The sequence below is a fragment of the Amycolatopsis sp. 2-15 genome, from assembly GCF_030285625.1.
In the GTDB taxonomy this organism is placed as follows: domain Bacteria; phylum Actinomycetota; class Actinomycetes; order Mycobacteriales; family Pseudonocardiaceae; genus Amycolatopsis; species Amycolatopsis carbonis.
The window spans coordinates 3591071-3702790 of record NZ_CP127294.1 but is presented as its reverse complement, the minus strand read 5'-3'; the positions used below and the strand labels follow the sequence as shown (position 1 = coordinate 3702790).

Genomic DNA, 111720 nt, shown 5'->3' with positions numbered 1-111720 from the left:
CCGGCAGCACCTCGTGATGCGCGGGATCGCCGAACGCATCACATGGAAAGCCGAATACGACCGGGCACTACTTGCCGCTCAGGGGCCGCCCGAAACTTCGGCAACTCTGCAAGCGGCCTGACGAAGGGAGGTTCTATGAGCGCACAAGTCACGGTGGTGAGTGTGGAAGGCCTGTGGTCGCCGGACGAATTGGCCGCCTTCCTCGGGATTCCGCCGAAGACGTTGCGGGACTGGCGTTTCAAGGGCTACGGCCCGTCCTGGATGAAGATCGGGAAACACGTTCGGTACAGCCCGGAGACGGTGCGCCGATGGCTCGAAACCCGGCACGGAACAACAGAAGCCGCGTAACTGCCGCGTGCGACGGCTCCTCCCCGCGTCTCGACCGTGAGGCGTGGGGAGGAGCCGTGTTCAGCCAACAACTGAGGAGGTGGCATGAAAGGTCACGTACAGGACCGCTGGTGGCGGCCGAAGACGGACGGGAACGGCAAGCCGGTCTTGAACGCCAAAGGGCACGTGGTCCGCGAGAAGACTGAACGTTTCGGCAAAGGAGATCGCTACAAGGTCCGGTACTTCGATGCCGAGGGCAACGAACGTTCCAAGTCCTTTCCGGACAAGGAGTTGACGCGGGCCCGCGCTTTCCTGACCAAGATGCAGCACGACGTGCTGACCGGAGAGTACATCGCACCGGAGTCCGGCGACGAGAAGTTCCGCGAGTACACCGCGCAATGGCAGAAGGGACAGTCTGCGGACGCCGGTACTCGCCAGACGGTCAACAGCCACCTGAAGACCGGGATATTCCCGTTCCTCGGCGACAAGCCGCTGAAGTTGGTCGAGAAGACCGACACGATCCGCGATTGGCTCGACTGGCTGGAGCGACCGAAGAAGGAGGGCGGCCGGGGCCTCATGGCGTCTTACCGCGCGATCCTCTTCGACACGGTCTCGGCGATACTCCAGGCTGCGGCCGACGATAAGAAGATCCGGTCGAACCCCTGTCGCGCCAAGAGCATCAAGCGGCCGAAACCGGCACAGCGCAAGGTGATCCCCTGGCCTGAGTCACGTGTGCACGCGGTTCAGCTCGCCCTGCCGCCGGAGTACACCGTGGTCGTTCCGCTCGGCGCCGGCCTCGGCCTTCGGCAGATGGAGATCTTCGGCTTCAGCCCGGACGACATCGACCGTGACGAGATGATCGTCAACGTTCAGCGGCAGATCCGGTGGATCGGCGGCGTGCCGGTGTTCTCCCCGCCCAAGGGAGGCAAGACGCGTGTGGTCCCGCTCGGGGCGGGCGTACTCGACGGCATCGACGGCCACCTGGCGATGTACGAGCCGGTCCCGCTCACGCTCCCCTGGCTCGAACCCGGCGGGCGTCCTGAGACGGTGCGGCTGCTGATCAGTCGGGTTCTGCGGCGTTCACGCCAGTACCGGAACAAGCCGGTATGGCACATCATCAAGGGCTCGAACTTCACCAAGACCGAGTGGAAGTCCGCGTTCTCTGCGGCCGGGCTGGACTACGTGGACCGGCGCGACGGGATGCACGCGATGCGGCACTTCTACGCCTCGTCGCTGCTCGCACAGGGCGTCTCGATCAAGGAAGTCGCGGAGTACCTCGGCCACCACGACCCCGGCTACACCCTCCGCATCTACACCCACCTCGTGCCGTCGAGCCACAAGCGCGCTCGGGCCGCCGCCGACAAGGTGTTCGCGCCGCGTCGGGCCGCCACCGAATCCGTGACGGCCCAGCGACGGCCCGAGGGCGCCTGACAAGGCAAAACCGCAGGTCAGAGGCGTATAGATTTCTTGTTCATGAACTCCTCAATCCCCAACGGACCCAGCTCCCGGCCCATCCCCGAGCGCTTGATCCCGCCGAACGGCAGATCCGCCTGCGAGCCGCCCGACTTGTTGAAATACACCATCCCCGACTCGATCCGGTCCGCGACCGCGCGCATGCGGGCGGGGTCCGTGCCGAAGACGCTGGCGCCCAGGCCGAACGGGGAGTCGTTGGCGATGGAGATGGCCTCCTCATCGGAAGCGGCCGGGAACAGCAGGAACACCGGCCCGAAGATCTCGTCGCGGTAGGCGTCCATTTCCGGAGTCACGTCCGTGAGCACCGTGGCCGAAAGGTACGCACCCGGGCCTTCCACGCGGCGGCCGCCCGTTCGCAGGACCGCGCCCTGGCGGACGGCGGTCTCCACCTGTTCGAAGACCTCGTCGGCGGCGGACACGGAGGCCAGGGGCGGGAGCTTCGTCGACGGGTCGGAAGGGTCGCCGGGCAGATAAAAAGATGCCACGCGCGCGGTCAGTTTCTCGACGAACGGGTCGTACAGGTCGCCCACCACGATGATCCGCTTGGGTGCGTTGCAGGACTGGCCGCAGTTGCGCAGGCGGGCGGTGGCGACAGCTTCAACCGTGGCGTCCAGGTCGTCGGTGTCCAGGACGATCAGCGGGTCCGAGCCGCCCAGTTCGAGGACGCAGCGCTTGAGGTTGCGGCCCGCCTCGGCGGCCACCGAGATGCCGGCCTGTTCGCTGCCCGTGAGCGAAACGCCGACGATGCGCGGGTCCGCGAGGATCGACGGGACCTGACGTGACGAGGCGAAGACGTTGACGTACGCGTCCTCCGGCACGCCGGCGTCGCGCAGGACCTGCTCGATCGCGACGGCCGAGCGGGGGCAGATGGACGCGTGCTTGAGGAGAATGGTGTTGCCCAGCACCAGGTTCGGGGCGACGAAGCGCGCGACCTGGTACATGGGGAAGTTCCACGGCATCACGCCGAGCAGGGCGCCGATCGGCTCCTTGCGGATCACGGCGTCGCCGCCACGAATCTTCAACGGCTCGTCGGCGATGAGGGACGGGCCGTGTTCGGCGTAGTAGGAGAAGATGTCGACGACGATGCCGACCTCGCCGCGGCCTTCGTTGATGCGCTTGCCCATCTCGAGGGTCATGATGGCGGCGAGCTCGTCGGACCGTTCGGCGAACAGCTCACCCGCGCGCGCGACGATCTCGGCGCGTTCGGCGACCGGGCGTTCCCGCCAGGACAGGTAACCGCGGTGGACGCGGGCGATCGCGTCGCGCACCTCCTGGTCGGTGGAGTTCTCGATCTGCTCGATCAGTTCACCCGTGGCCGGGTCGGTGACGGTGTACATCGCGGCGAGAGCCTCCGTGTTCGACGAAACGAAGCGGTCGGACGCGCCCAGGCTACCAAACTGCATACAGTATGCACTAGCCGGCGAGGGTCGTCCGATTACTCCAGAAGTTGCACCTCTTGACCGAAAAGACCGTTTTCCTGTATGGTCTAGACCACATGCTCCCCTCTCCCCGCCCGCGCACCTCCCACGCGGCGGCTCGATCGCGCCCGTTCAAGGCCATCCGTGGGAGCGGGCACCGCTGTCGAAGGAGCCCGGTATGAAAACGAACCGCAAGCTCGTGGCCGCCCTCGCCGGTGCGGCGATCGCCCCCGTGATCGTGCTGGTCGGGCCCGTGGGCACGGCCAGCGCCCACGGCTACGTCAACGCGCCCGCGAGCCGGCAGGCGCAATGCGCGCAGAACATCGTGTCCTGCGGCGACATCAAGTGGGAACCGCAGAGCGTGGAAGGCCCGAAGGGCCAGCGCACCTGCAACGGCGGCGTCGCGCGCTTCGCCGAGCTCAACGACAACAGCAAGCCCTGGCGCGCCACCGCGACCGGCCGCACGGTCACGTTCGACTGGACGTTCACCGCCCGGCACAAGACCAGCACGTACGAGTACTACATCGGCAACACACGCGTCGCGAGCTTCAGCGGCAACAACCAGGTGCCGCCGGCCACCGTGTCGCACTCGGTGAACCTGGGCAACCGCACGGGCCACCAGACCGTGCTGGCCATCTGGAACATCGCCGACACGACCAACGCGTTCTACTCCTGCGTCGACCTGCAGGTGAGCTGACGAAAGCGGCGGACGGGTCCAGGGACCCGTCCGCCGCTGCCGTCCACAATGTACTCAGCGATACGCCGCGGCCTCGGCGCTGCGCCGCCCCACCAGGAACCACAGCAGCGGCCCCAGGAACGGCGCGCAGAACGCGAACACGACCCACACCAGCTTCATCCCGCCGGTCAGCGGGCTGCCGAGCACGCTGATCAGCGCGGCGAGGAAAAACACCACCGGGATCAGGATCAACGCGATGATCCCGACGACGACGGCGATGTTCGCGGCGTGGGGGCCGTCCTGGGCGGCGGCGGCCAGCGCGGTGGGGATGGTCATCGGTCCTCTCCCTGGTTCTCGTCGGTCCACTTCGGACTCGATGGGTCCAGTATGAGAGCGCGCGCCGCCGGCCCGAATCGGCTCGACGGCTCGACCCGCGTAATCCTTAAGTCGTAGCCGCGACGGGGATCACGCGCTCCAGCCACCGCACGGCCAGCGCTGCGAACACGTTCACCACGCCCAGGACCAGCCACGGCAGCCAGTACCCAACCTCGAACAACGTGGTGAAAAACGCCGGCGCCACCAGGCTCGCGACCGTGAACGAGTACTGGAACACCGCCAGGTAACGTCCTCGCGCGCCCGGCGGCGACAGCTCCGTGGCCAGCGACTGCGACACCGGCCCGTGCACAGCCTCGGCCGCGGTGAACAGGAACGTCGCGCCCAGCAGCACCGGCACCACCCAGCCGAGCTGCCCCGGCACCAGCAGCGCGAAGGCCAGGCACCACGCCGCCCACAGCACCGCCGAGGCCATCAGCACACGCGTCCTGCGCAGCGGCGACACCAGCCGCACGGCCGGCGCGGTGAGGACCGTGAGCAGCACGGTGTTGCCCACCAGCATCGCGGGCGCGAGCCACGGCGGACCGTGCAGCCCCACGGTCACGAACACCGGCAGCCCGAGCGCCAGCATCATGCTCGTCAACGCGAACACCGCGTTCAGCCCCGTGAAGGCCAGGAACGGCCGCGCCCGCAGCATCCCCCGGTACCCACCGGCGTCACTTTCCGCACGCCGCGGCGCCCGCACGCGCGCCGCGATCGCCACGCCCGCGCAGAGAAAACAGGGCGCCGAGCCATACGCGAGCGCGCGATACGCGGCCGGGGTGCCGATCGTGACCACAACACCGGTGATCAGGCCGCCGATGGCCAGCCCGGCCGTGCGCGTGACGTTCATCCACGCGAACCAGGAGTCCTTGCTCCGCGGTTTCTCGCTGCCGTCGACGAAATCCGCCACCGCCGTGAACACCGACGACCAGAAGAACCGTACCCCGACCGCCACGAGCGCGGCGGTGAGGAAGATCCCCGCGGGCCCGGTCACGCGCGTGAACAGCAGAAACCCGATCCCCTGCGCCCCCTGTGCGGCGACCACCAGCACCCACGGACCCATCCGGTCGGCCAGCCGCCCGGCGATCAGCGGCACCGGCAGCGTCAGCGCGTTCGCCGCGCTGAGCAGCACGCCGATCAGCGCCAACGGCACCGTGGTCAGTTTCGCGAAGAACAACACCGACAGCGGCTGGAACAACCCGTTGCCCACCGAGTCGACCACCAGGGCCACCAGCAGCACCGCCCCGCCACGGCTCCGCACGCCAGATCATCCCCCCGGGTCGGACGAGCCCCCGAGCGTAACGATCTCCACGGTCCCGGTCGACGGCGTTTCAGTGGCCTTCGAACACCGCGAGCAGACCGTCGGGCGTGTCCGCGGCGAACATCGTCACCAGGTTCTCCGCCGAACCCCGCGCGGCCTCCTCGCTACGCGGGAACATCGCCTTCTCGTATCGGGCAAGGGCGGCCTCGACGTCACCACCTGACTCGACGACGGCCAAGGCCAGCTCGGCACCGTCGATCATCGCGAGGTTCGCGCCTTCACCGGCGAAGGGCGACATCACGTGCGCCGCGTCGCCGATCAGGGTCACCCCGGGCACGCGCTCCCACTCGTGGCCCACCGGCAGCGCGTGGATGGGCCGCGCGACCGGCTCGCTGTCCACCGACGCGATCAACGCCCGCAGTTCCGGGGCCCAGCCGGCGAATTCCCGCGCGAGCGCCGCCGGGTCGCCCGGATCGAACGAGCCTTCGGGAACCTGCAGGGCGACGTACAGGTGCACGCTGCCGTCCGGCTCGCGGTGCGCCAGGATGCCCCGCTCCGGCCCGAGCGCGAAGAACATGCCCCCGCCGATGAGTGCCGCACTTTCCGGATGCCGGGCGGCGACGTCCAGCAAATCCAGCTCCACGAACGAAATCCCGGTGTACGCGGGCACCTCGGCCGAGACGAGCGGCCGGATCCGGGACCAGGCCCCGTCGGCCCCGACGAGCACGTCCGTCTCCAGCGCCGAACCGTCCGCCAACGTCACCTCGTGCCGGCCATCGCCCAGCGAGCGGGCCGAACCGACCTTGGCGCCCCACCGGACGGTTCCCTCCGGCAGCGACGAGAGCAGCAGATCGCGCAACGCGCCGCGCTCGACCTCCGGCCGGGCGCCCCGGCCATCGTCCTCTTCGGACATTCGCACCACCGCGTGCCGGTCCAGCACGCGCATGGCCTCCCCGCCGCGATGGATCAGCGGCAGGAACTCTTCGTACAGGCCGGCCGCCCGCAGCGCGGCCTGACCGGTTTCCTCGTGGATGTCGAGCATTCCGCCCTGTACCCGGGCCGAGGCCGACGCGTCGAGGTCCAGCACGGTGGCCTCGACGCCGTTGCGATGGAGCACGGACGCGAGGGTCAGCCCGCCGAGGCCGGCTCCGACGATGGTGATCTTCATGGTCTTTCTCCCTCAGGTTCGTGGGGTCGCGGCGATTCCGGCGATCAGCGCGCGGAACGCCCAGGACAGCCGCTGCCCGGGCGCGCCGGACAGCAAGTCGGACCCGGCCGCGGCCAGGTGTGGGTACTTCTCGGGTGACGCGTCGTGGATGACGGCCGCCAGGGCCTGCCATTCGTCGCGGTCCTCGGGGCGCTCGTCGGCGTGTTCGGCCGCGGTCGCCGTGGCCAGCTGGAGCAGGAGGTCGACGCCCCACGCCGCCTGCTCGCCCGGCACCTCGCCCTCGGCCAGCAACGCGAGCAGCGTGTCCACCAGCCGCAGGTAGTTGTCCCCGCGAGGGCGAGCCACGAGCGCCGACTGCGCCAGCCCGGGATAGCGGAACAGCACCACCGTGTACGAGCCGAGCACCGCTTCGAGCCGCTCCGCCCACGTCCCGGCCGCGGGAGCCGGCTCCACTTCGGCGAGCAGCTCGTCGAGCACCGCCGCGTGGAGCTCCACGGTGTTGCGGACGTAGACGTACAGCGACGCCGCTCCGGTGTCGAGCTCATGCGCGAGCCGGCGCATCGTCAGCCGGGACAGACCCTCGGCCCGCAGGATCGCAAGCGCGGCGGTGATGATCCCGGCCCTGGTCAGGGCCGGCTTGGCCGGACGTTCCCGGCGGCTGCGTGGTGCGGTCATGACTTCATGATAACGAACATGTTCGTTCCGAACAAGATCGTAACGAACATGTTCGTCACCACAGACGCTCAGGCCTTTCGAACGAAAGGGAGGTAAGTTCGGCAGTCATGCGAGGCAACCCGCGGCACGAACGCATCCTCGAGCGGCTCCGGCGCGACGGCCGCGTCGATGTCGGCGAATTGGCCGGCGAGCTGGACACGTCGGAGGTGACCATCCGGCGCGACCTCGACTCGCTGGCCGAGCAGGGCACGCTGCGCCGCGTGCGAGGTGGCGCGGTGAGCCTGCTGATGCGCGGCGAGGAGCTGCCGTTCACGCTGCGCGAGGTGGAGTCCGCGGCGGCGAAGGATCGGATCGCGGCCGTGGTGGGCGGCCTGGTGCGCGACGGCGAGGCCGTGGTCGTCGACAGCGGCACGAGCGGGCTCGCGGTCGCCCGCGTCCTTGCCGGCCGGCGCCTGACCGTGATGCCGCTCGCGCTGCCGAGCGCGACGGTACTGGCGGCCGGCTCGTCGGTGAACCTGCTGCTGCCCGGCGGAACCACCCGTTTCGGCGAGGGCTCGATGGTCGGCCCGATCGCCGAGGCCGCGCTCGCCGCGCTGCGGTTCGACACGTTCGTGCTCACGTGCTGCGGCCTGTCGCCCGACGACGGGGTGACGGCCCACGACTTGCAGGACGCCGCGGTGAAGCGCGCTGCGAAGCGGTCTTCGCGGCGCACGGTGCTGATTGCCGAGAGCGCCAAGTTCTCGCGCACCGCTTTGGCGACCGTGTGCGGGATGGCGGACGTGGACGTGCTGGTCACCGACGCCGAGGCGCCTTCGGAAGCACTGGACCGGTTTCGCCAAGCCGGTGTCGAGGTCCGGGTGGCGTGAGCGGATCCGTCCACACTGGACGTCTCCCACTCTCAAGCTATAGCGCACCCCGGGGCTTGCCGCAAGACCCCCGTCATGCCGCAGAATCGGCGGCTGTCAGCGAATCGGGGTACGAAATGCACGACGTGATCATCGTGGGCGCCGGCGCGGCCGGCCTGGTCCTGGCCGCCGAGCTGCGCCTGGCCGGGGTGCGGCCGCTGGTGCTGGAACGCCAGGCGCGACGGCGGGAAGTGCCGCGGGCCAACGGTCTCGGCGGCCAGGTCGTGGAGCTGCTGCGCTATCGCGGGGTACTGGAGCGGCTCGAAGCGGCCGCGTCCCCGGTGCACGCGGCGCCGTCGTTGCCGTTCGGCGGGCTGCAGCTGGACCTCTCGCACCTGGCCGAGCCGGCGTACCACGCGCTGGCCATCCCACAGCCGGTGCTCGAACGCACGCTCGCCGAGTACGCGGCGGAGCTCGGGGCGGAAGTACGCGAGGGGCACGAGGTCGTCGGCCTTCGCGAAGACGCGGCGGTGACGGTGGACGTGCGTGGCCCCGACGGGCCGTACCAGCTCACGGCCCGCTATGTCGTGGGCTGCGACGGTGGCCGCAGCCGGGTCCGCGAGGTGCTGGGCCTGCCGTTCCCGGGCACGACCTACCCGGAGGTGAACCGGCTCGTCGAGGCGACGGTGCCGGATTCGGTGAAGCGACTGGACAACGGCGACCTCGACGTACCCGGACTGGGGTTGCTGCGCCAGGGTTTCACGCGGACCGACGGCGGGGTGTTCGCGTTCGGGGCGATCGGGGCGGAGATGCTGCTGATCAACACCATCGAGGAGGAAGCGACCGAGTACGACGACCTCAGCCCGATGAGCGAGGCCGAGTTCCAGGCGAGCGTCCGCCGCGTGCTCGGCGGTTCGCTGACCCTCGGCGAGGTGCGGCGGCTGTCGCGCTACCAGTGGCAGGGCCGGCAGGTCCCCCGGTACCGCCTCGGACGCGTCTTCCTGGCCGGCGACGCGGCGCACCTGCTGGCTTCCTCAGGCGCGTCGCTCAACCTCGGGATGCTCGACTCGGTCAACCTGGCGTGGAAACTCGCCGCGGCCGTGCACGGTTGGGCACCGCCGGGCCTGCTCGACAGCTACCACGCCGAACGCCACTACGCCGGCTCCCGCGCGCTCCTGCAGACCAGCGCACAGGCCGCCCTGCGCCGCGGCCACGACCTCGCCGCCGACGCGCTCCGCACCCTGTTCCAGGAGCTGCTCACCGACGAGCAACCGTTGCGCCGCCTCGCCGCCGCCATCGGCGGCACCGACCTGCGCTACCCGATGCCCGGCTCGGACCACCCGCTGGCCGGCACCTTCGCCGGCGACTTCCCCCTGGCCACTTCCGACATCCCGACAAGCCTCGCGTCGCTGCTGCGTCCGGGCCGCCCGGTGTTCGTCGATCTCGCGGACCGCCCGGAACTCCGGTCGGTCGCTCAAGCCTGGGCTCCGCGCGTGGAGATGCACACCGCCAAGACTCCCCTCCGCCCGGCCGACGCCCTCCTCATCCGGCCCGACGCCCACGTCGCGTGGGCCGCGCCGCTCGATTCGCCCGCCGATCCGGCCGGCCTGAGGGAAGCCCTCTCGACCTGGTTCGGCACGCTTGAGGGGGTCTGAAACCGCCTCACCTCGAATGATCACCAAGAGTAAGTGTTCAGCCTGATCGATTCACCGTTTCGTGGACTGATCAAAGATCGACTTCTACCGCTAGTGTCACCGACAACCCGCTCAGCCTCGACATTCCCCCGACCGGGCGGCGGGCCAGGCCCCCTGGTAGTCCCCCTTCCGCGCCCAGGGGGCCACAAAAACAACCCCTCACTCGCCCCGGGAGGAGAGCGCTTGCCACACGCGGTCGCGCGTCAGCGGGAGCGACGTGAAGCGCACGCCGGTCGCGGTCCGGACCACTCATGTCGCACCCGCCTGCTGCCGACTGCGCCGCGGCCACATCGCACACCGAAGGTCCCGGGCGGCGTGGCACCCAAGCAACCTTCGCCGACCGGAGTCGCCCAGCTGCACCACCTGGTGAACTTCCGCCGGCGTTCGTTTCCCTTCTGCCGGCGCGACTCCCGCATCCACCCGCCCCTCCTCGACCGGCACGCGCAGCTGACCGACCGGCGACTGCCACGCGAGTGGCGGCGCCGGCGACTCGGCACGTAGCCGAGCCCTCACCCGAACGGTCGCGACCCACGTCACTCGCGGGCCGTGGAACATTCGCCGGCCGGGTCCGTTGTATCCACTGTCGGTACGGAGGGGTCCCCGGGCTCCACACTTCACCTTCCCGGACAGCCGGTTCGCCGGCCCCGGGTCGCGTCACTCGCCGAGAGGCGACCCCCGTACCGGCGTAAGACCACCCGCCCCGCTGCCTCACGCTCCCCCAACGCGGCGCGGGGCGGGCGCCAGTGCTCCTGCTCTCGCTCGCCGGGCCCCCAGCCGGCGAAGTCGGGAGCGGGAGCACCCTCAGCACACTCCACTGTGGATCATCCGGAGAGCCGGGAATACCTCCGCACCCCCACTGGTTACAACCTTTGCCGGTGCGGTGGTGTCCCCGGGCTCCACCCACTGCCTTCCCGGACCGTCGCACACACGCCGGGTCGCGCCAACCGCCGAGAGGCGACCCCCGCACCGGCCTCGAACCCTTAAGCCCCTCAGACCACCCCACCCCGCTGCGCCGCAGTTGCCCCGAGGCAGCGCGGGGCGGGCTCATGTGCTCCTGCTCCTGTCGCCGGACCCACTGCCGCGGCAGGAGCGGGAGTATCCAACCGTCCACAGTGGATCATGGAAACGTGGATCATGAAAATCACCTGAGCGACCTGCGTCACAAGGGAAATCCGGAACACCGGGCCCGCGCAGGCGTTGTACAGAGTGTCGGTACGGCGGGTGTCCCCGGGCCTCACCTTTTGCCTTCCCGGGTCGTCGCAAGACGCCGGGTCGTGCCACTCGCCGAGAGGCGACCCCCCGTGCCGACGCAAAGCCTCTCGAAGAGAAAACTCCCGCCCGCTCCCGCCGATCCCCCCATCGGCGCGGCGCCCGAGGCGGGAACCAGTGCCCCCGCTCCCGGTCCGCGCGAACTCCCCCTCCGCCGCGACGGGACCGGGGGCACGCCCTTATCCGGAGCCGGGCCAGGGCAGCGCGTCCTGCAGCAGCCCGAGCATCCCCGACACCAGCCGCATCTGCTCGACCGTGCGGATGTCGGCCTCCAGCAGGTGCGGCGAACACACCAGCACCGCCACCGACTGAGCCCGCGAGAGCGCGACGTTCAGCCGGTTGCGCGACAGCAGGAAGTCGAGCCCGCGCGGAAGGTCGACGGCCGAGGACGACGTCATCGTCGTCACCACCACCGGCGCCTCCTGGCCCTGGAACCGGTCGACCGTGCCCACGCGGACGTCGCCGAAGCCGGCGTCGGCCAGCGCGCGCGTGACGACGCGGGCCTGCAGGTTGTAGGGCGCCACCACGAGGAAATCGGCGTCCGTCAGCGGACGGCCCTCCCACGTGCGCTCGTGCAGCGCCGAGATCACCGAGACGACCTCGGCCGCCTCCTCCACCGAACGCGTCGTGTTCCCGCGGTGCTCCACCGACGCCAGGTACAGCCCCGAGGCGACCCCGTCGACCGACCGCGACGCCGACGGGTGCGAGTGCAGCAACCCCGCGTACGACAGCCGCGACACCGGCGCGCACACCGCCGGGTGCATGCGTCGCGTCTGGTCGAGGAAGTAGCCCAGGTGCGCCGGCATGATGTCGGCGTCGCCGATCAGATGCCCCAGCGCCGACGCCTCCGCGCCCGCCGGGTGCGTGCCCTGCACCACCTGCGGCAGCTGCTGCGGATCACCCAGCAGCACCACGTTCTTCGCGCACGTCGACACGGCCAGCGCGTCGGCCAGGGCGAACTGGCCGGCCTCGTCGATCACGAGCACGTCGAACGGCTCCGCGCGCACGGCCGCGTTCGCGAACGTCCACGCCGTGCCGCCCACGAGGTGCCCGGTGTCGTGTTCCTCCCGCCAGCGCACCAGCGCGTTGTTGTTCTTCGGCTGCTCCCACGGCGCCGAGGGGTCCGGCGTCCGCTTCGCGCGCTTGGCGCAAGCCAGCGAAGGATCGTTGCCCAGCGCAGCCGAAAGCACGTTCTCCACGGCCTTGTGGCTGTTGGACGTGACCCCGACCGTCCGGCCCGAACGCACGAGGTGCGCGATCAGCTTGCCCGCCAGGTAGGTCTTCCCCGCGCCCGGCGGGCCCTGCACCGCGAGCACGGAACCGTCGAGCGCGTCGACGGCCTCGATCACCGTCGCGACCAGATCCTCACCCGCGGCAGGCAACGCGCCGCCGTTCCGCAGCCGCGGCGCCGTGCGGCGCAGCAGGTCCACCCCAGGGTGCTTCGGCAACACGGGCAGGGTTTCGCCGACGAGCCGCGCGAGATCCGCCACGGCCTCGTCCTTCGGCGACGGCCGCACCGGGCTGCCGGGCAGCACCGCGGCCGGGCGGTCGTTCGACGTCGCGTCGGGCGCGCTGCTCTCCTCCAGCGTCAGCTCGACGGCCGAGGAAGCCACCACCTTCGCGTCGCGCGCGTCGGCGCCGTAACGCAAGCGCACGTCGTCGCCTGGCGCGAACGGGTGCGGCCGGTCCGGGTCGCACGCCACGATGAGCGTCCGCTTCGCCGTGCGCAGCCGGCCGGACGGCGGCACCCACTCGCCGACCGACACCGAAACGGGCACCGCGCACGTGGTGTCGATCTCCAGGTCGCCGAGCGGAGCGGCGAGCTGCCGGAAGAACTCCCACCACGCCGGGTTCGTCTCGCGCCGGTGGTAGCCCACGGACGCGGCGAGCAGCGCGCGGGCGTGGTCGTCCGGGGTGAACTCCGCCGGGTCGTCGGGCAAGCCGTCGAGCAGGGGATCGACGAGCGCCGCCAGCGCGGCCGCGCGCTCCGCCCGTCGTTGCGCCGCGACGTCTTCCTCGGTCTCCCGCAGCAGAGCGTCCACATCGGACTCCGGCGCCGGCTCGACGAGCTCGATGCCCTCGTCCACGCGCACCCGGTGCAGGAACTCCAGCAACCGCAAGGTGGACACGCAGTCGTACTCGTTGTACTCACCGATGCCGCGCAGCACTTCGCCGGCCCGCTCCGGCTCGCCGGCGGCCGTCAGCGTGAGGTAGTCCTCGTACGCCTCGATGCTGGACGCGGCCGTCTTCACGTCGCCCTCGCGCGCGGCGGGCATGTAGAGCGGCTCGAGGTACTTGATCGAGTACGACCGCTGCCCGACCCGCAACGCCTTGCGTACCACCGCGTACAGGTCCACGAGCGCGCCGCCCCGCAGCAGCTCGTCCACCACTTCCTCCCGGGTGCCGTGCACGGCGGCGAGGCGCTTGATGGCGGTGACCTCATACGGCGCGTAGTGGTAGACGTGCGCGCCGGGGTGTTCGGCCAGCCGCGCGGTGGCGAAGTCCACGAACTCCTCGAACGCCCGCTTTTCCTGTGCCCGGGAGTGGGCCCAGAACGGGGTGAACCGCTGGCCCTCGGCGTCGTCTGTCACCGCGCCGAACAGGTACTCGAGGCCGGCGCCCGCGAGCGCGTACGGGTCGCCTTCCATGTCGAAGAAGACGTCGCCCGGGCTCGGCGGCGGCAGCTCGGCGAGGGCGGCGGGGTCGATCACCTCGTAGGCGAGCTCGCCCGTCTCGTCCTGGCGCACCTGGATCGCGGCCTGCGCGCGCAGCGTGGTGTAGGTCGTCGCCGACATGTCGCGCGGCCGGTCGTCCGGACCGGCGGCGGCGAGCTTGTCGATCGTGGCGAGCCCGGCCGTCACGAGCTTGCGCCGCTGGTCTCCGCGCATGCCCGCGACGAGCGACAGGTCGCGGTCCGCCTCCCGCGCCGTCGAGCAGTGCTGCGCGAAGCGGCACGCGCCGCACGCCGGCCGTTCATCGGCCCACAGCTGCACCGGCAGCCGGGCCGGGCGGGCGCGCAGCCGCGAGCGCAGGCGGGCGAGCAGCGGGAGGAAGTCGTCGACGCGCAGCGTGCGCGTGGTGCCGTCGCCCAGCAGCAGGTGCATGTCCGGACCAGCGGGCCACCCGGCTCGGCGCAACGCATCGGCGTACGCGGTCAGCTGGACCACGGCGGACGGCTTGGCGTGCCGGGCGAGCTTGGTGTCGTAGACCTCGTAGCGGCCTTCGTCGTCGCGCAGCAGGAAATCGGCGCGGCCGGTGAACTCGTCGTCGTGGAACACGGCCTGGTAGACCACGGGCGCGCCCGCGCGCAGCGCCTCGGCCGTCGCCTTCGCGGCGACGACCGGGTCCCGCTCCTCGATCTCCACGACCTTGCGTTCGGCGCGCAGCCGCCCGAGCGTCGCCTCCTCGTGCGCGCGCCCGTGCTTCACGGCCAGCTGATCAGGTCCTGAGCCGGGCCTCGGCGCGCCGGGCAGCCCCGCCGCCAGCGCCTGCGTGAGGACGCTCCGGTGCTCGCACTCGAGCAGATCGGCGAGATCGGACGGTGTGTACATCGCCCGGAAGTCTGGCACGACCGCCGGCGCGCCTCGCCCACCCCGGGCACCGACACGCCGACGGCCCAGGTCACAGCCGCTGCCAGGACGTCAGCGCCGGCGGGGCAGCGGGATCACGTCGAAGTCGCGCGCCACGTGGATCTCCCCGTCGAACACCTGCGCCGCCTCCTCCCCGAACGCGTCGGCCTCCGGATAGGGGTAGCGCTGCGAGAAGTGGGTCAGCACGAGCTTGCGCACGCCCGCCTCGGCGGCGAGGCGGCCGGCGTCGGTGCTGGTGAGGTGGCCGTAACGGGTGGCGATGTCGGCGTCGGCGGCGCGGAAGGTCGACTCGGCGACCAGCAGGTCCGCGTCGCGCGCGCAGTCGAGGGCTCCCGCGCACGGGGGCGTGTCCATAACGAACGCCACGACCTGTCCGGGCTTCGGCTCGCTGACGTCTGCGAGGTGAACGGTGCGGCCGTCGATCGCCAGCGAACCCTCCCGCCGCAGCCGGCTGATGTCCGGACCTCGGACGCCGGCCGCGGCCAGGCGGTCGGGGAGCATGCGGATGCCGTCGGGTTCGGTGTAGCGGTAGCCGAAACAGTCGATGCGGTGGTCGAGGACATGGGCGGACATCGGGCCGTCGGTCCAGCCGTCGGCGAGCACCGGCCGCGGGACGACCTCGGCGCGCTCGTGGTAGCCGGTGGAGTAGCGCAGCCGCTCGAAAAACGCCCGGCCGGAGGCCGGGTAGTGGCAGCGCACGGGCCGCGGCACGGCGTCGAGCGACAGCCGCTGCAGCACGGCGGAGAGGCCGAGACTGTGGTCGCCGTGGAAGTGGGTGATGCAGATGCGCGTGAGCTCCGCGCCGGCCACGCCGGCGTGGGTCATCTGCCGCTGCGTGCCCTCCCCGGGTCGAACAGAACGCCGTCGGTGTCGAAGCGCAGGAGGTACCCGTTGTGGTTGCGGTGCCGGGTCGGCGTCTGGCTCGCCGACCCGAGCACCACGAGCTCACGTCGTGACATACCGCCATCTTCGACAATCACCGGCCACCGGGGAAAAGCGGACGGCCGCCCAGTCCATTCCGGGCTCCCGGCGGAGCTCGAGAATTATCGTGCCGGGACAGCGAAACGCTCCCGACTCCGGGAAAGCCGGCCGCGCCGGCGCGCACGGCCACACCCCCTGACCGCCGACGCGACAAAGGCCTGTGCCGCCGGGAAATCCAGGCGGCACAGGCCTTGTGGAATCGGCTTCAGCTCAACGCGGTGAAGCGTGCGAGGGGAACCGAACCCGCGAGTTCCTTGGCCAGCTTCGCATCGAGCGTCACCAGCGCGTCGCCGTGCAGCCGCGTCAACGCGACATACTCGGCGACGAATGTGTCGGCCCAGTCGAGCTCATCCGCGACCTTCCACGCCGTGGCCTGGAGCACGCGGTCGCCGAGCAGCCGGATCCGAAGCCCGCGCACGTAGTCGAGGTGGCGTTCGGCGTCCTTCTTGGTCAGTTCCCCATTGCGCACGCGCACGTACAGCAGCGACAGCGCGTGCGAGCGAATCAGCGTCGGCGCGAGCAACTGGTGCTCCGCGCCGATCACGGCCCGTTCCTCGGCCAACCGGATCGCCACGTCCGGCCCGATCACGTACTTCGCCACCGCATCAGCCTACCGGCGCGAACAAAACCGGCGTGCCGCGAGCTGATGCTCGAGTTCGTGGCGTTGCCATTGGGGATCGTCGTCGTGGCGTCGCGGATCGTGCTTGGCCAGCCGGGCGCAGCGCGGGCAGACGACCACTGAGCGCTCCCGATAAGACCATCCACAACGGACACCAGGATCAACTCCCGGAGTCCTCGAGCTGCTCCAGGAACGCCCGCGCGGCCGGCGACGCGCTCGCGCTCACGGCCACCGCGACGGTCCGCGGCGTGCGCGGCACCAAGGGCCGCAGCACGGTGCCGTCGAGACGCGGCACGCCGACCGACGGCAGGATGCTCACACCCAGCCGTGCCCGAACCATCTCCAGCACGGCCGACATCTCGCGGGCCTCGAACGTCGCCTCCAGGTGAACCCCGGCCTGCTCGGCGGCCGCCGAGAACACCTGCGCGCAGCCGCCCGTCGGGCGGACGAACGGCTCCTCGGCTAGGTCCGCATAGGACACGGCCTCGCGCTCCGCCAGCCGATGGCCGGCGGGCAGCACGGCGCACATCTCGTGGCTGTCGAGCAGCACCGTCCGCAGGCCGGGGGCGGGCAGCGTGACCACGGCGGCATCGGCGACACCCAGGTCGAGCCAGTCCCGCACCTCCTGGTCGCTGCCCTCGATCAGGCGCACCGCGACGAGCGGGTGGCGCTCGGTGAACGCCCGCAGCTCGGCGGGCAGCCGTGTGCCCGTGGCGGTGGGCAGGCTGGCGATTCGCAGTGTCCCGGTGATCTGGCCCGCCACCTCGGCGACCTCGGCACGCAGCAGATCCACCTGCCGCACGGCCTCGCGCGCCCGCCGGACGGCGCGTTCGCCGGCTTCGGTGAGGGTGACGCCCGTGCGCTGGCGGACGAGCAGCGGCGCGCCGAGCTCGGCCTCCAGCGTGGCGACCGAGCGGCTCACCGCGGGCTGCGCCATGCCGAGGCGCTCGCCCGCGGCCGTGAAGCCGCCGTGGTCGGCCACGGCCAGGAGCACCTTGAGCTGCTGCATCGTCGTCACGAGGACCTCCCGCCATGATCGCCGCGGCATGCTGCCATAACGCGAAGGACATTTCCCACGGCTCATCCAGAACATTACCGTCATGGTGTTACCGAGCAAAACAAGAGGAGTCACCAGTCATGCGAGTGCTGATCACCGGGGCGTCGAAGGGCATCGGCCGGACGGTCGTCGACCGGCTGGCCGCCGAGGGCCACCACCCGATCGGCCTGGCGCGCACCGCGCCGGCCGAGTTCCCCGGCAGCTTCCACGCCGTCGACCTCGGCGACCGCGACGCCACCGCGGCGACGCTCGAGAAGGTCCTCGCGGAAGGTCCCGTCGACGCGGTGGTGAACAACGTCGGCTTCGCCAAGCTGGCGCCGCTCGGGTCGATCGACCTCGACGACATCGCCCACGCCTACGACCTGAACTTCCGCACCGCGGTGCAGGTGACCCAGGCCGTGCTGCCCGGGATGCTGGCCGCCGGGCGGGGCCGGATCGTCAACGTCACCAGCATGGTCACGCTGGGCACCGCGAACCGCACCACCTACGCGGGTTCGAAAGCGGCGCTCGAGACCGCCACCGCCATCTGGGCCGGGGAGCTCGGGGCCAGCGGCATCACCGTGAACGCCGTCGCGCCCGGGCCGACGGAGACCGAGCTGTTCCGCCGCGGCACCCCCGCCGGGTCCGAAGCCGAAGCCCGGTTCCTGGAGAAGCTGCCGGTCGGCCGGCTCGGGCGTCCGGCGGAGATCGCCCACGCCATCTGTTTCCTGCTTTCCGAGGACGCGGGGTTCGTCACCGGCCAGATCTTGCGCGTCGACGGTGGAGGGAGCATCGCCACAGCCTGAGGCCGCCGCGGACAGCACAAAAAGCACGGCGGCCGGCTGACCGATTCGGGCAGGATCGCCGGTATGGCACCCACCTTCGTCCTCGTCCACGGTTCGAACGCCCCCGGTCGCTGCTTCACCTCACTACAGCGCGAGCTCGCGTTGCTCGGCCACCGCTCGCTCGCGGTCGACCTGCCCGGCCACGGCACGGCGGGGTTCTCGGCGGCGTACCAGGCGCAGGACCTGGCGACGTTCGCCACCGAACCGTCGCCGCTGGCGGGCGTGACCCACGCCGAGGTGGTGGCGGCGCTGACAGACGTGGTCCGGCGGGCGCGCGAGCACGGACCGGTGGTCCTCGTGGGGCACAGCCGAGGCGGGATGGCGGTCACGAGCGTCGCGAACGCCGTGCCGGACCTGCTGGCGCGCACGGTGTACCTGACGGCGTGGTGCTGCGTGACCGGCGGCCCCGCCCACTACCTGCAAGACCCGGCCCACGTGCCGACGGCACTCCTCGAAGCGGCCACCGTCAGGGTCGGTGATCCGGAGCAGCTCGGCGTGCTGCGCATGAACTGGCGCACCGCCGACCCGACGCAGCTCGCCGCGTTGAAGCGGGCGATTCTGGCAGACGGCACCGACGCCGAGCTGCTGTCGTTCCTGGCCGGCATGGATCCGGACGAGAGCCTGGACGGCGGCGACGACGTCATCGACGCCGCCACCTGGGGCCGGGTGCCGCACACCTACGTGCGCTTCACCCGCGACGAAAGCATGCCGGTGGCCCTGCAGGACACCTTCATCAAGGAGGCCGACGCACGCACACCCGACAACTCGTTCGACGTCCACTCGATCGAAGCGTCCCACGTCGGGCCACTCATTCACTCCGCCGAGCTCGCCTCGTTGCTGGCGAGCCTCACACTCCGGTAGACGAACCAGGGCGCACGATCATCAGCACCGTGACCACGGCCCACAGCAGGTTGAACACCCCCGTCGTCATGCCCAGCCGGCCGGCGACGCGGGTGTCCAGCGCGGTCGCCACAGAGGACCCGGCCGACACGGAAGACTCGGCCGGCACCGCACCGTCGCCCGCGGGCCCAGCCAGCGCGGCCCGCTGGCCCGGCAGCACGAACACCAGCAGCACCACCGCGGCCACCGCCGTCAGCGCGATCGAGACGAGCACCCACGTCTGGCCCGTCACCTTCATCGTCCCGGCGACGGCGAAGCCGAACACCGGCACGGCGATCGACACCCACGCATACACGCGGCTAATGCGGTGCAGCAACGCCAACGTCGAGCGATCACCCCGCTTCAGCGCGGCGGGGAACATACTGGCGGCCACGGCCACGGGCCCGACGGCGAGGATCGCCGCCAGCACGTGGATCGACAGGAAGACTTTGCTCACGGCCCTGACGCTAGCCCTCGCGTTTCACCGCCCGGAACCGGCTGGATCGCCGTGTTCCACCGGATTCTCGCCAGTCGCCGGAAACTAGCGCTTGTCCGCTTCGGGCACCTGCACCGCGAGGAACACCAACGTCCGGTTCAGTGTGAAGCCCAGGTGCTCGTACAGCCGGATCGCGCCGACGTTCGACGCGGCGGCGTGCAGGAACGGCAGCTCACCGCGCTCACGAATGCCCGCCGCGACCGCGCGGATCAGCCGCGCCGCCAAGCCCTGGCCGCGGAAGGCCGGATCGGTGCAGACCGCGCTGATCTCCGTCCAGCCGGGCGGATGAAAGCGTTCGCCGGCCATCGCGATGAGGGCGCCGTCGCGGCGGATACCCAGGTAGGTACCCAGCGAGATGGTGCGCGGCAGGAACGGGCCGGGCTGCGTGCGGGCGACGAGGTCGAGCATCTGGGGCACGTCGGCTTCGGTCAGGCGGACGGCTTCCGCATCGGGAGCCACGGTCAATCCCGTGCCCTCGAGCTGCACACCCGGCGTCTCCCCGAGCACGGTCCAGCCCGCGGGCGCGGGACCCGTCGCGCCGGCGATCACGGCCGTGCCGCCGGGCCCGGCGAGGTCGGCGATGTCACGCCAGACGTGCTCGTCCGGCTGATCCGGCAGGGCGACGAAGGGCGCGACGTCCGCGGGGTAGCGCAGGACCTGGCCCTTCTGCTCGGCCAAGTGCGCGTGCGGTCCGGTCAGCGCTGCCCACACCGGGTTGTCGAGCGGCGACGAGCTCATCCTGCCTGCCATTTCGTAGAGGGAGCGACACTCCAGAATGCGGCGGCGGCCAAGCGTTCTGCCACCCGATCCCACATGCTGGGTGCGCGGCCCCGAACTACGCGCGCAGCGCCTCGAACGACTCCTTCAGCGCCGGGTAGTAGTCGTCGAACGACGGGCGAGCGGTGTCGTCGCGCGCGGCGACCAGCAGATCGAGGTAGTACTCCCACCCGGGCCCGATCTCGCCGATGCCGTCGGTGCTCGTCAGGTGGTGCACCAGGCGCAGCTCGGTCCCATCCTCCACTTCGGACACGAGCAGATCCATCGGCCAGCCGCCGGCGTCCGCCATGCCCAGCACGGCCAGCCGCCGCGGCGCCTCACACGCGTCGACGCGCATGGCGATCCACGGCTTGCCCTCCTCGAACACCAGCTGCACCCGGACCGTTTTCCCGGGCGCGCCCTCGCCTTCCCACGGTCCGAACCACAGCGCCGTGCGGTGCGGCTGCGTCACGTCGGCCCAGACGTCTTCGGGTGTCGTCGCGAACGTGCGGCGCAGCACGAGGTCGATCCCGTCGTCGGTGCGTACCAGCTCTGCCATGAGTGGTCCCCTTCCGCGTCGAGGACGCCAGGGTAGCCGCGAACCGGGCAAATCAGGCCGGAAACTGGCCGGATGGGGTTCTACCGTTCGAAACCACGACGTCGAAAGGATTCCGATGAGCCCCGTCGAGACCAACCAGCCGCTGGGCACGCCGACCTGGATCGACCTGGCCGTGCCCGACCTCGACCGCTCGCGGGCCTTCTACGGCGCCGTCTTCGGCTGGGACTTCGACGGCGGCGACTGCCTCCTGCGCGGCCTCCCCGTCGCCGGCCTGCACCACGCGGCCGACCCCGCACCCGGCTGGCAGGTCCACCTCGCGACGGACGACTGCGCCGCCACCGCCGAAGCCGTCACCGCGGCCGGCGGCACCCTCCTGCGCGAACCGCACGACGTCGGGGACCGCGGCCGCGCCGCCCTCGCCGTGGACCCATCCGGCGCGCGCTTCGGTCTGTGGGAGGGCCACGCGTTCCCCGGCGCCCGCCTGGTCAACGAGCCCGACACCCTCGTGCGCAACGACCTCGTCACCCCCGCCGCGGCCGAAGCGCGCACGTTCTACTGCACCGTCTTCGGCTTCCTGCTCGACGGCAACGACGACCTGCCCGAGGCGGACTTCACCTTCCTGCGCCGCCCCGACGGCCACGAGGTCGGCGGCATCTTCAACCTCCGAGAGGCCACCACTTCGGCCTGGGCCACCACTTTCGAAGTCGCCGACGCCGACGCAGCAGCCACGAAGGTCCGCGCTGCGGGCGGCGAAGTCGCTTCAGTGGAGGGGACGCCGTACGGGCGGATGGCAACCGTGACGGACCCGTTCGGCACCGGCTTCACGATGATCGCGCGCCCCTGACCAGGTCGCGGCGCACGTGCTCCGGCACCCAGCTCGCGCCGGCCGGCCTCGCCCACCCTCGCCGCACGAACGCGACCAGCTCGGCCAGCCCGCGGTGACCGGTCCCCGGACGCCACACCAGTGACCACGGGTAACACGGCACCGGCTCGACCACCGGGATGCGCTGCAGATCGTGCCGCTCAGGCCACGCGATGCGGATCTTCTCGCCGACGAACGTGAACAGCGTGCGCGACTCCGCCAGCGTGTCGAGCAGCGCTTCGAGCCCGAAGTTCGGCCCGGCCGGGTCGACGTCCACGCCGAACTCCGCCGACAGCTCGGCGTAAAAACCCTCCCACTCGCTGCCGCGCCGGATCCCCGGCACCCAGGCGCGGTGCTCGGCGACCTCGGCCAGGCGCACCTCCCGCCGCCCGGCCAGCGGATGCCCCGGCCCGACCACGATCTGCAACGGCTCGAGGTACGCGTACACGTGCTTCAGCCCCTCCGGCGGCTCACGCAGGTACGTGAACCCGGCGTCGACCGCGCCCGCGCGCAGCTCCCGCAACGTCTCGGCCGCGCCGCTGGAAGTGAGCATCTCCATCGGCACCTCGCGGTGCTCGCGGTGGAACTCGCGGAACACCTCGGCCGCCGCCAGCCGCCGCCCGAGCACGTCCACGCGCAGCGGCCGCGTCTCCCGCTGGACCGACTCCACCGCGTCGGCCACCGCGCTCAGCACCGCCTTCGCGCGCGGCAGGAACGTCCGCCCGTCCACCGTCAGCGACGCGCCCGCCGCGACCCGCTCGAACAGCACGACACCCAGCTCGCCCTCCAGCCCCGCCACCCGCTTCGACACGGCCTGCTGGCTGATCCCCAGCCGCCCGGCCGCGAGCCGGAACTGCCCCTCCTCCGCGACCGCGACGAAGGCACGGAGTGCTTCGAAGTTCATGCCCTCCAGTGTCGCCTCACCCCGGCGGCGGGACCCGCCCGGCCGTCACCGGTCCGCCAAGGGATAACCCATGCCGGCGTCATAGATCTCGTCGAAGTCCTCGACCGTGAGTCCTCGTCCGGTGAACCGTTCGACGGCCACCAGGCCCTTCGCATACCGGTCCCGCCAATCGTCGAAGTCCAGCCCCTCGACCGCGGCGGCCACTGCCGGATCGGCGCCGAGCGGCCGGCCGAGTTCGTCTGAAGCGAGGAGTTCGCCGTCGCGGGCGAAGGAGAGCCGCGTGACGGCGTTGACGTTCCAGAACATGCTCGCGGCGCGCCCTCCTCGCGACAGTTCGGCCAGCACGTCGTCCTGCGCACCGCGAAACCCGTTCTCCTCGATGGCCAGTACGATTCCGTCCACTTCGGACGCCGTTACCCACGGGCCGAACTCGAGGTCCGAGTCGAGCAGGTCTTCGATCGGTTCCGGCTCCCGGATATCCGCGCCGAACGCCTGCAACACCTCCCGCAGCGTCAACCCGGCGACCACGGTCACGGTGGCCGCCTCCGACAGCGCACTCTGGCTGACCCACCGGTACGCCGCCTCGGGCAGGTCTGCCACCGCGGGCTCCGGCTCGCCGCGGAGCCGGTGGCCCAGCCGGTCGGCTCGCGCGTGGACCACGGCCGGTGCCGACGGCGCTTCCCACACGACCAGCTCGTAGGCCTCGGTCTCGACGTCGTCGCGGCCGTACGCGTACACCCGCACCCGCAGGTCACCCGGCCGCGGCGGCGTCGCGATCCGGCGGTGGTTGTAGTGCTTCGGGCCCACGAAGGTCGCGTCGCCGCGGCGGGCCGGCCAGCTGACCTCGACGACCTCGTGCCAGCCCTGCGTGTCGATCTTCGCCGGCGGTTCGGCGAGCACCCGCATCCGGACTTCCAGCACCCCGGTTTCCCGCCCGGTCCGCACGAGCACCCCACCGTCGACGACTTCGACCAGACCGTTGTCCCCGAATCCGCCCGGCGCGGAGACCGGCCCCTCGGCCAGCGCGAACACGTGTTCGCGCACCGCCACCTGCATGGAGCCAAAGGCCGGCAGCCGGTACTCGGCGCGCTTCTTGGCGAGCACCGCTTCCTCGTACGCGACGGGCATGCTCCGGCTCGGCAGAAGAGCCGACGCCACGCCCAGCCCGAGCCCGACCTGTGCGGCGACCTTGTCGTACCCGGCATCGCCCAGCACGCCGGCCGCCGTCACCACGGCTACCGCGAGGTACGCCGCTCCGTGCGCTGCGGCGACCGCCTCTTCGTCGCCCACGGCATCCCCAGCCAGCAACCCGGCCACGGCCTCGTGCTCGACCAGCCGCGACACCAGCCCGGCGATCACCTCCGCCGAACCCGGCCGGCAAACCTCGACGAAGCGGGCTTCGCGCAACGCCTCGGCCTCGGTGTTCAAGGACCCGAAGGCGAACGTCCCGGCAACGCCGTCGCCCAGCCCCGCCGCGGCCCCCGCCACCGGCGGCAACGCGCGCACGGTGAGCTCCAACGCCCCGTGCACGCGTTCGGCGAGCCAGCCCGGCAGCTCCCGCAAGGCCCGGATCGCGTCGGCCTCCGCTGTTCCGGGCCGTGCGCGGTGTTCCTGCGCGCCGCGCCACCGGCCGAGCGCGGCCGCCGCCGCCACCGGAACCGCGGCCGCCACCTGCGGCGCCCACCGGACGACGGCCTGGACCAAAGCCGGTGTGATCTCGTCCCCGTGAGCTGCCACGGCCGTGCGGTCGGAATCGTTGTGCCCCATGGCACCCATCCTGCCCGATCACCACACGCCGAGGGGGTCTTTCTCGAACCCGGCCCGAGCGAGCCGGCGCGTCCGGCTCGAACTCGATTGCGCCGCCGCCCTCCCGACCGCTAAACAGGCACCGTGGACCTCCGCCTCCTCGAAGCGACTGCCGACGACGCCGCTGAACTGCTTGTGCTCCAGCGGTGCTGCTGGGTGCAGGAAGCCCTGCTCAACAACACCCTGGAGATCCCGGCGCTGGTCGAGACCCTCGACGAGGTCCACGAGGGGATCCGCAGGTGGCGGGTGTGGGTCCTGCGGCAGGGCCCGCGCCTGGTGGGTGCCGTGCGTGGGCGACTCGAGGACGGCTCTTGGGAGGTCGGCCGCCTGATGGTCGCGCCCGACCTCGCCGGGCGCGGCCTGGGCCGGCGACTGCTGGAGCACGTGGAGAGCCAGGCGCCCGCGTCCGCGGACCGCTTCGCGCTCTTCACGGGCGCCGCGAGCAAGCGCAACATCGCGATGTACGAACGCGCCGGATACCGGCTGACCGACCAGCCCGGCCCGGCCGACGGCCACATCCGGCACGCTGTCTTCCTGGTCAAGCGCCGGGCGTGATCATCCCGTGTGCAGGTGCGCCGCCAACCGGATCCGCAAGCCGCGCACGTCGGCCGGCGCCACCGAGAACGTCTCCGCCGGCCGGTGCCCCGCGGTGTTGTTCCACCGTCCACACGGTCCGGTGACGTACGTGAACCCGTTACGCATCAGGGGAACCGACCAGATCTGCTCGCTACCGCGCCCCGCCCCGGCCCGCCGCGCGTGCCAGAACTGCGACGTCGCCATCACGTCACCCAGCGCGCCCACGAACGCGGGCACGTCCTCGTCACGCAGCCCGAGCCCCCGCCCGGCCCACACCCGCGGCAGGTCCGGCTCGCCCTCCCCGGCCCGCAGCGCCCGCCCGAACACCACCTCGGCGTCCCCGACGTCAACACTCCAGCCCGGCGCCGTGATGCGCACCATGGTTCGACTCGCTTCCTGAGTTCCGGCGCCGAGTGAACCACGCCCCCACCGAACCCGACTGAGCGATCACCGCTTCAGGAAGCGGGTTCTGCCTCGTTCCCCCGCCCGTGCGCAGCCCCGCTCCACGCCCGCCTTGCCTGGCCGCAAACCCCGCTTCGTGCCCTCGCGGCAGCTCGCGCCTCCGCCGGCCGCCAACGGACCTCGTTGAGGGCTGGGCCGCGCCGCGGGCACCCCGACGCCGGACCTGAAGGCCGTCGAGCGCATCGCGAAGGACGTCGCCGCGCGCCGCCTCGCCACCGTCGGCACGGCGTAGCCCGCACCGTCGAAGATCGACCCAAACCCTCCGGAGCTGCACTGATGCACGTTCGTCGCGAGATCCTTGACTTCAAATTGAGCAAGTGATTTAGTCAATTAACTCGCAGAACGGAGTCACCGATGACCGAAGCGCACCCGAAACCCGGGCTGTCCGAGCAGCTCGTGGAGGGGCTGCTGGAGCTGATCGCCGACGAGCGACTGGCGCCGGGCGACAGCCTGCCGACCGTGCGCGTGCTGGCCGAGCGGTTCTCCGTGACCACGCCGACGATCCGGGAAGCGCTGCGCCGCCTGCAGACCACCGACGCGGTGCGCATGCGCCACGGCTCGGGCATCTACGTCGGCGACGGGATCCACCGCACGCTCATGCCGAACCCGAACTCCGCGCCGATGAAGGACGAGCTGATCCTCCAGCTCGTCGACGCCAGGCTCACGATCGAGCCCGGCATCGCCGCGCTGACCGCGACCAACCGCAGCGAGGAAAGCCTGCAGCGCCTGGAGCTCGCGCTCGACACGGCCAAGCGCGACAGCACCGACCACCGGCCGCACCTGAACTTCCACCGCGAGCTCGCCGGCGGTTCGGGCAATCAGGTGCTCTTCGAGGTCGTCGACTCATTGCTCTCCGCGCGTGGCCGGGAGCAGAAAGCCCTGCGCGCCCTCATCGAAGACCGCCGGCGCGACTACGAGGAGCACCTCGCAATCTTCGACGCCGTGCGCTCCGGCGACGCGGCCGCCGCGGAGGAACACACCCGCCACCACCTCGAACAACTCCGCACCGAAGTGGCCCGCCAGCTCGGGCGGGCCGAATGACCGGGAAAGACACCATGCCGATCGCACCACGTTCACACCGTCTCGCCGATCTCACCTGGCCCGAGATCGACGACCTGCGCCCGCACGCCCCCGTGGCGATCGTGCCGCTCGGAGCCACCGAGCAGCACGGCCACGGGCTCGCGCAGCGCACCGACACCACCCGGGCCGAGGTCGTCGCCGACCTTGTGGCACAACACCTTTCGCCGAAGGTCGTGGTGACACCGGTGATCCCCGTCGGGGTCTCCGAGCACCACATGGCCTTCCCCGGCACGCTCACGCTGTCGCCGATCACGCTGCAGCAGGTGATCGTGGAGCTCGTCACCAGCCTGCACCGCCACGGCTGGCGCAAGGTCTACGTGCTCACCGGCCACGGCGGCAACAACGCCACGGTCGAGGTCGCCGTCACACGGCTGCGCACCGACCTGCCCGACCTGCACATCGCGTGGAGCGGGATCACCCCCGTGGTCTCGGACCTCGTGTCGAAGCTGTCCGAAAGCCGGATCGGCGGTCACTCCAGCGAAATCGAGACCTCGCAGGCGATGTTCGCCGACCCGGACCTCGTGCTGCCCGAGCGGCTCACCCCCGGCAGCTCGACCTTCGACGATCTCGACCAGGCGGGCAAGCTCAGCCGCTCGCGGCCGGGGATCCACTTTCCACAGTCCTATCACGACCTGAGCAAGACCGGCACGCTCGGCGACGCCACCAAGTCGTCCGTCGAGATCGGTGCTCGGCTGGTGGAAGCCACCGTCGAGCGCATCAGCGGCTTCCTGCAGGATTTCCTCGACCTGCCGGAACGCCAGTCCGCCCCCACCCTCACCCGCATTCCCCAGGAGACGCCATGACCGCCCCGACCCGACGCCGTCTCGGAGTGGCCACCCTCGTGCTCGCGGCCGGCCTCACGCTGACCGCCTGCGGTGGCAGCGACGACCAGGCCGCCAACCCGCTCGGCACCGCCACGCCCGGCAAGGTCCACTTCGCCTTCCGCTCCGACGACAAGCCGACGTCGTTCATCGACGGCGGCAAGCCCGCCGGCTTCCTCATCGAGCTCACGCAGGCGATGGCGCAGAAGATGAACCTGACCGCCGACTACACGGCGACCGACTTCGCGAGCATGCTGCCCAACATCCGCAACCACAAGTACGACTCCGCCGCGTTCGGCACGCTCGTCACTCCGCCGCGCCAAGAGGTCACCGACTTCACCACCGCGGTGAACTACGGGCAGGCACAGTTGATCTCCCGCAAGAGCGCGCCACTGGCCACTGTGGACGCCTCGGGCGGCAAGACCATCGCGATCACCCGCGGCAGCGAGCTGATCCCGCTCGTGAAGAAGCGCGTGCCGACCGTGACGGTCAAGGAGTTCCCGAACATCGCGGCCAGCTCCAACGCGCTCACCGCCGGGCAGGTCGACGGGCTGTTCACCGGTGTCGCGACCACGAACGACCTCCTGGAGAAGCACCCGGACTACCAGGCCTCGCCGGCGATCACCAGTGGCATGACCGCGTTCCCGGTCGCCAAGGACAAGCCCGAGCTGAAGAAAGCGCTCGACGACGCGCTCAAGGCCGTGATCGCCGACGGCACGTACACGAAGCTGTTCGACAAGTGGAACCCCAAGGGCGTCGCGATCCCGTCGGACATGCTCAAGGCCTACCCCGGCATGCAGCAGCGCCCCGGCGTCACCGCTGCCGACGGGTCCTGAAAGGACAGTGCCATGGACGGTCTGAAACAAATCTGGGACACGTTCTTCGACCTCGACCTCATCGGCAGCACACTCCCCACGCTGCTGAAGGAAGGTCTGCTGAACACCCTGTTCCTCACCGTGCTCGCGAGCGCGATCGGCCTCGTCGTCGGCATCTTCCTCGCCAGCGGCCTGATGTCGCGCTTCCGCGTGCTGCGCCTGCCGTGCCGCTGGTACGTCGACATCCTGCGCGGCCTGCCCCACATCCTGAGCATCTACCTCATCGGCCAGGGTCTGCCGCTGGCCGGGCTCACGATGTTCGGCAACTGGACCTACGGCTACGCGGCGCTCGCGATCGGGCTCATGGAAGGCGCTTACATGGCGGAGATCTTCCGCTCGGGCTTCCAGAGTGTGGACAAGGGCATCGTCGAAGCGTCGCGCAGCCTCGGGATGTCGCACACGAAGACCATGCGGCTCATCGTGATCCCGATCGGCTTCCGCCGCGTGCTGCCGGCGCTCACCGGCCAGTTCATCCTGGTCATCAAGAGCACCGCGCTGGTCTACCTGCTCGGCCTCGCCGCCGGGCAGCGCGAGATGTTCGCGATCGCCCAGGACACGTCCACCAACAACGCTTCGCTTTCGCCGTTGGTCGCCGCAGGTCTGTTCTACCTCGCGATCACCGTGCCGCTCACCTACGTGGTGAACAAGTGGGACAAGCGGATGCGCGAAGGCCGGCCCGCCGCGGCGACCGCGCCGGCGGCCGTGCGCACTGAGGAGGCACTCGTATGACGCAGGCGAGCACCGCGGCGGCCGATGCCGTGACCACCACCGGGACGACCGTCCGCTACGAGCACATCGACAAGACCTTCGGCAACACCCCGGTGCTGCACGACATCGTGCTCGAAGCCCCAGGCGGCACCACCACGTGCATCATCGGCCCGTCGGGCTCCGGCAAGTCGACGCTGCTGCGCTGCACCAACCTGCTGGAGATCCCCACGGCCGGGCGCATCTTCATCGGCGACCAGGCCATCACCGACAAGGGCGCCGACGTCGACCGCATCCGCACCCGCGTGGGCATGGTGTTCCAGAACTTCCACCTGTTCCCGCACCACACGGTGCTCGACAACGTGACGCTCGCCCAGCAGCAGGTGCTCGGCGTGTCTCGCGACGAAGCTGTGGAGACCGCGCGGGCGAACCTCGCCGCGGTCGGGCTCGCGGCGTACGAGAACCGCCGGCCCTCCCAGCTCTCGGGCGGGCAGCAGCAGCGCGTGGCCATCGCGCGGTCGCTGGCGATGAACCCCGAAGTGATGTTGTTCGACGAAGCGACGTCCGCGCTCGACCCCGAGCTCGTGAAAGGCGTGCTCGCCGTGATGCGCGACCTGGCTTCCCGCGGCATGACGATGATCGTGGTGACACACGAGATGCGCTTCGCCCGTGAGGTCGCCGAGCAGGTCGTGTTCCTCGACCAAGGACGGCTCGTGGAAGCCGCCCACCCCACCGAGTTCTTCGAGTCCCCCCGCAGTGACCGGCTCCGGTCCTTCCTCGACGAGGTGCTCTGAATGAGATTCGCCAAGCTCGCCGCTGTCGCCGCGCTGGCTCTCACCGCCACGGCGGTGGTGCCCCAGACTGCGTCCGCGACCCCGTCCGTGCGCAACTACCCCAAAGTGTCGATGGGCTGCACCGCGCCCTCGACCTCCCTGCCGCTCGGGCAGACGGTCACGCAGACCATCACCTCCGGCGGACTCGCCCGCGGCTACCTGATCCACCTGCCGGCGAGCTACCAGCCGGGCCACCCGAAGCCCGTGGTCATGGCGTTCCACGGCCGCAAGGGCGACGGCAGCGACATCGAAGAGTTCTCCGGCATCGACGGCCTCGACACCATCGCCGTCTACCCCGTGGGCGCCAAGGGCCTCGACGACCAGCGCGCCTGGCAGAGCGCCCCGTATGCCGCGCAAGGTGTCGACGACGTCCGCTTCGTCGGCGACCTGCTCGACCACCTGCAGTCGACGCTGTGCGTGGACCCGCTTCGCATCTTCGCCACCGGCAAGTCCAACGGTGCCGGCTTCGTGTCCCTGCTGGCCTGCCAGCTGCCGATGCGCATCGCCGCCTTCGCCACGATCGCCGGCGCCTTCTACCCGGGCACCACGGTGGGCTGCTCGTCGAGCGTCCCCGCCCCGATCGTCGACTTCCACGGCACGGCCGACCCCACCATCGAGTACAACGGCGGCACCAGCCACAGCGAGCCCATCCCCAACCTCATGGACTGGGCCCAGAACTGGGCGAACCACAACCACTGCGCCGCGACGCCGGTCGAGACCCCGATCGGCTCCGACGTGATCCAGTTCTCGTGGCAGAACTGCGCCGTCAACGCCTCGGTCACCCACTACCGCATCCTCGGCGCCGGCCACACCTGGCCTGGCGAGCTCGTGGACAGCGGCCCGGGCTCGGCGACGCAGACGGTGAAGGCCCAGCAGGTCATCTGGAGCTTCTTCAACGCCCACACGCTGGGTTCCGGTTTGTTCCGCTGAGGTGAAGACGATGTCCGGTCGGGCGCGCAACTGCGCCCGGCCGGGCATTTCTTTTGTCCGGACCATTGCCGCCCGGGCCGGGCACCCGGTCAGATCTCTCTTGACGAGTTTTCCGTTCAGGGGAGGGAATTTCCGTGAGCTCGGACTACCAGATGAGACGACGCCGGGTGCTGCAGGCGTTCGGGGTGACGGGTGCGGCGACGCTGGCGGCGATGTACACCGCCGACCCGGTGCTGGGCGCGACGCTGGGCTACGACGAGAAGATCGGCGTCGACCCGGCCACGTACACCGCGCCGACCGGGCTGGCGCAGGACAGCCCGGGCAAGACGACCGCGCTGACCTGGCTGCGCGACAACGCCGGCGAGGTGACCGGCCTGTCGGACAAGGTCTGGTCCCACGCCGAGCTGTCGCTGCGTGAGTGGAACTCCGCACTGGACTCGGCGGAGCTGCTGCGCCGCAACGGCTTCACGATCGAATGGGGTGCCGGCGGCTTCCCCGCGGCGTTCGTGGCCACCTACGGCTCCGGCAAACCCGTGCTCGGGTTCAACGCCGAATACGACGCGCTACCAGGGCTTTCGCAGAAGACGGGCGTCTCGACGCACGACCCGGTCGTCTACAACTACGACGCCTACGGCCCCACCTACGGCGCCGGCCACGGCGACGCGCACAACACGCTCGGTGCCGGCTCGATCGGCGCCGCCATCGCCGTGAGCAAGGCCATGCAGCAGAACGGCCTTTCGGCCACGCTCAAGGTGTTCGGCGCAAGCGGCGAGGAACAGCTCGTCGGCAAGCCCTACAGCGCGAAAGCCGGGCTCTACGAGGGCCTCGACGGCTACCTCGACTGGCACCCGTTCACCGCGACGCGCGCCGACTGGGGCACCACCTCGGCTCTGATGTCGGCGACGTTCACGTTCCTCGGTGCCGCCGGCCACGGCGCGACGCCGCTGGGCAACAAGAGCGGCCTCGACGGCGCGCTGCTGATGGCGACGATGAGCGAGTTCCTGCGCGAGAAGAACGTCGCGCCTTCCGGGCGATTCCACTACGCGATCATCAACGGCGGCGGCGCCCCCAACGTGACGCCGGACATGTGCTCGATCTGGTTCTTCGTCCGCGAAGGCAGCCCGGCGCGCGCCCAGGTGCTCTACGACAAGATCGTCGAATGCGCGAAGGCCGCCGCGCAGGCGAGCCAGACGAAGCTGATCCACAAGTTCCACTCCGGCACCTGGAACTCGCTGGGCAACAAGGTCGCGGCCGAGGTCCTCAACGACGACATGGTCAAGATCGGCCCGCCCGCGTTCACCGCCGCCGACCAGGACCTCGCGAAGGCGTTGCAACGCTCGCTCGGCAAGCCGGACATCGGCATGCCCACCACGCTCGTCCCGCTCACCGCGCCCGACCCGACCTTCCTCGGCGGCCCGTCGGTCGACACCGCCGACGTCAGCTGGCGCACCCCCAAGGTCACCGCGCTCATCGCGACTTTCCCGGCCGGCATCCCCAACCACAACTGGGCCGTCACGGCCACGGCGGCCACCAACATCGGCCACCAGGCCGCCCTCTCGGCCGCCAAGTATCTCGCCGCGACGGCCGTCGACCTCATCACGCAACCCGAACTGCTGCAGCGCATGCAGCAGGAGTTCACCGAACGAACCCGCGACGCGAACTGGAAGAGCATGATCCCGGACGGCGTCCAGCCGCCGATGTACGAACCGCCGGCCGACTTCCTCGCGAAGACGGGCCAGAAGTTCCCACCGCCGGGCATCACGTGGCCCGTGCCGGAGGTCGTCGCGCAGGAGCACCTCGGCACCACCGGCCCGGCACTCCCGCCACAGGTCTAGAAGTCCGCTGTGTTGTCTGCCTCGGCTCCGCCGAGGCGTGCGAGATCGCCTCAAGCCGACTTCTTCCTTCCCGGTTTTCGCGCGGCCCAGGGGCCGCGCGAAAACCGCTCAGTCCAGAAGTCGGCGCGATCTCGCAGGGACGGTGGCAGGTCACCACCACCCTCTTACTCCGCCATCAGCTCCCGCACCATCGGCGCGACTCGCGTCCCGTACAGCTCGATGTTGCGCAGCACCGAGCCCCGCGGCAGCCCGGCGAGCCCGTACTTGAGGTCGAACCGCGTGGCCCCCACGGTCTTCAACGACGCCGCGATCTTGCGCGCCACCGTCTCCGGCGAGCCGACGTGCCAGGCGCCGCGTTCGGAGACCTCCTCCAGGAACTGCTCCCGCGACGGCGGCCGGAAACCCCGCTCGCGCGCGACGCGGGTGAGCACGTCGACGTAGTGCGGGTACAGCTCCTCCATCGCGTCCTCGTCGCTGTCGGCGATGTGGCCGGGCATGTGCAGCCCGATCGCCTTCTGCGGCTTGTCGAGCCGGCGCTGCACGTCGCGGAAAAGGTCCGCGAACGGCTTGAACCGCGCGGCCGGGCCGCCGATGATCGCGAGCATCAGCGACATGCCGTGCTTCGCCGTCCGCAGCACCGATTCGGGGCTGCCGCCGACGCCGATCCACGCCGGGATCGGGCCCGTCTCCGTGTGCGGCACCACTTCCTGGCCGTTCAACGAGGGCCGCAGCCGACCGGACCACGTCACGGGCTTCTCCTCCAGCAGGCGGGAGAACAGGTCCACCTTCTCGTCGAACAGCTCGTCGTAGTCGCCCAGGTCGTAGCCGAACAGGGGGAACGACTCGGTGCTCGACCCGCGCCCCAGGATCACCTCCGCGCGTCCGTGCGAGAGCGCGTCGAGGGTCGAGTAGCGCTGGAAGACGCGCACGGGGTCATCGGAGCTCAGCACCGTGACGGCGGAGCCCAGCCGGATGCGCGATGTGCGCGCCGCCACGGCCGCCAGCACCACGTCGGGCGCCGAGAGCGGCATGTCCACCGTGTGGTGCTCGCCGATGCCGAAGAAGTCGAGGCCCACGTGGTCGGCGAGCACGCCGTGCTCCACCAGGCCGCGGATGGTCTCGGCGTGGCTGACGGGCGTGCCGCCGTCGTCGGAAAGCACGTCCCCGAACGTGTCCAGTCCGAGGGTGACCGAATACTTCGTCATGCCCCGATGTTGTATCCACCGGGCCAACCGCACCTCGCCACGCGCTGGGTACCCACGCGAGGGGAGGGCAGCGGGCGACCCGCCGGCGGACGATGGACTCGACTGACGCCGCCGCGAGATCGCGCCGGCTTCTGGACTGAGCGATTTTCGCGCGGCCCCTGGGCCGCGCGAAAATCGGGAGGGAAGAAGCCGGCTTGCGGCGATCTCGCCGCCTCGGCGGAGCCGAGGCCGAAAGCACAGAGGATGGGGTCATGAGCGAGCAGCGCAACACCGAACTCGGGGACTTCCTGCGCTCCCGCAGGGCGGCGCTGACGCCCGCGGAGACCGGGGTCCCGACCTACGGCACCGCGCGGCGCGTCCCCGGGCTGCGGCGGGAAGAGGTCGCGCAGCTCGCCGGCGTGAGCGTGAACTACTACACCCGCATCGAGCAGGGCGAGAGCCACCAGATGTCCGACTCGGTGATGGAGGCCATCGCCAACGCGCTGCGCCTCGACGAGAGCGAGCGGACACACCTGCTGCGCCTGGCCTGGCCCGCCCAGGTGATGCGGCGCGAGGCCGGCCCGGAAATGGTGCGTGACTCGGTTCTCGCGCTGGTCGAGGGCAGCATCGACCAGGCGGCGATCATCGTCGGCCGCCGGACCGACCTGTTGGGCGGCAACCGGCTCGGCTTCGCGTTGCTCGGCATCGACCGCGACGCACGGCCCAATCTGACCAAGCACATGTTTCTCGAACCCACCATGCGCGACCTCATGCCCGACTGGGAGCGTCAGGCCCGCAACGCGGCCTCCTACCTGCGGATGGCCACCGGCGAGCTGACCGACGACCCGAAGCTGGCGGAGCTGATCGGCGACCTCAGCATCCACAGCCCGGAGTTCGCGCGGATCTGGGCGTCGCACCCCGTGGCGGAGTGCCTCCACTCGGTCCGCGAGTACGACCACCCGCTCGTCGGGCGGCTCACGCTCAACGAGGAGAGCCTGCGGATGCCCGACGACTCGGGCCAGCGCATCATCTTCTCCGGCGCCGAGCCCGGCTCGCCATCGGCCGAGCGCCTGAAGCTGCTCGACTCGCTGGTCTCTTGAGGCCTCACAGCTCGTCGAAGACCAGCACCGTGTGCGTCGAGAGCACGTCGGGCATCGCCTGAAGCCGCTCGAAGACCAGGTCGCGCAGGCTGTCGGCGTCGCTCGTGCGCACGAACAGGATGAGGTCGTTGTCCCCCGAGACGAGCCCGCCGTGCTCGATCTCGGGGATGCTCTTGAGCGCGGCGCTCACCGTGCGCCACGAGTTCTGCGTGACCTTGAGGTAGACGTACGCCGCGAGCCCCTGGCCCAGCCGCCGCGGATCGGTCACCGCCGCGTACCCGGTGATCACGCCTTCGCGGTGCAGCCGCTCCACCCGCGTGTAACAGCCCGCTCGCGAAATGTGCACGCGCTCGGCGAGCGCGCGCATCGACGCGCGCCCGTCGGCCTTGAGCTCGGCGATGAGTTTCAGGTCGACCTCGTCCAAGGCCGCCGCCATTCGTCCACCCGGCTCGGACATCCCCGCACCTCTCGAAGCCAATCATCCGGCTCTTCATGAGCAGATGAGCCATTGTTCCACACTTGCCGTGGATACCTGGATACCTGATCGGCGTGGAGCGAAGATCGGCGTTAGACGTCTTCCCTGTTCCCCGTCGATCGGAGCTGCCGGTGACCACCACGGAACGCACCGCCGCGTCGTTCTTCCTCCCGAGCGAGGAGCCCCTGGGCCTCATCAACGCCGACGGCGCGCCCGTCGCCGAGCCTGCCCTGGAGATGCCGGCCGACGACGTGCTGCTGCGCCTGCACCGCGCGATGGTCTCGGGCCGCCGCTTCGACGCGCAGGCCACCGCGCTCACCAAGCAGGGCCGCCTCGCCGTGTACCCGTCCGCCCGTGGCCAGGAGGCGGGTGAGATCGGCTCGATCCTCGCGCTGCGTCCGCAGGACTGGCTCTTCCCGACCTACCGCGACTCGATGGCCGTGGTCGCCCGCGGCGTCGACCCGGTCGAGGTCCTCACGCTGCTGCGCGGCGACTGGCACTGCGGCTACGACCCGTATCGCGCCAACGTCGCGCCCCAGTGCACGCCGCTGGCCACGAACACGCTGCACGCCGTCGGGTTCGCCCACGCCGCCAAGACCAAGGGCGAGGACACCGTCGCGCTGGTGCTGCTCGGCGACGGCGCCACCAGCGAAGGCGACACGCACGAGGCGCTGAACTTCGCGGCCGTGTGGCAGTCGCCCGTCGTGTTCCTGGTGCAGAACAACGGTTACGCGATCAGCGTGCCGCTCTCGAAGCAGACCGCGGCGCCTTCGCTCGCGCACAAGGGCGTGGGTTACGGCATGCCGTCGGTGTTGGTGGACGGCAACGACGCGGCCGCCGTGCACGCCGTGGTGGAGCAGGCGGTCGCGCGCGCCGCCGCCGGTGGCGGGCCGACGTTGATCGAGGCCCTCACCTACCGCGTCGAGTCGCACACCAACGCCGACGACGCCTCCCGCTACCGCGACCGCGCCGAGGTCGAGGCCTGGCTCACCCGCGACCCGATCGCGCGGCTCGAGCGTTACCTCACCGACCGCGGCCTGCTCGACGACGCCGCGCGCGAGGAGATCTCCGCGCGCGCCGAGACCGAAGCGACGTCGTTGCGCGAGCGCATGAACACCGACACCGTGCTCGACCCGGCCGACCTGTTCCGCCACGTGTACGCCGAGCCGACGGCCGCGTTGCGCCGCCAGGCCGAGGACCTCACCGCCGAACTTTCTCTCGGAGCGGAAGAATGACCGCGACCCTGGAGTCCACTTCGGACACCCTCACCATGGCGGGCGCGCTCAACCGCGCCCTCGCCGACGCGCTGGGCGAGGACGAGCGCGTGCTCGTGTTCGGGGAGGACGTCGGCACCCTCGGCGGCGTCTTCCGCGTCACCGACGGGCTGGCCGCCCGCTTCGGCGAGACGCGCGTCTTCGACACCCCGCTCGCCGAGTCGGGCATCGTCGGCACGGCCATCGGCATGGCGATGAACGGCCTGCGGCCCGTGGTGGAGATGCAGTTCGACGCGTTCGCCTACCCCGCGTTCGAGCAGATCACCAGCCACCTCGCGAAGCTGCGCAACCGCACCCGCGGCGCCGTCGAGCTGCCCATCGTGATCCGGATCCCCTACGGCGGTGGCATCGGCGGCGTCGAGCACCACTGCGACTCCTCCGAGGTCTACTACACGCACACGGCCGGCCTGCGGGTCGTCACGCCGGCTTCGCCTGCCGACGCGTACGCGCTGCTGCGCCAGGCGATCGACAGCCCGGACCCGGTGATCTTCCTGGAGCCCAAGCGGCGCTACTGGGAGAAGGAGACCGTGCGGCTCGACCACCGGTCGTCCACTCTGGACCGCGCGGTGGTTCGGCGCTCGGGCACCGACGTCACGCTGATCTCCTACGGCGGCGCGCTCGGCATCACGCTGGAAGCCGCCGCGGCGGCCGCGGAGGAGGGCTACCGCGCCGAGGTGATCGACCTGCGCAGCCTCGCCCCGTTCGACCTCGACACGGTCGCCGCTTCGGTGCGGCGCACCGGGCGCGCGGTTGTGGTGCACGAGGCGAGCCGCTTCTGCGGTTACGGCGCCGAGGTCGCGGCCCAGCTGTCGGAGACCTGCTTCCACTACCTGGAGGCGCCCGTGTTGCGCGTCGGCGGGTTCGACATCCCTTACCCCGCGCCGAACCTGGAGAAGCACCACCTGCCGAACGTCGACCGAGTACTCGACGCGATCGAGCGGCTGCAGTGGGACGACGCGGCCCCGCTCACGAACACGGAGGCGTGATGGCCGTCTTCAAGCTGCCTGACCTGGGCGAAGGCCTGACCGACGCCGAGATCGTCGCGTGGCACGTGGCCGTGGGCGACACCGTGACCGTCGACCAGACGGTGGTGGAGGTCGAGACGGCCAAGGCGAGCGTCGAGGTGCCGGTGCCGTTCGCGGGCCGGGTCGCGACGCTGCACGGGGCGGCCGGCGACGTGCTGACCGTCGGCAGTCCGCTCATCACGGTGGAGGAGGCACCGGCGTTTCTCGAGCCGGGAGTGGTGACGCCCTCACCGGAGCCCTCGCCCGAGGGCAGTGGCAATGTGCTGATCGGATATGGCACCGGCACAGCTCAGGCGCGGCGGTCCCGTCGTGCTCGGGGCACACGGCGACCCGAAGCTGCTGTGATGTCCGCGCCGCGGCCCGTGAACGAGCGGGTGCGCGTGGTGTCGCCGTTGGTGCGGCAGCTGGCGAAACAGTCCGGTGTGGACATCCACGCGCTCGCCGGTTCGGGTACCGACGGGATCATCAGCCGGGCCGACGTCGAGCGCGCGATCGCGGCGCCGGTCACCGCTGCCGCCCCTGCCACCTCTGACGAACGCCGCATCCCGTTGCGCGGTGTCCGCAAGACCGTCGCCGACAAGCTCACCCGCTCGCGCCGGGAAATCCCCGAGGCGACAGTGTGGGTCGACGTCGACGCGACGGCCCTGCTCGAAACCCGCGCCGCTCTCAACGCCGACGCGCACGCGCCGAAGATCAGCCTGCTCGCCCTGCTGGCCAAGTTCACCGTCGAAGGCCTGCGTCGTTTCCCCGAGCTCAACGCCCACCTCGACGGCGACGAGATCGTGATCCCCTCGGCCGTGCACCTCGGGTTCGCCGCGCAGACCGACCGCGGCCTCGTGGTCCCTGTCGTGCCCGGCGCGCACGAGCTGTCCGTGGAACAGCTGTCCGGCGCCCTCGCCGAACGGACCGGGCGCGCCCGCTCCGGCTCGCTCGCCCCCGCCGAGCTCACGGGCGGCACGTTCACGATCAACAACTACGGTGTGTTCGGCGTCGACGGTTCCGCCGCGATCATCAACCACCCCGAGGTCGCGATCCTCGGGATCGGCCGGATCATCGACCGCCCGTGGATCGTCGACGGCCAGGTCGTGCCGCGCAAGATCACCGAGCTGACGCTGGCGTTCGACCACCGCGTCTGCGACGGCGGCACGGCGGGCGGGTTCCTGCGGTTCATCGCGGACTGCGTCGAGTCACCGCTGCGGCTCCTGCGCGGCCTGTAACCCCGTCCACCGTTGCTCAGGCGAACTCGATGTCGCTGAGGTCGATCGACACCAGCAACGGCTCCGGGACCGGCTTGCCGTCCTCCCCGACGGGGTAGACACGGCGCTTGGTCGGGACCACGATGCCGTCGACCTCGCAGTGCTCCGAGGAGTAGTGCGCCGCGAGGCCGCCGGCGACCACCTCGGCGTCGTAGTCGTGGCGGCGAATGAGGCCGTCGGCGTCGAAGTAGAACGTCTGCACCTTGTTGTGCGTGGTGATCTCGTCGGGGAACTCCACGCGCAGACGGCGCCACGTCTCGCCGTCCTCCTGCCACGGCTCGAGCTCCTCGGCGCGGAAGCCGGGGTGCGTGAGCGTGAACGGCGTGGTCAGGTAGGTCCACATCGCGTAACCCGCGAAGTACGCCGTCTGCAGCCGGTCCCACTGCGACTCCAACGCGTGGCCGGCGAACGACGCGCGGGTGTTGGCCCGCTCCTCCACGACCTCTCCTGCCGCGTTCTCGATCGCCACGTGCTCACCCCGGAACGCCGTGCGCAGCCCGGCCCCGCCGAACGGCGCGTGGCTCGCGAACTGCCGATGCAGCTCGACGCGGACGGTGATGTCGTCGAGCAGCCCGGCCTGCCCCTTCAGCGGGAACACGACCCCGCCGTTGATCAGGCGCGCGGTCACGCTGTTCAGCTCGTTCCAGCGCTTCAACCCACCGTGCGCTTCGACGGCGATGTCCAGCAAGTCACTCATGCCGGTGCTCCGATCCCTGGGTAGGCGGCTCCTGTGTCCCGCAATGAATATGACCGGTCGTCTTACTCGTGTCAACCCCTCCTGCCTCTGGCGGCTTCTACTACCGACAACCGGCGAAGAACTTTCGACCCGCGGGCACCCACAACAGGACCACGGAAGCCACTTGCAGCACCCCGACCACCGGGATGACCGCGTGGAACATCCCCGAGGCCGACCACGAGACCATACTGAACACCAACCCCAGCAGCTTCGAGACGGTCACCAGCCGCCGCACCCACGGCTTTCCGCCACCCAGCTTCCACACCGGCACCAGGCACAACACCAGCAGCACCACGTGGAACCCCACCGCGGCCCCGACCGCGACATCGGCCGAGCGCGCCACCTCCCCCACCCCGAACTCCGGATGCGCGACCGCGATCTCGTTACGCAGCACCGCCTCGCGCGCCCACATCACGAGCGGCACCACCACGTGCCCCACCGCCACGAAGCCCAGCAACCCCCGCGCAACCTGAACAACGACGGGCTCTCGGGGCGGGGCTATCGCGGTCATGACCGGCCCTCCTTTTCGGCTTGCCGTTTCCGCGGCCAGCTCCGCCCGGCGCCCCGCCGGATCTCGGCGGACACTCGCTCACGAGCAGTCGTAGTCACCTTTGGTCCTCCCCCTCGACCGATTGCCGTTTCCTTCGCCAACGTGGCCCACTCCCGCGCTGAGCCGCCGAAGCCGCATCACCGCGCGTCGCCCAGGCCTCGTTCAGCCGGGTGATCAGCTCGCGCGCCGTGGTGACATCTTCGTCCGTCCAGTCGGAGATCACGTCGGCGAACACCGCCGCCCCGGCGGCGACCGTGGCTTCGGCGTCGGCGCGGCCGCTTTCCGTCTGCCGCACCAGAAAAGTCCGCGAGTCCACCGGGTCCGGCTCCACCGCGATCTGCCCGGCCTCCTCCAGCGCGGCCAGGTGGCGACTGGTCGCCGACGCCGTCAGCCCCAGCTCGGCCGCGATCGCGTTCGGCCGCACGGGCTGCCGGGCCGCGACGGTGCCCAGCACGCGCACCCGGGTCAGGTCAAGGTGCCGCGAGATCCGGCGGTGGCCGGCGTCGATGAGCTCCATGACCGCGCGGGCCAGGTCTGCTCGTTCATTTCGTTGCGGCATGAAACGACTTAGCACCCTCGACCGGAAAGGGCACGAAAAAGCCCGAACCCGCTGGTCTGCGGGCCCGGGCCGGCAGCTACCGAAGCGTCACTCGACGCCGAGCATGACCTCAGTCGACTTCACCAGCGCGGTCACCGGCTTGCCGACCTCGAGCTCCAGCTCCTCGGCGGCGTCCTTGGTGATCGAGGCCGTGACGGACTGGCCGCCGTCGAGCTGGACCGTGACCACGGTCATGACCGCGCCGGGCTTCACAGCCGACACAGTGCCGACGAGCTGGTTGCGGGTTGACAGGCGCATGTGGACAGTCCTTTGTGCGGTGTGTGGAAGTACGACAACGCCGCCACAGTAACCCTTTTCCCCGGTCCCCGTTGCCGCCCCGAGCACCCACCGAACCGACCTGCGGCACCACTCATCCTGTTGGCCCCGCACTTGCACGCCCAGCGCCTCCGCGGAGCAGCACCCACGCTCTCCTGTGATTTTCACGGCCCGCGCGTCGCGCCCCGACGGCCCTCCACCTGCACCGCGGACCACCCTGATCAGGAATTGACGTTTTCCTTGCGCCACTTGATCATGCGCGAAACACCCGCTCCCCCGTACCGTAAAGCTTAGCTTTGACAAGCATTACCGCGAGAAAGGACCACCGCCATGTGGGCGCCCCTCACCGTTGCGCTGCTGATCGGTTTCTTCGGGAACCTGACGCTGGACCGGGCGGGCGCCGCGGTCGTGTTCCTCGTGCTCGCGGCGGCCACGGTCGTCACCACGGTTGTGCTGCGCAGAAACAAGACCGCCTGAGTCAGGCACGGACAGGCTTGCCGGGCAACGCGTCGGGCACCAGCGAGCCGGCGCACACCACCGCGGTGCCGCTCACGAGCACGTGCTCGATTCCCACGGAGGGTCGCGTGCCGTCCACATAGGACGCCTGGTCCGCGATCCGTGCGGGGTCGAAAACCACCACGTCGGCGTCGCTGCCGGCGCGCAGGCGGCCCTTGCGCCGCAGGGCGGGCACGGCTTCGTCCAGGACCTGCGCGGGCAGCAGCGAGCAGCGCGCGACGGCTTCGGACAACGTCAGCTTTCCGCTTTCCCGATGGAGCCGCCGGATGGCGCGCGAGAACGTGCCCGCGCCACGCGGGTGGCCGAGCGCGCCGGGCGGCAGCGGCCACGTGAGCGGGTCCGGCCGCCCGTCCGTCCAGGTCAGCGGCATGGCGTCGCTCGCGATGGCGGTGCCCTCGAAGAGCAGGGCGCGCTCCAGCGCCGGGTCGTCCTCGTCGAGGAAGTGCAGCAGCGCGAGCGCGCCCGGGGTGCTCGCGCGGACCTCGGCGAGGCGCGCGGCGTCCGCGATGCGCTCCCCCGTGCCGACGAGCACGAGCGAGTCGGGCCGGATGCCTTGGCGCGCCAGGAATTCCGGTGCCAGAAAGGCCGCGCCGATGGCCGTCGAGCCGGCGCCGTAGGGGTACGCCTCGGTGGTCACCTCGGCGCCTTCCATCCGGCAGCGCTCCACGAGCCCGAGCACGCGGTCGACCTGGCGCCCCGACGTGCTGTTCACGTGGCAGTAGTGCAGGTGCACCCCGGTCTGCCCCGCGACGCGCGCGATCTCCTCGGCACCGTCGACGGGCACCTCCGGGTCGGCTTCCACGAGCGGGCGCGCGTGCGTGAACGCGGGTAGCCCGGCCTCGGCCGCCAGTTCCGCCACGGCGACGAACTCGGCCGGGTCGAGGTGGGGCGCGTAGCCGGCGAGCACGCCGATGCCCAGCGCGCCGTCGGCCAGGTCCCGTGACAGGTGCTCGAAGATCCGCGCGCGCTCGGCCGCCGACGCCTCGGCGCGCCACGCGGGCACACCCAGGTGCGTGAGCACCGTGTCGGGCGGGCCCTCGAGCGGCGCGCCCGCGAGCACGGCCATCCGCGCCAGCGCCCACGACGTCGAGTAGCCGTAGTTGATCGGCCGGCCCTCCGCGGCGGCCCGCGCGTACGCCGCGCCGACCGGCGTGATGCCGGCCTCCAGTTCCAACGCCGTGGTGACGCCGTCGAGCGCCTGCAGCCGCTGCTCGGGAATCGCCTGGCCGTGACTGTGCAGATCCACGAACCCCGGAGCGACGACGAGGCCGGTCGCGTCGATCGTCCGCTCGCCGCGAAGCGGTGTTGCGGATACCACACTTACGGTGCCACCGGTGATCCCGACGTCGGCCACCGCGTCGAAGCCGCTCTCCGGGTCGAGCACCCGTCCGCCCCTGATCACGAGCGCAAAGCTGTCCTGTGAACTGGTCACGATTCGCTCCTGGGAGTGGGAGACGGCACGCACAAGGTACTGCCGAATCACCCGCCCGTGGGAATGGCCCTCACCCCCCGTTTGTTGACACGTCCGCAGAGCTGAGACTAAATTGCGGACGCGTCATCAAAGATCTCTGGATCAAGCCCTGACCAGCGCGACTGAACCGATGACCGTCCCTCGAATCAGGAAAGTCGGACATGACCAAGATTGCGATCATCCTCGGCAGCACCCGTCCGGGCCGCAACGGTGAAGCCGTGGCGAAGTGGGCCCTCGACATCGCGAAGCAGCGCGGCACCGCCGAGTACGAGCTCCTCGACCTGCTCGACTACGAGCTCCCGCACCTCGACGAGCCGCTGCCGGCGGCCATGGGCCAGTACGCGCAGGCGCACACCAAGCGCTGGGCCGAGAAGATCGCCGAGTTCGACGGCTACGTCTTCGTGACCGCGGAGTACAACCACGCCATCCCGGGCCCGCTGAAGAACGCCATCGACTTCCTGGGCGCCGAGTGGAACAACAAGGCCGCCGGCTTCGTCGGCTACGGCTCCGTCGGCGCCGTCCGCGCGGTGGAGCAGCTGCGCCTCGTGCTGAGCAACCTGCAGGTCGCCCACGTGACGAGCCAGGTCGCCCTGTCGCTGTTCACCGACTTCGAGAACATGTCGACGTTCAAGCCGGCCGAGATGCACACCGGTTACCTCAACACGACCCTCGACCAGGTCGAGGCGTGGAGCAAGGCGATGGCCACCCTTCGCAACGCCTGAGTCCCCGTGTTTGGCCTCCCGCCCACCGGGTAGCCGGTGGGTATCAGCCGACAAGCAAGGGAGGCGACACCATGACCGACAAGGCCGAGAACAAGGCGGAAGAGCTCAAGGGCCGAGCCAAGGAGGCCGTCGGCGACGCCACCGGTAACGAGCAGTGGCAGGCCGAAGGCAAGGCAGAGCAGGGCAAGAGCAACTTGAAGCAGGCCGCCGACAAGGTCAAGGACGCCGTGAAGGGCGTCAAGGACTGAGTTCGGGAAAGCCCAGGGTCACAGGGCCCTGGGCTTTCTTGTATCCATCAAACTTGCGCATCACGCAGACTTTGCGTGTTACGCAAGTTTCTACTAACTTGGGGGCATGACCGAACGGCCGAGCCTGCGTGAACGGCGTCGCCAGGAGACGCGCACCGCGATCTCCTGGGCCGCGATCCGGCTGGCCGTGGAACGCGGTCTGGCGCACGTGACCATCGAGGACATCGCCACCGAGGCCGGCGTTTCGCCGCGCACCGTGAACAACTACTTCTCCAGCAAGGCCGAGGCCATCGCGGCCCGCCACCATGACCGCGCCCAGGGCATCGCCGACCTGCTGCGCGCACGGCCGGCCGGCGAACCGCTCTGGGAAGCCGTCACCGAAGCGGCGCTCGCCCGGTTCGAGGCCGACCGCGCCGAGTCCACTCCGGATCCGCTGTGGACACAGGGCGTGCAGCTGATGACCGCCGAACCCGCTCTGCAGGGCGAGTTCCAGAAGGCCAACGTCGCCGCCGAAATCGCGCTCGCGCAGGCCATCGCAGACCGCACCGGCACCGACGCCGAACACGACCTCTACCCCGTGCTCGTCGCCACCGCCGCCGGCGGGGCCATCCGCGCGGCCATGGCGCACTGGATGCGCGCCGACCCACCCGTTTCCTTCAGCTCGGTGCTGCGCGCGGCCTTCGGCGCGGTGACCGTCGACCTTCCCTGATCTCCCAGTTTTTCCGATCCGCCAAGGAGAAACCATGCCCGCGATCGATGTCGTGATCGCCGGCGGTGGGCCCAACGGGCTCATGCTGGCGTGCGAGCTCAGCCTGGCCGGCGTACGGCCGCTCGTGCTGGAACGCCTCACCGAACGCAGTGAAGAACAGCGGGCCAACGGCCTCGTCGGCCAGGTCGTGCGGCTGCTGCACCGCCGTGGCCTCTACGAACGGCTCACCGATCAGGCCGAACCCGTGCCCGCGCCGCACTACATGTTCGGCGCGTTCCCTCTCGATCTGACCCAGCTGCCGGTCAATCCCGTGTACCTGCTGCCGATTCGGCAGCGCGAGCTGGAACGTGCGTTGGAGGAGCGGGCTGTCGAGCTGGGTGTGGAAATCCGGCGTGGGCACGAGGTGCTCGGGTTCGAGCAGGACGACTCGGTGCACGTCACCGTTTCCGGTCCCACCGGTGCGTACACTGTGGACACACGGTTTCTGGTGGGCGCGGACGGTGGGCGCAGCACCGTGCGTAAGCTCGCCGGCATCGATTTTCCCGGTGTCACTCGGGAGACCATGGTTTCGTACACCGCGCACGTGAGCGTGCCGGACTCCGTGCGCGATCCGGCGACAGGCGGGCTGCGGCTCGACGGCGTCGGCGCGGTGCCGCCGTTCCAGCACTTCCGAACGGAGACGGGGCTGTTCGTGTTCGCGCCGTTCCCGAACTCCGCGCCGCTGGTGGCTTCGTCCGAACGCGGCCGGCCGCAGGTACCCGACGACGTGCCGGCGACGCTCGACGAGGTGCGCGGGAGCGTTCGGCGAGTGCTCGGCGTCGACCTGCCCCTGGAGGCGCCTGCCGGCCCCGGTCCGCACCAGCTGCGCCGGGTGTCCAGCGGAAACACTCGCCTGGCGGAGAAGTTCCGCGTCGGGCGCGTGCTGCTCGTCGGCGACGCCGCTCACGTGCACTCCGCGATCGGCGGGCCCGGCCTGAACCTGGGGCTGCAGGACGCCGTCAACCTGGCGTGGAAGCTCGCCGCGGAGGTGCGCGGCTGGGCGCCGGCCGACCTGCTCGACACCTACGACGCCGAGCGGCGCCCGGCCAGCCGGCGCGTCGTGATGCACACGCAGGCGCAGGGCGCGCTGACCGCGCCGGGCCCGGAGGTCACGGCGCTGCGCGAGCTGTTCGCGGAGCTCCTCGACCACCAGGACGTGACGCAGCACCTCGCGGACCTGTTGTCGGGCGCGGACATCCGCTACGGCGACGACCCCCACCCGTTCGTCGGCCGGTGGGCGCCGGACCTTGCTTCCGAAGGCGTCGCGGCGGCTTATCGCGCGGCACGGCCGGTACTCCTCGACCTGACCTCGGACGGCTCGGTGTCTGCGGCCGCCGCTGCGTGGGCCGACCGCGTGGACCCGGTCACCGCCGCGACGGGCGTCGACGCGACCGCGCTGCTGATCCGCCCCGACGGCTACGTCGCCTGGGCTTCGTCCGACGCCCGGCCGGACGTGAGCGGGTTGGAGAAGGCGCTGATCCGCTGGTTCGGCACCGTCACCTCAGCCGGGTGACGGCCACCTCGATGCACGCGGACGCCGGCAGCCGGCCCTCGGGCGTCACGAGGTTCCGCGTCGCGACGGTGAACGCGGTGCGCAGGCCCTTCCGGTGCGTGTCGTCGAGGCCGGCCATCTGGTAGTAGCTGTCGTGGCAGGTCTGCCAGACCTCGTCGGGCGTGCCGCCGAAGTCGACGACCATCCGGTCCCACTCGACGGGTTCGAAGCCCGCCGAGGTAAGCAGCTCGTCCAGACCTTCGCGTGTGCGGGTCCGGGGGTCGCCGGCCGCCGGCACCCGGCGTTCCTCGGGCACCACGGCGAACAGCGGCCGCGCGACCTTGAGGAAGATCTCCATCGCCTCACGCCCGCCACCACCGATGCCGATCGCGAGGGTGCCACCCGGGGCCAGCACCCGGGCGGCCTCGGCGACGACCTGCTCGACGTCGGTCATGAGCATCAACGCCATGAACGACACCACCGTGTCGAACTCGCCGTCCTCGAACGGCAGCTCCTGCGCCCGCCCCGGACGGAGATCGGCTTCGGCCAGCTCGGGCCGGCGGCCGGCCGACGCCAGCTGCCCGGGCGAAAGGTCCACCCCCGCCAGCTTCGGCACCCCACGGCTGCCGAGCTCGGCGAGCAGCGCGCCGTCGCCGCAGCCGAGGTCGAGCACGGCCTTGGCTGCGGTGACGCGGTCGGCGAACACCTCGTACACGGTCCGCCCGTCGCCCGTCACGCGGCCGCGCCCGGCCAGCTCGGACGCGGCGTCCGGGCGGGCGTCGTGGTAGCTGCGGAGGAACTCCTCGGCGGACGTCATGGCGAGACGTTAGCGCGGATCGTCACGCCGCCAGGCGCGTTCGGGCGATGTTGAGCCGCACGGCCGCGGGCAGGATTCCGTCGGCGCCGACCAGCCCGCGCGTCGCCTCGGTGAACTCCGCGCGCAGTTCGGCGAGCTGCGTGTCGCCGAGCGTCGAGGCGGGATAGAGCGTCTCGCAGCACGTGACCCACACCTGTTCCGGCGGCGCGGCGAAATCGACCACGATCTGTTCCCGCACAACGGGTTCGAACCCCACCGGCCCGAGGAACTCGTCGAACCCCTCGGCGGTGCGCGTCCGCCGATCCCCGCCGATGGGCGGTTTGCGCTCTTCGGGAACCGCGTCGAGCCTCGGCTTGGCGAGCTCGAAGAACACCTGCGTGGCCCCGATGGCGCCACCCCCGCCCGCCAACGCCGCGAACACCCCACGCGGCTGGAGGATCCGCATGGTCATCCCCGCGGGTAGTCGGCCGTTCCCCGCCAGGTCGCGGTTCGCACCCAGACGTCGGCTTCGGGCCCACCAACGTCGAAGTGGATCGCGACCTGCGAGACGAATTCGGGTCGCCCTACGCCGACCAGTTTCCCGTAGCCACACCCACCTCCGGCACGCCATACCCCCGCCATCAACGCGGCAGACCCGCCCGCAGCCTCGTTTCGACGATCCGCATGGTCATCCCTGCGCGCAATCGGCCGTTCTCCACGAGGTCGCGGGTTCCTTCCCGGAACGCCGATTCGAGCCGCTTCAGCTGCTCCGCGTCGAGGGTGCCGACCGGGTAGAACGTCTCGCAGCAGCGCGCCCAGACGTCGGCTTCGGGGCCGCCGAAGTCGAGGTCGATCGGGTCCCACGAGACGGGCTCGAAGCAGGCCGCGCCGAGCATCGCGTCGAGGCCTTCGCGCCGCCGGATGCGCGGGTTGCCGCCGATGTGGACTCGGCGTTCTTCGGGGACCTCGTCGAGCAGGGAATTCGCCAGCTCGATGAACACCTTCAGCGCCCCTGTGACGCCACCGGCGATGGCCGCGGCGAACACCCCGCCCGGCGCCAGTACGCGAGCCGCTTCGGCGATGACCGCGTCGGCGTCGGGGAAAAGCATCAGCACCATGTGCGACACGACCGCGTCGAACGAACCGTCCGCGAACGGCAGCTCCTGCACACGAGCCAGCCGCAGGTCGGCGTCCGCGAGCTCGGGCCGGGCGCGCGCCACGTCGAGGTGCGCTGCGGACAGGTCGACGCCCGCCAAGACCTCCGCGCCCTCGATCGCGGCCAGCAACGAACCGTCGCCGCAGCCGAGGTCGAGCACGCACCGTGTGCCGGACACCCGCGCGGCGAGGACCTGGTAACTCGTCCGCCCGTCATCGACGACCCGGCACGAATCGATCAGATCGGACGTCATGTGGGGTTTCCGGTCGTGGTAAGCGGCCATGAAGGCTTCGGCGGGGGTCGTCACCCCGTGACCGTAGCGGGGTTTGATACATCTCTCCCATGAACGACAACCAGGTGGTCCTGGGCATCGACATCGGCACCACCGCGGTCAAGGTCGCCGCGTTCGCGCTGGACGGCCGAGCGCGCGCGGTGCACAGCGTCGCCTACCCGATCACCCGCCCGCGGCCCGGCTGGGCGGAGCAGGACCCCGAGGACTGGTGGCGCGCCACCGGCACCGCGATCAGCGCCGTGCTCGCCGAGCTGCCCGACGTCGTCATCAGCAGCGCGGGGATCGTGAGCCAGGTCAACACCCACCTGCTGACCAAAGAAGACCTCACCCCGCTGACTCCCGCCGTGATCTGGCAGGACCAGCGGTGTGCGGACGTGGCGCGCGAGCTGGACGCCCGGTTCACCCCCGAGGACAAGGTGCGGATCTGGGGTGGGCCGGTGGCGCTGGACGCGTCGTTCGTCGGGGCGCGGGCGGCGTGGTTCGCCGAGCACGAACCGGACAAGTGGGCGCGGGCGCGGTGGATCCTGAGCCCCAAGGACTTCATCGGCGCGCGGCTGACCGGGCGCGTGGCCACGGACAAGCTGTCCGGCGTCCGGATCGCGGGCGCCCAGGGGTACCTGCCCGAGGCCGTCGCGCTCGTCGACGGGCTGGGTGAGCGGCTGCCGGAGCTCCTCGAGCCCGAAACGCCGCTGGGGCCGTCGAAGGAACTCAACGGCGCGCCCGTCGTCGTCGGGACCATGGACGCGTTCGGCGCGGTTTTCGGAACGCGCACGACGGAGCTGGGCCGCGGCATGGTCTCGTGCGGCACGTCGCTGGTCGTCGCGGGTGCGTCACGTCACCGCGGCACCCGGCAGGGCGTCGTGACGTTCCCGCCGCGCGGCGACCTCTACGTCCACGCCGGTCCGACGCAGGCCGCGGGTGAGGCCGTGAGGTGGTGGGCGCAGGCGTCGGGACAGACCGTGCCCGAGGTGTTCGAGACAGCGGCCGACGGTGCGGCCGGGATCGTGTTCACCCCGTACCTGCAGGGCGAACGCGCGCCGCTGTGGGACGCCGACGTGCGGGGCAGCTTCCTCGGCCTGACCTCGTCGGCGACGCGAGCGGACCTCTCGCGCGCGGTGCTGACGGGCGTCGCGTTCTCCGCGCGGCACGTGCTGGAGCAGGTGGAGCAGGCGTGCAGCTTCCAGCTGCCGTCCCTGACCTTCTCCGGCGGCGGCGCGCGCAGCGACCTGTGGACGCAGCTGCACGCCGACGTCCTCGGCCGTCCCGTCGAACGCCTCCGCGTGCACGACAGCGCAGCGCTCGGCGCCGCGTTGCTGGGCGCCGTGGGCGTGGGACTGCAGCCGGACGTCGAGACGGCGGCCGCCGAGACCGTCGCCGTGGAGCGCGTGTTCGAGCCGCAGACGGATCTGACGCGGCTGTACGAGGCGTACCGCGCTTCGTACGAGGGGCTCGCGAAGGTCCACGAGCTGCTGAAGTGAACCATCGACCTCCGGCCCCTGTTGTAATGGAGGAATGAGGACGATCCGCTACGGCGGCGAACCCAGCCAGTTCGTCGAGCTGCACGGCGACAACCCCGTGCGCGGCACGGCTTTCCTGCTCCACGGCGGCTGGTGGCGCGCCCAGCGCGACCTGCACCTGATGGACGCGCTCGCCGCCGATCTCGTCGCAGCCGGCTGGCTCGTCGCGAACCTCGAGTACCGCCGCATCGACGGCGACACCGGCGGCTGGCCGCAGACCCTCGACGACGTCCTCGCGGCCATGGCCGCTGTGCCCGTTGCCGAAGGCCTGCCGATGATCGCGGTCGGTCACTCCGCGGGCGGCCACCTCGCGCTCCTCGCCGCCGCGACCGTGAAACCGTCCGCCGTCATCGGCCTCGCCCCCATCACCGACGTCCCCCGCAGCGCCGCCGAAGGCCTCGGCGAGGGCGCCGCGAGCCTGTTCCTGCCGTCCCCGGACCCGGCGGCCTCGCCGCTCACGTGCCTGCCGATCGGCGTGCCCCAGCTGATCGTCCACGGCGACGCCGACGTCCGCGTCCCCATCGACCACAGCCGCGCCTACGCCGAAGCCGCGCGCGCCGCCGGAGACGACGACGTCACCTTGACCGAACTCCCCGGCGTGGACCACTTCCGCGTGATCGACCCGGCGGACGAACCCTGGCAGCACGCCCGAACCTGGCTCACCACCAGGTTTGGTTAGCCACGAAAATCGGTGGGCACGACGACGCCCCACCGCTATGGTTCCGGGGACCGTGACTCGACGCCAGGAGGTGAGCCCCATGAACGCTGTTTCGATGTGGGTGCTCCCCTCGTCGTCACGGTCGGGCGACTGACGTAGGGGTCGCCGGGAGCGCCTTGATCAGGCACTCCCGAAAGGTGACCACCATGAACACTCTGCGTTTCACCGCGGGCGAACCCGCGGTGGAGATCACCCGCGTCGCGCCGCGGCTGTGGCACGCGCTGGACGACGACCGGGTCACCGGCCGCGCCGAGGCCACCACGCGCCCCGACGGGCGGGTCTTCCTCAGTATCGACGCCTGGCACCGCTCCGTCTTCGACCAGCTCGTCCGCACGATGCTCGCGACCCTGCCGGAACCACTCCACACGGTGGTCGACGAAACCGACCACGAACTGCTGGCCGCCTGGCGCGAGGCCGGCTTGACGGTCCGGCGGCGCGAATGGGAGTACGTCGTGCCCACGCGCGTCACCGGGCCGGCCCTGCCACCACCGGGCGTCACCCTCGTGCCCGCCGGCGCCGCCGAAGACGGTCCGCTGCGGGAGGTGGACCGCGTCGTCCGCGCCGAGGTCGAAGCTGCCGTCGGCTGGCACGAGATGCCGGCCGAGGTATTGGTCCGGCCGGGCGACACCATCGTGGACCCGACGAAGTACGCCGCGGCCGCCGAAGACGGCGAGTACGTGGGCTTGATCCGGGTGGTCCAGGTGACGCGCCTGCCCCGGATCGGGCTGGTCGCCGTCCGCACGTCCCGGCGGCGCCGCGGCATCGCTCGCGCGCTGCTGGTCCACTCGCTCGGCGTTCTGCACCGAGCGGGGATCGAGACGGCGTCGGCCGAGGTGAACGAGGCCAACGAAGCGGCGACCGCGTTGTTCGAGGGCCTCGGCGCGCGGCGGGCGAACAGCACCCTGGAGCTGGTGCGCCATGGCCGGTAAGGGCGGGATCGAAGTCGAGGGAACCGTGGTGGAGTGCCTGCGCGACGCCCGGTTCAAGGTCGAGCTGTCCAACGGGCACCACGTGCTCGCCCACATCAGCGGCAAGATCAGGAAGAACTACATCAAGATCGTGCCCTATGACCGGGTTCTGGTGGAGCTGAGCCCGTACGACCTGAGCCGGGGCCGGATCCTGTTCCGGTACCGAAACTAGGGCCACGGCGTTCCCGTCGGCGGCCGGCGCACCCGTGCGCCGGCCGCCGCGAGACCGTCCGAAGTGGACTCCTCCCTGCCCCCGGTTTGCCCGAACACACCACCGGCCAGGGCAGGAAGCGCCCGAAGGTCAGACGTTCGCTTCCACGAACTGGTGGCCGTCGGTATTCTCGACCACGACCGAAGCGACCTGAGAGGGGTCGACGAGGGCGGAACCATTGAGGTCCGCACCGTCGTGGACCGCCTTCTGGGACACGAGCCAGCCGCCGGCGATTTCGCGGTCGCCGTTCTTGCTGACCACGATCAGGCGGCACTTCTCGCCGGCCGGAATGCCCGTCACGGCGGCTTCGACGCGAACCCAGCCGGCGGCCGGGACGATGCTCGCGGTGAGCCGCGTTTCGCCCGAGGTGCCGCTGAGGAACTTCGTGCCGGGCACGGTGCTGGACGCGGTCGTCGGCACGGGCGCGGGCGGCGGCGGAACGGCGACGGCCGGGCCCGCGGGCGAACCCGCCTTGCCCACCGCGACACCGACGCCCATCGCAGCCGCAGCAACCACGACGGCGGCCGTCGCGGCCAGGAACCGGCCACGGCCGGCCGAGCTGCGCGCTTCCGAGCGGACCTGGCGCAGCGTGCGCTGCAGCAGCAGGTCGCCGCCCTCGGGCGGGCCGTCGAGCAGCGCCTCGGGCGGCACTTCGCCCAGGAACTCCTGCATCTCGCGCAGCGACTCGACTTCCGCGCGGCAGTCCGCGCAGCCGGCGAGGTGCGCCTCGATCGTCTGCTTCTCCTGCGCGGAGACTTCACCGGCGACGTAGCCGGCAAGGTCCGCGTGGTCGGGGAACTCGCTGAACCCGCTCATCTACGCCGCCCCCACCCGCTGATCCGCGAATTTCTCCCGCAATGCCCGTAAACCGTAGTACGAGCGGGATTTCACCGTCCCCGCCGGGATTCCGAGCTGCTCGGCGGCCTCGGTCACCGTACGGCCGTGCAGGTACATCTGTTCCAGTACTTCGCGGTGCTCGGGCGAGAGGCCCTCGAGCGCCGAGAGGACCACCATCGAGTCCACGACGTGGTCGGCGTGGTCGTGCTCCACCGGCCCGGTCGTGGGCGACTCCGCGACCTCCGCGGGGCGCGCGTCACGCGCGCGGACCTTGTCGATCACCAGGTTGCGGACGACGGTCAGCAGCCATCCGCGCACGGAACCCTTGCCGTTGACGAGGCTGTCCGGGTTGCGCCAAGCGCGCACCAGGGCTTCCTGCACCACGTCCTCGGCGGCCGCGCGGTCGTTGAGGAGCCTCGTGGCGTAGGCGAGCATCGCCTTTCCGTGCTCCTCGAACAACGAGCGGACGAGCGCCTCGTCGGCCACCTGTTGGCGGTGACGAGTCCTCAACCCGGCCATTCCGGACCACCCTCCCCGAACCGGCAAGATCACCCTTGCCCTGCTGCGCAGAACTGTAGGACAGCACCCGAGGCCGTCCACACGAGGTGCACCGTCCGCGACCACCACCCACAGTGGTCGCTTCGCACCCCGCGACAGTCAACCCTTCCCCTGAACGGACGAATGCCATCACAGGGGGCAACCCGCACCTTCGGCCACGGACGGTGCCCGTTCGTCCCTCACGCCGACCCGGTTTCGGTGCGCTCGCCGACCTCGCCACCACGCTCGGTGACGAGAATGACCGGCACGTGCGCCCAGGCCCCGGCCGGCGCACTCAGCCGATCGGACCACTCACCGAGACCAGCGTCACCATGGCCGTTTTGCCGCCTTGCCCGGCGACCGTCACCCGCAGCTTGTCGCCCGGGTGGTGGGTGTCCATGAGGGCGATCAGCGCCGTCGCCGAGGTGACCGGTTTGTCGTCGATGCCCACCACGAGCAGGTTGGCCTTCAGTCCCAGCTTGGCCGCCGGCCCGCCCGCGACCACGGACTTGATGAGCGCACCCGTGCCGTTGCCACCGTCGACCACCGTGAGGCCGACGAACGCGCTGGGTCCGATGTGGATGGTCTCGGACGCCTTGCCCTCCAGGATGCGCTTCGCGATGTCGGCGGCCGCCGTGATGGGGATCGCGAAGCCCTCGTGCGGGCGCAGGCCCTTGTCGAACACGTACCCGGCGTTCGCGGCCGTGTCGACTCCGATCACGTGGCCCTGGGTGTCGGCGAGCGGTCCGCCGGAGTCGCCCGACTGGATGTCGGCGTCGACCTGGAGCAAGCCGGTGAGCGTCTCGGTGGCGCCGGTGACCTCGTCGGCCGCGGTGACCTGCTGGCCGAGCGCCGTGACCTTGCCCGGCGACGCGCTGGGCGGCCCGCCCAGGCCACCCGCGTTGCCGATGGCGACCACCCCGTCGCCGATCCTGACCGAGCCGGATTCGCCCAGGGTCGCCGTGACCAGGCCGGCCGCGTCTTTCAGCTTGATCAGGGCGATGTCGTGGCTGCGGTCGTAACCCAGCACGGTGGCGTCGTAGCCGCGGCCGTTGCCGACGTCGGTCACGTGCATCGCGGTGGCGCCCTCGACCACGTGGTTGTTGGTGAGCACCAGGCCGTCGTCGCTCAGCACGATGCCCGTGCCCGCCGCGCCACCGCCCTCGAGCCCGAGCTCCACGTCGATGTCCACCACCGCGGGGCTCACCTTCGCGACCACCGACGCGACGTCGAACGCCGGCTGCGTCCGCACCGGGGTCACCGGCGGCGCGGGCGGCGCCTTCGGTCCCCACGCGTAGTGCCCGACGGCGACGCCGACGAGCACCAGCAGCACCACCAGTCCGAGTGAGATCAGCACGGCGCGCAGGGGCCGCTTGCGCTTCGGCGGCTCCTGCGGGTTCGGCGGCGGGGCCGGGACCTGCGGCAGTGCCTCTTGCTGCTGGTGCGCCCACGGCGCACCGAGGGGGGCGTCGGTGTTCTGGCTCATCTTCGGTTCCCTGCCGCTCGCATCGGACAGCACACGTGCATTGCTCACACCGCCTCGATCGGGGAACAGTACTGGCAGGCCCGCCTGGAGGTGGGTTACGTTCGAAGTGATCTTCCCAGCCTGCTCCTCTCACCAGGTCGGCACACGCGGCGGCTGTGCACTGGGATCACCGCCTCCGGCGCCCGACCGCCCGGCCGTCGGGAGTGCGGTCCGTTGACCGTGCTCCCGACGGCCCTGGTCCATGGCGTCCTTTGTGGACACTTTCGCCGATCGGCTGAAACCGGGGGTCTGGTGCCTCCTCGCGCGCGGACGTACCGTCCGAAGCGAGACCGAGGAGAGGTGGGGCTATGCCCGAACACTTCAAGATGCTCATCGGCGGTCACGCCGCCGACGCGATCAACGGCAAGACGTTCGAATCCCGCAATCCCTACACCGGCGAACCCTGGGCCGTGCTCCCCGACGGCGGGCCCGAGGACGTCGACGCCGCCGTGCGCGCGGCCCGCGCCGCCCTCGACGGCGAGTGGGGCTCCGCGACGGGGTTCACCCGGGCCGCGCTGCTGCGCCGGCTCGGTGACCTGATCGGCGAGAACGCCGAACGGCTGGCCCGCCTGGAGGTCAACGACTCCGGCAAGCTCCTGCGCGAGATGCTCGGCCAGCTCACCGCCCTGGGCGGCTGGTACCACTACTTCGCCGGCCTGGCGGACAAGATCGAGGGGCGGCAGATCCCTTCGCCCAATCCGAACTACCTCGTGTACACCAAGCGTGAGCCGGTCGGGGTGGTCGCGGCGATCACTCCGTGGAACTCACCGCTGCTGCTGCTGACATGGAAGCTGGCGCCGGCGTTGGCCGCCGGGTGCACGGTGGTGGTGAAACCTTCGGAGCACGCGCCGGTGTCGACGCTGGGGTTCGCTTCTTTGGTCACGGAGGCCGGGTTTCCGCCTGGAGTGGTGAATGTCGTGACCGGACTTTCGCGCGAGACGGGCGCCTCTCTGGCCGGTCACTCCGGCGTCGACAAGGTCGCGTTCACCGGATCGACGGCGACGGGCCGGGCCGTTGCGCGGGCGGCGGCGGAGAACCTGGTGAAGGTGACCTTGGAGCTGGGCGGGAAATCGCCCCAGGTCGTGTTCCCCGACGCGGATCTGGAGGCGGCCGCGAACGGGATCGTGGCGGGCGTTTTCGCGGCCACCGGGCAGACGTGCATGGCGGGTTCGCGGTTGATCGTGCACGCGGACGTCCACGACGAGCTGGTGCGGCTGGTGGCCCGGCGCGCCGCCGCGATCCGGCTGGGCGATCCGACCGCGGCCGAGACCGAGATGGGGCCGGTGGCCAACGAGCCGCAGTACGAGAAGGTGTTGTCGTACTTGGAAACCGCGCGGGCCGAGGGAGCGACGGTCGCGTATGGCGGTGTCGCGGATCCCGGCCTGGGTGGGTTGTTCGTGCAGCCGACGGTGCTGACCGGCGTCACGCCGGAGTCGACGGTTTACCGGAAAGAGGTGTTCGGGCCCGTTCTGGCCGCGTCGACTTTCACCGATGAGGACGAGGCGGTGAAGCTGGCCAACGACACGCCTTACGGTTTGGCCGGCGCGGTGTGGACCAAGGACGTGCACCGGGCGCATCGGGTCGCGGGGCGGATCCGCGCCGGGACGGTGTGGATCAACGCCTATCGGGTGGTTTCCCCGTCGGTTCCGTTCGGAGGCTTCAAGAATTCCGGCCTGGGACGGGAGAACGGGGTTCACGCGGTGGACGAGTACCTGGAGGAAAAGGCCGTCTGGGTGGAGCTGACCGGAGGGACGCGGGACCCGTTCACTTTGGGTTGAGTCCCATGTGGACTGTCTCTTGAAAACCCCGTGCGCCGGTGACTCGGGCCTGGCAGGATCTTCACAGTGCCCGGGACGATTGCGTGCGACGAGTCCGGCTCCGAGGGCGTGAACCTCATCGGGGCGAACACGGACGTCTTCGCGCACGCCGGCGTGCGGGTGGACGTCGGGGCGGCCGCGGACTGCGTCGGGGAGCTTCGGGATCGGATCGGTTCGCCGGCCGTGGAGTACAAGGCGAACCACCTGCTGCGCACCAAGAACCGGGCGGCGCTGGTGTGGTTCTTGGGGCCGACGGGGCCCTTGGTGGGGCGGGCCGGAGTCGTGCTGGTGGACAAAGCACTGTTCGTCACCGGGAAGGTGGTGGATCTGCTCGTCGACCAGGTGCCCTACCCCGACTGCCTCGCCCGCCGACCGGACTCCCGGACGCCGACGCTGCACCACGACGGCCTGCGGCTGCATGGGCCGCGGTGGGTCGAGTTCCTGCAGTCGTTCACCGCTTTGCTGCGGACTTCGCAGCGGCGTGGTCCCGGGGTGGCGCCTTCGGAGTTCTTCGCTCAGCGTGATGTGTTGAGTTCGCTCGCGCGGGTGCCGCGGTACGGCGGTCCCCTGCCCGCCGGCCCGTCGCCGCTTGCGTCGAACGGCCTCGAACACCCGCAGCCCGGGTCAATCCGCCTCGAGCCCCCGCGGATCGACCCATCGCCGGCGAGCGAGCACCTGACCGAGCTGCGAGATCAGCTGCTCGCCGACCCGTCGCTGGTACCACCACTCGACCCACTGATGCCGGCCCTCGTCGACACGGTCACCCACTGGCACCCCACCACCGTCATCCACGACGAACAACCCTCCCTCACCCCCGCGCGCCTCGCGACCCTCCTCGGGCCCACCCCCGACATCCGCTTCGTCGACTCCCGCGCCGACCCGCGCGTCCAACTCGCCGACTTCCTGGCCGGCGTCACCCGCCGCCTGGCCGAAGACGCCCTCCACCACCGCGGGGACCCGGAGCTCACCGCGCTCCTGCGCCCCTATCTGCTGCCTCAGTCAATCTGGGCCGCGGAGCTGTGAAGGGCAACGCCGCAGGGACTTTCGGGCATTTCGCGAAGCTCGGTCGGCCGTCCGCGGGCGACCACTACCCGCCGCTACGACCGCCGCCGATCGGTCGAACGGTCCCTTCACGACGCTGTCGACTCCACAGAGTCACGCCCCTGCGCAACACCCGCTGGGACTCCGCTCACCAATCCGAGCACGTCATGACCGGTCCCGTCACCACCCGGATCAGTCGCGCGGCGTGACGATGTGCACGGCGGCCTCTTCGGCGGAGGCAGCGCCGCCGTCGATGCCGGCGTCGGAGGCATAGAGCTCTTCATCGGTGTCCGGGCCGAAGCCCGCGTCTTGGGCGACGAGGCGGCCCGCGCGGGCGTCGCCGACTTCGTCGTCCAGGAGTTCGCCGTCGGTGTCGGTGGTGTCGCCGAGGTCGTCGCTGTCGTCGTAGGCCAGGTCGGGCACCTCGCGCGCGAGGCGGCCCTCCCAGCTTTCGCCGGCGAGCTCCTCAGCGGCGGTCATGCCCCACTCGCGCACGGCCAGCGGCTTCTCCGGCGGCGAGTAGCCCTCGTCGTACGGGTCGCCGTCCTCGAGCGTGTCTTCGGGGTCGAGCACGCCGGTGTCGGCGTTGTCCTCGATGTCGTCGTCCACGAAACGGCTCCTCTCTCCGGGCCCTCCGCGTGCAGATTACGCACCGCTGCCAGTGTCCCTCGACCGGTGGGTCCCGGCGAAGATCGCTACCCTCGGGCGCGCCTACGGAGGTGGAGGGGTCAGTGACACAGTGGAGCGGGCCGACGTTGCTGGCCCTGTTCGGCGGCTTCGGCCTGGCGTTCGTGCTGGTGGTGCCTTACGCCGTCCTCAGCTATCGCCGGCGCGGCGAGTTCGGCCCGGGGCGCGCGATCGCGGCGCTGGGGTTCCTCGTCTACTGCTGCGCGCTGATCACGTACACGCTCGTGCCGACGCCCGTCGTCGACGCCGCCTTCTGCGCGAGCCACGAGTCGCTGCGTCACCCCGTGGTGAATCCGCTGCAGTTCGTTTCGGACATGAAACAGTTCCACACCGGACTCCTCGGCAACCCGGCGCTGCGGCAGGTCCTGTTCAACGTCGCGCTGTTCGTGCCGTGGGGCTTGTTCATGCGCCGCCTGTACCGCAAGGGCCCGGCCTTCGCGATCGCCACCGGGTTTCTCGTTTCGCTCTTCATCGAAACCACGCAGCTCACGGGCGTCTGGTTCCTCGTCGACTGCCCCGACCGCCTCTTCGACACGGGCGACCTCCTGTCCAACACCCTCGGTGCCGCGGTCGGCGCCCTGGTCGCCCCGGTGCTCGGCCGCCAACACGAACGCCTTGACGCCAAGGACCCCCGCCCGGTCCGCAGCGGGCGTCGCCTGTTCGGCATGCTGCTGGACCTCATCGCGGTGACGCTGCTGGGCGTCGCGCTGAACGTCGTCGTGGTCGCCGTCCAACTCCTGCGCGACCCGGACAGGTTTCGTGGTCCTGGCGATCCCGTGTTGAACGCGCTGCTCGGCGAGTGGTTGCCTGCGTTGGTTTTGCTGCTGGTGGTCCCCCTCGCCGGGAACGGCGCGACGCCGGGGCAGCGCGCGGTGCTGCTGACGGTGGCGAACTCTGCTGACGAAAAGCCTTCGGTGCTGCAGATGGTGGTGCGGTTCGTCTTCGGGTCGGGCGGGTATTTCGTCGCGATGGGGGTCGCTACGGCGAGCGCGCAGCCTTCCACGCTGACTGGGGTGTGGATCGTGGTCAGCGGCCTGTTCGCGATCTTCACGCGCGGGCATCGCGGCCTGACGGGATTGTTGGCGGGGTTGCGGGTGGTGGATGCCCGGCGTGAACGGGAACGGGTTTCTGCCTGACTTCGCCCGCGCGACACGGCACATCCTTCAACGACATGCCGACTTCCGTCTATATAGGACTATTCGGCGCGGCGGACATCCGACCGAGCCGGACCCGTCAGCTGGAGTAAGCCTCCAGCTCCACAATCCGCGAATACGCATGATCATTCGAATCCAACACCACGATCTGCACCCCGTCAGCCTGCACCGCCGGGAACGTCGACGTCACCGACCCCGAGGTGTTGCCCCGCACCGAAGCCACCGTCTGCCAGGCGCCGGCGACGTGGGCCTGGACGTCGAAGTCACGCAGGCCGTACTTGGCGGCCGGGTACTTCGCGGAGTCCAGGGTGGCGGTGACGACGCGGGCGACCGCGCCGGCCGAGGGCAGGGTCACGGTGTAGTTGTCCGGGAACACGGACTTCGTGCCGTCGTTCCAGCCTGTGGTGGTGGACCAGTGGTCGCCGTCCGCGTCTCCGTCGACAGCGCCGCACGGGGAGAAGCTGCCGTTGGTGGACGACGGGGTGGCTTGTTCGCCGAGGAGGAGGTTGTCCCCGGGGCCCTTGGGAGGTAAGGGAAGGACGTCGACCGGGACGGACAGGCGAGCGCGGTCGGAAGACAAACCCACGGTGTAGTGGCCGGGGCGAGCGGAGCGCGGCACGGTGACTCCGACGCGGACCGACACCGGTTGACCGACGGGCAGCCAAGACGAGAACATCCGCCGGTCGAGAACCAGGGGCCGAGGCGCGGAAAGCTCCATGTCCGCGTACACCGAGCCGCGGCCGTTGTTCGTCATGCCGACGGTGAGGGCACTCGGCAGGCAAGGCAGGCCGACGACCTGGATCTGCCCGGGGGTGGCGGACAACTCCAGAGCGGGCGTGGCCGGGCTGCTCTGCGCGCCGGTCGCCAGTGCCACGCCGAGCACTACGACAGCGCCGGCGGCCACGGCGAGGTGACGTCGCTGCATGGGGATCTCCTGTCAGTGGACGTGGATGGCGGGGACGCGATCTTCCACGGTGAGCTTCGCGCGCGTGGTGACCTTGCCGTCGCGGATGGAGACCTTGTCGACCACGCGGTAGTCGGCGGTCCACTCGCGCGGGGTGACCTCGCAGCGCACGTAGCCGCGCTGGAAGTTGCCGAACTTGACGTGCGGGTTCTCGTCGAGGATCGTCTGGCCGCCGGCGTCGAGGTCCATGCCGTCCTGGCCCGACGTGATCGAGGTGCCGACGAACTCCGTCGCCACGACCGGCGAGCTCGGGTCCGCGTAGTCGGGCCGAAGCTCCGAAGCGACGCTGCGGTGCAGGTCGCCCGCGATGCTGACCAGGTTGCGCACCTTGCGGTCCTGCGCGCCGCCGAGGATGCGCTTGCGGGAGGCGACGTAGCCGTCCCACGTGTCCATCGGCACGAGCACCGGCGGACCCGCGGCGGTGTCGAGCTGCGCGATCGCGGTCTGGTGCGCGAGCACCTCCCAGCGCGCGGAGTGCTGCGCCATGCCGTCGAGCAGCCACTTCTCCTGCGCCGCACCGGTGATCGTGCGGTTCGGGTCGAGCGAGTCCGGGTTCGGGGCCTTGATGCCGTCGCCCGCGGCCTGGTCGTCGCGGTACTGGCGGGTGTCGAGGACGTTGAAGCGGATCAGGTCGCCGTACTGGAACCGGCGGTACATCTGGATGTCCGGACCGGTGGGCAGCTGCGTCGTGCGCACGGGCTGGTGCTCCCACCACGCGCGGAACGCGTTGGCGCGCCGCACGAGGAACTGAGCGACGGGGTCGTTGTTCTCCGAGATGTCGCCGGCCCAGTTGTTCTCGACCTCGTGGTCGTCGTTCGTGATGATCCACGGCGCGGCGGCGTGCGCGGCCTGCAGGTCGGGGTCGGTCTTGTAGAGGGCGTAGCGGCCGCGGTAGTCGTCGAGCGTCGTGGTCTCGCGCTGGAAGTCCACGGCCATGTCCTGCTTGCGCAGGCCGCCGTCGGCGCCCACGCCGTACTCGTAGATGTAGTCGCCGAGGTGGAAGACGACGTCGTGGTCCTGCTTCGCCATGTCACGGTAGGCGGTGTAGAAGCCCTCGTACCAGGCCTGACAGCTCGCGTACGCCAGCGAGACGGCGGGCACCGACTGGTGCGCGGTCGGCGACGTGCGGGTGCGGCCGACCGGGCTGGTGTGCCCGCCGACGTGGAAGCGGTAGAAGTAGTGCCGCCACGGCCGCAGCCCGCGGACGTCCACGTGCACGCTGTGCGACTCCTCGCGCCGGGCGAGCGCGTTGCCCGAGCGGACGATCCGGCGGAACCGCTCGTCCTCGGCGACCTCCCAGCGCACCGACACCGGGCGGTCGTTCATGCCGCCGAACGGGTCGAGCGGTTTCGGCGCCAGGCGCGTCCAGATCACGACGGCGTCGGGCAGCGGATCGCCGGAGGCGATGCCGAGCGTGAACGGGTAACCGGGCACGCGGTCGGTGTCCACGGTGGTGGCGCCGGAGGCGGTGATGCCGGGCAGCGTGCCGGCGAGCGCCAGCGCGGCGGCGGCTCCGGTGACGGTGAGGAACTTGCGTCGCGTCGAGTTTTCCACGTCGCTCCGATCCAGTGCGGTCCCGGCGGTCGTGCCCGCGGGAGGGCGGACGGCCACACGCGTGCGGCACGGTGGTGGTGCTCACCGTCGGCGGCTTCCCCAGTCGCTGCTTCGCCGGTGGAGCGGGGTTGAAATGTGTCAAGACGGGCCGGCTTCGTGCGTGGTTCGTCCCGCGATGGGCACGTTATCCGGCCGTCGGCGCACCGTGAACGATCACGGCGGTGAATTCGAGCTGAAGTCTGGGGAAGGTTGTCAGCGGTAGCACTGAGTGACCATCGGAGACGACAAATAGTGCCACCGGAATTGTTTTCCGGTGGCACTATTTGTGGTATTCAGATCAGACGAACAGCACGCAGCCGGCCTTGTCGTCGAAGCTGTTGTTCGAGAAGTCGGCGCCCACGAGCACGTCGAGGACCGGCGAAATGTGCTTCTTCATTCAATCGCCTTCGGGGAAAAGTGACCCGTGGCATTCGCCGAGTGTGACACTCGGTGGGGTGGTGTCGCATTCCCGCCAGGTTTTGTCGGTGCCGCCGGGCAGACTGGCGGGCGTGTACGAGGACATCGAACGCTGCGTGCGCGCGGTGCAGTCGAAGGACGCCCGGTTCGACGGGTGGTTCTTCACGGCCGTCGTCACCACCGGTATCTACTGCCGCCCGAGCTGCCCGGTCGTGCCGCCGAAGGTCGAGAACATGCGTTTTTACGGCAGCGCGGCGGCGGCGCAGACGGCCGGGTTCCGCGCGTGCAAGCGTTGCCGGCCCGACGTCACACCGGGATCGCCGCTGTGGAACGAGCGCGCCGACGTGGTCGCCCGCGCCATGCGGCTGATCGCCGACGGAGTGGTCGACCGCGAGGGCGTAAGCGGGCTCGCGGCGCGGCTCGGGTACAGCGTGCGGCAGGTCGAGCGGCAGGTCCACGCCGAGCTGGGCGCCGGGCCGCTGGCGCTCGCGCGGGCCCAGCGCGCGGAAACCGCGCGGCTGCTGGTCGAGACCACCGAGATGCCGATGGGCGACATCGCGCACGCCGCGGGGTTCTCGAGCATCCGGACGTTCAACGACACCGTACGCCAGGTGTTCGCCCTTACACCGAGCGAGCTGCGCTCGCGGGCGTCCGGCGCGCCGTCTTCGCCGGGGGCGCTGTCACTGCGCCTGCCGTTCCGCGCGCCGCTGTGCCCCGACAACCTCTTCGGCCACCTGGCGGCCACGGCCGTGCCGGGCGTCGAGGAATGGCGCGACGGCGCGTACCGGCGCACCCTGCGCCTGCCGCACGGCCACGGCATCGTTTCGCTGGCGCCGACGCCCGACCACATCGCGTGCCGCCTCGGCCTCACCGACCTGCGCGACCTGTCGGCCGCCATCAGCCGCTGCCGGCGCCTGCTGGACCTCGACGCGGATCCCGTCGCGGTCGACGCGCAGCTCTCCTCGGATCCGGCGCTGGCCCCCTTGGTCGCGAAGAACCCCGGGCGCCGGGTGCCGCGCACGACGGATCCCGAGGAGTTCGCCGTCCGGGCCGTACTGGGGCAGCAGGTGTCGACCGCCGCGGCCCGCACGCACGCCGCCCGCCTTGTCACGGCCCATGGCACGCCCGTCGACGATCGCGAGGGCGGCCTGGGTTTCCTCTTCCCCACTCCGGCCGATCTGGTGGGCCTGGATCCTTCGTCGCTCGCGATGCCGCAGTCTCGCCGTCGGACGCTGCTGGGCCTCGTCGCCGCCCTCGCTGCGGGCGACCTCGACCTTTCGCCGGGCGGCGACTGGGCTCGCGCTCGCGCCGAGCTGTCGGCACTGCCGGGGTTCGGGCCGTGGACGGTGGAGACCATCGCGATGCGGGCGCTGGGGGATCCGGATGCGTTCGTACCTGCGGATCTGGGGGTGAAGCTGGCCGCTGCGGCGCTGGATCTGCCGACCTCGCCTTCGGCCCTGACCCGGCATGCGGCGGCCTGGCAACCGTGGCGGGCCTACGCGGTGCAGTACCTGTGGGCGACGGGTGATCATCCGATCAACTATCTGCCGGCGTAGGTGCCGGAACCTCATGGCTGCGGGGCGAGGAAATCCAGGACGGCCTCGGCGACGGCGTCGGGGGCTTCGAGCCAGGGGACGTGGCCGACGCCCGGCAAGGTCACGCGGTTCGTCGTCGGGAGGGCGGCCTCGAGGGAGTCCACGGCCCAGCGGGGGCGGATGTCCTGGTCGCCGTCGACGACGAGGGCGGGAGTGGGCAGACCACGGCAGGCCGCGATGAGCTCGGCTTCGGTGGGGGACTGGCGTTTTTCCTCGGTGTTGATGGCGGCGTTGCAGTCGTAGTTGATCGGGAACCACGGTGTGGCCATCCGCTCGGCGTGAGTGCGGGCGGTCGACGGGTCGGGGAAGTCGGCGGACCATTGCAGGACAGCCAGTTCTCGGTCCTCGGCCGGAGTGCGGGCGCGGGAGTTCAGGTCCCTGAGCCGTGGCAGGTCCTCGCCGAGGCGGGCGGCGAAGTCACGTTCATAGGCCGGGTGCCAGGCGCGGCCGAGCCCGGTGCCGGACACGTAAACCAGCTTGGTCACGTGCGCCGGGTGGGCCAAGGCGTATCGCAACGCCAACGTCGCTCCCCAGGAATGGCCCAGCACGGCGGCCCGGGCCAGCCCGTAGTGGCGGCGAACGGCGTCCAGGTCGGCGATCGTCCGCGCGAGCGAGTACGGGCCGCGGCGCTCCGAACGGCCACACCCGCGCTGGTCCCAGCGGATCACGCGCAGGCGGGTGGCCAGCACCGCAGCGAGGTCGCCGAACATGTCCCACAGTCCCGGCCCACCGTGACACACGATGAGCGCCTCGCCCTCCCCGACGGCCGTCGTCCAGAGGCGGCAGCCATCGCCGGCCTGGATCAGGGTGCCAGGGTGATCCGGTTCCGCGGGGACGGCAGGGGGCGCGACTGGGTATTCCGCGCCGTTCACCCGTGCATCCTCCTCGTGAGTTTGCGCTGGGCGAACCACGCTGCTCGGTTCCGCATGGTTCACGCGGCTCAAACCCGCGGGATCGACGCGGTCCCGCGCCGCGGGATCCACGCTGTCCCTGCGGTGAGGTCCCTGGGAATCCGTGCGGCCCGAACCCACACGATCGACGCGATCCACCCTCGCGCGACCCATGCGGTCCACGCGGCGAGATCCCTCGGGATCCACGAGATCCACGTCATCCGAACCCGCGCGACCCATGCGGTCCAGCCCCGCGCGATCCGCACGGCGAGATCCCTCCGGATCCACGTCGTCCGAACCAGCGTGACCCATGCGGTCCAGCCTCGCACGACCAGGCGGTCCGCGCGGCGAGATCCCGCGGGATCCACGTCGTCCGAACCCAGACGGTCCACGCGATCCAGTCCCCCGGAGCCCGCGCGTTCCGAAACCGCGTGGTCCACGCGGCTCGGTACCTCCCCATCCGTGCGGCTCCAACCCGCGCAGTCCACGCGATCCAGTCCCCCGGAGCCCGCGCGTTCCGAAACCGCGTGGTCCACGCGGCTCGGTACCTCCCCATCCGTGCGGCTCCAACCCGCGCAGTCCACGCGATCCAGTCCCCCGGAACCCGCGCGTTCCGAAACCGCGTGGTCCACGCGGCTCGGTACCTCCCCATCCGTGCGGCTCCAACCCGCGCAGTCCACGCGATCCAGTCCCCCCGGAATCCACCCGGCCCGGACCCCTGCGGTCCGCGCCGGTCGGTTCCCCGCAGTCCACGCGGCCCGAACCCGCACCATCGGCGAGGCGAAGACCCTCGGAATCCAGCGGCTCGAACTCGTGTGGTCCACGCGGTCCAGCCCCGCGGGATCCGTGCGATCCGAACCCGTGGGATCGGCATCAGTCGACCCCTGGTGATCCATGCGGTTCAGCATCGCCCCCAGCCGCCTCCGGCAGGGGTGGGGACAGAGCGCGGCTACACGGCTGTCACCTCCGCCCAGCCGAAGGCCCTCACCCGAACAAACCGTTCAGAGTGCCGAAGTCCATCGCGGAACCCAACTCGTCGTAAGTGCCCGCGCCGAGTAGTTCCTGGGTCGCGCGGAGGGCCACGGCGTAGGCGCCCTGGGCGACGGCTGTGCCGACGGTGACGCGGCGGACGCCGGCGGACGCGAGGTCCGCCACCGAAGGCGCGCCCGGGCCGGCCATGGCGGCGACCGGAAGCGGTGAAGCGGCCGTCAGCTCACGAAGCACGGCCAGGTCCACCAAGCCCGGCACGAAGATGCTGTCCACGCCGGCCTCGGCGTAGGCCTGGGCGCGCGCGAGCACGTCGTCGAAACGGCCCTCCGGTTCGCCGACGCCGAACAAGTAGACGTCCGTCCGGGCGTTGATCCACAGTTCGGGCAAGCCCGCCGACGCGGCGGCCGCGCGGCCTGCGGCCAGACGCGCCGCCTGGACCTCCGGAGCGAACAGCGAGAGCGTGCCCGCCCGGGAGTCCTCCAGGTTGACGCCGACCGCGCCGGCGCCGATGACCTCCTCGACGGTGGCGGCGACGTCGGCGGGGTCCGGGCCGTAGCCGCCTTCGATGTCGGCCGTGACCGGCACCGAGACGGTCCGGACGATCTGCCGCACGGCAGCCGTCATCTCAGTGCGCGTCAGACGCTGGCCGTCGCCGCGGCCGAGGGCCCACGAGACGCCGCCGCTCGTGGTGGCGATGGCCGGCGCGCCGGCGTGCTGGATGACGGCCGCGCTGCCGGCGTCCCAGGCGTTCGGCAGTACCACCATCGGCTGGGCGTGCAGCTCTCTGAACGCCTTTGCCTTGTCCTGCAACGATTCCATGTGATTCCTCCCAGTCGAACCCGAACCGGGAGGACGCTAGCAGCGGGCACCGACAAAAACTCGGCTCAGGCCGCCAGGTCGAGGACTATGCGAAAGCGCGCCTGGCCCGACATCATGCGCTCATACGCCTTCGGGGCCTCGGTCCACGGGACGATCTCGTTCATCGGCCGCACGCCGCGGGCCTCGGCGAAGGCGAGGCCGTCCTCGTTCTCGATGGCTGATCCGGTGAGACTGCCGGCCACCGTGCGCGTGCCGAAGATCAGGTCCGCGGTACCGATGGACAGCGGGTCGGGCGCCGCGCCGACGACCACCAGCCGCCCGCGTGGCGCGAGCCCCGCGACCAGCGGCGACATGGACGCGCCGCTCGAGGCCGTCGCGACGATCGCCGCCGCGCCGCCCAGCTTCTGCAGCTGGGCACCGGGGTCGCCGGCGGTGCTGTCGAGGTACTCGTCGGCGCCGAGGCGCGTGGCCAGCTTGGCCTTGTCCGTGCCACGCGCGATCGCGGCGACGCGGTAGCCCAGCGCCTTCGCGTACTGCACGCCGAGGTGGCCCAGCCCGCCGATCCCCTGCACCGCGACCAGCGAGCCGGGGCGCGCGTCGAGTTTGCTCAACGCGCTGTACGTGGTGATCCCCGCGCACAGCAACGGCGCGGCGTCCGAAGAGGACAGTCCATTCGGGATGCGGACGAGGCCGGTGGTGCGGGCGTAGGTGTATTCGGCGTACCCGCCGTCGACGTGCGTGCCGGTCCACGGCTGGTCGGTGCAGTTGACGAAGTCGCCGCGGCGGCAGTACTCGCACTCGCCGTCCTGGCCACCCAGGTAACCGATGCCCACGCGCTCGCCGACCCGCCACGCCCGCACACCCTCGCCGACGGCGTCGATCACCCCGACGATCTCGTGGCCGGGCACCCGCGGCACGTCCGGGTCGGCGCGCAGCCCCTCGACCGCCAGCACGTCGGAGTGGCAGACACCGCAGTACTCCACTTTGACCCGGACCTGCCCGTACGACGGCGCGACGAGCTCCCGCTCGCGGAGCGCGAACTGGCGGGTTCCGGTGACTTCCAGAGCTCGGTAAGTTGTCATGAATTGAATATGACCGGTCGTCTTAGAGACTGTCAAGAGGCGGCCCCGAATCAGGCACGCGGGTTTCTCAGGGCAGGTCGAAACCCAGCTCCTTGGCGGCGTCGACCGGCGTCGGCTGCGCCCATCGCTGTGCCACGGACTGGTGCGTCGACAGCGAACGCAGCTCCGCGCGGTCGAGGTAGAGCACTCCGCCGAGGTGGTCGGTCTCGTGCTGGACGATGCGCGCCGGCCAGCCCGCGAACTCCTCGTCGACCGCCGCGCCCGTCTCGTCCTGCGCCTCGAGCCGGACGCGCAACGGCCGTGCGACCACGGCCTGCCACCCGCTCACGCTCAGGCACCCCTCGAAGAACGCGACCCGCTCCGCGCCCAGCGCCGTGTAGCGCGGGTTCACCAGCACGCGGAACGGCAACGGGCCGATCCCGCGCGCCGCCAGCACCTCCGGCGGCGTGTTCGGCCGTTCGTCGTCCTCGACCACGGCGAGCTGCACGGGAAGCCCGATCTGCGGCGCGGCCAGCCCGACGCCGGGCGCCGCGTGCATCGTCACCTTCATGCCCTCGATCAGCCCAGCGAGCGCGGCTTCGCTCAGCTCGCCTTCGTAAGGCGCCGCGGCGATGCGCAGGACCGGGTCACCGGCCTGGACGATCGGCCACGGGAGCGGCTGGGCGAGCAGTTCGTCCACCAGGTCGGCGAGCACGCTGGGGGCACCTTCCTACAGCAGGGAGCCGAACACCACGTCGAAGAAGTCGTCCAGCGGGGCGACACTCTTGGCCACCTTGGTACGGATGATCGCACCCTCCCAGGCGTCGAGGACGAACCGCCCGAGCAGCTCCGGGTCCTTGTCGCCCTTGACCTCGCCGGCGGCCTGCGCCTGGCGGATGGAGTCGGTGATGCTGTCCGACCAGTGCGTGAGGCTCTCCCCGACCTGCTTACGGATCACCGGACTGTGGTCGGCGCGCTCGGAACCCATGTTGCCGATGAGGCAGCCGCGGGTGAACTCGTTGTCCACCAGCACGTCGCGCATCACGGTGAACCGCGCGCGCAACGTGTCGAGCGGCCCGAGGTCGCCGTGGCCGTCGCGCCAGCCGGAGCTTTCGGCGTAGCGCGCGACGACTTCGGCGCCGAGGTCTTCCTTGCTCTTGAAGTGGTTGTAGAACGACCCCTTGGGCACGCCGGCCGCCCGGGTGATGGTGTCGACGGAACACGCGGCGAAGCCGTGGCGGTGGAACTCGGTGACCGCAGTGTCGACGATCACCTCACGAACGCTGGGACGTGGCATCTCTTGATTATATGACCGGTCGTCTCAGCTGTCGACCAAGCCCAGTCGGCCAAGCCCAGCCGACCAGGACCGGAGCCGAGATCCACGGCCGATCTCGCACCCGCCTGATCGCTTCCGGCATGCTGGGCTCCGTGGCCTACGACGTGAACGCGATCCGCAAGCACTTCCCCGCCCTTGCCGAAGGGGCGGCACACTTCGACGGGCCCGGCGGCTCGCAGGTACCGGACGTGGTGGGGGAAGCCGTGGCGGCGGTCCTCTGCTCCGCGATCGCCAACCGCGGCACCGTGACGCGGGCCGAGCGACGGGCGGACGGGGTCGTGCGCGAGGCGCGGCAGGCGGTCGCCGATCTGCTGGGCGCGAAGCCCGAGGGCGTGGTCTTCGGCCGCAGCATGACGCAGGTGACGTACGACTTCTCGCGCACGCTGGCCAAGACGTGGGAAGCCGGGGACGAGGTTGTCGTCACACGGCTCGACCACGACGCCAACATCCGGCCGTGGGTGCAGGCAGCGGCCACGCGCGGGGTCACCGTGCGGTGGGCCGACTTCGACCCGGCCACGGGTGAGCTGCCGGTCGAGGCGGTCACATCGCTGCTGACCGACAAGACGCGGCTGGTGGCCGTCACGGCGGCGTCCAACCTGCTCGGCACGCGGCCGGACGTCGCGGCGATCACGGCGAAGGTGCGCGAAGCCGGAGCGCTCAGCTACGTCGACGGGGTGCACCTCACCCCGCACGCCACCGTGGACATCGCGGAACTCGGAGCCGACTTCTACGCCTGCTCCGCGTACAAGTTCCTGGGCCCGCACCTCGGCCTCCTCGCGGCCTCGCCCGAGCTGCTGGAGACGCTGCGGCCGGACAAGCTCGTGCCGTCCAGCAACGCCGTGCCGGAGCGGTTCGAGCTGGGCACCCTCCCCTACGAGCTGCTGGCCGGCACCACCGCGGCCATCGACTTCCTCGCGAACCTGGTGCCGGCCGAGGGCACGCGGCGCGAGCGGCTCGCCACGTCGCTGGCCGCGCTCGAAGTCCACGAGCAGGAGATGTTGCAGCGCCTCGACGACGGGCTCGCCGCACTGCCCCAGGTCGTCCGCTACGGCTCCCCCGGCCGTGAACGCACGCCGACCGTACTGTTCTCCGTGACGGGCCACGAGCCCAAGGCCGTGTACGAACACCTGGCAAGCCACCAGGTCAACGCGCCGGCCGCGAGCTTCTACGCCATCGAGTGCTCCCGCCACCTCGGCCTCGGCGACGCGGGCGCGGTCCGCGCGGGCATCGCGCCGTATACGACGGCGGCCGAGGTCGATCGCCTGGTCAGTGCGGTAGCGGAACTCTGACCGCCATTCCGCGCACGCAGACCGCGCGGATGTCGTGGATGGCGGCCGGGTCAGTGAGCGGCTTGCCGCCCACCGCGAGGACGTCGTGGTCGAAGCCCGGCGCCAGGCGGCCCTTGCGGTGGCCGCGCCCGCGCACCCCGGCGGCCACGGACGTGACGGCACGAAAAGGTGTCCACTGTGGACATCCCGGACAGCTCCAGCAGGTGCACGGCGTGCCGCAGGACGTCGGGTGGCTTGACCGGTGCCGGGACCGCGGCGCCAGGAGGTCGCTTTGCCGGCGAACGTGAGCGACGACTACCTCGTGCGCCTGGAGCAAGGCCGCACCACCAACGTCTCGCGCGGGGTGCTCGAATCGCTCGCCGACGCGCTGCGGCCGGCGCCGGGCGCGCGCGAGTATCTGCTGACCATCGCCGGCCGGCCGGCCGGCCCCGCCCGTCGGGGCGGCCCGGGAACAGACGCGGCGGTTGATCGCGTCCCTCGGCCTGCCGGCGTTCGTGGTCAGGTGCGCGCTCGACGGGCCGGCGTGGCACCCGGTCGCGGCCGCGTTGTTCGCGGAGTCCGGCGCACTTGAGCCGGCACGGCGCAACATGGCGCAGATCGTGTTCCTCGACCCGGACTACCGAGCCATGGTCGCCGACTGGCCGGAGGCGGCGCGCGAGTGGGTGGCGTACCTGCGCCGCGATGCCGGGCGCTACCCGGACGACCCGCGGCCGGCCGCGCTCGTCGAGGAGATCTCGGCGGCCGACCCGGACTTCCGCGCATGGTGGGCCGACCACGGCGTGCGGATGGCGGGTTCCGGCGCAAGACGTTCCGGCACCAGCGCCTCGGGCCGGTGACGGTGGACTCGCAGCGCCTCGGGGTGGAGACCGGCCCCGGGCAGTTCGTGGTGGCGTACTCGGCCGAGCCCGGTTCAGCGCCTGAAGCGGCGTTGCGCAGCCTCGCCGAGACGGCGTTGACCGGCTGAGTTCCGTTGTGGAACTCTCGGGGGCATGAGCATCGACGTCGTGGCCGGCGAAGCCGTCACCACCGTGACGATCAACCGTCCGGACAAGCGCAACGCGCTGACCACGGCCCTGTACTCGGCCCTGGCCGAAGCGCTGGAGACCGCGGCGACGCCGATCATCGTCCTCACCGGCGCCGGCGGCACGTTCACCGCGGGCAACGACCTGGGCGACTTCCTCGCGCACGACGAGGGCGGCGGAGACGCCACGCCAGTGCGGCGGTTCCAGGAGGCGCTGCTCGCCACGCGCGCGGTGGTGGTCGCCGCGGTCGACGGCCCGGCCGTCGGCATCGGCGCGACGCTGCTGTTGCACTGCGACCTCGTGTACGCGACCGAGCGCAGCTACCTGCAGTTCCCGTTCACGTCGCTGGGGCTCGTGCCGGAGTACGGCAGCAGCTTCGTGCTGCCGCGCCTGCTCGGCCCGCAGCGCGCCGCCGAGCTGCTGCTCTTCGGCGACCGCGTGCCGGCCGCCGAGGCGCACCGCCTCGGGCTGGTCAACGAGGTGCTGGCCGACGCGGCGGCGCTGGAGGCCCGCGTCGCCGACCGGACGGCCGCCTTGGCCGCGCAGCCGGCTTCTTCACTCGTCCTGACGCGCGAGTTGCTGCGCGATACCGAGAACACCAGCGTGCGCGGGCGGATGGACGTGGAGTCGCAGCACTTCGCGAAGCTGCTGCACGATCCGGCGACCGTCGCGAACCTGCGCGCGAAGCTCGGCCGCCGCTAGGCGAGCTTGCGGCGACGCTTGTCCACGGCGCCGTCGAGCAGGGGCCGCAGCTCCTCGACGATCGCGTCGAGCGCGGCAACGTCCTGCTCGGCGCGCGCGAGCACGATCGCGCCTTCGAGCGAGCTGATCATCAGCACGGCAAGGGTTGCCGCGCGCGAGGGTGATACGCCCATCTGCTCCAGTGCTTCGACGAGCGGTTTACGCCATTCGGCGAATGCGCCGGCCGCGCTCTCCCGCAGCTTTTCGCTCATCGCGGCGGAATCGGCGACCGTGGCGACGATCGGACAGCCATTCCCGAATCCCCGGTCGGCGAATTCGGCGCGCCACGGCTCGACCATCGCGGCGAAGAGGTTGCCCGGCGTCGCGTCTTCCAGCGATTCGGCGTTGCGGCGTACGCGGCGCGCGGCGTACCGGCCGGCCCAGGCGACCGCTTCCGCGACGAGCTGCTCCTTACCCCCGGGGAAGTAGTGCTGCAGCGATCCCCGTGGCGCGTTCGCGTGGGCCACCACGTCCCGCAGGCCCGTGCCGCCGACGCCCTGCGTCCGCAGCAGCTGCGCGGCGCTGAACACCATCCGGTCCCGCGCCGGCCTCTCCGACTCCGCCATCGACGACCTCCTTCATGACGCTGGTCATGCTAGTCGGCACGACCCGTTCGAACTCCTTCTCGCCCCGCTCGAACGTCGGGACCGGGTGGAAGCCGTGGGCACGCAGCAGGGCCTCGGCCGGCGCGTTGCCGACCTGGACGGTGGCGTGCAGCGTCCAGCCGGCCCAGCGCGGGTCCTCGGTCAGGCCGCGCACGAGCGCGCTCGCGATGCCGCGGCGGTGCCAGGCGTCGGCCACGAGCACCCCGAGCTCGGCCCGGCCCTCACCCTCCGGCACGAGGTTGACCAAGCCGACCGCGGCGTCGCCGAGCTTCGCGACGAGGGCCGTGCCGGCGAGCAGGAACGAGCGGTAACGCACCAGAATCCAGGCCGGCGCCGGGCGCCCGGGCAGCGTGAAACGCCACGCGAGGCTCTCCGGCGAGCACGCTCGCACGAGGCTTTCGACGGCGCCGGGGGTCGCCGGCTCCACGGTCATTATGACAGCTGTCATGGCCCATGGTTAGCACGGTTTCCCTGATCGACTCACTATGACGGCCGTCATAGTGAGTGCTCACGCTTCCGACACGGCAGGCCCCGACCGAGACCCACACCGCCCAGCCGAACGGTGGGACGTGACCGGTTCCGGGTAATGCGATTTCACTTCCCGTGTCCGCCATCACCCGGTGCGCTGAAAATACCGGCAATTCATGCGTGGAACACAATCTGTCGGGCCGTGAGCCTTATCGGGTGAAAACCGTTCCCAAAACCTTCCGGCCTCGTGGTTCTTCCCTATCTTCTAATCGAATCTTCTCGAAACAGTGCACGAAGGGGACGCGGTCATGACCCAGTCGATCGAAGCTCCGGCGAAGGAATTCTGCGTCGACTGGGAGATGGAGGGAACCGACGGCGGCCGCGTGAACGTCACGCTGTCGGGTCAGGTGAGCCTGCTCGACGGCAATCGCTTCTACAAAGTCGACGGCGTGCTCTACATCGCCGAAGGCGCCGAGTACTGCCGCCAGGTCGGCAACCCGCGCCTCTACGTCCGGCGCAACGGTGTGGAAGCGAGCGGCCGGCACTGGGGCTGGGAGGCGATCAGCTCACGCAAGACCGCCAACCGCCTCTGCACGATGGACGGTTACTTCGTGCGCACCGGTTACTGGGCCCCATCCGATCGGTCGATCCAGCTGAGCATCGTGGCGGAGCAAGGCATCACGCGGCGCAAGTCGTACAGCACCACGGCGACCGTCCGGCTCGTGGACTGACACCGGTTTCCGGGCTTCGCATTCAACGCACGGCGAGCATCGGGCGAGTCGGCCACGACGCGAAGTGACGGCGTTCACCCACAAGTGGGGTGAACACCTTGAGCGTGCTGAGGAACACACCGTTTTCCCAGGAAAACCAAAGAAAACGTTGTGCTGGACACAGCGCGCGCGGGCGCGCAAGAGGACCATGGATCTCATGCGGAACAAGGCCCGGGCTGGCAGACCACCTCTTCTTTTCACCCGTTTCCTGCGACGACTGGGGTTCGCGCGCAATCCGCTCGTGCGGCGCTCCGACCGGATCGAGGGTCTCCTCGCCGGCCTGGCCGTACTGATCGCGGTCTTGGCGCTCCCGCTCGTGGTGATACTCGGCAAGGCCGACGTTTCCCACGAGACCGCGGCGTCGGACGCGCAGCTGCGCGCGCGCCACCAAGTGACCGCGACCGTGCTCGCGCCCGCGCCGAAGCCGGCGTCGATGGGCGACAGCGCCCCGATCGCCCACAGCTCTCGCGTGACCGCCAGCTGGCGCCTGCCGAACGGCTCACCGCAGACCGGCGTCGTGACGGTGCCCGCAGGCGCCGGCAACCCCGGTTCGCAGGCGCCGATCTGGCTGGACGACAACGGCAAGCAGACCACCGCCCCACTCACCCACGCCGACGCGGTGACCAACGGCGTGCTCGTGGGCACCTTCACGTGGCTCTGCGCGATCGGCCTGCTCGCCGGCGCGTTCTGGATCGCCCGGCGCGTGCTCGACCACCGGCGCGCGGTGCGCTGGGCCGACGAATGGGCGCAGCTCGCCGGCCCGGAGGCAGTTCGCTGACGCCGGCTGCCTCCGGGCCCGGCCGGCGGACCGGCGGAGCGACACCCCCAGCGTCGCCCCGCGGCAGTACAACGCCTACCGCTAAGCCTGTGTTGGCGAGTTAACTATCAGCTAATTCGCCCTGCGCGCAGTCTTGTGTAGGGAGCCCCGATTGTCAACTGTCAGCTAATCTGAGATAGTCGACCTAGCTGAGAGCAATCAGGCGCTGGCCGAAGGGGGGCGGACATGTCCAATGACTCGGGTGATGACACTCGGCCGACGTTGGCCTCCAGGCTCGACGATCTGTTCCGCACGGTGCGTCCGCGGGGCAAGCACTGGACGAACGCCGAGGTGGCCGCCGAGCTGAAGCGCGAGTCGCCGGAGCTGAAGGTCGGCTCGGTGTATCTGTCACAGCTGCGGTCGGGCAAGCGCACCAACCCGTCGCAGGAGCTGCTGGCGGCTCTGGCGAAGTTCTTCGGGGTGTCCGTCGCGTACTTCTTCGACGAGAAGGTGGCGGGCGACGTGCTGAGCGAGCTGGCCGCCATCGAGGCGATGCGGCAGGCCGGCGTGCGCGCGGTCGCGATGCGCGCGGCGGGCATGCGTGAGGAGAACCTGCAGGCGATCACCACCATCATGGACCAGTACCGCCAGATGCAGGGCCTGCCACCGGTCAGCGACGAAGCGGCGGGCTGAGCATGGCGGAGGAGCGTCGCGACCAGCTCAGGCGGATGCGCGAAGAGGGCGCCCGGCGCATCGCCGAGCTGGACCTGCCGGAGGGCTGCGACCTCCCGACCCTGTGCGAACGGCTGGGCACCATCCGCGAACGGCCGATCACCCTCGTGCCGATGCCCATGCCGGCCTCCCACCCGTGCGGCATGTGGGTCGCGGCGCAACAAGAAGACCTGATCTTCTTCGACGCCAACACCACGGGCGCACACCAGGAGCACATCATCTTGCACGAGCTCGGTCACATCATCTGCTGCCACCGCGGCTCGGGCCTGCTCGACGACGAGAGCGCCCGATCGCTCTTCCCCAACCTCGACCCCGACATCGTCCGCGACATGCTGATGCGCGCCACCTACGACGACGCCCAGGAGCAGGAGGCGGAGATCATCGCCTACCTGCTGTCGGAGCGGATGGGCGTGGTGCCGGCCCCTGCCCCGGCCGCGAAGGTCCCGGCGGAGCAGGAGAAGCCGATCGACCGGATCGAGCGGATGCTGCTCTAGGAGCTCGCGAGCTCTTGGCTCGTTGGTCGGTTTGAGTAGCTTGGCTGCTCCCGGCTCCCGGCTCCCGGCTCCCGGCTCCCGGCTCCCGGGTGATGATCTCGACGAGGGCGGCGGTTGCAAGCGTTCGTACGGGAGCACCGTGTCGTTCCGCAGCCGAGTTCAGGTTGGCACGACCCCAGCAGCGCAGGCCGCAGACGCGAACCTGGGTGCACCGCGCATCGAGATCAGTGGCCGGCAGCAGACTCGAATTCAGCAGGCAAAAGCACCCCAGGCTCGCGATTGGGCGCCCGCCGCTAGGGCGTGTCTGACAAACGTCGTGTGTGGCGGCTGGGATGCTGTCGGTCGTGTCGCGGTTTGAGTTGCTGTCGGATGAGCAGTGGGTGTTGATCGAGGATCTGTTGCCGGTGCGTACCGGTAAGCGGGGTCGTCCGTTTTCGGACGCGCGGGCGATGGTGGAAGGGATCATCTACCGGTATCGGTGCGGGATCGCGTGGCGGGATGTGCCGGCGGTGTTCGGTCCGTGGCAGACGATCTGGACCTGGCACCGTCGCATGGCCGGTGACGGCACGTGGGACACCGTGTTGCAGCGGCTGCTGACCGCTGCGGATGCGGCCGGGATGGTGGATTGGGCGGTGTCGGTGGATTCCACGATCGCGCGGGCGCATCAGCACGCCACCAACATCAGGCGTGTCACAGGGGGCTGGGTCGAACTACACGGATCTGCTCGCCGAGCCGCCTGATCATGCGATCGGCCGCTCGCGCGGCGGCTGGAGCACGAAGGTCCACCACCTCGTCGACGGGAACGGCCGACCACTGGTGACGTTGGTCGGTCCCGGTCAGGCCGGCGACGCACCGATGTTTCCGCACCTGATGCGGCACCTGCGGATCCGTCGGGCTGGGCGTGGTCGGGCACGTACTCGTCCCGACCGGGTCCGGGGCGACAAGGCCTACTCCTCGCGAGCGATCCGCGGGCACTTGCGCACCCGCGGCATCACCGCCGTCATCCCCGAACCTGCCGATCAGGTCGGGCACCGCACACGCCGGGGTTCACGCGGCGGCCGCCCACCAGCGTTCGATGTCCTCGACTACCGCGGCCGCAACGTCGTCGAGCGCGGCTTCAACCTGCTCAAACAATGGCGTGGCTTGGCCACCCGCTTCGACAAGCTGGCCATCGTCTACCGCTCCGCCGTACTCCTCCACGCCGTGATCACCTGGACCAAGGCTTTGTCAGACGTGCTCTAAGCCCGCAGGCGAGCGAGTTCCGCGGCCACCGTCGTCGTTGTGTACTCCAGTTGTGCGGGTTCGTGGTCGCTGGTGAGGAAGAAGCGCAGGCGAGTCTGGGATTCGTCGACGGCCGGGTGGAGGATCGGGTCGACGATGATGCCGCGGTCGTAGAGGGTGCCGGCCAGGCGGAGCGTCGTGGTGGAGTCGCCGATGACGCAGGGGACGATGGGGGTCGCGGAGGCCGAGCCGGTGGGCAGGCCCGCTGCCTGGGCCAGCTGCAGAAAGGACACAGCGTTCTCGCGGAGGCGAGCCAGCCGCGAGGGCTCCGTGCGCAGGACGCGCAGGGCGGCCAGGGAAGCGGCGGCGCTGGCGGGCGTGAGGCCGACGCTGTAGACGAAGCCCGGCAGCGAGTAGCGCAGCCACTGGACCGTGCGCGACGAGCCGGCCAGGTAACCGCCGCAGCCGGCGAGGGACTTGGAGAGCGTGCCCATCCACAGGTCGACGTCGGACCGCTCGACAGCGAAGTGTTCGCCGACGCCGGCGCCGCCCGCGCCGACCGTGCCGATGCTGTGGGCCTCGTCGACCATCAGCAGGGCGCCGTAGCGCTTCTTGACGTCGATCAGGCCCGGCAGGTCGGCGAGGTCGCCGTCCATGCTGTAGGCGCCCTCGACCACGATCAGCACGCGGCGGAACCGAGCGCGCGTGCGGCGCAGGATGTCTTCGAGCTGCGCGACGTCGTTGTGCGGGAACGGGCGGCGCGTCGCACCGGAGAGGGTGCAGCCCTGCAGGATGCTGTCGTGCGCGAGCGAGTCGTGGACGATGAGGTCGCCGGGGCCGACGAGGTGGCCGATGGCGCTCACGTTGGTGGCGTGGCCGCTCACCAGCGCGAGGCAGTCGTCCGTGCCGAGGAAGGTCGCCAGCTCCGTCTCCAGCTGACGCGTGAGGTCGCGGTCGCCCGCGAGGAGGCGGCTGCCGGACACCGAGGTGCCATAACGTTCCACGGCGTCGTGCACCGCGGCCGTCACCGCGGGGTGACCGGAGAGACCCAGGTAGTTGTAGCTGGAGAACGACAGGTACTGCCGGCCGCCGACGGTTGTCGTGCTGGTCAGCAGGCCCTGGTGCTTGCGGAAGTACGGGTTCGGCACCCCGAGGTCCGAGAACTCCCGCAGCCGCGCGTCGATCGCCGCGGCCTCGGGGAAGTCGTCGATCGACGCGGTGGCCGGGTCGAACGCGACGACGCCCGCGAGCGCATCGATCGCCGTCGCTTCCGGGAGGTCCTCGATCGACGCGGTCGCCGGATCGAACACGACGGCCTCCGCCCGGGCGAGCGTGATGAGGCCCGCCACCGCACCGACGGTGACACCGCGCTCCTGCTCGATCTCGAAGCGCTGCCCGGGGAAGCGCTTACGAAGCTTGGCCTCCAGCTCCGTCAGCATGAGGGAGTCGAACCCGAGATCGTCGATCAGCGCCTGCCCGGCGCACAGGTCATCGACCGGGAACGCACTCGTGCGCGCGACCTCCGCCAGCACCACGGCCAGCACGTCCCGCGACGACGGAACCACCGGCGGCGCAACGGGTTTCGCCTCCGGTGCAGCACTCAGCGGCGGCAGCGACTGCGCCTCGACCCGCTTCGCCTCGTCGACGACCCAGTGGTTACGCGGGCTGAGCGGGCTCGGCGGCAGCGTGCACGGCGGCGTCCGGCCGATCACCGGCCGCAGCCCGGCGCCGGTCACGGCCAGCGCGGCCAGCTCCAGCAGCGGCAGGTCCGGCGCGGGCGTCTCGGCACCCGGCGCCACGACTCCGGCGTACGTCGCCGGCGCCAGCTCCCCCGTCGCCCCCGACTCCAGCGCGACGGAAGCCGCCACCAGCTTCGACGCCGCGTCGGCAGTGCCGTCCACGTCGTCCACCACCACGGCGAGCCGTTCGGCGAACAACGTGCGACGCGCCAAAGTGGACGCCACCGCGGCCAGGGGCAACGGCTCGCGCGAAAGCACCTCCGCGACCTCACGTGCGTGCCGCGCCAGCCCGGACCGGTCGCGCGCGGTCAGCAGCAGCAACTGTGAACCACCAGCAGAAACCGTTGATGCCGAAGGGGATTCCTCGAGCACCACGTGCACGTTCGTCCCACCGAAGCCGAACGCGCTCACCCCGGCGCGGCGCGGACCATCGGCGGTCCACGGCGTCACCTCGCCGGCCACCCGCAGCCCGGCCTCGTCGAGCGCCAGGTGCCCGGCCGGCTCGAAGTCCGGCTGCGGCAGGATCTGTCCCTTGTGGACCGACAGCACCGACTTGATCAGCCCGGCGATCCCCGCAGTCCCGAGTGAATGCCCCACCACGGACTTCGCCGCACCGAGGTACGCGGGCGTGGTCGCGTCGCGGCGCAGCTCGCCCAGCGCGTTGATCTCCACGTCGTCGCCCACCGACGTCGCCGTGCCGTGTGCTTCCAGGTACCCGACCGAGCCGGGCTCCACCTCGGCGTCGCGGTACGCGCGGCGCAGCGCCAGCAGCTGACCCGACTCCTGCGGCATCATGCCGCCCTTGACCGTGCCGTCGTTGGACAACCCGACGCCGCGGATCACCGCGTAGACGCGGTCGCCGGCCGCCTGCGCGTCGGCCAGCGGGCGCAGCACGAGCACGCCGGCACCTTCACCCAGCACGAACCCGTCGGCCCGGCTGTCGAACGGCCGGCACTCGCCGGTGCGGGAAACCGCGCCGATGCGGCACAAACCCACCAGCAGGTCGGGCGTGAGCACCAGCTGCGCGCCACCGGCCACGGCGATGCGGCAGCGGCCCGCCCGCAGCGCGAACACCGCGTTGGCCACCGCCGTGAGGCCGCCGGAGCAGGCAGCGTCGAGCGCGTAGCTCTCGCCGTGCAGGTCGAACACCGAGCTGATCGAGCTCGGGCCCATGTTGAGCAGCAGCCCGGCCATGGCCGTGGCGTGCAGGCCGCCGACGGCCGAGCCCGCCTCGGCCAGCTCGGCGCCCGCCGACCGGCCGAACTCGCCGCCCGCGAGCTGACGCAAGCGAATGTGAAGCGTGCTCATCTCGCGGTAGCCGCTCTCGGACAGCGACATGATCACCGACGTGTCTTCGCGCTCGAACCCGCCGGCCTCCCAGCCGGCGTCCTGCAGCGCTTCGCGCGTGAGGTCGACCAGCAGGCGGTGCTGAGGGTCGAGTGATTTCGCGCGGCGCGGCGGGATGCCGTAGTTCCCGGCGTCGAAGTGACCGACGTCGTCGAGCAGCGCCATCTTGTCGGAGTACGCGGCCGAGATGTCCCGGAAATCGTCGTTGTAGAACGAGCCCCGGCGCCACCTCGAATCCGGGACGGTCCTGAACTGAGGTTTCGGCTCGCTGAGCAGATCCCAGTACTCGTTCACGTTCCGCGCGCCGGGAAAACGGCACCCGATGCCGACAATAGCGATGTCCGGTCGATTTCCGATTTTTTGCGCAGCAGATCCCCAAGACGCCATCACAGAACTTCCTCGCGCCGATCGCCCACCCAGTAGGTGAGAGATTGCCCCGTGTCGATCGGATTTTCAAGGGCGTCCCGGAATTCGTGCGAAAATCCCCGACCGCAGGTCAACCCTCGGTAGCCAACCGATCACGCCACCAGCTCACCGTCGCCGCCGCCTGCTCGCCGAGCGGGGTGGCTTCCTCGCCCGAGAATTCCGTGAAGGCACGGGAATCCACCACGAACGGGCGGTCGAACTGGTAGCTCACCTCCTGCAGTTCCCGCAGCAAGGGCGAAACCAGGGCGGCCATCCGCAGCAACGGCGCCGGAAGCCGTTGTACACCGACCGGTGGCACGCGCGCCGCTTCGCACAGCACGCCGACCATCACGCGCGACGAACGCGCCGGCAGCGTCGGCACGTGCCACGCGCGGCCCCACGCCTTCTCCTCCGCGGCAACGCGCACCAGCGTGCGCGCGACGTCCGGGAGGTAGGTCCAGCTGTGCGGCGCGTCCGGGTCGCCCATCACCTGAACCTTGCGCCCCTTGAGCACCGCCGGCACCACGCGCGCGCCCAGGTGCCCGCCGTCGGTCACGCCCGGGCCGAAGAAGTCCGAAGCCCGCACCTCGGCGGCGCGAATCCGGCCCTGCTCGTGCAGATCGTGCAGCTGCTTCCACAGCTGCACGCGCACGCGGCCCTTGGGTCCCGTCGCCTCGAGCGGCAGGTCTTCGGTGATCGGCCCTTCGACGGGCCCGTAGCCGTACAGGTTCCCCAGCGCCACGAGCACGGCGCCGGTCGCCTCGGCCGCCGCGGCGGTGGCGTCGGCCAGCGGCGGCCAGTCGCGTGTCCACCGGTGATACGGCGGGCTCGCGCACTGGTAAATCGCGTCAGCACCCTCGGCCGCATCGGTCAGCGCGGCGCTGTCGGTCGCGTCGAGCACCACGTGCTCAAGCCCCGGCTCCTCGGGCCGCGGCGACCTGCCGATCACCTTCACCCGCTCGCCCCGTTCGGCGAGCAGCCTCGCCGTCGCCGCTCCCGCCGGGCCGAACCCGATCACCACGTGAAGACTCATGCGCCACACCATAGTCAGCCCGGTGAGCGGGATTGGCATTTCAGGTATCCGTAACTTCGGGTTCACGGCGAACTTCTTCGGACAGTTGTCCGTAACCCCTCGGACGCCTCAAGACCCCATCGTGAAAAGGCTCGCGATTAATCCGATTCACAGAGAATTCTCACTCCTCTTCAGCGCCGTGTTCCCGGTGGCCGGAGCCGCTTTTCGGACTCTAGGCGGCCGACGAGCGTTGGTGTAGGGTCGCCGATCATGGACAGTTCCGACAAGGATGCCTATGTCTTCTGAAGATCTCCCCCGGCTCGTCAAGGACACGGCTCGCCGTCAGCTCGCCGAGGCCGGTGCGACCGGTCTGACGCTGCAGACGGTGGCCGTCGGAAGTGGCGTGACCGTGGCCGAGGTGCAACCGTTTTTCGGTGATCGTGACGATCTCCTGACCGCATTGATCATCGACGCCTACAACGCCTCCGGCGAGGCCATGGAACAGGCCGATCCCGGCGAGCGGGAAACGGACCCGGGCGCGCGCCTGCTGGCCGTCACTCGCGCATTGCGCGAATGGTCGCTCGCCAACCCGGCCGAGTTCGCCTTGCTCTACGGCTCGCCCGTGCCCGGCTACGCGGCACCGGAGACCACGGTGGGCCCGGCTTCGCGCACGCCCGCCGCGCTCGCCGCGGTACTGCGTTCCGCGCTGGCGACCGGATCCCTCACGCCGCCGAGCCGGCCGCTGCCCGGTCCGACGCTCGTGACCGCCGAGGCCGTCGCGCTCTTCGGCGGACAGCCCGAGGCTCCCTACGGCGATCTGCTCGAACGCGGGATCGTGCTGTGGAGCAACCTGATCGGCCTGCTGGTGTTCCAGGTTTTCAGCCGTACGCACGACAGCGTTGCCGACCAGTCGGCCTTCTTCGACTACGCGGTGGCCGTGGCGGCGGAAGCCGTCGGCCTGGCCGTGCCGCTCGAAGACAGCCGGCGCGAGGCAGTGAACGCCTGAATCTCGAGTTCCGCAACTGGGGTGGTCTGGTGTGAACGCGCTGAAGATCGTGCTCTTCGCGTCGTCCGCGGTGTCGTCGTACGCCGCGTTCCTCTACAAGCTGGCGTCGATCCGGCGCGGCTGGGGTGACATCGGGTACGTCACGATGATGGTGACGCTGGTACTGCAGTGCCTCACGTTCACGATGGGGGCGGTGTCGCTCAGCGTCGTCACGTTCTTCGGCGTGCAGAACCTGGCCATCCTCGTGCTGCACCTCTCGGCGGTCGCCTACTGCATCAGCGCGCAGGTCCTGCTGATGCAGTGGGCGAACCCGCTCTCGGAGGTGCGGCGCGCGATCCGGGCGTGGATCATCGCCGGCGTCGTGCTGTGCGTGGTCCTCACGGCGTTGTTCTTCATCGGCAACCGCCCCGGCACACCGGCGTCGGCGTTCGGCACCGGCAGCAGCGACCCCGTCATCCTCGTCTACCTGCTGCTGTTCATCGTTTCGCAGGCCGTGCCGTGCGTGACGATCTACCACCAGTGCATCCCGTACGCACGAAGCACCACGAAACCGTGGCTGCGCCGTGCTTTGCGGATGCTCGCGGCCGGCGCGGTGGTGCTGTTCCTCTACTGCGCCGCGCGCACGGTGAACATCGTGAGCCCCATGTTCGGTCTGTCGGTCGGGCAGTGGGCGATCGCGGCGTCGCTGTTCAGCGCGCTCGGCATCGTGATCGTGTCGCTGGGGCTGACCATGCCGTCGTGGGGCGGGCACGTGTCGAACCTCCTTGCGTGGGGCCGGAACTACAGTTCTTACCGCGCGCTCTACCCGCTGTGGCACTCGCTCTACGAGTCGTCGCCGGGCATCGCGCTGGAGCCGCCGTCCAGCGCCGACCGCCAGTGGTCCGACCTGCACTACCGCCTGCACCGCCGCGTGATCGAGATCCGCGACGGCTGGCGGGCGCTGCGCCCGTACATGGACCGCGCCGAGTCCTCCCCGGCCGAACCGGCGGACCAGGCGCTGGTCGAGGCCACGAAGATCAAGCACGCGCTGCGGGCCAAGAACTCCGGTGTCACCCCGGCACGCAGTCAGGACAACGGCAGCTTCGACGACCACGACGCCAAGACCTTCGCCGCGGAAGTCGATTGGCTCACGCAGGTTTCGGCCGCGTATGGCCGATTGAGCTGACGTCGTCCGTCTGATGTGGACTCAGGCCTCGACCATTTCCGTGCGGTCGTGCGGCAGGTCGGCCAGCAGTGCCTCGCCCTTCACCAGCCACGAGACGCCGAACGCGATCACCGCGAGGGATTCCAGCCACACCGTCGGGTGCAGCGAAGCCGTGGCCGCGTCGAAGAAGAGCCCGTCGATCACGATCAGCGCGAGCGCCGCCAGCATTACGCCGCCGCACACGCGGTAGACGACGTTGCGCGCGCCTTTGCGTGAGGTCGGCGACGGATCGTCGGACTTGGTGAACAGGAAGAAGCAGAAGAAGGCCAGCGTCAGGAAGAAGATGCCGGCGAACACCAGATGGGCCACGCCGATCGCGCGCTCGGTCCCCGTCGGCGACGCCGGGCTGGTCGGGAAGAGCGCGACTCCGATGGCCGCGACCGCCGCGATGTTGCCGGCGATGTCGTCGATCCGGCCGTAACCCCGGTAGGAGACGAGGAAAACGCCGATGGCGCACATCGTGCCGACGAAGACGTTGCGCATATCGCTGTAGTAGTAGCCGCTCAGCGAGCCCTGCAGGCCGCCGCCTTGCAGCAGTTCCTTGCCGAGGATCACGACGAACGGCAGCGCGAGGCCGAGCACGCCGATCGCGCGGCGGAGGAAGAGGAACGAGCGCACGAGGGTGTTCACGGTTGCCTCCCCGGTGTGGTCCATAACCATTTTCTACCGGGTCGGCCGGGTTTTCACCGGATGGCGGGGGTGGTTCCCAAAACGTTGTCGAGCTCGGCGAGCAGCCGGGCCTTCGAGCGGGCGCCGACGATGGTGTGCACCGGTTCGCCACCGCGGAACAGGATGAGCGTGGGCAGCGACATGACCTGGTACTTCCGCGCCGTCTCGGGGTTCAGGTCGGTGTCGATCTGGCGCACCGTCAGGGAATCCGCCCGCTCGGCCGCGATCTCGGCCAGCACCGGCGCGATCATCCGGCACGGTGGGCACCACTCGGCCCAGAAGTCCACGAGCACCGGCTTGTCGTGGTCGAGGACGTCGGCGGCGAAGGTCGCATCGGTGGTCATCGGATCTCCTCGGCGGACGTTTCGAGCCGGCAGGGGTCGTGCCGGGCCGAAGCCCCGGCGAGCTTGTCCATCAACGCGGTCCGCACGGCGCCGAGGTCGGCCAGGCACTTCTCGACTTCCTCGAGCTTGCGCCGGTACACCTCGACCGAAGCCGGGCAGGCGTCGCCGGACTCGTGACCGGTGCGCAGGCAGTCGACGAACGGGCGGGTGTCTTCGAGGGTGAATCCGACCGTGCGCAGCGTCTGGATCTCGCTGACCAGCCGCAGGTCGCCCTCGTCGTAGTCCCGGTACCCGTTCGCCGCCCGCCCCGCCGGCAGCAGCCCCTGCGCCTCGTAGAAGCGCAGCGCCCGTGGTGTCGTCCCCGCCCGCCGGGCGAGCTCGCCGATCCGCATGCGTTCGACGGTAGACCTTGACGTGCGCGTCAAGGCAACCTCTCAGCCCGCGACCTTGCCGGTGTACTCCTGGTACTGCATCGCGTTCGCCGCCCGGGTGCTCATGTATTCGAACACCTTCCCGAACACGGGGCCGGTCAGCATGCGGTACATCCGGTTGCGGCTGCGCAGCTTCTTCTCGTTCTCCGGTACGAGGAACCCGCCCGAGCCGGCACCGTTCTTGTGGCCGATGTGCGCCGGCTTGCGCAGGCGCTGCTCGTAATTCTCGAACGCCGCCACGTGGTCGCCGTTCGCGGCCGCCAGCTCACCGGCGAGGATCTGCGCGCCCATCATGGCCAGACCCGTGCCGGAGCCGCCGGGGCCGGCGCACCACGCGGCGTCGCCGAGCAGCACCACGCGGCCCTTCGACCACTTGTCGACGCTGATCTGGCCGATGGTGTCGAAGTACAGGTCCGGCGCGTCGTCGATCGCGCTCAGCAGGCGCTGCATCTCCCAGCCCGCGCCGGCGAAAACGTCGGCCACGATCTCCTTCTGCCGCTCGGGGTCCGGCCGGCCGTAACCGCGCGGGTCGCCGCGGAAATACAGGATGACGGTGACGGTGTCGCCGTCGCGGCCGCTGTAGACCATCGCGCCGCGGCCAGGCTCGTTGAAGATCAGGCCGCTGTGGTCGAGCCCGAGGTGGTTGGGCGCGGTGAACGCGGCGACGTGGTAACCGAGGTCCTTGCGGAAGCGCGCCTCCGCGCCGAACGCGGCCGTACGCACCCCCGAGTGCATCCCGTCCGCGCCGACCACCAGGTCGAACCGGCGGGGCGCGCCGTGGCGGAAGGTCACCTCGACACCTTCGGCCGTCTCGGTCAGCGAAGTGACGCGGTCGCCGAACACGTACTCGGTGTAGTCCCGGGTGCGCTCGTAGAGGATGCGGGCGAGGTCGCCGCGCAGGATCTCGAGCTCGCCGCTGGCGAACGAGCTGGGTACGGTCACGATCGGCTTGCCCGCGGCGTTCAGCAGCAGCTGGTCGCCCATCGCGGTCTCGTACTTGCGCAGCTCCTCGGTGAGCCCCATCGCGTCGATCAGCTTCATCTGCTCGCCGCGGAAGTCCACAGCCTGGCCGCCGGGCCGCAACGCCGGCGCCGCCTCGACGACGGTCACGGAGTAGCCGTGGTGGTGCAGCCAGAAAGCGGCCGACGGCCCTGCCACGCTGGCACCGGAAACGAGCACGGTCTTGGTCATCGCTGGAGTCCCTTCTCGGGGTTCGGCTTTCGATGACGCAAGACTGCGGCCCGGCGCTGACCACGCCCGCACGGTGCGCTGACGGTGTTCGTGCGCGGTGGTCAGCCGGATCGACGCGACCGTCAGCGCAGGCCGCGAACGCCCGCAACCAGCAGGTCGACGCCGCGCGCGAAGTACGAATCCTCGTCGCCACACGCGGCGAGCGCGTCGGCGGCAGCCGAGACGTTCGGGAAGCGCTCGGGCGACAACGCCGCCAGCGCGACCCGCTTGCGCTCCACGGCCTCGTCGCGTGTGGCCGCGGGATGCACGTCGGTGGCGCCAGGCTCGGCCGTCACGAGGGTCACGCCGGCCCACAGCAGGTAACCGCCGAGCTCCGCGGCTTCTTCGGCCGTGAAACCGGCTTCGCGCAGCAGGCCGAGCACGTGGTCGGCCACGGTGAGGCCGGCGTCGGACTCGAGGATTCGGGGCGGGACAAGGCCGGCGACCGCGGGGTGGGGGCGCACCGCGGCGAGCACCGCCACGAGCGCGGCCCGCAACCGCGCGTCCCAGGTGCCCTCGGAATCCGGCAGCGACACGTCCGCCAGCAGGCGTTCGGCCAGGCCAGCCACAAGCTCGTGCTTGTCCTTGAAGTGCCAGTACAGCGCCATGGGCGTGACGCCGTGGTCCTGCGCGAGGCGGCGGATCGTCAGCGCGTCGAGGCCCTCGCGATCGGCCAGGGCGAGCGCGCCGTCGACGATCGTGTCGCGGCTGAGCTTCTCGCGCGTTTTGGCCACGAAGCCGACTTTACCTCGTACAGGGGCCGTCTTCGTCGTCCGCGTTAAGGCGCGAGGCCATGCGGGCGAAGACGCGTTCCAGCACCTCGAGCTCGTCGGGTTTGACCTGCTCGAAGAAGTATCGCCGCACGGTCTCCACGTGCTCGGGCGCCGCCGCCTCGATGGCTTCGCGCCCGGCCGGGGTGAGGCGCACCATCGCACCGCGCGCGTCGTCCGAGCAGTCCTCGCGCGTGACGAGGCCGCGTTTCTCCATCCGGCTCACGTGGTGCGACAGCCGGCTGCGATCCCACCGGATCTGCATCCCGAGGTCGCGCATGCGCAGCACGTCGCCGGGGGCCTCGGAAAGCGGCACCATCAGCGTGTAGTCCGGGCCCGAGAGCCCCGCGTCGCGCACGAGCTGCCGGTCGATGGCGCCGTTCAGCGACCGCTGGAGCAGGTGGAACAGCTTCCAGACGTGCAACTCGCGCTCATCGAGCCAGCGTGCGTCCGTCATGAAGTGAGTCTACCCAATTTGTTGACGCATCACCATATTGTCTGCCGCGCCTCCGGCGGGGCGTGCGAGATCGCCTCGGAGCGATCTCGCGGGTTGCCTCAAGCGGTGAGGGGCGGTCATCGCGCGACGATCACCGCGGCGTCCGGTTCACCAGCGTAAAGACGCTCGACGAACGCCACCCGCCGGGCCAGTACGCGGCGCTGGTTGAGGTAGCCCTTGTCGGTGATCTCGCCCGCGTCGAGATCCGGCGGGTCGGCGAGCACCACGATCCGCTCGACGCGGCCCGCCGAGCCGGCCGCGGAGTTCATCGCGGCCAGCAGCTTCCCGACGTGCGCGCGCAGCTCAGCGTGGACCACGCAGCCGTCCGAGGCGTCGAGCGAACCCGCGAACAACGCCCGCGCTTCGGCCTGGTTGAGCCAGGCCAGCGCGCTGACGTACGAGCGGTTCTCCCCCGCGATCACCGCGTCGGACAGCAGGGGCACGGCCGAGAGCAGCGCCGTGCGCAGGGCACCGACGCGGACGAACGTGCCCGTGTCGAGCTTGAAGTCCTCCGCGATGCGGCCGCCGAACAGCAGCCCAGCGTTCGGGTCGTCCGAGGCCGGCACGGCGGCGTCGCCCGTGCGGTAGAAGCCTTCCTCGTCGAACGCCGCGGCCGTGAGGTCGGGCCGGTGCAGGTAGCCGGGCGTCACGGAGGCGCCGCGCACCCGGATCTCCCGTGCCTCGCCCACGGGCGAGAGCTTGACCTCGAGCCCCGGCAACGGCACACCGATGCACCGCGCGTCCTCGAACGGGAAGTGCGCGCTCGTCACGGCGGGCGCGGTCTCGGTCGCGCCCCACGAGCTCGTCAGCGGCACGTCGACGCCGGCCGCCCGGGCCGCGTCCGCCAGCCGCGTGCGCAACGCCGCCGGCAACGCGGCCGCCGCGTTGAACAGCAACCGCAGGCGCGAGAAGAACGCGCGCGCGAAGTCGGGATCCTGCTCCAGCACGGGCACGAGCTGCGCGTAACCCGCGGGCACGTTGAAGTACAGCGTGGGCCGCGCCGAGCGCAGGTTCTCCAGGCTGCGGCCGAACAGCCGCGGCGCCGGTTTGCCGTCGTCTACGTGGAGCGTGCCGCCGTTGTGCAGCACCAGATCCACGTTGTGGTTGCCACCGAAGGTGTGGCTCCACGGCAGCCAGTCGACGAGTACGGGCCGCTCCTCACCCAGGAACGGCCAGGCCTGCCGGATCGACTGCTGGTTGGCGCACAGCATCCGGTGCGTGTTCAGCACGCCCTTCGGCGAACCGGTCGAGCCGGACGTGAAGAGCACCTTCGCGAGCGTGTCCGGCCCCGTCGCGGCGTACGCGGCTTCGAGCTCCGGACCCGGCGAAGTGGCCAGCAGATCGTCGAGGGATTCCGCGCCCGGCACAGCGTCGACCTCGCTCGTCAGGACTACGGCGGGCCCTTCGACGGCGGCGAGCGCCTTCGCGAACGGACCACCGGCCTCGGCGAACACCAGACCGGGCTTCAGCACCTTCGCGATCTCGCGAATTCGCGCGTGGTCGCCGCTGAGCAGGGAGTACGCGACGCTGATCGGCGCCACGGGGACACCCGCGGTCAGCGCGCCGAGCGTGAGCACGAGGTGGGCGACGGAGTTGCCCGAGAGGATCATCACCGGCCGGTCCGGACCGAGGCCGCGGTCGAGCAGCGCCTGCCCGAGTGCGTCGGCGCGGCGGCGGACCTCGCCGTACGTCAGCGTCGCCCAGCCGTCGTCGTCGCGTTCGGCCACCAGCGGATGGTCGGGGTCGATGCCGGCCCAGTCGCGCAGCATCGCGGCCACTGCGCGGGTAGGCGCCGAGCGGGTCACGAGAGCGGAAAACGACACTCCCGTCCGGCCGGTCCTCGCGTTCGACGTCGGGTTCAGCGAACATTCGACCGTTTCCTCCTCGAGACCCGCTGTGTCTCACACGAATACCGCGGTCTCACACAACTATTGCGGGTCGTGAGGAATTTGTCGAATATCAGTTTCGGCGCCGTCGGTCATCCGGCGCAGCACCGCCCCCGCCTTGAGCAGCAGCTCGACCTCGTCCTGTTCGAGGTCGCCGAACCGCTCCACGAGCACCCGTGACTCGTCACGCACCACCGCGCCGAGCCGGCGCCGGCCCTGCTGGGTGAGGTGCACGTAGCTCACGCGCTTGTCGCCCGCGTCGGCCGCGCGCGCGACGAAGCCCGCCTCCTCCATGGCGTGCACGACCTTGGTGGCCGTGGGCTGGGAGCAGCCGACCTCCTCGGCGAGCGTCCCGATGCGCAGGGGTCCGGAGCGGGCCAGCTTGGCGAGCACCAGCAGCTGCGTTCGCGGCAGGTTGTCGGGCGGCGCGGCCCGGTGCAGCTCGCGCAGCAGCCGGTACAGCGACAGCACGAACTGGAACGCCTCGTCGGCGTCGACGTCCGGCGACTCGCCCACCATGGCCCGCTCCTCACCCTCGTGATCACCTCACCGGACGCGCAGCTCCGGTGAGTACAGATCGAACCAGGTCGCGAAGTTCAGCACACGCTCCACGAGTGGCCGGAGGAAGGGCACGGTGTCCTCCCGGGCAAGCAGGCCCGTCAGCAGGCCGCGGTCGAACAGGTCGAACACGGGGTGCGCCGGCGCGGCCAGCAGGTCGCCGACCTGGTCGCGCAGGGCTTCGAGGTACTTCGGGTCCTGCGTCGACGGGTAGGGGCTTTTCACCCGTTCGGCCACCGACACCGGCAGCACGTCGCGGGCCGCCGCGCGCAGCAGGCTCTTCTCGCGGCCGTCGAACGTCTTCGTCGTCCACGGCGTGTTGTACACGTACTCCACGAGCCGGTGGTCGCAGAACGGCACGCGCACTTCGAGGCCGGTGGCCATGCTCAGGCGGTCCTTGCGGTCGAGCAGGATGCGCACGAACCGCGTGAGGTGCAGGTAGCCGATCACGCGCATGCGACGCTCGTGCTCGGTCTCGCCGGCCCGCGTGCCGGCCTCCGCGACCGCCGCCGAGTACGAGTCCCGCAGGTGCGTGGCAAGGTCCAAAGAGGACCGCACACCCTCGGCGAAGATCTGGCTCACCCCGCGTTCGCCCGACTGCAGCCGCCGCGCGAGCCACGGGAAGGTGTCGGCCTGCTGCACCTTCGGGTCGTGGAACCACGCGTAACCGCCGAAGACCTCGTCGGCCGACTCACCGGACAACGCGACGGTGGAGCGCTCGCGGATCGCGCGGAACAACAGGTACAGGGAGCCGTCCATGTCCCCCAGCCCCGTCGGCAGGTCGCGAGCCCGAACCACCGTGCGGCGCACGGCCGGGTCGGCGAGCTCCGCCGAGTCGAGCACGATGTCCTGGTGCAGCGAGCCCACGTGCTGGTGGACGTCACGCACATACGGCGCGTCCGGCGTGGCCCGCAACGCGTCCGGCACGAAGTTGTCTTCCTGCCCCACGAAATCCACCGCGAAGCTGCGCACCCGCTCGTCCTGGTCGGCGAGCTGCCGGGCGGCCAGCGCGGTGATGACACTGGAGTCGAGGCCGCCCGAGAGCAGCACGCAGCGCGGCACGTCGGCCACGAGCTGGCGGCGCACGATGTCGTCGAGCAGCTCGCGCACGTGCTGCACGGTCACGCCGATGTCGTCGGCGTGCTCGGCTGGCTGGAGCTGCCAGTAGCGGCGCACCTTCAGGCCGGTGCGGTCCAGCGTCACGACGGTGCCGGGCTCGACCTCCCGCATGCCGGCCCACACGGCCTGGCCGGGGTTCTTGGTGAACGACAGGAGCTCACGCAGGCCGTCGGTTTCCACGACGGGCCGGATTTCGGGGTGCGCGAGGATCGACTTGGGCTCGGAACCGAACAGCAGCCCGTCGCCGTGCGGCGAGTAGTACAGCGGCTTGATACCCATCCGGTCGCGGATCAGGACCAGGCGCTCCTCGCGCGGGTCCCAGATCGCGAACGCGTACATGCCGTTGAGGCGTTCGGCCAGGCCGGTACCCCATTCCAGGTAGCCGCGCAGGACCACCTCGGTGTCGCTGTTCGTGGTGAAGCGGTGCCCGCGCGTCTGCAGTTCCGCGCGCAGCTCGGCGAAGTTGTAGACCTCACCGCTGTAGGTCAGCGCGACCGTGCCGCCGGCCTCGGCCGTCATCGGCTGCGTGCCCAGCTCGAGGTCGATGATGGCCAGGCGCCGGTGGCCGAACGCCGCGTGGCGGTCGAACCACATCCCGCTCGCGTCCGGCCCGCGGCACGCCATGGTGGCGGTCATGGCCGCCACCGTCTCCCGCTCAGCCGCCAGGTCGCGGCCGTAGTCCACCCATCCCGTGATCCCGCACATGTCCAGCCCCCGGAACATTTTGAGAGAGAAACATTCATAGGGAATGAAACTGGGTTACGCGGGCGAGCGCCACCCGGACGAACCGGACGCGAGCGTGCCGATCCGGCTCGGGCGCCGAGGTTTCCGCTGCTGGAGTGACCGTCGAACCGAGAGGGGTGGCGTGTGTCACGAAGTGGGGTAGAGCCGGCCCATCAGTTCGAGGACCTCCTCGATCATCTGCCCCGCCTTCGCCTTCGACGGAGCGGCCGCGACCTCGCGGCCCGCCTCCGTCGACATCGCGGTGAGCGAGAGCACGAGCATGTCCGACAGCGGCCGGGTGTGGCCGTTGACCAGCGTGGCGTTGGCCGTGAGCCACTCCCGGAACCGCTCGCGCGTGAGCAGGCCGAAGCCCGCCGGGCCGTTCCCGGACAGGAACAGCCGGGCGAGCTTGCGCTCCTGCCAGCACCCGTCGAGGTAGGCACGCGCTCCGGAGATGTATAGCCGGAGCGCGTCCTCCTCGCCCTGCGCCAGCGCCGTGCGGAACGCCTTGGCGGACCGGTGCTGCTGGCGGCGGTTGTACTCGTTGTAGAGCGTGATGTAGAGATCGGACTTCGCGACGAAGTGGTGGTACAGGCTGCCGATGCTGGCGCCGGCCCGTTCGGCGATGGCGGCCATGCTCGCCTGGTCGTATCCCGACGCGGTGAAGACCTCACCGGCCGCCTCGAGCAGCGCCGCGCGGGTTGCTTGCGCCCGCTTGCTCCCTGTCGCCTCCGTCATGGCGTGATTGTGCCGGACGGACTCACGCCGCGGGGATGCCGTTGGCCGGAGCCTGTGGTTGCGGTTGTGTGTAGGGGGTCACGGGACCGTCGCCGTCGTCGGTCGTGAGCGGCGTTCCGGACGACACCTGCTTGCCGCCGGAGATGGTCGCGATCTGCCCGCCGGTGTAGCCCGCGTGCGAATCCGCGCCGTAGCGGAACGGCACCAGACCCGGCCCGGCGAGCCCGCCCTTCTTCAGCGCGTCGATCACGCCCTGTCGCGTCGGGTTCTGCCCGGCGCGGGCGAGCGCCTGCGTGAAGGTGTAGGCGTAGGCCATGGCGTAGTAGACGTTGCCGTCGAAAGGCACATTCGGGATGTACTGGTCGTGGATCTTCTTGAACAGCGCGGTCCACGAGTTGCTCGTGTCGTCGACCGGCGGCAGGTAGGCCGACGTGACCAGGCCTTCGATGAGGTCCTGCCCCTTCACCGACGAACCCGCCTGCTTGGCGAAGTTCTCCAGCAGCCCCGACACGGTGATCGGGTCGGCGCCCACGCTGGACGCGACGAGCGTCGGCGAGTATCCGAGCTTCAGCGAAGTCAGCTTGAACAACGCGGTGTAGGCCGGGATCGCCTCGAGTACCACGACGTCGGCCTTCGTCGCCGCGATCGCCGACACCTGCGCGGCCACGTCGGTGTTGCCCGGCTGGTACGGCTGACGCGTGACGACGAGGCTCTGGTCGATGTATTTGTCGAGGCCCTTCATGCCGTCGCGGCCGAAGTCGTCGTCCTGGTAGAAGTAAGCGACCTTCTTGCCGGCCAGGTTCTTCTTCACGTAGTCGCCGAGGATCTTGCCCTCCACCGTGTAGTCCGGCTGCCAGCCGAACGTGTAGGGGTTCTTCTCCGGCTGGTCCCAGCAGGTGCAGCCGGACGCGACGAACAGGTCGGGCACGCGCGAGGAGTTGAGGAAGTCCACGACCTTCGTGTGCGTCGGCGTGCCGAGCGAGCCGACGATCGCGAACACCTTGTCCTGCAACACGAGCTGCTTGGTCAGCGTGACGGTCTGGGCCGGGTTGTAGGCGTCGTCGAGGTACTTGAGGGTGATCTTGCGGCCGTTGATGCCGCCGTTGGCGTTGACGTAGTCGAAGAACGCCTTCGCGGCCGGCCCCTGCTCGCTGTAGCCCGGCGCGGCCGTGCCCGTGAGCGGAATCGTGGACCCGATGGTGACGCTGTCGGCGGTGATCCCGGGAGTGGACTCCGCGGCGTCGTCACCCGAGGCGCAGGCGGTGGCGGTGAGGGCGACCACCGCGGCCAGGGCGACCGCGACGGATGCTGGTCGGCGTACGGTCATCTTCTCGTCTCCTGACGGGTCTGGAGTGGACGGACGAAACGAGCCTTGAGCAAGGCGCCGAGCTTGCGGACCCCCGACTGGATGCCGCCGGGGAACGCGATGATCACCACGATCAGCACCAGCCCGTAGAGCACGAGCGGGATGTTCGCGTAGATCGCGCGCGGCAGGTCGGCCTGTTGCGCGAGGTCGGCGGTCCAGTTGGGCAGCAGGGTCACGATCACCGCGCCGTACACCGCGCCGGCGAGACTGCCAAGCCCGCCGAGTACGGCCGCGGTGAGCAGGGACAAGGACAGCGAGAGCGTGAACGCGCCGGGCGCGGCCAGGCTGTTGACGATCGCGAACAGCCCGCCCGCCAGGCCCGCGAACGCCGCGCTGATGCCGAACGTGACGATCTGCGTGCGGGCCACGTGCACGCCCGACAGCGCGGCAGCTTGCTCGTCTTCGCGGACCAGCCGCATGTCGCGGCCGATCCGGCTGCGCGTGAGGTTCGCGAGCAGGAACAACGTGACCACCAGGCAGAGGCCGCAGATCCACGCCTGCCAGCGTTCGAGCGGAAAGCTCTCGCCGAGGGAAAGCGGCGGCGGGTCGGAGGTGACGATGAGGCCGTTGGCGCCGCCGAGCAGGTCGCGCAGGCCGTGGTAGTCGGCCAGCGACGGCAGCCCGACGGCGAGCGCGAGGGTCGCACCCGCCAAGTACGGGCCACGCAGCCGGGCCGCCGCCACGCCGACCAGCGAACCCAGCGCGCCGCCGATGACCACCGAACCGAGCAGTACGAGCACGAGCGGCCAGTCGAGGTGTTCGAGCAGCAACGCCGTGGTGTAGGCGCCGACGGCCACGAACGCGCCGTGGCCGAGGGAGATCTGGCCGGACAGTCCGGAAAGGACGGTCAGGCCCGCCGTCGCGATGGCGGTGTAACAGATCTGGGCGAACTGCAGGTTCGCGAACGAGTCGAGCGAGGTCGTCACGAAGTACAGCACGATCAGGCCCAGCACCGAGAGCGTGAGGTGGCGGACCAGCGTGGACCGCTGCCAGAAGCGGACCGGTGCCGCCGCGGCGAGCGCCGTCATACCCGCCTTCCCTTCGTCGAACCGAACAGCCCTTGCGGACGCAGCATCAGCACCCCGATGAGGACTACGAGCGAGGCCAGCGTGACGATGTCGGACCCGAGGTAGCCGGCCACGTAGCTGAGCACGATGCCGAGCGCGAGCCCGCCGACGACGGCGCCCGGCGGGCTGTCGAGGCCGCCGATCACCGCCGCGGTGAAGCCGAACACCAGGACCGCGTCGAACGCCGTCGGGCTCACGAACGTGCTGGGGGCGACCAGCACACCGGCGATCGCGCCGACCGCCGCCGCCAGGGCCCAGCCGACCGTGAGCATCCGCCCGACGCGCACGCCGAGCAGGCGCGCCACTTCCGGCGCGAACGCCGAGGCCCGCATGCGCAGGCCGAGATTCGTCTTGCGGAACACCAGCGCCAGCACCACCATCACGGCGAGCACCACGAGCACGATCCACAGGTCGTTGGGCGCGAACAGCAGCTGCCGGTCGCCCACCTTGAACCCGGCGATGCCGAACGCCGGCGGGTACGAGCGCGGGGTGCCGCCGAAGAGCATCCCGGCCACGCCCTGCAGCAGCACGAGCAGGCCGAAGGTCACCACCACCGCGTCCAGTGGCGATCGTTTCTCCACCGGCCGCACCAGCACGCGTTCCACCACGGCGCCGAGCACGAGTCCACTGAGGACGGCCACGATCAGCGCCAGCCAGTAGGAGCCGCCGTGGGAGACGATCGTGTAGGCGATGAACGTGGTGATCATCAGCATGCCGCCCTGCGCGAAGTTCACGATCCGCGTGGAGCGCCAGATCAGCACGAGCGCCAGCGCGACGGCCGAATACACGGCCCCGCTGGTGAGCCCGGCGAGGGTCAGGTCGAGGAAGCGGCCCATCACACCTCCAGGTAGGCGCGGCGCACGCGGTCGTCGGCCGCGAGGGTGTCGGCGGTGTCGTCGGCGACCTTGCGGCCGAGGTGCAGGACGACGGCCCGGTCGGCGACCGACAGCGCGGTCGCCGCGTTCTGCTCCACCAGCAGCAGCGTGAGGCCGTTCTCCTCGCGCAGCGTCCGCAGCACGGCCACGATCCGGGCCGAAACCCGTGGTGCGAGGCCGAGTGAGGGTTCGTCGAGCAGGAGGAGCTCGGGCCGGCTCATCAGCGCGCGGCCGATGGCGAGCATCTGACGTTCGCCACCGGAAAGCGCTTCCGCGCGCTGGTGCCGGCGGTCGGCCAACGGGGGGAACAGGTCGTACATCTCGCCGGTGCCCGAGCGCAGCCAGTGCCGGTCGCGCCGCCACAGGCCACCGAGGCGCAAGTTCTCCTCCACCGTCAGCTCGGCGATCACGCCGCGGCCCTCGGGCACGTGCGCGACACCGAGGCGGACGAGATCCTCCGGGGCCAGGCGCGTGATGTCGTGGCCGTCGAGCTGCACGGCGCCGTCACGCGGGCGGTGCAGACCACTGAGTGCCCGCAGCAGCGTCGTCTTGCCGGCACCGTTCGAGCCCAGCACCGCGGTAATGGATCCCTGCTCCACCACCAGGTCCACGTGGTCGAGCGCCCGCACCGGCCCGTAGTCCACGACGAGCCCGCTGACGTCAAGCATGCGCACCGCCCTCTCCCGCGACGGCCGCTACGGGGTCGCCGAGATAAGCCCGCTGCACCTGCGGGTCGGCCCGCACCTGCGCCGGCGTGCCGCGGGCGATGACCTCGCCGAAGTCGAGCACCACGAGCCGGTCGCACAGGTTCATCACGAAGTCCATGTGGTGCTCGACCAGCATCACGGTCGTCGCCGGCGCCAGGCCGCGGACGATGTCGGCCAGCTCGCCGACCTCCGTCGCCGACAGGCCGGCCGCCGGTTCGTCGAGCAGCAGCAACCGGGGCTGGCTCACCAGGGCGCGCGCGAGGGCGACGCGTTTGCGCACGCCGTAGGGCAACCCGGCGCAGATCCGCTTCGCGTCACCGTCGATTCCGAGCTCGCGCAGCACGTCCATCGCGCGGGCGGCGAGCGCGCGTTCGTCGTGGTCGGCCCAGGGTGACCCGAGCAGCGCGCCGCCGAGGCTCGTGCGCGAGCGGTGCGTGGCGCCCGCGACCACGTTGTCCAGCACCGTCAATCCCGCGAACAGACCGAGTCCTTGCAACGTGCGGGCGATGCCGTGGCGCGTGAGCCGCTCGGGCCGGGGCCGCTCGAGGGCCTGGCCGGCGAAGGTGATCGTGCCGGAGCCGGGCCGCACGAACCCACAGATCGTGTTGAACAGCGTGGTCTTGCCCGCGCCGTTCGGGCCGATGACGCCGAGCACGCACCCGGCGTGGACCTCCAGCGAAACCTGCCTGAGTACCTCGAGCCCGCCGAAGGAGACACAGAGTCCCTCAGCGCGCAGGAGTACAGGATCCTCGACCACGCTCACCCCACCGCCTCGTTGCAGTGACACCGGCAAAGCAGAATCCGATTCGGACGCGACGAACAGTACAGACATCTCCCTGGCTTGCCCAGACCCGTTATCGGGCCGAGTTCGCGGTTACCGAAGCTTGATCCGGCGAACCTTGATCACTTCGCGGGGCAGAATGTTGTTCTGGCTAAGTAACGCGTGCTATACCCGGCACTTGCGTGGCACCGCACCCGAGCGGTGCCGTGAGCAACGAGGTGCGAAGTTGAGAAACCGTACTTGGCGCTCGACCGCGGTAGTGGCCGCTCTGGCCGTGCCGATCCTCCTCACGACAGCGGCGACCTCGGCCGTCGCGCAACCGGGCGGGCATGCTCGGTTGGCCATCACAACCGTCTCCAACCCGCGGCCCGATCTGGTCAGCGGAGGCCAGGTCCTGGTCAGAATCACGCCGCCGGACGCTCGCTCCGGCGTTCGTGTCTCGGCCGGCGGCCACGACGTCACGCGGGCCTTCCACGCCGAGCGCGACGGCAGCCTGCTCGGTCTCGTCACCGGCCTGCGCGACGGCTCGACCGACCTGGTGGCGACGGCCGGCCACGGTGACCGCGCGAGCGTGCGCGTGGTGAACCACTCGATCACGGGCCCGGTGTTCTCCGGGACGCAGCAGAAGCCGTTCTACTGCGAGACCACGGCGTTCGGCTTGCCGCCGGCGACCATGCCGCTGTGCAGCGCGCCGACGCAGGTTACCTACCAGTACAAGAACACCGCCGGCAAGTTCGTGGCTCTGGCCGACCCGGCGAGCCGCCCGGCCGACCTCGCCACGGCTCTGGGCGGCGTGCCCTACATCGTTCGCGTGGAGCGGGGCACGATCGATCGCGCGGTGTACGAGATCGCGGCGCTGGCTTCCGGCCCCGCCACCCCGTCCCCCTTCACTCCTTCGGCCGGCTGGAACGGCAAACTGGTCTACACCTTCGGCGGCGGCTGCAACTCCGGCTACCACCAGGGCGCCGGCACCGGCGGTGTGGTCAACGACCTGTTCCTTTCTCAGGGCTACGCGGTCGCGTCGTCGAGCCTGAACGTGCTCGACAACAACTGCAGCCCGATCATCTCAGCCGAGGCCGCGATGATGGTGAAGGAGCACTTCGTCGAGACCTACGGCCCGGTCCAGCACACCATCGGCTGGGGCGGCTCCGGCGGTGCCATCCAGCAGTACGACATCGCCGAGAACTACCCCGGCATCGTCGACGGCATCATCCCCGGCGTGTCCTTTCCGGACCCCATCACCACGGCCGGCCCGGTGGCCGACTGCCGGCTGCTGAACCGCTACTTCGCTTCCGCTGGTTTTACTGACGCCCAGAAGCTCGCCGTGGCGGGCTGGAACTCGTACTCTTCGTGCCTTTCGTGGGACGCCACCTTCGCCAGCCGCGCGACGGCCACGGACAGCTGCAACTCCGCGATCCCCGTCTCCGTTCGGTGGGACCCGGTGACGAATCCCCATGGCGTCATCTGCAACTCCAACGAGCAGTTCGCGAACCAGCTGGGGCGCGATCCTCGCACGGGGTTCGTGCGGAACACGCTGGACAACGTGGGGGTGCAGTACGGGCTGGACGCGTTGAAGGCCGGAGCGATCTCGTCGGCGCAGTTCGTCTCCTTGAACGCCTCGATCGGCGGGCTGGACTACACGGGCAAGCCGGTGGCCGCGCGCTCGTCGGCCGACCCGAAGGCCCTGGACGCGCTGTATCGCGACGACATCTTCAACTCTGCGTCGCAGGGCTTGGCATCGACGCCGATCATCGACCAGCGCACGGACCTCGACCTGGCGGGCGCCGGAAACGACATTCACACGTCGGAGTGGTCGTTCGTGCTGCGGCAGCGGTTGCTGTCCGCGAATGGGACCGCGGCCAGCCAGGTGATCATCGCCAATCACCCGACGGCCGACGAGCAGGCGGCGGCGAGCGCGTACGAACTGGACGCGATGGACCGCTGGTTGACGGCAATCTCTCGGGATCACTCGGGGCGGAGTGCTGCTGGTCGCGTCATCGCTAACCGGCCCCACGACCTCTCGGACGGCTGCTACCTCTCGGCGACCCTGCGGGTGCAGGAGAAGCTGACCGACCCGTCGTCGGGCCAGTGTGGTGCGCTTTATCCGGTGGCGGAGAACACTCGGATGGCTGCTGGTGAGGGGCTGGCCATGGATGTGCTGAAGTGCCGGACGAAGCCGCTGGACTTCGGCTCGTACCCGGTCAAGTTCACTTCCGCCGAGAAGGCCACTCTGAAGAAGACCTTCCCCACGGGGGTTTGTGACTACCGCCGCGACGGCGTCGGCGAGCGCAAGCCCGCCGGCGTGTGGCGGAACTACGGCAGCCGCGCGTAGGCACAGTTCGGAGACGGCTCCTCGCTTGGGTTCACGCCCTGGCGAGGAGCCGTCTGAAATTCTGGAATTGACTCCACACTTGAGGTGTCCAGTTCTCACGAGCAGGCCCGCCCTCGAGCGGCGCGAGGGCGGGCTTGGTCGTGAAACGAGCGGTCAGAACAGCTTGCGCTTCGCTGCCTGGTTGATCAGCGTGCGTCCGTCCTCCGGGAGGAGGAAGTGCTGGGTCTCCAGCCGTTGCACGACGTCAGCGACCTGTTGCCGGTAATCGGCAGTGCTGTAGTACAGCGAATGAAGTTGCTCGGTATCGAAATCCCGGTGCGTGCCGTAGAGGACGCAGAACGAGCTGAGCGGGTTGTCGAGATTAGCGGGCGAGTTGATGCCGTCATTGAGGCCCGTCGGAACCTCCACGTCGGGCAGGCGGATGCCGCCCTGGGCGAGGCCCAGGGAGTCGCGCGCCAGGTCAGCGGGTGGGCCCGGATTGATCAAGGCCAGCGGCGCAGCGCGGCGAGGCGCGATGCCGCGGCTGACCCACTTGTCGAGCGCGTCGTAGGCGGCGTGGAAGACCGTCCAGGACTCGACCTGGCTCGGGCCGGGGTTGGCGCAGGCGAAGGGGGCCTGCTCGCCGAACTCGCGGGACTGGATGGCGCCGAGCGTGGTGCGGAAGTCGTTCGGGTCGGTGCCGGTCGAGTAGGCGGGCACGTGTGAGGCGCCGGCGATTTCCCACGTGCGCAGGGAATCGCTGTCGGGCGCGGTTTTGCTCGGGACGCCGGCGCCGCGATAAACGTCGTTTTCGGTGTAGACGCGGATGGCCTTGGTGCCGACGCCCTCGCGCGGGGGCAGGGAGCTGTCGGAGAGGGCGAACAGGAAGCCGTCGTAGACGTGGCGCAGGGGCTGCACGGTGTTGTAGTACACGCCGAGGTAGCGGCCGGACTGCGAGGCGCCACCGGCGTACACGCGGTCGATGCCGAGGTCGGCCAGCGGGTTCTTCTTGCCGCGGCCCTTGAGCAGCTGCGCGATCTGCGTGTAGATGTCGAACGACTGCGAGTCGTCGAGCACGGCGCCGCCGTTGGTGACGTCGAGCGAGCCGTAGCGCTGCGGGCTCCACTGGGTGAGGCCGAGGCCGGCGGTCCCGCCCGTGGTGGCGCCGTTGACGCCGACGTGCTGCACCGAAGCGCCCACCCACGTCCAGCCGTTGCGGACGTAGTAGTCGGCGCTGGTGCCCCACTCGGTGTCGATGTCGTGCCCGGCGGTCACGTTCTGCCAGTCGACCACCGCGACGCCGGCCGACATCGCGGGCTTCACCGGGCGCCGCACCACGATCCGGGTCGTGTACGGCGTGGTGCCCAGCGGCGTGGCGGTCTGCTTCTGCTCGTCGACGGTCGGGTTCGGGTTGTACCGCGTGGCGGTGCCCGACATGAAGAACTCCTCTTCCTCGTAACCGGCCTTCTTCAGGTCGTACGGAGTCGAGTAGAAGACGTAGTCGTGCGCAGGATCCCCAGGCTTGCCCTGCGACGGGATGGGGCCGGTGATCTTCGCCGGGCCGTTGCCCGGAGCGGACGTCGGCGGGGCCTTCGCGGCGGGGGCGGCCAACGCAGGCGTCGCGGCGAGCAAGAGGGTGAGCGGTGCCAGGAGGATGGTGGTTCGCAGTCTTCGTTGAGTGCGGTTTCCGGACATGTACGTCCCTTCACGCGGGTGACAGCCTCTTCCGGCGCCGCCAGTGAACGCCCGCTTAGTGAGCCATGTCAAGAATCTCATTCGGTTTTGGCCAGTGGCGACTCCCGAATTGGCCCGGACGTACGACAGCAGCCACCGAACTCGGTTCTGTTTCCCGGAAGTCCACATCAGACATCGCCGCGCTCTCACCAGGCCGGGACGGCGTTCTTCTGGAAAGATCCACGCCCGAACGGTTGATCTTCACCACCGGAAGGCGTGGCGCATGGCCCTGGGCAGGAAGCTGACCGCCGTCACCGCGGCGGCCACCACACTCGCGGCCCTGCTCGCCGCCCCGGCCGGCGCCGCGCGCGAGACCATCGACTGGAAACCGTGCCCCACCGCCGCCGGCGTCGACTGCGGCACCGTCACCGTCCCGATCGACTGGGCCCATCCGGGTGACGGGACGATCCAGCTCGCCCTCGCGCGGCGCAAGGCCACGGACCCCGCGCACCGCATCGGCTCCATCCTCATGGACCCCGGCGGCCCCGGCGGCGAGGGCGCGGGCGAGGTGCAGGACGGCTGGACCCTGTCGCCCGCCATCACCGCCCGCTTCGACACCGTGGGCTTCGACCCACGTGGCGTCGGGCAGAGCAGCCCCGTGCGCTGCGGCCTCACCGAGGTGACGGCTCCGAACCCACAGTTGCCGAAGAGCGTCGCCGACTTCCGCCGGCTCACCGCGCGCAACCAGGCCCTCGGCACGAGCTGCGCGAAGACCACCGGACCGCTCGCCTCGCACGTCGACACCACGAGCGTGGCCCACGACATCGACGCCATCCGCGCCGCGCTCGGCGAAAGCAAGCTGACCTACTACGGCACCTCCTACGGCACGCTCATGGGCCAGGAGTACGCCGAGACCTACCCGGACCGCGTCCGCGCGCTGGTGCTCGACGGGACGATGGACCACTCCGTGCGCAGCACCTGGGAGTTCCTGAGCTCACAGACTCGCGCGACGCAAGAGATGTTCGGCCAGTTCGCGCACTGGTGCGCCACGACCGCGTCCTGCGCGTTGCACGGCCAGGACGTGCGCTCGGTCATGGCCCAGCTCTACTCCCGCGCAGAACACGGCACCCTCGGCACCCCCGACGATCCCCTCGACCCGGTCGCGCTGCTGGGCATGATCACCCACGCCTTCTACGGCCCCGACTGGTCCGGCCTCGCCACGAGCATGGTCAACCTGCGCGACGGCAAGCCCGCCGAGTCCGCGTTCGGCGACATCACCGTGCCCACCGCGTTCAGCAGCATCTTCTGCTCCGACTGGCGCCTGCCCGTCAGCGGCTACGGCGAGCTCGAAACCTTCCGCCGTTCGCTGGGCGCCATCGCGCCGGACATCCGATTCTCCCCCTTGGCCTGGACCTCCGCCACCGGCTGCCTCGGCTGGCCCGACACCGTCCGCGACCCGCAGCGCGCACCCGGCTTCCTGGGCAACCTGCCCGTACTGCTCCTGAACAGCCGCTACGACCCCGCCACGCCCTACTCCTGGGCCCAGCACGTCTCCCGCCAAACCGGCGCCCCCTTGCTGACCTACGACGGCTGGGGCCACAGCGCGTACTTCAAGAACAGCGACTGCATGGTCTCCACCACGGACAAGTTCCTCATCGACGGCGTACTCCCCGCCCGCGGAACCCACTGCGCCGCCGTGACTCCTGGTCCGTCGAAGTCCAGAATGGACGGACCCACCTACTGACACGAGACGGGCCTCCCCGGTTTCCCGGGAGGCCCGTCTCGCATCACAGGTCAGTAGTCGTCACGCCCGGTGAACTGCTGCTCCAGCAACTCCGCCGACCCGGCCACCAGCTCCAACGGGTCGGTGAACTCGTTGATGTCGAGGTTCACCAACGGCAACGAATGCCGCAGGACCACGTGCTCCCCCATCACCACGATCCCCCCGACCACGAGCGTGTGCCCCACTTCGGTCAGCACGTCGAGCAGATCCACCTCGTCCACCCGCGCGAACGGCGTCGCGATCTGCACCCAGTCTTCCTTCTTGTCGAAGACCTCGTGCGCGACCACCACCACCTGCGCCCGCCCGGTCGTCTCCGCATCCTCCCCGAACGCCATGCGAATCCGCACCTCGTCGGGCTCCTCCCGGATCACCCGGTACTCCTGCCTCATGAACGCGACCAGATCGGCCCATCCCGCCACGCGGCTTCCTCCGTTTCGTGAGCGAACAGGGGAAAGCGTAGTGAAGGTCTGGCCACCAGGCTGGGCGTGTCGTAAATGTCCCGGTTTAGCCCATCGCCCCCACCCAACCGCCAGCCGGCAACCCAACCCAAGACCTCCCAACCCCACGGGAATTCAGGGAGCGTGTTTTCTCTTTTGCCCGAAGGGGCACTCGCCTAAAGAAGCTTCCAAGCACCCGTCAACGTCTCACGGAGAATCTGTTCCATCTCATCAAACTCCTTCTGCCCACAGATCAGCGGCGGCGACAGCTGAATCACGGGCTCGGCACGATCGTCAGCACGGCAGTACAACCCGGCTTCAAAGAGCGCGTCCGAGAGATACCCCCGAAGAACACGTTCAGACTCCTCCGAAGTGAACGTCTCCTTCGTGGCTTTGTCCTTCACCAGCTCAATCCCATAGAAGAACCCAGCACCGCGGACGTCCCCGACAATGGGGAGATCCAGCAAGCGATCGAGGGTCGACCGGAAAGCCGATTCCTGAGCAAGAACGTGCCCATAAATCCCGTCACGTTCGATCAGATCAAGATTCGCCAACGCCACAGCACACGAAACCGGATGACCACCATAAGTAGATCCATGCATGAACGTCGTGGCCCCGGTCTCGAAGGGCTCCATCAGCCGGTCACCGGCCAGCACCGCGCCAAGCGGCGCATAGCCGGACGTCAGCCCCTTGGCGGTGGTGATGATGTCGGGCTGGTAGCCATACCGCTTCGCGGCGAAGTCGTGGCCGAGGCGGCCGAAGGCGCAGATGACCTCGTCGGAAACGAGCAGCACGTCGTGCCGGTCGCAGATTTCGCGTACGCGCTCGAAGTAGCCGGGGGGTGGAACGAAGCAGCCGCCGGTGTTCTGGACGGGTTCCAAGAACACCGCGGCGACGGTGTCCGCGCCTTCGAATTCAATGGCCTGCTCGATCTGGTCCGCGGCCCAGCGGCCGTAGGCCTCGTAGTCGTCGGCGTGTTCGGGGGCGCGGTAGAAGTTGGTGTTCGGCACGCGCAGGGTGCTGGGCACCAGGGGTTCGAAGTCCGCCTTGGCGCCGGGGATGCCGGTGATCGACAACGCACCCTGCGAAGTCCCGTGATACGCCAGAGCCCGGCTGATCACCTTGTGCTTGGTCGGCTTGCCGACGATCTTGAAGTACTGCTTGGCCAGCTTCCAAGCCGTCTCCACCGACTCACCACCGCTGACCGTGAAGAACACCCGGTTCAAATCCCCAGGAGCAGCAGCCGTGAGACGCTCAGCCAGCTCAATGGCCGGCGGATGAGCATGCCCCCACAGCGGGAAATACGCGAGCTGCTTCGTCTGCCGAGCAGCAGCTTCCACGAGTTCGTCACGACCGTGACCGACCTGCACGGCGAACAGACCGGCGAGCCCGTCGAGATAACACTTCCCACGAGAGTCCCAGATGTAGGCACCTTCCCCGCGCACGATCACGGGGACCTCGGCGGACTCGAAGCCCGAGTGGCGCGTGAAGTGCAACCAGAGGTTGTCGCGCGCGGACTCGGCCAGGCCGGTCGCGGCGGCTGCGTTGGGGTCGGCGGTGGTGGTCATGGCTCCTCGCAAGCGGGCCTCGAAGTGCCGGGCACGCATGGCGGCGCGAACCGGCCGGACCTCTTCGTTATCGCACGAGTCGACCACACGACGCAAGCGAATCAGTCGCCAAATGGACCAACACCAACTAATTCTAGGCCACTCAAGACGCAGCGCCTTCGGATTTAGTCGTCCGAGATCAGCGGGTGCCCCACTGGTACGACTGCTTGCGCAGCTTCAGGTAGACGAGCGTCTCCGCGGTGCGGACGCCCGGGATCGCGCGGATCCGGTTGGAGATCAAGTCCAGCAGGGCGTCGTCGTCGGCACACACGGCCTCACACAGCACGTCGAAGCGACCGGCGCAGAGGACGACATAGTCGATTTCCGTCATCTCCGCGAGGGCATCCGCGACGGGCTCGAGCGGGCCGTCCACGGTGATCGCCACCATGGCCTGGCGCAAAAGCCCTACCTGCAAGGGATCCGACACCGCGACGATCTGGATCACCCCGGAATCGGACAGGCGCTGCACGCGCTGGCGCACGGCGGCCTCGGAGAGCCCGACGGCCTTGCCGATCGTCGCGTAGGCGCGGCGGCCGTCCTCCTGGAGCTGGGCGATGATCTTCTTCGAGATGTCGTCGATCACCGGCGGCGCGGGCCGGGGCTGGTTCGGTTCCTGGCTGGTCACCCCCGGGATCATCCCCGACCCGCCCGAGGCCCGGCAAGCCACCGCGCCGGCCGCTGAACACGACCGTCCACAGTGCGGCAGGCGACGGATTTAGTCGTCTTGGTGACGTTGACAACACCGAATCAGTGCTGTTCCATCCGTCGAAACATTGCGCCGCCGACGGAGGGACATCTCCGCAATGCCCCCTAATCCGGCTCTCGCCGAGACCACCACGACCGGCACCGCAGCGCCCCGCAAGCTGACGCGCTCCATCGGCGTCACCGGCGGAACACTGCTGACCCTGAGCTGCGTGACGCCCGCGTCCTCGTTGTTCGTGCTCGTGCCGCCACTGTTCGCCGACCTCGGCACGGGCACGGCGCTGGCCATCGCGCTGGCCGTGCTGCTGTGCGTGGGCATCGCGTTCTGCTACTCGGAACTCGGCACGCTCGTGCCCAGCGCGGGCGGCGAGTACGCCATGGTCACCACGGTGCTCAACCGCTTCGCCGGCTGGATCACGTTCGTGCTGTCGTTCATCGTGATCCTGGTCGTGCCGCCGATCATCGCGATCGGCGTGGCCGGCTACCTCGCCCCGCTCGTGCACCTCGACCCGTCGCTGGCCGGCGCCGCGGTGATGCTGGCGTCGACCGTGATGGGGCTGGCGAACCTGCGCTCCAACGCGTGGATCACCGGCGTGTTCCTGGCCATCGAGCTCATCGCCGTGGTCGTCGTGTCGGTGCTCGGGTTCGCCCACGCCGACCGCTCGCCCGCGGTGCTGGTGCGCCCGAGCCTCGACGGTGTGAGCGGCGTCGGGCTCGTCACGGTGATCGCCGGGCTCGCCGTGGCTCTCTTTGTGGTGCAAGGGTTTTCGACGGCCGTGTACCTCGCCGAGGAAATGCGCGAGCCACATCGGACAGTCTCGCGCACGGTCCTGTGGACGCTCGGCATCAGCGCACTCGTCATCCTGGTCCCGGTCGTCGCCATCACGCTCGCCGACACCGGTTCCCTGGGCGACGTCGACCTCACCGCCCTGGTCGTGAGCTGGAGCGGCTCGACGCTCGGCACCGTCGTCAGCCTCTGCATCGCCGCCGCGATCGGGAACGCGGTGATCGTGATGGTCATCCAGAACTCCCGCGTGCTCTACGCGTCGGGCCGCGACCGCGCCTGGCCGGACCCGGTGAACCGCGCCCTGAGCGTGGTCAGCTCCCGCTTCGGCTCGCCATGGGTCGCGACGCTCGTGGTGGGCCTGTCGGAGGCCGTGCTGTGTTTCGTGCCGGTCGATACGCTGAGCGGCGTCACGGGTGTCGCCGTGGTCGCGCTCTACCTGGCCATCGCGCTCACCGTGCTCGGCGCCCGCCGCGCTGCCCACCGTGGCCCGCACGTCTGGCGCATGCCGGGCTGGCCCGTGGTCCCGGTGGTCGTGGTGCTGGCGCTGGGCTACGTGCTCGTCGAGCAGACCGCGCTGGACCTGGGCATCACGGCCGCGGTGCTCGTGGTGTCGGGCGCGTACTGGCTCTTTTACCTGCGCCGGCGAGCCGACCGGTGGCTGGTGACGGTTCCGGGGTGAGGCTCTCCGCTCACGCGGCGAGCGCGGCCGGCGTGCCGAGCGACGCGGCGACCCGGGCGACGAACTCGGCGTTGGACTTCGTGGTGCGGACCTGGTCGAGGAACTGTTCGGTCGCGCGCTTGGGGTCCTGGCCGGACAGGGCGCGGCGGACCTCGTTCATGACCTGGAGCTCCGCCGCGGGCACGAGCAGCTCGTCGCGGCGGGTGCCGGAGCCGAAGAGCTCCACGGCGGGGAACACGCGGTTGTCGGCCAGCAGGCGGTCGAGGCGCAGCTCGGAGTTGCCGGTGCTCTTGAGCTCTTCGAAGAACACGGTGTCGGCGAGCGAGCCGGTGCCGACGAGCGCCGTGGCGATGATCGTGAGCGAGCCGCCGCCCTCGATGTTGCGCGCGGCGCCGAGGATCTTCTTCATCGGGTGTAGCGCACCGGCGTCGACACCGCCCGAGAGGACGCGGCCCGACGGGCGGGCGGCGAGGTTGTAGGCGCGGCCTAGGCGGGTGAGCGAATCGAGCAGCAGCACGACGTCGCGGCCGCTTTCCACGAGCCGCTTGGCGCGCTCGACGGCCAGCTCGGCCACGGCTACGTGCTCCGACGGCTTGCGGTCGAACGTCGACGCGACGACTTCACCGTGCACCGACCGCTGCATGTCCGTGACCTCCTCGGGCCGCTCGTCGGCGAGCAGCACCATGAGGTGCACGTCGGGGTGGTTCACGGCCACCGCTTGCGCGATCGCCTGCAGCACCGAGGTTTTCCCGGTCCGGGGCGGCGCCACGATGAGCGCGCGCTGCCCCTTCCCGACCGGCGCGACGAGGTCGAGCACACGGGTGGTGAGCTGGTGGCGGGTGGTTTCGAGGACGAGGCGCTGGTCGGGGTGGACCGGCGTGAGCCGCTCGAACTCCGGGCGGTTCTGCGCCGGCGCGGCACCGTTGACCGAGACGACCTGCGCGCCGTCGACGACGATCTCGTCGCCGCGCCGCAGGTTGTGCTTGCTGATCAGTCCAAAGGGGACGGAAGGGCCGCCCGGCGTGTAGCCGAGGGTGGCGGTCTTGCCGTGGATGTCGAGAATTCCTTGGTATGACATGGTTTTGACTCCTTGAAGGATGAAGGCGCGATCGGTGGGATCGCGAAACGAACGAACACGGGCTTCGAGACCGAAGCGGGTTTCGTGAAAGTTGAGAACTCCCCCGGGCGGTTGGGCCGGCATCCATGGGGATCGAGGTGAGCATAGCGCAAGAGCGCCGAGGACCACAACAGGCTACAATCGCGTCGACGGAGAAAGGGGGACGTCGCCATGCACACGCTGCTGCACCTTGCTTCGCCACTGCATCTGGCGTTCCCTGCCATGCACGTCTTCGACCAAGCCGGCCCGGCCGCGATCCTCGCGTTCGCCTCCGTGGTGGCCGCGAGCCTGCTCGTGGTCCTGGTCGTCAGCAACGCCAACCGCGGTGAGCTGGCCGCGTGGACCGTCCCGGCCCGCGCCCGCCGCACCGCGCTGAACCAGCGCGCCCGTCGCGCGGCTTTCCTGCGGCTGCGCGATCCCGGCGCCCCGGGCCGAAGCCGGCCCCGCGCACCCGGGCAGCACTTCCCCGCCGCGTAACCCCTTTCCAGGTCAGTCCGATCAGGACACTGTCCTGGCTCCGCGCACCCGCCCCAATGCGGCGTTGGTTGCGCTCAACGCACCCAATGCGGCGTTCGGTGCGCTCAACGCACCCAACGCCACATCGGGGTGCGAGCCGGGGCCCGGGCCGGGTTTCGTTTGCCCTGAAACGTACTTTCCCCTGGAGTGCTGTCATGCCCGAAATCTTCGACGTGCCCGTCGCCGGCGCGTACCACCTCGTCCACTGGCTCGCCTCGGCGACCGAACCGCTCACCGGCTCGTTCGCGGCCGCCGCCGCGATCGTGCTGTTCACCGTCGCCGTGCGGCTGCTGCTCGTGCCGTTCGCCCGCGCCGCGGCGCGCGGTCAGCAGGCCCGCGGCGCGTTGGCCCCGGAAATCCGCAAACTGCAGGAGAAGCACGGCAAGAACCGCGAGAAGCTCGCGGCGGAGATGGCGAAACTGCAACAGGAGTCGGGCACCTCGATGTTCGTCGGGTGCCTGCCGATGCTCGCGCAGCTGCCGTTCTTCTGGGTGATGTACCACCTCTTCAGCACGGCCGTGATCTCCGGCGCACCCAACGCCCTGCTCGGCAGCACGCTCTTCGGCATCACCCTCGGCGTCCACGGCCTGGCGGCGGCACCGGTCGTGTTCGTGGTCGCCGGCCTGCTCGCCGTGGTGGCGTGGTTCTCGATCCGCCGGCAGGACCGCCAGCGCAACCTCACTGCCCCCGGCGCACGGTTTCTGCGCCTCCTGCCTTATGGAACAGTCGCGGTCACCGCTTTTGTTCCCCTGGCCGCTTCCCTGTACCTGCTGACGACCACGACGTGGACGGTTGTGGAGCGAGCGATCCTCAACCGGTGAGGCCGGAGCTTCAGCCCAGCCGCAGGCCTGGCGGCAACCGCAAGTCCGTCACCGTGCCATCGGCCGCGACGGTGACATCCAGGGTGCCGCCGGCCAGGGGCAGGTCCCGCACGCGCAGGGCGCCCACCGGGCTCGGCCGCGGCGGGTCCAGGGTGAGGACGCCGGCGGGCACGTCGACGCGCAGGCCCAGGAAGGCGACCAGCAGGGTCACCGCGGAGGCAGCCGCCCAGGCCTGCGGGCGGCAGGACGCGGGGTAGGGCAGGGGCGACGACACGTCGTCGGAGCCGTAGCCCGAGAACAGTTCCGGCAGGCGGTTGTCGAACCCGCCGGCCGCGTGGACGAGCTGCAGACCGGGCGAAGCGGCGTGCGAGGACTGGCCCGACGCGTGCAGGCCGCGGACGACCACGGCGGTGTCGTGGGGCCAGACGGAGCCGCAGTGGTAGCGCAGTGGCGAGAAGCCGCCGGCGGTCGCGGACATGGTGCGCAGGCCGAAGCCGGCGGACATCGTCGGACCGAGCAGCAGCTCGCGGATCGAAGAGCTCTCGGCCGGGTCCAGGATGCCGGTGCCCAGCAGGTGCCCGATGTTGCTCGTCAGGGAATCCACGGGTTGTTTGGCGCCGTCCAGGGCCAGCGCCGGGAAGTGACCGTCCGCAGTGGTCACCCAGAAGCGTGAGCGGAAGCGAGAACGCAGAGTCGCGGCCCAGTCGAGCAGTCCGTCGGCCGGCTCGCCGAGCGCGGCGAGCAGCTCGGCGGCGCGCACGGTGGCCTCGTACTGGTAGCCCTGCACCTCGGACAGGGCGACGGGCGGCTTGGCGATCGTGCCGTCGGCGAAGCGGACGGCGTCGCCCGAGTCCTTCCAGCCCTGGTTGGCCAGGCCGCGGCCGCTTTCGTCGAGGTATTCCGCGAAGCCGTCGCCGTCGGTGTCCGACAGGCCGGTGATCCAGAACAACGCGGCACGCAGGTTCGGCAGCAGCGCGCGGACCTCGGCCTCGGGCAGGCCCCAACGCCAGGCGTCGTAGAGCAGGCCGACCCACAGGGCGGTCGCGTCGACGGTGCCGTAGTAGCGCGCCGGCAGTGACATGCCGTGCAACTCGAAGCCGGCGCGGCGGCGTTCGTGCAGGATCTTGCCGGGTGCCTCGCCGGTCGCCGGGTCGTGGCGTTCGCCCTGGGCCCGGGCGAGCGTGCGCAGCGTGCCGCGCGCGAGCGAAACGGCGCTGACTCGATCTTCGTCTCGGTCACGATCACCGTCGGCCGGGTCGTGTTCAACTCGATGGCCGGTTACGCGCTGGCGCGGCTGCGCTTCCGCGGCCGCAGCGCGGTGTTCGGCGCGGTCGTCGCCGTGCTCGCAGTGCCGAGCGTGGTCCTGCTCATCCCGAAGTTCCTGGTGCTCAACCAGTTCGGCATGTACGACACCTACGCGGCGATGATCATCCCGCTGCTGGCCGACGCGTCGGGCGTGTTCATCATGAAGCAGTTCTTCGAAAGCGTGCC

The 111720-nt window shown here is 70.4% G+C and carries 113 protein-coding genes and 2 pseudogenes (2 of these 115 only partly in view); 53 read left to right on the top strand and 62 right to left on the bottom strand.

The genetic code is table 11. From position 1 onward, the window contains the following. From QRX50_RS18255 to QRX50_RS18245, 3 genes are all read left to right on the top strand, one after another. Positions 1 to 121: the 3' portion of a replication initiator gene (locus QRX50_RS18255; RefSeq protein WP_285973136.1), read on the top strand. 1475 nt of this gene lie to the left of the window's left edge; only the last 121 of its 1596 coding nucleotides appear in the window; its start codon lies off the left edge, out of view; it ends in the stop codon at positions 119 to 121. 14 nt (positions 122 to 135) lie between these two features. After that, positions 136 to 348, top strand: coding sequence for a helix-turn-helix domain-containing protein (locus QRX50_RS18250; RefSeq protein WP_285973135.1), 213 nt, complete (start codon positions 136 to 138; stop codon positions 346 to 348). Positions 349 to 432: 84 nt separating this feature from the next. After that, positions 433 to 1758, top strand: a complete 1326-nt coding sequence (locus QRX50_RS18245; RefSeq protein ID WP_285973134.1) for a tyrosine-type recombinase/integrase — start codon at positions 433 to 435, stop codon at positions 1756 to 1758. Positions 1759 to 1775: 17 nt separating this feature from the next. Here the strand turns inward: QRX50_RS18245 and QRX50_RS18240 are convergent, their stop codons facing one another. After that, positions 1776 to 3137: an NAD-dependent succinate-semialdehyde dehydrogenase gene (locus QRX50_RS18240; RefSeq protein ID WP_434533349.1), complete on the bottom strand. Its 1362-nt coding sequence runs from the start codon at positions 3135 to 3137 to the stop codon at positions 1776 to 1778. A 259-nt stretch (positions 3138 to 3396) separates the two neighbouring features. Here QRX50_RS18240 and QRX50_RS18235 point away from each other — a divergent pair, with 259 nt between their 5' ends. Then, positions 3397 to 3915: a lytic polysaccharide monooxygenase auxiliary activity family 9 protein gene (locus QRX50_RS18235; RefSeq protein ID WP_285973132.1), complete on the top strand. Its 519-nt coding sequence runs from the start codon at positions 3397 to 3399 to the stop codon at positions 3913 to 3915. 54 nt (positions 3916 to 3969) lie between these two features. Here the strand turns inward: QRX50_RS18235 and QRX50_RS18230 are convergent, their stop codons facing one another. The 4 genes from QRX50_RS18230 to QRX50_RS18215 form a co-directional block, all read right to left on the bottom strand. After that, positions 3970 to 4230 carry a PLD nuclease N-terminal domain-containing protein gene (locus QRX50_RS18230; RefSeq protein WP_285973131.1) on the bottom strand — a complete coding sequence of 87 codons (261 nt, stop codon included), beginning with the start codon at positions 4228 to 4230 and terminating at the stop codon, positions 3970 to 3972. Between the two features lie 106 nt (positions 4231 to 4336). Beyond that, positions 4337 to 5530 (bottom strand): MFS transporter, encoded by a 1194-nt coding sequence (locus QRX50_RS18225; RefSeq protein WP_285973130.1) that lies wholly within the window; start codon positions 5528 to 5530, stop codon positions 4337 to 4339. Between the two features lie 70 nt (positions 5531 to 5600). Beyond that, entirely contained in the window at positions 5601 to 6698 is a 1098-nt protein-coding gene (locus tag QRX50_RS18220; protein ID WP_285973129.1) for an FAD-dependent oxidoreductase, read from the bottom strand. Between the two features lie 12 nt (positions 6699 to 6710). Beyond that, complete coding sequence (locus QRX50_RS18215; protein ID WP_285973128.1) at positions 6711 to 7373, bottom strand: TetR/AcrR family transcriptional regulator; 663 nt, start codon at positions 7371 to 7373, stop codon at positions 6711 to 6713. Between the two features lie 107 nt (positions 7374 to 7480). On the opposite strand from QRX50_RS18215, the gene QRX50_RS18210 reads away from it, so the two are divergent. From QRX50_RS18210 to QRX50_RS18200, 3 genes are all read left to right on the top strand, one after another. Then, on the top strand, positions 7481 to 8239 hold the full coding sequence (locus tag QRX50_RS18210; protein WP_285973127.1) for a DeoR/GlpR family DNA-binding transcription regulator: 759 nt from the start codon (positions 7481 to 7483) through the stop codon (positions 8237 to 8239). Positions 8240 to 8355: 116 nt separating this feature from the next. Next, complete coding sequence (locus QRX50_RS18205; protein ID WP_285973126.1) at positions 8356 to 9873, top strand: FAD-dependent monooxygenase; 1518 nt, start codon at positions 8356 to 8358, stop codon at positions 9871 to 9873. A gap of 354 nt (positions 9874 to 10227) precedes the next feature. Further along, entirely contained in the window at positions 10228 to 10413 is a 186-nt protein-coding gene (locus tag QRX50_RS18200; RefSeq protein ID WP_285973125.1) for a hypothetical protein, read from the top strand. A gap of 947 nt (positions 10414 to 11360) precedes the next feature. Here the strand turns inward: QRX50_RS18200 and QRX50_RS18195 are convergent. From QRX50_RS18195 to QRX50_RS18180, 4 genes and pseudogenes are all read right to left on the bottom strand, one after another. Beyond that, a complete protein-coding gene (locus QRX50_RS18195; protein WP_285973124.1) occupies positions 11361 to 14732 on the bottom strand; it encodes a TM0106 family RecB-like putative nuclease in 3372 nt (1123 codons plus the stop codon). A gap of 90 nt (positions 14733 to 14822) precedes the next feature. Then, a pseudogene (locus QRX50_RS18190) lies at positions 14823 to 15730 on the bottom strand (ribonuclease Z). Positions 15731 to 15957: 227 nt separating this feature from the next. Continuing rightward, on the bottom strand, positions 15958 to 16353 hold the full coding sequence (locus tag QRX50_RS18185; protein WP_285973123.1) for a type II toxin-antitoxin system VapC family toxin: 396 nt from the start codon (positions 16351 to 16353) through the stop codon (positions 15958 to 15960). A 178-nt stretch (positions 16354 to 16531) separates the two neighbouring features. Further along, the gene (locus tag QRX50_RS18180) at positions 16532 to 17380 is read right to left on the bottom strand and encodes a LysR family transcriptional regulator (RefSeq protein ID WP_285974495.1); all 849 of its coding nucleotides are present in this window, start codon (positions 17378 to 17380) and stop codon (positions 16532 to 16534) included. Between the two features lie 128 nt (positions 17381 to 17508). Between QRX50_RS18180 and QRX50_RS18175 the strand changes: the two genes are divergently transcribed. Both QRX50_RS18175 and QRX50_RS18170 read left to right on the top strand, forming a co-directional pair. Beyond that, complete coding sequence (locus QRX50_RS18175) at positions 17509 to 18213, top strand: SDR family oxidoreductase (RefSeq protein WP_285973122.1); 705 nt, start codon at positions 17509 to 17511, stop codon at positions 18211 to 18213. A gap of 63 nt (positions 18214 to 18276) precedes the next feature. Beyond that, entirely contained in the window at positions 18277 to 19113 is an 837-nt protein-coding gene (locus QRX50_RS18170) for an alpha/beta hydrolase (protein ID WP_285973121.1), read from the top strand. Here the strand turns inward: QRX50_RS18170 and QRX50_RS18165 are convergent. From QRX50_RS18165 to QRX50_RS18155, 3 genes are all read right to left on the bottom strand, one after another. Beyond that, entirely contained in the window at positions 19100 to 19588 is a 489-nt protein-coding gene (locus QRX50_RS18165) for a hypothetical protein (RefSeq protein WP_285973120.1), read from the bottom strand. The genes QRX50_RS18170 and QRX50_RS18165 overlap by 14 nt on opposite strands. An 84-nt stretch (positions 19589 to 19672) precedes the next feature. Then, positions 19673 to 20377 carry a GNAT family N-acetyltransferase gene (locus tag QRX50_RS18160; RefSeq protein ID WP_285973119.1) on the bottom strand — a complete coding sequence of 235 codons (705 nt, stop codon included), beginning with the start codon at positions 20375 to 20377 and terminating at the stop codon, positions 19673 to 19675. Positions 20378 to 20462: 85 nt separating this feature from the next. After that, the gene (locus QRX50_RS18155; RefSeq protein WP_285973118.1) at positions 20463 to 20942 is read right to left on the bottom strand and encodes an SRPBCC family protein; all 480 of its coding nucleotides are present in this window, start codon (positions 20940 to 20942) and stop codon (positions 20463 to 20465) included. Positions 20943 to 21057: 115 nt separating this feature from the next. Here QRX50_RS18155 and QRX50_RS18150 point away from each other — a divergent pair, with 115 nt between their 5' ends. Continuing rightward, entirely contained in the window at positions 21058 to 21786 is a 729-nt protein-coding gene (locus tag QRX50_RS18150; protein WP_285973117.1) for a VOC family protein, read from the top strand. On the opposite strand, the gene QRX50_RS18145 is transcribed toward QRX50_RS18150, so the two are convergent. Continuing rightward, a complete protein-coding gene (locus QRX50_RS18145; protein WP_285973116.1) occupies positions 21764 to 22708 on the bottom strand; it encodes a LysR family transcriptional regulator in 945 nt (314 codons plus the stop codon). The genes QRX50_RS18150 and QRX50_RS18145 overlap by 23 nt on opposite strands. 45 nt (positions 22709 to 22753) lie before the next feature. Continuing rightward, on the bottom strand, positions 22754 to 24475 hold the full coding sequence (locus QRX50_RS18140; RefSeq protein ID WP_285973115.1) for a DUF6461 domain-containing protein: 1722 nt from the start codon (positions 24473 to 24475) through the stop codon (positions 22754 to 22756). A 123-nt stretch (positions 24476 to 24598) separates the two neighbouring features. On the opposite strand from QRX50_RS18140, the gene QRX50_RS18135 reads away from it, so the two are divergent. Further along, entirely contained in the window at positions 24599 to 25069 is a 471-nt protein-coding gene (locus tag QRX50_RS18135) for a GNAT family N-acetyltransferase (protein ID WP_285973114.1), read from the top strand. Here the strand turns inward: QRX50_RS18135 and QRX50_RS18130 are convergent, their stop codons facing one another. Next, a complete protein-coding gene (locus tag QRX50_RS18130) occupies positions 25070 to 25471 on the bottom strand; it encodes a hypothetical protein (protein WP_285973113.1) in 402 nt (133 codons plus the stop codon). 435 nt (positions 25472 to 25906) lie between these two features. Here QRX50_RS18130 and QRX50_RS18125 point away from each other — a divergent pair, with 435 nt between their 5' ends. From QRX50_RS18125 to QRX50_RS18095, 7 genes are all read left to right on the top strand, one after another. After that, positions 25907 to 26593, top strand: coding sequence for a FadR/GntR family transcriptional regulator (locus tag QRX50_RS18125; protein WP_285973112.1), 687 nt, complete (start codon positions 25907 to 25909; stop codon positions 26591 to 26593). A gap of 14 nt (positions 26594 to 26607) precedes the next feature. Then, a complete protein-coding gene (locus QRX50_RS18120) occupies positions 26608 to 27435 on the top strand; it encodes a creatininase family protein (protein ID WP_285973111.1) in 828 nt (275 codons plus the stop codon). Continuing rightward, on the top strand, positions 27432 to 28289 hold the full coding sequence (locus tag QRX50_RS18115; protein ID WP_285973110.1) for an ABC transporter substrate-binding protein: 858 nt from the start codon (positions 27432 to 27434) through the stop codon (positions 28287 to 28289). Before QRX50_RS18120 ends, QRX50_RS18115 begins: the two co-directional genes overlap by 4 nt. A gap of 12 nt (positions 28290 to 28301) precedes the next feature. After that, a complete protein-coding gene (locus QRX50_RS18110; RefSeq protein WP_285973109.1) occupies positions 28302 to 29057 on the top strand; it encodes an amino acid ABC transporter permease in 756 nt (251 codons plus the stop codon). After that, positions 29054 to 29827 carry an amino acid ABC transporter ATP-binding protein gene (locus QRX50_RS18105; RefSeq protein ID WP_285973108.1) on the top strand — a complete coding sequence of 258 codons (774 nt, stop codon included), beginning with the start codon at positions 29054 to 29056 and terminating at the stop codon, positions 29825 to 29827. The genes QRX50_RS18110 and QRX50_RS18105 overlap by 4 nt, the downstream gene beginning before the upstream one ends. Then, positions 29828 to 30796 carry a CE1 family esterase gene (locus QRX50_RS18100; protein ID WP_285973107.1) on the top strand — a complete coding sequence of 323 codons (969 nt, stop codon included), beginning with the start codon at positions 29828 to 29830 and terminating at the stop codon, positions 30794 to 30796. 134 nt (positions 30797 to 30930) lie between these two features. Then, positions 30931 to 32631, top strand: coding sequence for a peptidase dimerization domain-containing protein (locus QRX50_RS18095; protein ID WP_285973106.1), 1701 nt, complete (start codon positions 30931 to 30933; stop codon positions 32629 to 32631). 164 nt (positions 32632 to 32795) lie between these two features. Here the strand turns inward: QRX50_RS18095 and QRX50_RS18090 are convergent, their stop codons facing one another. Beyond that, complete coding sequence (locus tag QRX50_RS18090; RefSeq protein ID WP_285973105.1) at positions 32796 to 33836, bottom strand: Atu2307/SP_0267 family LLM class monooxygenase; 1041 nt, start codon at positions 33834 to 33836, stop codon at positions 32796 to 32798. Between the two features lie 251 nt (positions 33837 to 34087). Between QRX50_RS18090 and QRX50_RS18085 the strand changes: the two genes are divergently transcribed. After that, positions 34088 to 34915 (top strand): helix-turn-helix transcriptional regulator, encoded by an 828-nt coding sequence (locus QRX50_RS18085; RefSeq protein ID WP_285973104.1) that lies wholly within the window; start codon positions 34088 to 34090, stop codon positions 34913 to 34915. 4 nt (positions 34916 to 34919) lie between these two features. Here QRX50_RS18085 and QRX50_RS18080 read toward each other — a convergent pair whose 3' ends face one another. Continuing rightward, complete coding sequence (locus tag QRX50_RS18080; RefSeq protein WP_285973103.1) at positions 34920 to 35372, bottom strand: Lrp/AsnC family transcriptional regulator; 453 nt, start codon at positions 35370 to 35372, stop codon at positions 34920 to 34922. Between the two features lie 149 nt (positions 35373 to 35521). Here QRX50_RS18080 and pdhA point away from each other — a divergent pair, with 149 nt between their 5' ends. From pdhA to QRX50_RS18065, 3 genes are read left to right on the top strand one after another with little or no spacing between them, the layout of a single operon-like run. After that, positions 35522 to 36625 carry a pyruvate dehydrogenase (acetyl-transferring) E1 component subunit alpha gene (gene pdhA / locus QRX50_RS18075; RefSeq protein WP_285973102.1) on the top strand — a complete coding sequence of 368 codons (1104 nt, stop codon included), beginning with the start codon at positions 35522 to 35524 and terminating at the stop codon, positions 36623 to 36625. Then, complete coding sequence (locus QRX50_RS18070) at positions 36622 to 37650, top strand: alpha-ketoacid dehydrogenase subunit beta (RefSeq protein WP_285973101.1); 1029 nt, start codon at positions 36622 to 36624, stop codon at positions 37648 to 37650. The genes pdhA and QRX50_RS18070 overlap by 4 nt, the downstream gene beginning before the upstream one ends. After that, on the top strand, positions 37650 to 38906 hold the full coding sequence (locus QRX50_RS18065) for a dihydrolipoamide acetyltransferase family protein (RefSeq protein WP_285973100.1): 1257 nt from the start codon (positions 37650 to 37652) through the stop codon (positions 38904 to 38906). The genes QRX50_RS18070 and QRX50_RS18065 overlap by 1 nt, the downstream gene beginning before the upstream one ends. 16 nt (positions 38907 to 38922) lie before the next feature. On the opposite strand, the gene QRX50_RS18060 is transcribed toward QRX50_RS18065, so the two are convergent. The 4 genes from QRX50_RS18060 to QRX50_RS18045 all read right to left on the bottom strand — a co-directional run bounded on the left by QRX50_RS18060 (position 38923) and on the right by QRX50_RS18045 (position 41087). Continuing rightward, the gene (locus QRX50_RS18060; protein ID WP_285973099.1) at positions 38923 to 39642 is read right to left on the bottom strand and encodes a hypothetical protein; all 720 of its coding nucleotides are present in this window, start codon (positions 39640 to 39642) and stop codon (positions 38923 to 38925) included. A gap of 100 nt (positions 39643 to 39742) precedes the next feature. Beyond that, positions 39743 to 40192: a hypothetical protein gene (locus tag QRX50_RS18055; protein ID WP_285973098.1), complete on the bottom strand. Its 450-nt coding sequence runs from the start codon at positions 40190 to 40192 to the stop codon at positions 39743 to 39745. 94 nt (positions 40193 to 40286) lie between these two features. Then, complete coding sequence (locus QRX50_RS18050; RefSeq protein WP_285973097.1) at positions 40287 to 40790, bottom strand: MarR family winged helix-turn-helix transcriptional regulator; 504 nt, start codon at positions 40788 to 40790, stop codon at positions 40287 to 40289. Between the two features lie 87 nt (positions 40791 to 40877). Beyond that, positions 40878 to 41087, bottom strand: a complete 210-nt coding sequence (locus QRX50_RS18045; protein WP_220243528.1) for a TOBE domain-containing protein — start codon at positions 41085 to 41087, stop codon at positions 40878 to 40880. Between the two features lie 348 nt (positions 41088 to 41435). On the opposite strand from QRX50_RS18045, the gene QRX50_RS18040 reads away from it, so the two are divergent. Then, positions 41436 to 41582 carry a hypothetical protein gene (locus tag QRX50_RS18040; protein ID WP_285973096.1) on the top strand — a complete coding sequence of 49 codons (147 nt, stop codon included), beginning with the start codon at positions 41436 to 41438 and terminating at the stop codon, positions 41580 to 41582. 1 nt (position 41583) lies between these two features. On the opposite strand, the gene QRX50_RS18035 is transcribed toward QRX50_RS18040, so the two are convergent. Continuing rightward, entirely contained in the window at positions 41584 to 43053 is a 1470-nt protein-coding gene (locus QRX50_RS18035; protein ID WP_285973095.1) for an amidohydrolase family protein, read from the bottom strand. Between the two features lie 200 nt (positions 43054 to 43253). Between QRX50_RS18035 and QRX50_RS18030 the strand changes: the two genes are divergently transcribed. The 4 genes from QRX50_RS18030 (at position 43254) to QRX50_RS18015 (ending at position 46323) form a co-directional block, all read left to right on the top strand. Further along, positions 43254 to 43814, top strand: a complete 561-nt coding sequence (locus QRX50_RS18030) for an NADPH-dependent FMN reductase (protein WP_285973094.1) — start codon at positions 43254 to 43256, stop codon at positions 43812 to 43814. A 71-nt stretch (positions 43815 to 43885) separates the two neighbouring features. After that, on the top strand, positions 43886 to 44062 hold the full coding sequence (locus QRX50_RS18025; RefSeq protein WP_220243533.1) for a CsbD family protein: 177 nt from the start codon (positions 43886 to 43888) through the stop codon (positions 44060 to 44062). Between the two features lie 106 nt (positions 44063 to 44168). After that, positions 44169 to 44771 (top strand): acyl-CoA-like ligand-binding transcription factor, encoded by a 603-nt coding sequence (locus QRX50_RS18020; protein WP_285973093.1) that lies wholly within the window; start codon positions 44169 to 44171, stop codon positions 44769 to 44771. 34 nt (positions 44772 to 44805) lie between these two features. Continuing rightward, positions 44806 to 46323, top strand: coding sequence for an FAD-dependent monooxygenase (locus QRX50_RS18015; protein WP_285973092.1), 1518 nt, complete (start codon positions 44806 to 44808; stop codon positions 46321 to 46323). On the opposite strand, the gene QRX50_RS18010 is transcribed toward QRX50_RS18015, so the two are convergent. The 3 genes from QRX50_RS18010 to QRX50_RS18000 form a co-directional block, all read right to left on the bottom strand. Continuing rightward, entirely contained in the window at positions 46307 to 47119 is an 813-nt protein-coding gene (locus tag QRX50_RS18010) for a class I SAM-dependent methyltransferase (RefSeq protein ID WP_285973091.1), read from the bottom strand. The genes QRX50_RS18015 and QRX50_RS18010 overlap by 17 nt on opposite strands. 22 nt (positions 47120 to 47141) lie before the next feature. After that, on the bottom strand, positions 47142 to 47564 hold the full coding sequence (locus QRX50_RS18005) for a hypothetical protein (protein WP_285973090.1): 423 nt from the start codon (positions 47562 to 47564) through the stop codon (positions 47142 to 47144). Positions 47565 to 47739: 175 nt separating this feature from the next. Beyond that, a complete protein-coding gene (locus QRX50_RS18000) occupies positions 47740 to 48561 on the bottom strand; it encodes a class I SAM-dependent methyltransferase (protein ID WP_285973089.1) in 822 nt (273 codons plus the stop codon). Between the two features lie 35 nt (positions 48562 to 48596). On the opposite strand from QRX50_RS18000, the gene QRX50_RS17995 reads away from it, so the two are divergent. The 4 genes from QRX50_RS17995 (at position 48597) to infA (ending at position 51921) form a co-directional block, all read left to right on the top strand. Further along, a complete protein-coding gene (locus QRX50_RS17995) occupies positions 48597 to 50024 on the top strand; it encodes a xylulokinase (protein ID WP_285973088.1) in 1428 nt (475 codons plus the stop codon). A gap of 34 nt (positions 50025 to 50058) precedes the next feature. Continuing rightward, the gene (locus QRX50_RS17990) at positions 50059 to 50742 is read left to right on the top strand and encodes an alpha/beta hydrolase family protein (RefSeq protein ID WP_285973087.1); all 684 of its coding nucleotides are present in this window, start codon (positions 50059 to 50061) and stop codon (positions 50740 to 50742) included. A 185-nt stretch (positions 50743 to 50927) separates the two neighbouring features. Beyond that, on the top strand, positions 50928 to 51710 hold the full coding sequence (locus QRX50_RS17985) for a GNAT family N-acetyltransferase (protein WP_285973086.1): 783 nt from the start codon (positions 50928 to 50930) through the stop codon (positions 51708 to 51710). Next, positions 51700 to 51921 carry a translation initiation factor IF-1 gene (gene infA / locus QRX50_RS17980; RefSeq protein WP_285973085.1) on the top strand — a complete coding sequence of 74 codons (222 nt, stop codon included), beginning with the start codon at positions 51700 to 51702 and terminating at the stop codon, positions 51919 to 51921. The genes QRX50_RS17985 and infA overlap by 11 nt, the downstream gene beginning before the upstream one ends. A 129-nt stretch (positions 51922 to 52050) precedes the next feature. Here the strand turns inward: infA and QRX50_RS17975 are convergent, their stop codons facing one another. The 3 genes from QRX50_RS17975 to QRX50_RS17965 all read right to left on the bottom strand — a co-directional run bounded on the left by QRX50_RS17975 (position 52051) and on the right by QRX50_RS17965 (position 54820). Further along, positions 52051 to 52776 (bottom strand): anti-sigma factor family protein, encoded by a 726-nt coding sequence (locus QRX50_RS17975; RefSeq protein WP_285973084.1) that lies wholly within the window; start codon positions 52774 to 52776, stop codon positions 52051 to 52053. Beyond that, complete coding sequence (locus QRX50_RS17970; protein WP_285973083.1) at positions 52777 to 53316, bottom strand: sigma-70 family RNA polymerase sigma factor; 540 nt, start codon at positions 53314 to 53316, stop codon at positions 52777 to 52779. A 313-nt stretch (positions 53317 to 53629) separates the two neighbouring features. Beyond that, entirely contained in the window at positions 53630 to 54820 is a 1191-nt protein-coding gene (locus QRX50_RS17965) for a S1C family serine protease (RefSeq protein ID WP_285973082.1), read from the bottom strand. Positions 54821 to 55167: 347 nt separating this feature from the next. On the opposite strand from QRX50_RS17965, the gene QRX50_RS17960 reads away from it, so the two are divergent. Continuing rightward, positions 55168 to 56637 (top strand): aldehyde dehydrogenase, encoded by a 1470-nt coding sequence (locus tag QRX50_RS17960; protein WP_285973081.1) that lies wholly within the window; start codon positions 55168 to 55170, stop codon positions 56635 to 56637. A 66-nt stretch (positions 56638 to 56703) separates the two neighbouring features. Continuing rightward, entirely contained in the window at positions 56704 to 57699 is a 996-nt protein-coding gene (locus tag QRX50_RS17955) for a DUF3800 domain-containing protein (protein ID WP_285973080.1), read from the top strand. 210 nt (positions 57700 to 57909) lie between these two features. Here the strand turns inward: QRX50_RS17955 and QRX50_RS17950 are convergent, their stop codons facing one another. Beyond that, complete coding sequence (locus QRX50_RS17950; protein ID WP_285973079.1) at positions 57910 to 58326, bottom strand: DUF5709 domain-containing protein; 417 nt, start codon at positions 58324 to 58326, stop codon at positions 57910 to 57912. 122 nt (positions 58327 to 58448) lie between these two features. Between QRX50_RS17950 and QRX50_RS17945 the strand changes: the two genes are divergently transcribed. Further along, the gene (locus QRX50_RS17945) at positions 58449 to 59540 is read left to right on the top strand and encodes a VanZ family protein (protein WP_285973078.1); all 1092 of its coding nucleotides are present in this window, start codon (positions 58449 to 58451) and stop codon (positions 59538 to 59540) included. Between the two features lie 97 nt (positions 59541 to 59637). Here QRX50_RS17945 and QRX50_RS17940 read toward each other — a convergent pair whose 3' ends face one another. Then, complete coding sequence (locus tag QRX50_RS17940) at positions 59638 to 60483, bottom strand: galactose-binding domain-containing protein (RefSeq protein ID WP_285973077.1); 846 nt, start codon at positions 60481 to 60483, stop codon at positions 59638 to 59640. A gap of 12 nt (positions 60484 to 60495) precedes the next feature. Further along, positions 60496 to 62076, bottom strand: coding sequence for an alkaline phosphatase D family protein (locus tag QRX50_RS17935; RefSeq protein WP_285973076.1), 1581 nt, complete (start codon positions 62074 to 62076; stop codon positions 60496 to 60498). A 548-nt stretch (positions 62077 to 62624) separates the two neighbouring features. Between QRX50_RS17935 and QRX50_RS17930 the strand changes: the two genes are divergently transcribed. Continuing rightward, positions 62625 to 64088, top strand: coding sequence for a DNA-3-methyladenine glycosylase 2 family protein (locus tag QRX50_RS17930; protein ID WP_285974494.1), 1464 nt, complete (start codon positions 62625 to 62627; stop codon positions 64086 to 64088). Between the two features lie 11 nt (positions 64089 to 64099). On the opposite strand, the gene QRX50_RS17925 is transcribed toward QRX50_RS17930, so the two are convergent. From QRX50_RS17925 to QRX50_RS17905, 5 genes are all read right to left on the bottom strand, one after another. Further along, positions 64100 to 64999 carry an alpha/beta fold hydrolase gene (locus tag QRX50_RS17925; RefSeq protein ID WP_285973075.1) on the bottom strand — a complete coding sequence of 300 codons (900 nt, stop codon included), beginning with the start codon at positions 64997 to 64999 and terminating at the stop codon, positions 64100 to 64102. A gap of 1002 nt (positions 65000 to 66001) precedes the next feature. Further along, on the bottom strand, positions 66002 to 66826 hold the full coding sequence (locus QRX50_RS17920; protein ID WP_285973074.1) for an isocitrate lyase/PEP mutase family protein: 825 nt from the start codon (positions 66824 to 66826) through the stop codon (positions 66002 to 66004). A gap of 65 nt (positions 66827 to 66891) precedes the next feature. Continuing rightward, positions 66892 to 67908, bottom strand: a complete 1017-nt coding sequence (locus QRX50_RS17915) for an alcohol dehydrogenase catalytic domain-containing protein (RefSeq protein ID WP_285973073.1) — start codon at positions 67906 to 67908, stop codon at positions 66892 to 66894. 67 nt (positions 67909 to 67975) lie between these two features. Next, the gene (locus QRX50_RS17910; protein ID WP_285973072.1) at positions 67976 to 68602 is read right to left on the bottom strand and encodes a peptide deformylase; all 627 of its coding nucleotides are present in this window, start codon (positions 68600 to 68602) and stop codon (positions 67976 to 67978) included. A 15-nt stretch (positions 68603 to 68617) separates the two neighbouring features. Next, a complete protein-coding gene (locus QRX50_RS17905) occupies positions 68618 to 69184 on the bottom strand; it encodes a TetR/AcrR family transcriptional regulator (protein WP_285973071.1) in 567 nt (188 codons plus the stop codon). Between the two features lie 119 nt (positions 69185 to 69303). On the opposite strand from QRX50_RS17905, the gene QRX50_RS17900 reads away from it, so the two are divergent. Continuing rightward, positions 69304 to 70512, top strand: a complete 1209-nt coding sequence (locus QRX50_RS17900; RefSeq protein ID WP_285973070.1) for a cysteine desulfurase-like protein — start codon at positions 69304 to 69306, stop codon at positions 70510 to 70512. Here the strand turns inward: QRX50_RS17900 and QRX50_RS17895 are convergent. Next, the gene (locus QRX50_RS17895) at positions 70490 to 70660 is read right to left on the bottom strand and encodes a hypothetical protein (protein ID WP_285973069.1); all 171 of its coding nucleotides are present in this window, start codon (positions 70658 to 70660) and stop codon (positions 70490 to 70492) included. The genes QRX50_RS17900 and QRX50_RS17895 overlap by 23 nt on opposite strands. Positions 70661 to 70753: 93 nt before the next feature. Here QRX50_RS17895 and QRX50_RS50580 point away from each other — a divergent pair, with 93 nt between their 5' ends. The 3 genes and pseudogenes from QRX50_RS50580 to QRX50_RS17880 all read left to right on the top strand — a co-directional run bounded on the left by QRX50_RS50580 (position 70754) and on the right by QRX50_RS17880 (position 72236). Then, positions 70754 to 71083 carry a helix-turn-helix domain-containing protein gene (locus QRX50_RS50580; protein ID WP_353074124.1) on the top strand — a complete coding sequence of 110 codons (330 nt, stop codon included), beginning with the start codon at positions 70754 to 70756 and terminating at the stop codon, positions 71081 to 71083. After that, positions 71007 to 71476, top strand: a pseudogene (locus QRX50_RS49530) (MmyB family transcriptional regulator). The gene QRX50_RS50580 and the pseudogene QRX50_RS49530 overlap by 77 nt, the downstream one beginning before the upstream one ends. A 25-nt stretch (positions 71477 to 71501) precedes the next feature. Next, positions 71502 to 72236, top strand: coding sequence for an enoyl-CoA hydratase-related protein (locus QRX50_RS17880; RefSeq protein WP_285973066.1), 735 nt, complete (start codon positions 71502 to 71504; stop codon positions 72234 to 72236). On the opposite strand, the gene QRX50_RS17875 is transcribed toward QRX50_RS17880, so the two are convergent. Further along, complete coding sequence (locus QRX50_RS17875) at positions 72233 to 72745, bottom strand: LmrA/YxaF family transcription factor (protein WP_285973065.1); 513 nt, start codon at positions 72743 to 72745, stop codon at positions 72233 to 72235. The genes QRX50_RS17880 and QRX50_RS17875 overlap by 4 nt on opposite strands. After that, entirely contained in the window at positions 72687 to 73328 is a 642-nt protein-coding gene (locus tag QRX50_RS17870) for a GNAT family N-acetyltransferase (RefSeq protein WP_285973064.1), read from the bottom strand. The genes QRX50_RS17875 and QRX50_RS17870 overlap by 59 nt, the downstream gene beginning before the upstream one ends. 328 nt (positions 73329 to 73656) lie before the next feature. Between QRX50_RS17870 and QRX50_RS17865 the strand changes: the two genes are divergently transcribed. From QRX50_RS17865 to QRX50_RS50310, 6 genes are all read left to right on the top strand, one after another. Then, complete coding sequence (locus QRX50_RS17865; RefSeq protein WP_285973063.1) at positions 73657 to 74079, top strand: hypothetical protein; 423 nt, start codon at positions 73657 to 73659, stop codon at positions 74077 to 74079. 187 nt (positions 74080 to 74266) lie between these two features. Then, positions 74267 to 74896: an Rv1733c family protein gene (locus tag QRX50_RS17860; RefSeq protein ID WP_434533282.1), complete on the top strand. Its 630-nt coding sequence runs from the start codon at positions 74267 to 74269 to the stop codon at positions 74894 to 74896. A gap of 225 nt (positions 74897 to 75121) precedes the next feature. Continuing rightward, positions 75122 to 75568: a helix-turn-helix domain-containing protein gene (locus QRX50_RS17855; RefSeq protein ID WP_285973061.1), complete on the top strand. Its 447-nt coding sequence runs from the start codon at positions 75122 to 75124 to the stop codon at positions 75566 to 75568. Positions 75569 to 75570: 2 nt separating this feature from the next. Beyond that, positions 75571 to 76101, top strand: a complete 531-nt coding sequence (locus QRX50_RS17850; RefSeq protein ID WP_285973060.1) for a toxin — start codon at positions 75571 to 75573, stop codon at positions 76099 to 76101. 332 nt (positions 76102 to 76433) lie between these two features. Next, on the top strand, positions 76434 to 76841 hold the full coding sequence (locus tag QRX50_RS50315) for a transposase (RefSeq protein WP_434533174.1): 408 nt from the start codon (positions 76434 to 76436) through the stop codon (positions 76839 to 76841). Then, the gene (locus tag QRX50_RS50310) at positions 76789 to 77343 is read left to right on the top strand and encodes an IS5 family transposase (protein ID WP_285973609.1); all 555 of its coding nucleotides are present in this window, start codon (positions 76789 to 76791) and stop codon (positions 77341 to 77343) included. Before QRX50_RS50315 ends, QRX50_RS50310 begins: the two co-directional genes overlap by 53 nt. Here QRX50_RS50310 and QRX50_RS17840 read toward each other — a convergent pair. Together QRX50_RS17840 and QRX50_RS17835 are read right to left on the bottom strand one after the other, a co-directional pair. Further along, positions 77340 to 80702 (bottom strand): aminotransferase class I/II-fold pyridoxal phosphate-dependent enzyme, encoded by a 3363-nt coding sequence (locus QRX50_RS17840; protein ID WP_285973059.1) that lies wholly within the window; start codon positions 80700 to 80702, stop codon positions 77340 to 77342. The genes QRX50_RS50310 and QRX50_RS17840 overlap by 4 nt on opposite strands. A gap of 202 nt (positions 80703 to 80904) precedes the next feature. Beyond that, on the bottom strand, positions 80905 to 81846 hold the full coding sequence (locus QRX50_RS17835; RefSeq protein WP_285973058.1) for an NAD-dependent epimerase/dehydratase family protein: 942 nt from the start codon (positions 81844 to 81846) through the stop codon (positions 80905 to 80907). A 274-nt stretch (positions 81847 to 82120) separates the two neighbouring features. On the opposite strand from QRX50_RS17835, the gene QRX50_RS17830 reads away from it, so the two are divergent. Together QRX50_RS17830 and QRX50_RS17825 are read left to right on the top strand one after the other, a co-directional pair. Then, on the top strand, positions 82121 to 82831 hold the full coding sequence (locus QRX50_RS17830; RefSeq protein WP_285973057.1) for a TetR/AcrR family transcriptional regulator: 711 nt from the start codon (positions 82121 to 82123) through the stop codon (positions 82829 to 82831). A 31-nt stretch (positions 82832 to 82862) separates the two neighbouring features. Continuing rightward, complete coding sequence (locus QRX50_RS17825) at positions 82863 to 83996, top strand: MAB_1171c family putative transporter (RefSeq protein ID WP_285973056.1); 1134 nt, start codon at positions 82863 to 82865, stop codon at positions 83994 to 83996. Positions 83997 to 84017: 21 nt separating this feature from the next. Here QRX50_RS17825 and QRX50_RS17820 read toward each other — a convergent pair whose 3' ends face one another. The 15 genes from QRX50_RS17820 to QRX50_RS17750 all read right to left on the bottom strand — a co-directional run bounded on the left by QRX50_RS17820 (position 84018) and on the right by QRX50_RS17750 (position 97777). Continuing rightward, positions 84018 to 84665 carry a DUF998 domain-containing protein gene (locus tag QRX50_RS17820; protein WP_285973055.1) on the bottom strand — a complete coding sequence of 216 codons (648 nt, stop codon included), beginning with the start codon at positions 84663 to 84665 and terminating at the stop codon, positions 84018 to 84020. A gap of 53 nt (positions 84666 to 84718) precedes the next feature. Then, positions 84719 to 85048, bottom strand: coding sequence for a thioredoxin (trxA, locus tag QRX50_RS17815; protein ID WP_285973054.1), 330 nt, complete (start codon positions 85046 to 85048; stop codon positions 84719 to 84721). Continuing rightward, complete coding sequence (locus tag QRX50_RS17810; protein ID WP_285973053.1) at positions 85045 to 85440, bottom strand: MerR family transcriptional regulator; 396 nt, start codon at positions 85438 to 85440, stop codon at positions 85045 to 85047. The genes trxA and QRX50_RS17810 overlap by 4 nt, the downstream gene beginning before the upstream one ends. 42 nt (positions 85441 to 85482) lie before the next feature. Further along, complete coding sequence (locus QRX50_RS17805; protein ID WP_285973052.1) at positions 85483 to 86670, bottom strand: FAD-dependent monooxygenase; 1188 nt, start codon at positions 86668 to 86670, stop codon at positions 85483 to 85485. A gap of 122 nt (positions 86671 to 86792) precedes the next feature. Then, complete coding sequence (locus tag QRX50_RS17800) at positions 86793 to 87443, bottom strand: TetR/AcrR family transcriptional regulator C-terminal domain-containing protein (protein WP_285973051.1); 651 nt, start codon at positions 87441 to 87443, stop codon at positions 86793 to 86795. A 10-nt stretch (positions 87444 to 87453) separates the two neighbouring features. Then, on the bottom strand, positions 87454 to 87936 hold the full coding sequence (locus QRX50_RS17795; RefSeq protein ID WP_285973050.1) for a MarR family winged helix-turn-helix transcriptional regulator: 483 nt from the start codon (positions 87934 to 87936) through the stop codon (positions 87454 to 87456). Between the two features lie 116 nt (positions 87937 to 88052). Next, positions 88053 to 89744 (bottom strand): feruloyl-CoA synthase, encoded by a 1692-nt coding sequence (locus tag QRX50_RS17790; protein WP_285973049.1) that lies wholly within the window; start codon positions 89742 to 89744, stop codon positions 88053 to 88055. 159 nt (positions 89745 to 89903) lie between these two features. After that, positions 89904 to 90380 (bottom strand): MarR family winged helix-turn-helix transcriptional regulator, encoded by a 477-nt coding sequence (locus tag QRX50_RS17785; protein WP_285973048.1) that lies wholly within the window; start codon positions 90378 to 90380, stop codon positions 89904 to 89906. A gap of 27 nt (positions 90381 to 90407) precedes the next feature. Beyond that, positions 90408 to 92243, bottom strand: a complete 1836-nt coding sequence (gene asnB, locus QRX50_RS17780; protein WP_285974493.1) for an asparagine synthase (glutamine-hydrolyzing) — start codon at positions 92241 to 92243, stop codon at positions 90408 to 90410. Between the two features lie 165 nt (positions 92244 to 92408). Further along, positions 92409 to 92999, bottom strand: coding sequence for a TetR/AcrR family transcriptional regulator (locus QRX50_RS17775; protein WP_285973047.1), 591 nt, complete (start codon positions 92997 to 92999; stop codon positions 92409 to 92411). A 22-nt stretch (positions 93000 to 93021) separates the two neighbouring features. Beyond that, positions 93022 to 94326: an ABC transporter substrate-binding protein gene (locus QRX50_RS17770; RefSeq protein WP_285973046.1), complete on the bottom strand. Its 1305-nt coding sequence runs from the start codon at positions 94324 to 94326 to the stop codon at positions 93022 to 93024. Further along, positions 94323 to 95393 (bottom strand): branched-chain amino acid ABC transporter permease, encoded by a 1071-nt coding sequence (locus QRX50_RS17765; protein WP_285973045.1) that lies wholly within the window; start codon positions 95391 to 95393, stop codon positions 94323 to 94325. The genes QRX50_RS17770 and QRX50_RS17765 overlap by 4 nt, the downstream gene beginning before the upstream one ends. Next, positions 95390 to 96268 carry a branched-chain amino acid ABC transporter permease gene (locus QRX50_RS17760; RefSeq protein ID WP_285973044.1) on the bottom strand — a complete coding sequence of 293 codons (879 nt, stop codon included), beginning with the start codon at positions 96266 to 96268 and terminating at the stop codon, positions 95390 to 95392. Before QRX50_RS17760 ends, QRX50_RS17765 begins: the two co-directional genes overlap by 4 nt. Beyond that, complete coding sequence (locus QRX50_RS17755; protein ID WP_285974492.1) at positions 96268 to 96975, bottom strand: ABC transporter ATP-binding protein; 708 nt, start codon at positions 96973 to 96975, stop codon at positions 96268 to 96270. Before QRX50_RS17755 ends, QRX50_RS17760 begins: the two co-directional genes overlap by 1 nt. Further along, on the bottom strand, positions 96968 to 97777 hold the full coding sequence (locus QRX50_RS17750) for an ABC transporter ATP-binding protein (protein ID WP_285973043.1): 810 nt from the start codon (positions 97775 to 97777) through the stop codon (positions 96968 to 96970). The genes QRX50_RS17755 and QRX50_RS17750 overlap by 8 nt, the downstream gene beginning before the upstream one ends. 244 nt (positions 97778 to 98021) lie before the next feature. On the opposite strand from QRX50_RS17750, the gene QRX50_RS17745 reads away from it, so the two are divergent. After that, the gene (locus QRX50_RS17745) at positions 98022 to 100127 is read left to right on the top strand and encodes a DUF6351 family protein (RefSeq protein WP_285973042.1); all 2106 of its coding nucleotides are present in this window, start codon (positions 98022 to 98024) and stop codon (positions 100125 to 100127) included. Positions 100128 to 100280: 153 nt separating this feature from the next. On the opposite strand, the gene QRX50_RS17740 is transcribed toward QRX50_RS17745, so the two are convergent. After that, a complete protein-coding gene (locus QRX50_RS17740) occupies positions 100281 to 101801 on the bottom strand; it encodes an alpha/beta hydrolase domain-containing protein (protein ID WP_285973041.1) in 1521 nt (506 codons plus the stop codon). A gap of 262 nt (positions 101802 to 102063) precedes the next feature. Between QRX50_RS17740 and QRX50_RS17735 the strand changes: the two genes are divergently transcribed. Then, a complete protein-coding gene (locus QRX50_RS17735; protein WP_285973040.1) occupies positions 102064 to 103524 on the top strand; it encodes an alpha/beta hydrolase in 1461 nt (486 codons plus the stop codon). A gap of 50 nt (positions 103525 to 103574) precedes the next feature. Here QRX50_RS17735 and QRX50_RS17730 read toward each other — a convergent pair whose 3' ends face one another. From QRX50_RS17730 to QRX50_RS17720, 3 genes are all read right to left on the bottom strand, one after another. Then, the gene (locus QRX50_RS17730) at positions 103575 to 103982 is read right to left on the bottom strand and encodes a YbjN domain-containing protein (protein WP_220243591.1); all 408 of its coding nucleotides are present in this window, start codon (positions 103980 to 103982) and stop codon (positions 103575 to 103577) included. 194 nt (positions 103983 to 104176) lie between these two features. Next, positions 104177 to 105568, bottom strand: coding sequence for an aspartate aminotransferase family protein (locus QRX50_RS17725; protein WP_285973039.1), 1392 nt, complete (start codon positions 105566 to 105568; stop codon positions 104177 to 104179). 178 nt (positions 105569 to 105746) lie between these two features. After that, positions 105747 to 106244 (bottom strand): Lrp/AsnC family transcriptional regulator, encoded by a 498-nt coding sequence (locus tag QRX50_RS17720; RefSeq protein WP_285973038.1) that lies wholly within the window; start codon positions 106242 to 106244, stop codon positions 105747 to 105749. 166 nt (positions 106245 to 106410) lie between these two features. Here QRX50_RS17720 and QRX50_RS17715 point away from each other — a divergent pair, with 166 nt between their 5' ends. Continuing rightward, positions 106411 to 107775, top strand: coding sequence for an APC family permease (locus tag QRX50_RS17715; protein ID WP_285973037.1), 1365 nt, complete (start codon positions 106411 to 106413; stop codon positions 107773 to 107775). A 10-nt stretch (positions 107776 to 107785) separates the two neighbouring features. Here QRX50_RS17715 and rho read toward each other — a convergent pair whose 3' ends face one another. Further along, positions 107786 to 108853 (bottom strand): transcription termination factor Rho, encoded by a 1068-nt coding sequence (gene rho, locus QRX50_RS17710; RefSeq protein WP_285973036.1) that lies wholly within the window; start codon positions 108851 to 108853, stop codon positions 107786 to 107788. A 210-nt stretch (positions 108854 to 109063) separates the two neighbouring features. Here rho and QRX50_RS17705 point away from each other — a divergent pair, with 210 nt between their 5' ends. Beyond that, the gene (locus tag QRX50_RS17705; protein WP_285973035.1) at positions 109064 to 109369 is read left to right on the top strand and encodes a DUF6412 domain-containing protein; all 306 of its coding nucleotides are present in this window, start codon (positions 109064 to 109066) and stop codon (positions 109367 to 109369) included. A 194-nt stretch (positions 109370 to 109563) separates the two neighbouring features. Then, on the top strand, positions 109564 to 110229 hold the full coding sequence (locus tag QRX50_RS17700) for a YidC/Oxa1 family membrane protein insertase (RefSeq protein ID WP_285973034.1): 666 nt from the start codon (positions 109564 to 109566) through the stop codon (positions 110227 to 110229). Between the two features lie 10 nt (positions 110230 to 110239). Here the strand turns inward: QRX50_RS17700 and QRX50_RS17695 are convergent, their stop codons facing one another. Beyond that, a complete protein-coding gene (locus QRX50_RS17695; RefSeq protein WP_434533348.1) occupies positions 110240 to 111418 on the bottom strand; it encodes an amylo-alpha-1,6-glucosidase in 1179 nt (392 codons plus the stop codon). Between QRX50_RS17695 and QRX50_RS17690 the strand changes: the two genes are divergently transcribed. Further along, positions 111314 to 111720 carry the 5' portion of an ABC transporter permease family protein gene (locus tag QRX50_RS17690; RefSeq protein WP_285973032.1) on the top strand. Its footprint extends 4 nt past the window's final position, so the window shows 407 of its 411 coding nt (coding positions 1-407); the start codon lies at positions 111314 to 111316; its stop codon lies beyond the right edge, outside the window. The genes QRX50_RS17695 and QRX50_RS17690 overlap by 105 nt on opposite strands.

Bases quoted from the DNA above. Each gene is read 5' to 3' on its own strand.
- QRX50_RS18195 (WP_285973124.1), bottom strand. From the start codon at position 14,732: ATGTACACACCGTCCGATCTCGCCGATCTGCTCGAGTGCGAGCACCGG.
- QRX50_RS18010 (WP_285973091.1), bottom strand. From the start codon at position 47,119: ATGACGTCCGCCGAGGAGTTCCTCCGCAGCTACCACGACGCCCGCCCG.
- QRX50_RS18130 (WP_285973113.1), bottom strand. From the start codon at position 25,471: ATGGTGCGCATCACGGCGCCGGGCTGGAGTGTTGACGTCGGGGACGCC.
- QRX50_RS18085 (WP_285973104.1), top strand. From the start codon at position 34,088: ATGAGCGAGCAGCGCAACACCGAACTCGGGGACTTCCTGCGCTCCCGC.
- QRX50_RS17870 (WP_285973064.1), bottom strand. From the start codon at position 73,328: ATGACAGCTGTCATAATGACCGTGGAGCCGGCGACCCCCGGCGCCGTC.
- QRX50_RS18040 (WP_285973096.1), top strand. From the start codon at position 41,436: ATGTGGGCGCCCCTCACCGTTGCGCTGCTGATCGGTTTCTTCGGGAAC.
- QRX50_RS17860 (WP_434533282.1), top strand. From the start codon at position 74,267: ATGGATCTCATGCGGAACAAGGCCCGGGCTGGCAGACCACCTCTTCTT.
- QRX50_RS18235 (WP_285973132.1), top strand. From the start codon at position 3,397: ATGAAAACGAACCGCAAGCTCGTGGCCGCCCTCGCCGGTGCGGCGATC.
- QRX50_RS18060 (WP_285973099.1), bottom strand. From the start codon at position 39,642: ATGAGTGACTTGCTGGACATCGCCGTCGAAGCGCACGGTGGGTTGAAG.
- QRX50_RS17795 (WP_285973050.1), bottom strand. From the start codon at position 87,936: ATGACGGACGCACGCTGGCTCGATGAGCGCGAGTTGCACGTCTGGAAG.
- QRX50_RS17735 (WP_285973040.1), top strand. From the start codon at position 102,064: ATGGCCCTGGGCAGGAAGCTGACCGCCGTCACCGCGGCGGCCACCACA.
- QRX50_RS18140 (WP_285973115.1), bottom strand. From the start codon at position 24,475: ATGGGGCACAACGATTCCGACCGCACGGCCGTGGCAGCTCACGGGGAC.
- QRX50_RS18220 (WP_285973129.1), bottom strand. From the start codon at position 6,698: ATGAAGATCACCATCGTCGGAGCCGGCCTCGGCGGGCTGACCCTCGCG.
- trxA (WP_285973054.1), bottom strand. From the start codon at position 85,048: ATGACCACCGATGCGACCTTCGCCGCCGACGTCCTCGACCACGACAAG.
- QRX50_RS17850 (WP_285973060.1), top strand. From the start codon at position 75,571: ATGGCGGAGGAGCGTCGCGACCAGCTCAGGCGGATGCGCGAAGAGGGC.
- QRX50_RS17835 (WP_285973058.1), bottom strand. From the start codon at position 81,846: ATGAGTCTTCACGTGGTGATCGGGTTCGGCCCGGCGGGAGCGGCGACG.
- QRX50_RS18055 (WP_285973098.1), bottom strand. From the start codon at position 40,192: ATGACCGCGATAGCCCCGCCCCGAGAGCCCGTCGTTGTTCAGGTTGCG.
- asnB (WP_285974493.1), bottom strand. From the start codon at position 92,243: ATGTGCGGGATCACGGGATGGGTGGACTACGGCCGCGACCTGGCGGCT.
- QRX50_RS17865 (WP_285973063.1), top strand. From the start codon at position 73,657: ATGACCCAGTCGATCGAAGCTCCGGCGAAGGAATTCTGCGTCGACTGG.
- QRX50_RS17990 (WP_285973087.1), top strand. From the start codon at position 50,059: ATGAGGACGATCCGCTACGGCGGCGAACCCAGCCAGTTCGTCGAGCTG.
- QRX50_RS18045 (WP_220243528.1), bottom strand. From the start codon at position 41,087: ATGCGCCTGTCAACCCGCAACCAGCTCGTCGGCACTGTGTCGGCTGTG.
- QRX50_RS17770 (WP_285973046.1), bottom strand. From the start codon at position 94,326: ATGACCGTACGCCGACCAGCATCCGTCGCGGTCGCCCTGGCCGCGGTG.
- QRX50_RS18240 (WP_434533349.1), bottom strand. From the start codon at position 3,137: ATGTACACCGTCACCGACCCGGCCACGGGTGAACTGATCGAGCAGATC.
- QRX50_RS17740 (WP_285973041.1), bottom strand. From the start codon at position 101,801: ATGTCCGGAAACCGCACTCAACGAAGACTGCGAACCACCATCCTCCTG.
- QRX50_RS17805 (WP_285973052.1), bottom strand. From the start codon at position 86,670: ATGACCAAGACCGTGCTCGTTTCCGGTGCCAGCGTGGCAGGGCCGTCG.
- QRX50_RS17810 (WP_285973053.1), bottom strand. From the start codon at position 85,440: ATGCGGATCGGCGAGCTCGCCCGGCGGGCGGGGACGACACCACGGGCG.
- QRX50_RS17900 (WP_285973070.1), top strand. From the start codon at position 69,304: ATGCTGGGCTCCGTGGCCTACGACGTGAACGCGATCCGCAAGCACTTC.
- QRX50_RS18080 (WP_285973103.1), bottom strand. From the start codon at position 35,372: ATGTCCGAGCCGGGTGGACGAATGGCGGCGGCCTTGGACGAGGTCGAC.
- QRX50_RS18015 (WP_285973092.1), top strand. From the start codon at position 44,806: ATGCCCGCGATCGATGTCGTGATCGCCGGCGGTGGGCCCAACGGGCTC.
- QRX50_RS18250 (WP_285973135.1), top strand. From the start codon at position 136: ATGAGCGCACAAGTCACGGTGGTGAGTGTGGAAGGCCTGTGGTCGCCG.
- QRX50_RS18105 (WP_285973108.1), top strand. From the start codon at position 29,054: ATGACGCAGGCGAGCACCGCGGCGGCCGATGCCGTGACCACCACCGGG.
- QRX50_RS18110 (WP_285973109.1), top strand. From the start codon at position 28,302: ATGGACGGTCTGAAACAAATCTGGGACACGTTCTTCGACCTCGACCTC.
- QRX50_RS18205 (WP_285973126.1), top strand. From the start codon at position 8,356: ATGCACGACGTGATCATCGTGGGCGCCGGCGCGGCCGGCCTGGTCCTG.
- QRX50_RS18070 (WP_285973101.1), top strand. From the start codon at position 36,622: ATGACCGCGACCCTGGAGTCCACTTCGGACACCCTCACCATGGCGGGC.
- QRX50_RS18030 (WP_285973094.1), top strand. From the start codon at position 43,254: ATGACCAAGATTGCGATCATCCTCGGCAGCACCCGTCCGGGCCGCAAC.
- QRX50_RS18180 (WP_285974495.1), bottom strand. From the start codon at position 17,380: ATGCAGCAGCTCAAGGTGCTCCTGGCCGTGGCCGACCACGGCGGCTTC.
- QRX50_RS18020 (WP_285973093.1), top strand. From the start codon at position 44,169: ATGACCGAACGGCCGAGCCTGCGTGAACGGCGTCGCCAGGAGACGCGC.
- QRX50_RS17855 (WP_285973061.1), top strand. From the start codon at position 75,122: ATGTCCAATGACTCGGGTGATGACACTCGGCCGACGTTGGCCTCCAGG.
- QRX50_RS18115 (WP_285973110.1), top strand. From the start codon at position 27,432: ATGACCGCCCCGACCCGACGCCGTCTCGGAGTGGCCACCCTCGTGCTC.
- rho (WP_285973036.1), bottom strand. From the start codon at position 108,853: ATGTCATACCAAGGAATTCTCGACATCCACGGCAAGACCGCCACCCTC.
- QRX50_RS17960 (WP_285973081.1), top strand. From the start codon at position 55,168: ATGCCCGAACACTTCAAGATGCTCATCGGCGGTCACGCCGCCGACGCG.
- QRX50_RS18150 (WP_285973117.1), top strand. From the start codon at position 21,058: ATGAGCCCCGTCGAGACCAACCAGCCGCTGGGCACGCCGACCTGGATC.
- QRX50_RS18090 (WP_285973105.1), bottom strand. From the start codon at position 33,836: ATGACGAAGTATTCGGTCACCCTCGGACTGGACACGTTCGGGGACGTG.
- QRX50_RS18245 (WP_285973134.1), top strand. From the start codon at position 433: ATGAAAGGTCACGTACAGGACCGCTGGTGGCGGCCGAAGACGGACGGG.
- QRX50_RS17970 (WP_285973083.1), bottom strand. From the start codon at position 53,316: ATGGCCGGGTTGAGGACTCGTCACCGCCAACAGGTGGCCGACGAGGCG.
- QRX50_RS17715 (WP_285973037.1), top strand. From the start codon at position 106,411: ATGCCCCCTAATCCGGCTCTCGCCGAGACCACCACGACCGGCACCGCA.
- QRX50_RS18005 (WP_285973090.1), bottom strand. From the start codon at position 47,564: ATGCGGATCCTCCAGCCGCGTGGGGTGTTCGCGGCGTTGGCGGGCGGG.
- QRX50_RS17965 (WP_285973082.1), bottom strand. From the start codon at position 54,820: ATGAGCCAGAACACCGACGCCCCCCTCGGTGCGCCGTGGGCGCACCAG.
- QRX50_RS17755 (WP_285974492.1), bottom strand. From the start codon at position 96,975: ATGCTTGACGTCAGCGGGCTCGTCGTGGACTACGGGCCGGTGCGGGCG.
- QRX50_RS17915 (WP_285973073.1), bottom strand. From the start codon at position 67,908: ATGACAACTTACCGAGCTCTGGAAGTCACCGGAACCCGCCAGTTCGCG.
- QRX50_RS17785 (WP_285973048.1), bottom strand. From the start codon at position 90,380: ATGGTGGGCGAGTCGCCGGACGTCGACGCCGACGAGGCGTTCCAGTTC.
- QRX50_RS18050 (WP_285973097.1), bottom strand. From the start codon at position 40,790: ATGCCGCAACGAAATGAACGAGCAGACCTGGCCCGCGCGGTCATGGAG.
- QRX50_RS17995 (WP_285973088.1), top strand. From the start codon at position 48,597: ATGAACGACAACCAGGTGGTCCTGGGCATCGACATCGGCACCACCGCG.
- QRX50_RS17880 (WP_285973066.1), top strand. From the start codon at position 71,502: ATGAGCATCGACGTCGTGGCCGGCGAAGCCGTCACCACCGTGACGATC.
- QRX50_RS17940 (WP_285973077.1), bottom strand. From the start codon at position 60,483: ATGCAGCGACGTCACCTCGCCGTGGCCGCCGGCGCTGTCGTAGTGCTC.
- QRX50_RS17985 (WP_285973086.1), top strand. From the start codon at position 50,928: ATGAACACTCTGCGTTTCACCGCGGGCGAACCCGCGGTGGAGATCACC.
- QRX50_RS18160 (WP_285973119.1), bottom strand. From the start codon at position 20,377: ATGGCAGGCAGGATGAGCTCGTCGCCGCTCGACAACCCGGTGTGGGCA.
- QRX50_RS18025 (WP_220243533.1), top strand. From the start codon at position 43,886: ATGACCGACAAGGCCGAGAACAAGGCGGAAGAGCTCAAGGGCCGAGCC.
- QRX50_RS17760 (WP_285973044.1), bottom strand. From the start codon at position 96,268: ATGGGCCGCTTCCTCGACCTGACCCTCGCCGGGCTCACCAGCGGGGCC.
- QRX50_RS17920 (WP_285973074.1), bottom strand. From the start codon at position 66,826: ATGGAATCGTTGCAGGACAAGGCAAAGGCGTTCAGAGAGCTGCACGCC.
- QRX50_RS17830 (WP_285973057.1), top strand. From the start codon at position 82,121: ATGTCTTCTGAAGATCTCCCCCGGCTCGTCAAGGACACGGCTCGCCGT.
- QRX50_RS18215 (WP_285973128.1), bottom strand. From the start codon at position 7,373: ATGACCGCACCACGCAGCCGCCGGGAACGTCCGGCCAAGCCGGCCCTG.
- QRX50_RS17700 (WP_285973034.1), top strand. From the start codon at position 109,564: ATGCCCGAAATCTTCGACGTGCCCGTCGCCGGCGCGTACCACCTCGTC.
- QRX50_RS17905 (WP_285973071.1), bottom strand. From the start codon at position 69,184: ATGCCACGTCCCAGCGTTCGTGAGGTGATCGTCGACACTGCGGTCACC.
- QRX50_RS18145 (WP_285973116.1), bottom strand. From the start codon at position 22,708: ATGAACTTCGAAGCACTCCGTGCCTTCGTCGCGGTCGCGGAGGAGGGG.
- QRX50_RS18170 (WP_285973121.1), top strand. From the start codon at position 18,277: ATGGCACCCACCTTCGTCCTCGTCCACGGTTCGAACGCCCCCGGTCGC.
- QRX50_RS18120 (WP_285973111.1), top strand. From the start codon at position 26,608: ATGCCGATCGCACCACGTTCACACCGTCTCGCCGATCTCACCTGGCCC.
- QRX50_RS17705 (WP_285973035.1), top strand. From the start codon at position 109,064: ATGCACACGCTGCTGCACCTTGCTTCGCCACTGCATCTGGCGTTCCCT.
- QRX50_RS18065 (WP_285973100.1), top strand. From the start codon at position 37,650: ATGGCCGTCTTCAAGCTGCCTGACCTGGGCGAAGGCCTGACCGACGCC.
- QRX50_RS17790 (WP_285973049.1), bottom strand. From the start codon at position 89,744: ATGCTGCGCGACTGGGCCGGCATCGACCCCGACCATCCGCTGGTGGCC.
- QRX50_RS18175 (WP_285973122.1), top strand. From the start codon at position 17,509: ATGCGAGTGCTGATCACCGGGGCGTCGAAGGGCATCGGCCGGACGGTC.
- QRX50_RS17765 (WP_285973045.1), bottom strand. From the start codon at position 95,393: ATGACGGCGCTCGCCGCGGCGGCACCGGTCCGCTTCTGGCAGCGGTCC.
- QRX50_RS18155 (WP_285973118.1), bottom strand. From the start codon at position 20,942: ATGGCAGAGCTGGTACGCACCGACGACGGGATCGACCTCGTGCTGCGC.
- QRX50_RS18230 (WP_285973131.1), bottom strand. From the start codon at position 4,230: ATGACCATCCCCACCGCGCTGGCCGCCGCCGCCCAGGACGGCCCCCAC.
- QRX50_RS17720 (WP_285973038.1), bottom strand. From the start codon at position 106,244: ATGATCCCGGGGGTGACCAGCCAGGAACCGAACCAGCCCCGGCCCGCG.
- QRX50_RS17725 (WP_285973039.1), bottom strand. From the start codon at position 105,568: ATGACCACCACCGCCGACCCCAACGCAGCCGCCGCGACCGGCCTGGCC.
- QRX50_RS50315 (WP_434533174.1), top strand. From the start codon at position 76,434: ATGCTGTCGGTCGTGTCGCGGTTTGAGTTGCTGTCGGATGAGCAGTGG.
- QRX50_RS17975 (WP_285973084.1), bottom strand. From the start codon at position 52,776: ATGAGCGGGTTCAGCGAGTTCCCCGACCACGCGGACCTTGCCGGCTAC.
- infA (WP_285973085.1), top strand. From the start codon at position 51,700: ATGGCCGGTAAGGGCGGGATCGAAGTCGAGGGAACCGTGGTGGAGTGC.
- QRX50_RS18210 (WP_285973127.1), top strand. From the start codon at position 7,481: ATGCGAGGCAACCCGCGGCACGAACGCATCCTCGAGCGGCTCCGGCGC.
- QRX50_RS17775 (WP_285973047.1), bottom strand. From the start codon at position 92,999: ATGACGGAGGCGACAGGGAGCAAGCGGGCGCAAGCAACCCGCGCGGCG.
- QRX50_RS18100 (WP_285973107.1), top strand. From the start codon at position 29,828: ATGAGATTCGCCAAGCTCGCCGCTGTCGCCGCGCTGGCTCTCACCGCC.
- QRX50_RS18125 (WP_285973112.1), top strand. From the start codon at position 25,907: ATGACCGAAGCGCACCCGAAACCCGGGCTGTCCGAGCAGCTCGTGGAG.